Source organism: Stenotrophomonas sp. ATCM1_4 (assembly GCF_004348115.1).
Classification (GTDB): domain Bacteria; phylum Pseudomonadota; class Gammaproteobacteria; order Xanthomonadales; family Xanthomonadaceae; genus Stenotrophomonas; species Stenotrophomonas capsici.
Genome location: NZ_QPFB01000001.1, coordinates 473978 through 586669 on the forward strand (window position 1 = coordinate 473978; position 112692 = coordinate 586669).

The 112692-nt window shown below is 67.4% G+C and carries 101 protein-coding genes and 4 tRNA genes (1 of these 105 running past the window's edge); 49 read left to right on the forward strand and 56 right to left on the reverse strand.

Annotated elements, in window-relative coordinates:
- Window positions 1–146: 146 nt before the first annotated feature.
- From rnr to ATCM_RS02190, 3 genes are all read left to right on the forward strand, one after another.
- Window positions 147–2609, forward strand: coding sequence for a ribonuclease R (gene rnr, locus ATCM_RS02180; RefSeq protein WP_132862626.1), 2463 nt, complete (start codon window positions 147–149; stop codon window positions 2607–2609).
- A gap of 120 nt (window positions 2610–2729) precedes the next feature.
- Entirely contained in the window at window positions 2730–3473 is a 744-nt protein-coding gene (rlmB, locus tag ATCM_RS02185) for a 23S rRNA (guanosine(2251)-2'-O)-methyltransferase RlmB (RefSeq protein ID WP_132862627.1), read from the forward strand.
- A 12-nt stretch (window positions 3474–3485) separates the two neighbouring features.
- The gene (locus tag ATCM_RS02190) at window positions 3486–4676 is read left to right on the forward strand and encodes a P1 family peptidase (protein ID WP_132862628.1); all 1191 of its coding nucleotides are present in this window, start codon (window positions 3486–3488) and stop codon (window positions 4674–4676) included.
- A 279-nt stretch (window positions 4677–4955) separates the two neighbouring features.
- Here the strand turns inward: ATCM_RS02190 and ATCM_RS02195 are convergent, their stop codons facing one another.
- The 3 genes from ATCM_RS02195 to ATCM_RS02205 are packed head-to-tail and all read right to left on the reverse strand — an operon-like array spanning window position 4956 to window position 9672.
- The gene (locus tag ATCM_RS02195) at window positions 4956–6371 is read right to left on the reverse strand and encodes an efflux transporter outer membrane subunit (protein ID WP_132862629.1); all 1416 of its coding nucleotides are present in this window, start codon (window positions 6369–6371) and stop codon (window positions 4956–4958) included.
- A gap of 8 nt (window positions 6372–6379) precedes the next feature.
- The gene (locus ATCM_RS02200) at window positions 6380–8332 is read right to left on the reverse strand and encodes a MacB family efflux pump subunit (protein WP_132862630.1); all 1953 of its coding nucleotides are present in this window, start codon (window positions 8330–8332) and stop codon (window positions 6380–6382) included.
- Entirely contained in the window at window positions 8329–9672 is a 1344-nt protein-coding gene (locus tag ATCM_RS02205) for an efflux RND transporter periplasmic adaptor subunit (RefSeq protein ID WP_132866041.1), read from the reverse strand. The genes ATCM_RS02200 and ATCM_RS02205 overlap by 4 nt, the downstream gene beginning before the upstream one ends.
- Window positions 9673–9888: 216 nt before the next feature.
- On the opposite strand from ATCM_RS02205, the gene ATCM_RS02210 reads away from it, so the two are divergent.
- From ATCM_RS02210 to ATCM_RS02220, 3 genes are all read left to right on the forward strand, one after another.
- Window positions 9889–10599, forward strand: a complete 711-nt coding sequence (locus ATCM_RS02210) for a response regulator transcription factor (protein WP_132866042.1) — start codon at window positions 9889–9891, stop codon at window positions 10597–10599.
- The gene (locus tag ATCM_RS02215; RefSeq protein ID WP_132862631.1) at window positions 10596–12014 is read left to right on the forward strand and encodes an ATP-binding protein; all 1419 of its coding nucleotides are present in this window, start codon (window positions 10596–10598) and stop codon (window positions 12012–12014) included. The genes ATCM_RS02210 and ATCM_RS02215 overlap by 4 nt, the downstream gene beginning before the upstream one ends.
- A gap of 184 nt (window positions 12015–12198) precedes the next feature.
- Window positions 12199–12999: a GGDEF domain-containing protein gene (locus ATCM_RS02220; protein WP_132862632.1), complete on the forward strand. Its 801-nt coding sequence runs from the start codon at window positions 12199–12201 to the stop codon at window positions 12997–12999.
- A gap of 21 nt (window positions 13000–13020) precedes the next feature.
- Here ATCM_RS02220 and rnt read toward each other — a convergent pair whose 3' ends face one another.
- The 16 genes from rnt to ATCM_RS02295 all read right to left on the reverse strand — a co-directional run bounded on the left by rnt (window position 13021) and on the right by ATCM_RS02295 (window position 27034).
- Window positions 13021–13665, reverse strand: a complete 645-nt coding sequence (gene rnt / locus ATCM_RS02225) for a ribonuclease T (protein ID WP_132862633.1) — start codon at window positions 13663–13665, stop codon at window positions 13021–13023.
- Window positions 13666–13731: 66 nt separating this feature from the next.
- On the reverse strand, window positions 13732–14478 hold the full coding sequence (locus ATCM_RS02230) for a putative DNA-binding domain-containing protein (protein WP_132862634.1): 747 nt from the start codon (window positions 14476–14478) through the stop codon (window positions 13732–13734).
- Window positions 14471–15343 carry a DUF692 domain-containing protein gene (locus tag ATCM_RS02235; protein WP_243693938.1) on the reverse strand — a complete coding sequence of 291 codons (873 nt, stop codon included), beginning with the start codon at window positions 15341–15343 and terminating at the stop codon, window positions 14471–14473. The genes ATCM_RS02230 and ATCM_RS02235 overlap by 8 nt, the downstream gene beginning before the upstream one ends.
- Window positions 15327–15722, reverse strand: coding sequence for a hypothetical protein (locus tag ATCM_RS19300; RefSeq protein WP_243693939.1), 396 nt, complete (start codon window positions 15720–15722; stop codon window positions 15327–15329). The genes ATCM_RS02235 and ATCM_RS19300 overlap by 17 nt, the downstream gene beginning before the upstream one ends.
- 130 nt (window positions 15723–15852) lie before the next feature.
- Window positions 15853–16209 (reverse strand): RcnB family protein, encoded by a 357-nt coding sequence (locus ATCM_RS02240; protein ID WP_132862636.1) that lies wholly within the window; start codon window positions 16207–16209, stop codon window positions 15853–15855.
- 157 nt (window positions 16210–16366) lie between these two features.
- Entirely contained in the window at window positions 16367–17074 is a 708-nt protein-coding gene (gene phoU, locus ATCM_RS02245; RefSeq protein WP_132862637.1) for a phosphate signaling complex protein PhoU, read from the reverse strand.
- A 112-nt stretch (window positions 17075–17186) separates the two neighbouring features.
- A complete protein-coding gene (gene pstB / locus ATCM_RS02250) occupies window positions 17187–18017 on the reverse strand; it encodes a phosphate ABC transporter ATP-binding protein PstB (protein ID WP_132862638.1) in 831 nt (276 codons plus the stop codon).
- A 16-nt stretch (window positions 18018–18033) separates the two neighbouring features.
- Complete coding sequence (gene pstA, locus ATCM_RS02255; protein ID WP_132862639.1) at window positions 18034–18912, reverse strand: phosphate ABC transporter permease PstA; 879 nt, start codon at window positions 18910–18912, stop codon at window positions 18034–18036.
- Window positions 18912–19880, reverse strand: coding sequence for a phosphate ABC transporter permease subunit PstC (pstC, locus tag ATCM_RS02260; RefSeq protein ID WP_132862640.1), 969 nt, complete (start codon window positions 19878–19880; stop codon window positions 18912–18914). The genes pstA and pstC overlap by 1 nt, the downstream gene beginning before the upstream one ends.
- 285 nt (window positions 19881–20165) lie before the next feature.
- Window positions 20166–21257 carry a phosphate ABC transporter substrate-binding protein PstS gene (pstS, locus tag ATCM_RS02265; RefSeq protein ID WP_132862641.1) on the reverse strand — a complete coding sequence of 364 codons (1092 nt, stop codon included), beginning with the start codon at window positions 21255–21257 and terminating at the stop codon, window positions 20166–20168.
- Between the two features lie 349 nt (window positions 21258–21606).
- Entirely contained in the window at window positions 21607–22626 is a 1020-nt protein-coding gene (pstS, locus tag ATCM_RS02270) for a phosphate ABC transporter substrate-binding protein PstS (RefSeq protein WP_132862642.1), read from the reverse strand.
- A 114-nt stretch (window positions 22627–22740) separates the two neighbouring features.
- Window positions 22741–23520 carry a hypothetical protein gene (locus ATCM_RS02275; protein ID WP_132862643.1) on the reverse strand — a complete coding sequence of 260 codons (780 nt, stop codon included), beginning with the start codon at window positions 23518–23520 and terminating at the stop codon, window positions 22741–22743.
- Window positions 23521–23767: 247 nt separating this feature from the next.
- Window positions 23768–24976: an OprO/OprP family phosphate-selective porin gene (locus tag ATCM_RS02280; protein ID WP_132862644.1), complete on the reverse strand. Its 1209-nt coding sequence runs from the start codon at window positions 24974–24976 to the stop codon at window positions 23768–23770.
- A 169-nt stretch (window positions 24977–25145) separates the two neighbouring features.
- A complete protein-coding gene (gene nth, locus ATCM_RS02285; protein WP_132866043.1) occupies window positions 25146–25784 on the reverse strand; it encodes an endonuclease III in 639 nt (212 codons plus the stop codon).
- 113 nt (window positions 25785–25897) lie between these two features.
- Window positions 25898–26242 carry a hypothetical protein gene (locus ATCM_RS02290; RefSeq protein ID WP_132862645.1) on the reverse strand — a complete coding sequence of 115 codons (345 nt, stop codon included), beginning with the start codon at window positions 26240–26242 and terminating at the stop codon, window positions 25898–25900.
- Between the two features lie 9 nt (window positions 26243–26251).
- The gene (locus tag ATCM_RS02295; RefSeq protein WP_132862646.1) at window positions 26252–27034 is read right to left on the reverse strand and encodes an enoyl-CoA hydratase-related protein; all 783 of its coding nucleotides are present in this window, start codon (window positions 27032–27034) and stop codon (window positions 26252–26254) included.
- A 168-nt stretch (window positions 27035–27202) separates the two neighbouring features.
- Between ATCM_RS02295 and ATCM_RS02300 the strand changes: the two genes are divergently transcribed.
- On the forward strand, window positions 27203–27904 hold the full coding sequence (locus tag ATCM_RS02300; protein WP_132862647.1) for an FKBP-type peptidyl-prolyl cis-trans isomerase N-terminal domain-containing protein: 702 nt from the start codon (window positions 27203–27205) through the stop codon (window positions 27902–27904).
- 163 nt (window positions 27905–28067) lie between these two features.
- On the opposite strand, the gene ATCM_RS19415 is transcribed toward ATCM_RS02300, so the two are convergent.
- Both ATCM_RS19415 and ATCM_RS02310 read right to left on the reverse strand, forming a co-directional pair.
- Window positions 28068–29762: a PA domain-containing protein gene (locus tag ATCM_RS19415; RefSeq protein ID WP_132862648.1), complete on the reverse strand. Its 1695-nt coding sequence runs from the start codon at window positions 29760–29762 to the stop codon at window positions 28068–28070.
- The gene (locus ATCM_RS02310) at window positions 29759–30208 is read right to left on the reverse strand and encodes a hypothetical protein (protein WP_132862649.1); all 450 of its coding nucleotides are present in this window, start codon (window positions 30206–30208) and stop codon (window positions 29759–29761) included. The genes ATCM_RS19415 and ATCM_RS02310 overlap by 4 nt, the downstream gene beginning before the upstream one ends.
- A 334-nt stretch (window positions 30209–30542) precedes the next feature.
- Between ATCM_RS02310 and ATCM_RS02315 the strand changes: the two genes are divergently transcribed.
- The 3 genes from ATCM_RS02315 to ATCM_RS02325 are packed head-to-tail and all read left to right on the forward strand — an operon-like array spanning window position 30543 to window position 33225.
- Window positions 30543–31346 carry a CoA pyrophosphatase gene (locus ATCM_RS02315; protein WP_132862650.1) on the forward strand — a complete coding sequence of 268 codons (804 nt, stop codon included), beginning with the start codon at window positions 30543–30545 and terminating at the stop codon, window positions 31344–31346.
- 2 nt (window positions 31347–31348) lie between these two features.
- Window positions 31349–32245 (forward strand): sulfurtransferase, encoded by an 897-nt coding sequence (locus tag ATCM_RS02320; RefSeq protein WP_207911838.1) that lies wholly within the window; start codon window positions 31349–31351, stop codon window positions 32243–32245.
- A gap of 41 nt (window positions 32246–32286) precedes the next feature.
- Window positions 32287–33225 carry a DUF1684 domain-containing protein gene (locus ATCM_RS02325; protein ID WP_165931101.1) on the forward strand — a complete coding sequence of 313 codons (939 nt, stop codon included), beginning with the start codon at window positions 32287–32289 and terminating at the stop codon, window positions 33223–33225.
- A gap of 7 nt (window positions 33226–33232) precedes the next feature.
- Here ATCM_RS02325 and ATCM_RS02330 read toward each other — a convergent pair whose 3' ends face one another.
- The gene (locus ATCM_RS02330) at window positions 33233–33796 is read right to left on the reverse strand and encodes an N-acetylmuramoyl-L-alanine amidase (protein WP_132862653.1); all 564 of its coding nucleotides are present in this window, start codon (window positions 33794–33796) and stop codon (window positions 33233–33235) included.
- Window positions 33797–33847: 51 nt separating this feature from the next.
- Here ATCM_RS02330 and ATCM_RS02335 point away from each other — a divergent pair, with 51 nt between their 5' ends.
- The 3 genes from ATCM_RS02335 to ATCM_RS02345 all read left to right on the forward strand — a co-directional run bounded on the left by ATCM_RS02335 (window position 33848) and on the right by ATCM_RS02345 (window position 37202).
- On the forward strand, window positions 33848–34375 hold the full coding sequence (locus tag ATCM_RS02335; RefSeq protein WP_132862654.1) for a hypothetical protein: 528 nt from the start codon (window positions 33848–33850) through the stop codon (window positions 34373–34375).
- 126 nt (window positions 34376–34501) lie between these two features.
- On the forward strand, window positions 34502–36643 hold the full coding sequence (gene rlmKL, locus ATCM_RS02340; protein WP_132862655.1) for a bifunctional 23S rRNA (guanine(2069)-N(7))-methyltransferase RlmK/23S rRNA (guanine(2445)-N(2))-methyltransferase RlmL: 2142 nt from the start codon (window positions 34502–34504) through the stop codon (window positions 36641–36643).
- A 22-nt stretch (window positions 36644–36665) separates the two neighbouring features.
- A complete protein-coding gene (locus ATCM_RS02345) occupies window positions 36666–37202 on the forward strand; it encodes a GNAT family N-acetyltransferase (protein ID WP_132862656.1) in 537 nt (178 codons plus the stop codon).
- A 121-nt stretch (window positions 37203–37323) separates the two neighbouring features.
- On the opposite strand, the gene ATCM_RS02350 is transcribed toward ATCM_RS02345, so the two are convergent.
- From ATCM_RS02350 to ATCM_RS02385, 8 genes are all read right to left on the reverse strand, one after another.
- Window positions 37324–37644 (reverse strand): DUF3325 domain-containing protein, encoded by a 321-nt coding sequence (locus tag ATCM_RS02350; protein ID WP_132862657.1) that lies wholly within the window; start codon window positions 37642–37644, stop codon window positions 37324–37326.
- Window positions 37641–39260, reverse strand: a complete 1620-nt coding sequence (locus ATCM_RS02355) for a PepSY-associated TM helix domain-containing protein (protein WP_132862658.1) — start codon at window positions 39258–39260, stop codon at window positions 37641–37643. Before ATCM_RS02355 ends, ATCM_RS02350 begins: the two co-directional genes overlap by 4 nt.
- Window positions 39257–39583: a DUF3649 domain-containing protein gene (locus ATCM_RS02360; RefSeq protein WP_243693940.1), complete on the reverse strand. Its 327-nt coding sequence runs from the start codon at window positions 39581–39583 to the stop codon at window positions 39257–39259. Before ATCM_RS02360 ends, ATCM_RS02355 begins: the two co-directional genes overlap by 4 nt.
- Window positions 39584–39687: 104 nt before the next feature.
- Window positions 39688–41919, reverse strand: coding sequence for a TonB-dependent siderophore receptor (locus ATCM_RS02365; RefSeq protein WP_132862660.1), 2232 nt, complete (start codon window positions 41917–41919; stop codon window positions 39688–39690).
- A gap of 322 nt (window positions 41920–42241) precedes the next feature.
- Complete coding sequence (locus tag ATCM_RS02370) at window positions 42242–43528, reverse strand: DUF445 family protein (protein ID WP_243693941.1); 1287 nt, start codon at window positions 43526–43528, stop codon at window positions 42242–42244.
- Window positions 43529–43531: 3 nt separating this feature from the next.
- Window positions 43532–43960, reverse strand: a complete 429-nt coding sequence (locus ATCM_RS02375) for a hypothetical protein (protein ID WP_132862661.1) — start codon at window positions 43958–43960, stop codon at window positions 43532–43534.
- Window positions 43957–44601, reverse strand: coding sequence for a DUF5671 domain-containing protein (locus ATCM_RS02380; RefSeq protein WP_132862662.1), 645 nt, complete (start codon window positions 44599–44601; stop codon window positions 43957–43959). Before ATCM_RS02380 ends, ATCM_RS02375 begins: the two co-directional genes overlap by 4 nt.
- A 53-nt stretch (window positions 44602–44654) precedes the next feature.
- Window positions 44655–45548, reverse strand: coding sequence for a plasmid replication/partition related protein (locus ATCM_RS02385; protein WP_132862663.1), 894 nt, complete (start codon window positions 45546–45548; stop codon window positions 44655–44657).
- Between the two features lie 168 nt (window positions 45549–45716).
- On the opposite strand from ATCM_RS02385, the gene ATCM_RS02390 reads away from it, so the two are divergent.
- Window positions 45717–47219, forward strand: a complete 1503-nt coding sequence (locus ATCM_RS02390) for an aldehyde dehydrogenase (protein ID WP_132862664.1) — start codon at window positions 45717–45719, stop codon at window positions 47217–47219.
- 49 nt (window positions 47220–47268) lie between these two features.
- Here the strand turns inward: ATCM_RS02390 and ATCM_RS02395 are convergent, their stop codons facing one another.
- A complete protein-coding gene (locus ATCM_RS02395) occupies window positions 47269–49236 on the reverse strand; it encodes an oleate hydratase (RefSeq protein WP_132862665.1) in 1968 nt (655 codons plus the stop codon).
- Window positions 49237–49457: 221 nt separating this feature from the next.
- Here ATCM_RS02395 and ATCM_RS02400 point away from each other — a divergent pair, with 221 nt between their 5' ends.
- Window positions 49458–50753 (forward strand): MFS transporter, encoded by a 1296-nt coding sequence (locus ATCM_RS02400; RefSeq protein ID WP_132862666.1) that lies wholly within the window; start codon window positions 49458–49460, stop codon window positions 50751–50753.
- A 129-nt stretch (window positions 50754–50882) separates the two neighbouring features.
- Here the strand turns inward: ATCM_RS02400 and ATCM_RS02405 are convergent, their stop codons facing one another.
- From ATCM_RS02405 to ATCM_RS02415, 3 genes are all read right to left on the reverse strand, one after another.
- The gene (locus ATCM_RS02405; protein WP_132862667.1) at window positions 50883–51344 is read right to left on the reverse strand and encodes a bacteriohemerythrin; all 462 of its coding nucleotides are present in this window, start codon (window positions 51342–51344) and stop codon (window positions 50883–50885) included.
- Between the two features lie 99 nt (window positions 51345–51443).
- On the reverse strand, window positions 51444–52790 hold the full coding sequence (locus ATCM_RS02410) for a diguanylate cyclase (protein ID WP_132862668.1): 1347 nt from the start codon (window positions 52788–52790) through the stop codon (window positions 51444–51446).
- 140 nt (window positions 52791–52930) lie between these two features.
- Window positions 52931–54220, reverse strand: coding sequence for an FAD-binding oxidoreductase (locus tag ATCM_RS02415; RefSeq protein WP_132862669.1), 1290 nt, complete (start codon window positions 54218–54220; stop codon window positions 52931–52933).
- A 173-nt stretch (window positions 54221–54393) separates the two neighbouring features.
- Between ATCM_RS02415 and ATCM_RS02420 the strand changes: the two genes are divergently transcribed.
- Both ATCM_RS02420 and ATCM_RS02425 read left to right on the forward strand, forming a co-directional pair.
- On the forward strand, window positions 54394–55149 hold the full coding sequence (locus ATCM_RS02420; protein ID WP_132862670.1) for a gamma-glutamyl-gamma-aminobutyrate hydrolase family protein: 756 nt from the start codon (window positions 54394–54396) through the stop codon (window positions 55147–55149).
- Between the two features lie 6 nt (window positions 55150–55155).
- Window positions 55156–56544, forward strand: a complete 1389-nt coding sequence (locus tag ATCM_RS02425; protein ID WP_132862671.1) for a glutamine synthetase family protein — start codon at window positions 55156–55158, stop codon at window positions 56542–56544.
- A gap of 36 nt (window positions 56545–56580) precedes the next feature.
- On the opposite strand, the gene mprF is transcribed toward ATCM_RS02425, so the two are convergent.
- Entirely contained in the window at window positions 56581–59130 is a 2550-nt protein-coding gene (gene mprF / locus ATCM_RS02430) for a bifunctional lysylphosphatidylglycerol flippase/synthetase MprF (protein ID WP_132862672.1), read from the reverse strand.
- Window positions 59131–59283: 153 nt separating this feature from the next.
- Between mprF and ATCM_RS02435 the strand changes: the two genes are divergently transcribed.
- The 3 genes from ATCM_RS02435 to ATCM_RS02445 all read left to right on the forward strand — a co-directional run bounded on the left by ATCM_RS02435 (window position 59284) and on the right by ATCM_RS02445 (window position 60910).
- The gene (locus ATCM_RS02435; protein ID WP_132862673.1) at window positions 59284–59979 is read left to right on the forward strand and encodes a DUF998 domain-containing protein; all 696 of its coding nucleotides are present in this window, start codon (window positions 59284–59286) and stop codon (window positions 59977–59979) included.
- On the forward strand, window positions 59976–60323 hold the full coding sequence (locus ATCM_RS02440; RefSeq protein ID WP_132862674.1) for a RidA family protein: 348 nt from the start codon (window positions 59976–59978) through the stop codon (window positions 60321–60323). The genes ATCM_RS02435 and ATCM_RS02440 overlap by 4 nt, the downstream gene beginning before the upstream one ends.
- A gap of 80 nt (window positions 60324–60403) precedes the next feature.
- A complete protein-coding gene (locus tag ATCM_RS02445; protein WP_132862675.1) occupies window positions 60404–60910 on the forward strand; it encodes a hypothetical protein in 507 nt (168 codons plus the stop codon).
- An 81-nt stretch (window positions 60911–60991) separates the two neighbouring features.
- Here the strand turns inward: ATCM_RS02445 and rnfB are convergent, their stop codons facing one another.
- The 10 genes from rnfB to ATCM_RS02495 form a co-directional block, all read right to left on the reverse strand.
- Entirely contained in the window at window positions 60992–61456 is a 465-nt protein-coding gene (gene rnfB, locus ATCM_RS02450; RefSeq protein ID WP_243693942.1) for an Rnf electron transport complex subunit RnfB, read from the reverse strand.
- 55 nt (window positions 61457–61511) lie between these two features.
- The gene (locus tag ATCM_RS02455) at window positions 61512–62102 is read right to left on the reverse strand and encodes an HAD family hydrolase (RefSeq protein ID WP_132862676.1); all 591 of its coding nucleotides are present in this window, start codon (window positions 62100–62102) and stop codon (window positions 61512–61514) included.
- Between the two features lie 50 nt (window positions 62103–62152).
- Window positions 62153–64231: a methionine--tRNA ligase gene (gene metG / locus ATCM_RS02460; RefSeq protein ID WP_132862677.1), complete on the reverse strand. Its 2079-nt coding sequence runs from the start codon at window positions 64229–64231 to the stop codon at window positions 62153–62155.
- Between the two features lie 195 nt (window positions 64232–64426).
- Window positions 64427–64873 (reverse strand): DUF2147 domain-containing protein, encoded by a 447-nt coding sequence (locus ATCM_RS02465; RefSeq protein WP_132862678.1) that lies wholly within the window; start codon window positions 64871–64873, stop codon window positions 64427–64429.
- 122 nt (window positions 64874–64995) lie between these two features.
- The gene (locus tag ATCM_RS02470) at window positions 64996–68583 is read right to left on the reverse strand and encodes an ABC transporter permease subunit (RefSeq protein ID WP_132862679.1); all 3588 of its coding nucleotides are present in this window, start codon (window positions 68581–68583) and stop codon (window positions 64996–64998) included.
- 12 nt (window positions 68584–68595) lie between these two features.
- On the reverse strand, window positions 68596–69489 hold the full coding sequence (locus tag ATCM_RS02475; RefSeq protein ID WP_132862680.1) for an ABC transporter ATP-binding protein: 894 nt from the start codon (window positions 69487–69489) through the stop codon (window positions 68596–68598).
- 224 nt (window positions 69490–69713) lie between these two features.
- Entirely contained in the window at window positions 69714–70064 is a 351-nt protein-coding gene (locus tag ATCM_RS02480) for a DUF3301 domain-containing protein (protein ID WP_132862681.1), read from the reverse strand.
- Window positions 70065–70110: 46 nt separating this feature from the next.
- Complete coding sequence (locus ATCM_RS02485; RefSeq protein ID WP_132862682.1) at window positions 70111–71094, reverse strand: DUF2272 domain-containing protein; 984 nt, start codon at window positions 71092–71094, stop codon at window positions 70111–70113.
- 62 nt (window positions 71095–71156) lie between these two features.
- Entirely contained in the window at window positions 71157–72014 is an 858-nt protein-coding gene (gene nadC / locus ATCM_RS02490) for a carboxylating nicotinate-nucleotide diphosphorylase (protein ID WP_132862683.1), read from the reverse strand.
- Entirely contained in the window at window positions 72014–72283 is a 270-nt protein-coding gene (locus ATCM_RS02495) for a Trm112 family protein (RefSeq protein ID WP_132862684.1), read from the reverse strand. Before ATCM_RS02495 ends, nadC begins: the two co-directional genes overlap by 1 nt.
- Window positions 72284–72342: 59 nt before the next feature.
- On the opposite strand from ATCM_RS02495, the gene purE reads away from it, so the two are divergent.
- The 3 genes from purE to ATCM_RS02510 are packed head-to-tail and all read left to right on the forward strand — an operon-like array spanning window position 72343 to window position 74388.
- Window positions 72343–72846 carry a 5-(carboxyamino)imidazole ribonucleotide mutase gene (purE, locus tag ATCM_RS02500; protein ID WP_132862685.1) on the forward strand — a complete coding sequence of 168 codons (504 nt, stop codon included), beginning with the start codon at window positions 72343–72345 and terminating at the stop codon, window positions 72844–72846.
- Complete coding sequence (locus ATCM_RS02505) at window positions 72843–74003, forward strand: 5-(carboxyamino)imidazole ribonucleotide synthase (protein WP_132862686.1); 1161 nt, start codon at window positions 72843–72845, stop codon at window positions 74001–74003. The genes purE and ATCM_RS02505 overlap by 4 nt, the downstream gene beginning before the upstream one ends.
- Before the next feature lie 46 nt (window positions 74004–74049).
- Window positions 74050–74388, forward strand: coding sequence for a carboxymuconolactone decarboxylase family protein (locus ATCM_RS02510; RefSeq protein WP_132862687.1), 339 nt, complete (start codon window positions 74050–74052; stop codon window positions 74386–74388).
- Between the two features lie 157 nt (window positions 74389–74545).
- Here the strand turns inward: ATCM_RS02510 and ATCM_RS02515 are convergent, their stop codons facing one another.
- Window positions 74546–75124, reverse strand: a complete 579-nt coding sequence (locus ATCM_RS02515; protein ID WP_132862688.1) for a superoxide dismutase — start codon at window positions 75122–75124, stop codon at window positions 74546–74548.
- Window positions 75125–75242: 118 nt separating this feature from the next.
- On the opposite strand from ATCM_RS02515, the gene grxD reads away from it, so the two are divergent.
- From grxD to ppnN, 5 genes are all read left to right on the forward strand, one after another.
- Complete coding sequence (gene grxD / locus ATCM_RS02520; protein ID WP_132862689.1) at window positions 75243–75563, forward strand: Grx4 family monothiol glutaredoxin; 321 nt, start codon at window positions 75243–75245, stop codon at window positions 75561–75563.
- On the forward strand, window positions 75560–76303 hold the full coding sequence (locus ATCM_RS02525; RefSeq protein ID WP_132862690.1) for an SDR family NAD(P)-dependent oxidoreductase: 744 nt from the start codon (window positions 75560–75562) through the stop codon (window positions 76301–76303). The genes grxD and ATCM_RS02525 overlap by 4 nt, the downstream gene beginning before the upstream one ends.
- A complete protein-coding gene (locus ATCM_RS02530) occupies window positions 76300–76893 on the forward strand; it encodes a YhgN family NAAT transporter (RefSeq protein ID WP_132862691.1) in 594 nt (197 codons plus the stop codon). The genes ATCM_RS02525 and ATCM_RS02530 overlap by 4 nt, the downstream gene beginning before the upstream one ends.
- 218 nt (window positions 76894–77111) lie before the next feature.
- Window positions 77112–80411 carry a TonB-dependent receptor gene (locus tag ATCM_RS02535; protein WP_243693943.1) on the forward strand — a complete coding sequence of 1100 codons (3300 nt, stop codon included), beginning with the start codon at window positions 77112–77114 and terminating at the stop codon, window positions 80409–80411.
- Window positions 80412–80522: 111 nt separating this feature from the next.
- Window positions 80523–81911 carry a nucleotide 5'-monophosphate nucleosidase PpnN gene (gene ppnN, locus ATCM_RS02540; RefSeq protein WP_132862692.1) on the forward strand — a complete coding sequence of 463 codons (1389 nt, stop codon included), beginning with the start codon at window positions 80523–80525 and terminating at the stop codon, window positions 81909–81911.
- A 6-nt stretch (window positions 81912–81917) separates the two neighbouring features.
- Here ppnN and ATCM_RS02545 read toward each other — a convergent pair whose 3' ends face one another.
- The gene (locus tag ATCM_RS02545; protein ID WP_132862693.1) at window positions 81918–82943 is read right to left on the reverse strand and encodes a histidine kinase; all 1026 of its coding nucleotides are present in this window, start codon (window positions 82941–82943) and stop codon (window positions 81918–81920) included.
- A gap of 127 nt (window positions 82944–83070) precedes the next feature.
- On the opposite strand from ATCM_RS02545, the gene ATCM_RS02550 reads away from it, so the two are divergent.
- From ATCM_RS02550 to ATCM_RS02575, 6 genes are read left to right on the forward strand one after another with little or no spacing between them, the layout of a single operon-like run.
- On the forward strand, window positions 83071–83601 hold the full coding sequence (locus ATCM_RS02550; RefSeq protein WP_165931102.1) for a GspH/FimT family pseudopilin: 531 nt from the start codon (window positions 83071–83073) through the stop codon (window positions 83599–83601).
- A gap of 16 nt (window positions 83602–83617) precedes the next feature.
- On the forward strand, window positions 83618–84133 hold the full coding sequence (gene pilV / locus ATCM_RS02555) for a type IV pilus modification protein PilV (protein ID WP_132862695.1): 516 nt from the start codon (window positions 83618–83620) through the stop codon (window positions 84131–84133).
- Between the two features lie 14 nt (window positions 84134–84147).
- Window positions 84148–85074, forward strand: a complete 927-nt coding sequence (locus tag ATCM_RS02560) for a prepilin-type N-terminal cleavage/methylation domain-containing protein (protein ID WP_165931103.1) — start codon at window positions 84148–84150, stop codon at window positions 85072–85074.
- Complete coding sequence (locus tag ATCM_RS02565; protein WP_132862697.1) at window positions 85071–85634, forward strand: PilX N-terminal domain-containing pilus assembly protein; 564 nt, start codon at window positions 85071–85073, stop codon at window positions 85632–85634. Before ATCM_RS02560 ends, ATCM_RS02565 begins: the two co-directional genes overlap by 4 nt.
- A 29-nt stretch (window positions 85635–85663) precedes the next feature.
- Window positions 85664–89260, forward strand: coding sequence for a PilC/PilY family type IV pilus protein (locus ATCM_RS02570; RefSeq protein WP_132862698.1), 3597 nt, complete (start codon window positions 85664–85666; stop codon window positions 89258–89260).
- A 13-nt stretch (window positions 89261–89273) separates the two neighbouring features.
- Window positions 89274–89705, forward strand: coding sequence for a type IV pilin protein (locus ATCM_RS02575; protein WP_132866047.1), 432 nt, complete (start codon window positions 89274–89276; stop codon window positions 89703–89705).
- A gap of 154 nt (window positions 89706–89859) precedes the next feature.
- Here the strand turns inward: ATCM_RS02575 and ATCM_RS02580 are convergent.
- Together ATCM_RS02580 and ATCM_RS02585 are read right to left on the reverse strand one after the other, a co-directional pair.
- Window positions 89860–89936, reverse strand: a tRNA-Asn gene (locus ATCM_RS02580).
- A gap of 47 nt (window positions 89937–89983) precedes the next feature.
- A complete protein-coding gene (locus ATCM_RS02585) occupies window positions 89984–90535 on the reverse strand; it encodes a GspH/FimT family protein (protein ID WP_165931104.1) in 552 nt (183 codons plus the stop codon).
- Window positions 90536–90693: 158 nt separating this feature from the next.
- Here ATCM_RS02585 and uvrB point away from each other — a divergent pair, with 158 nt between their 5' ends.
- The 3 genes from uvrB to ATCM_RS02600 all read left to right on the forward strand — a co-directional run bounded on the left by uvrB (window position 90694) and on the right by ATCM_RS02600 (window position 93071).
- The gene (gene uvrB, locus ATCM_RS02590; RefSeq protein WP_132862700.1) at window positions 90694–92709 is read left to right on the forward strand and encodes an excinuclease ABC subunit UvrB; all 2016 of its coding nucleotides are present in this window, start codon (window positions 90694–90696) and stop codon (window positions 92707–92709) included.
- A gap of 96 nt (window positions 92710–92805) precedes the next feature.
- A tRNA-Val gene (locus tag ATCM_RS02595) sits at window positions 92806–92880 on the forward strand.
- 116 nt (window positions 92881–92996) lie between these two features.
- Window positions 92997–93071: transfer RNA gene (locus ATCM_RS02600), tRNA-Val, on the forward strand.
- Window positions 93072–93151: 80 nt separating this feature from the next.
- On the opposite strand, the gene ATCM_RS02605 is transcribed toward ATCM_RS02600, so the two are convergent.
- Complete coding sequence (locus ATCM_RS02605) at window positions 93152–94216, reverse strand: 4Fe-4S dicluster domain-containing protein (protein WP_132862701.1); 1065 nt, start codon at window positions 94214–94216, stop codon at window positions 93152–93154.
- On the reverse strand, window positions 94213–94503 hold the full coding sequence (locus ATCM_RS02610; RefSeq protein ID WP_132862702.1) for a hypothetical protein: 291 nt from the start codon (window positions 94501–94503) through the stop codon (window positions 94213–94215). The genes ATCM_RS02605 and ATCM_RS02610 overlap by 4 nt, the downstream gene beginning before the upstream one ends.
- Before the next feature lie 196 nt (window positions 94504–94699).
- Between ATCM_RS02610 and hemN the strand changes: the two genes are divergently transcribed.
- The 4 genes from hemN (at window position 94700) to ATCM_RS02630 (ending at window position 99228) form a co-directional block, all read left to right on the forward strand.
- On the forward strand, window positions 94700–96109 hold the full coding sequence (gene hemN, locus ATCM_RS02615; protein WP_132862703.1) for an oxygen-independent coproporphyrinogen III oxidase: 1410 nt from the start codon (window positions 94700–94702) through the stop codon (window positions 96107–96109).
- A 67-nt stretch (window positions 96110–96176) separates the two neighbouring features.
- Window positions 96177–96263, forward strand: a tRNA-Leu gene (locus ATCM_RS02620).
- A 22-nt stretch (window positions 96264–96285) separates the two neighbouring features.
- Window positions 96286–97575 (forward strand): nucleotide sugar dehydrogenase, encoded by a 1290-nt coding sequence (locus tag ATCM_RS02625; protein ID WP_132862704.1) that lies wholly within the window; start codon window positions 96286–96288, stop codon window positions 97573–97575.
- Window positions 97576–97605: 30 nt separating this feature from the next.
- Entirely contained in the window at window positions 97606–99228 is a 1623-nt protein-coding gene (locus ATCM_RS02630) for an FMN-binding glutamate synthase family protein (protein ID WP_132862705.1), read from the forward strand.
- A gap of 121 nt (window positions 99229–99349) precedes the next feature.
- Here ATCM_RS02630 and ATCM_RS02635 read toward each other — a convergent pair whose 3' ends face one another.
- Both ATCM_RS02635 and ATCM_RS02640 read right to left on the reverse strand, forming a co-directional pair.
- Window positions 99350–100588 (reverse strand): TIGR03862 family flavoprotein, encoded by a 1239-nt coding sequence (locus tag ATCM_RS02635; protein ID WP_132862706.1) that lies wholly within the window; start codon window positions 100586–100588, stop codon window positions 99350–99352.
- Entirely contained in the window at window positions 100572–101003 is a 432-nt protein-coding gene (locus ATCM_RS02640; RefSeq protein ID WP_132862707.1) for an FKBP-type peptidyl-prolyl cis-trans isomerase, read from the reverse strand. The genes ATCM_RS02635 and ATCM_RS02640 overlap by 17 nt, the downstream gene beginning before the upstream one ends.
- 61 nt (window positions 101004–101064) lie before the next feature.
- Between ATCM_RS02640 and ATCM_RS02645 the strand changes: the two genes are divergently transcribed.
- The 3 genes from ATCM_RS02645 to ATCM_RS02655 all read left to right on the forward strand — a co-directional run bounded on the left by ATCM_RS02645 (window position 101065) and on the right by ATCM_RS02655 (window position 103393).
- Window positions 101065–101430 (forward strand): DUF6164 family protein, encoded by a 366-nt coding sequence (locus tag ATCM_RS02645; protein WP_132862708.1) that lies wholly within the window; start codon window positions 101065–101067, stop codon window positions 101428–101430.
- Window positions 101431–101456: 26 nt separating this feature from the next.
- Window positions 101457–102212, forward strand: coding sequence for a sulfurtransferase (locus ATCM_RS02650; RefSeq protein WP_132862709.1), 756 nt, complete (start codon window positions 101457–101459; stop codon window positions 102210–102212).
- Window positions 102213–102400: 188 nt separating this feature from the next.
- Window positions 102401–103393, forward strand: a complete 993-nt coding sequence (locus ATCM_RS02655) for an LLM class flavin-dependent oxidoreductase (protein WP_132862710.1) — start codon at window positions 102401–102403, stop codon at window positions 103391–103393.
- 64 nt (window positions 103394–103457) lie between these two features.
- On the opposite strand, the gene ATCM_RS02660 is transcribed toward ATCM_RS02655, so the two are convergent.
- Both ATCM_RS02660 and ATCM_RS02665 read right to left on the reverse strand, forming a co-directional pair.
- Window positions 103458–104117: an exopolysaccharide biosynthesis protein gene (locus ATCM_RS02660; RefSeq protein WP_132862711.1), complete on the reverse strand. Its 660-nt coding sequence runs from the start codon at window positions 104115–104117 to the stop codon at window positions 103458–103460.
- Complete coding sequence (locus ATCM_RS02665; protein ID WP_132862712.1) at window positions 104101–105411, reverse strand: hemolysin family protein; 1311 nt, start codon at window positions 105409–105411, stop codon at window positions 104101–104103. The genes ATCM_RS02660 and ATCM_RS02665 overlap by 17 nt, the downstream gene beginning before the upstream one ends.
- Window positions 105412–105686: 275 nt before the next feature.
- Here ATCM_RS02665 and ATCM_RS02670 point away from each other — a divergent pair, with 275 nt between their 5' ends.
- A complete protein-coding gene (locus ATCM_RS02670) occupies window positions 105687–106313 on the forward strand; it encodes a DUF47 family protein (RefSeq protein ID WP_132862713.1) in 627 nt (208 codons plus the stop codon).
- A gap of 13 nt (window positions 106314–106326) precedes the next feature.
- The gene (locus ATCM_RS02675) at window positions 106327–107448 is read left to right on the forward strand and encodes an inorganic phosphate transporter (protein ID WP_132862714.1); all 1122 of its coding nucleotides are present in this window, start codon (window positions 106327–106329) and stop codon (window positions 107446–107448) included.
- A 256-nt stretch (window positions 107449–107704) separates the two neighbouring features.
- On the opposite strand, the gene parE is transcribed toward ATCM_RS02675, so the two are convergent.
- Window positions 107705–109594: a DNA topoisomerase IV subunit B gene (gene parE / locus ATCM_RS02680; protein ID WP_132862715.1), complete on the reverse strand. Its 1890-nt coding sequence runs from the start codon at window positions 109592–109594 to the stop codon at window positions 107705–107707.
- A 158-nt stretch (window positions 109595–109752) separates the two neighbouring features.
- Between parE and ATCM_RS02685 the strand changes: the two genes are divergently transcribed.
- The 3 genes from ATCM_RS02685 to kdsA all read left to right on the forward strand — a co-directional run.
- Window positions 109753–110004 (forward strand): hypothetical protein, encoded by a 252-nt coding sequence (locus ATCM_RS02685; protein WP_132862716.1) that lies wholly within the window; start codon window positions 109753–109755, stop codon window positions 110002–110004.
- 129 nt (window positions 110005–110133) lie between these two features.
- On the forward strand, window positions 110134–111798 hold the full coding sequence (locus tag ATCM_RS02690; protein ID WP_132862717.1) for a CTP synthase: 1665 nt from the start codon (window positions 110134–110136) through the stop codon (window positions 111796–111798).
- 146 nt (window positions 111799–111944) lie between these two features.
- Window positions 111945–112692 carry the 5' portion of a 3-deoxy-8-phosphooctulonate synthase gene (kdsA, locus tag ATCM_RS02695; protein ID WP_132862718.1) on the forward strand. Its footprint extends 86 nt past the window's final position, so 748 of the gene's 834 nt are visible here — the first part of the coding sequence; its start codon is at window positions 111945–111947; the stop codon falls past the right edge of the window.

The window sequence follows — 112692 nt, forward strand, 5'->3', positions numbered from 1 at the left end:
CTAGTGCGTCTACCAATTCCGCCACCTGGGCATTTCAGGCCGGCGATTTTGGCCGGGGTGACAGGCTTTGTCAACGTTTTTTCACATCCGCCGCGCTTGACGGCGTACGCACTGTATCCACGGCGCAGCAGGTACCATGTAGGGCGATGAAAAACAAAAAGACCACTGGGGCCGGCAAGGCCCACAAGTCCGCCTCCGGCAGCACGCCGGGCAAGGCGCCGGGCAAGGCCCGCAAATCCACCAAGCTGCCGGCCTGGATGCCGGACAGCATGACCGCCCCGGCCAAGCCCGGCCGCGGCAAGAAGACGCCGGACAACGCCTCGCCACAGAGTTTCGTGCGCGGCCGCCGCAAGGCAGGCCCGGCCCCGGCCTTCGATGACCCCTACGCCGCACGCGAGGCCGAGCGCTACGCCCAGCCCATCGCCAGCCGCGAGGCGATCCTGCAGTTGCTGGAGCGCTGCGAGGGGCCGCAGAACGCCGAGGAGATCGGCGCGCAGCTGGGCCTGACCGAACCGGACCGCGCCGATGCGTTGGCCAAGCGCCTCGGGGCGATGGTGCGCGATGGGCAGCTGGTGCAGAACCGCCGTGGCGGCTTCGCCCCGGTGCTGGCATTGAGCCTGATCCCCGGCGTGGTGATCGCCAACCCGGAGGGCTTCGGCTTCCTGCGCCCGGACGAGGGCGGCGACGACCTGTTCCTGTCGCCGTATGAAATGCGCAAGGTCATGCACGGTGACCGTGCGCTGGCCAACGTCACCGGCATCGACCGCCGTGGTCGCCGCGAAGGCGCCATCGCGCGCGTGCTGGAGCGCGGCGTCAACCGCCTGATCGGCCATTTCAGCGTCGAGGCCGGCATCAGCTATGTGGTGCCGGACGACAAGCGCATCCAGCGCAATATCCAGATCCCGGCCGATGCCGCCGGCGGGGCCAAGGATGGGCAGCTGGTGGTATGCGAGCTGACCCACGCCCCGGATTCGCGGCGCCCGCCGATCGGCAGGATCATCGCGGTGCTGGGTGACAAGCTGACCCCGTCGCTGGTGGTGGAAACCGCCATCCACGGCCACGAGCTGCCGTACGAGTTCCCGCCGGAAGTGCTGGACGAAGCCACCGCCATCCCGATGACGGTCGAGCCGTCGATGATCGGCACGCGCGTGGACCTGCGTTCGATGCCGCTGGTGACCATCGATGGCGAGGATGCCAAGGATTTCGACGACGCGGTGTACTGCGAACCGAACCGCGATGGCTTCCGCCTGGTGGTGGCCATTGCCGACGTGTCCAACTACGTGCGTCCCGGAACGCCGCTGGACGATGAAGCACAGAAGCGCGCCACCTCGGTGTACTTCCCCGGCTTCGTCGTGCCGATGCTGCCGGAGACCCTGTCCAACGGCATCTGCTCGTTGCGGCCGAAGGAAGACCGCATGTGCTTCGTCTGCGACATGCAGGTGGGCCGCGACGGACAGGTGACCGGCTCGAAGTTCTACGAAGCGGTGATGAACTCGCATGCACGCCTGACCTACACCCAGGTGTGGGCCGCGGTGGGCGAGGACGATGCCGACGCCAAGGCCTTCATCGGCCCGCTGTTGCCGCAGATCGAGAGCCTGCACCAGCTGTACCGCATCCTGGCCAAGGCGCGCGAGCGTCGTGGCGCGATCGAGTTCGAATCCTCCGAAGTGCGCTTCGTGCTGGACAACCGCGGTGAAGTCACCCAGGCCGGCATGATGGTGCGCAACGACGCGCACAAGCTGATCGAGGAGTGCATGATCGCGGCCAACGTGGAGGCCGCGCGCTACCTGCTGTCCACGCACATCCCGGCCCCGTTCCGCGTGCACGAGCGGCCGCCGGAGTCCAAGTTCGCCGACCTGCTGGAATTCCTGAAGGAGTTCAAGCTCAGCCTGCCGGCCTGGAGCAAGGTGCAGCCGGGCGACTACACCAAGCTGCTGAAGAAGGTGCGCGAGCGCCCAGACGCGGCGCTGCTGGAATCGGTGCTGCTGCGCAGCCAGTCGCTGGCGGTGTATTCGCCGGACAACAACGGCCACTTCGGCCTGGCGCTGGAGGCGTACGCGCACTTCACCTCGCCGATCCGCCGTTACCCCGACCTGCTGGTGCACCGCGCGATCAAGTACGCGCTGACCGGCGCGCCGCGCGAGAAGTACACCTACACCCCGCGCGAGATGGCAGCCCTGGCGCTGCAGTGCTCCGAACGCGAGCGCCGTGCCGACGAGGCCGAGCGCGAGGTCGACGAGCGTTTCCGCGCGGCGTGGATGGAAAAGCACGTCGGTGGCCAGTTCGATGGCGTGATCAGCGGCGTGACCAGCTTCGGCCTGTTCGTGGAGCTGGACGAGTCCAAGGTCAACGGCCTGGTCCACGTGACCCAGTTGCCGCACGACTATTACCAGTTCGACCCGATCCGCAAGACGCTCAGTGGCGACCGCCGCGGCAACGCGTTCCGGCTGGGCGACCGGGTCCGGATCCTGGTGCTCAAGGCCAGCATGGAGGAGCGCAAGATCGACTTCCGCCTGGTCGAGAAGCTGGACGGGGAGGCCATGGACAGCGGCCTGCCGCCGCTGCCCGAGCGCGGCAAGCCGGCCAAGCGGACCAAGCAGAAGTACTGAGGACCGGGGTGCCGCCGCTGCGTGGCGGCGCCCGGGCAGTCCCCGCAGGCCGGTGGCAGCTGCGGGCCGGCCCGATTGGGCCTACCATTGCCACCCCCCGAATTTCCCCATGTGACGCCCATGAGCAAGCAGAACCAATGGATCGTCGGCGTCAATGCCGTGGCTTCTTCGATTGAAAAGGACCCGGAGAACGTCCGCGAGGTCCTGATCGAGGCCGGTGCCAAGAACCCGCGCCTGGTCGAGATCGAGGAAGAAGCCCTGCGCAAGGGCATCGACGTGCGCAAGGTCAACGCCCAGGCGCTGGGCGGCGTGGCCGGCCAGGTGCGCCACCAGGGCGTGGCCGCGCGGTACGCCGCGCCCAAGCTGTGGGCCGAGAACGAACTGGAAGGCCTGATCGAGGCCGCCGGGGGCAAGGCGCTGGTGCTGGTGCTTGATGAGGTACAGGACCCGCACAACCTCGGCGCCTGCCTGCGCAGCGCGGCCGCCGCCGGCGTCACCGCCGTGGTGATCCCCAAGGACAAGAGCGCGCCGGTCAATGCCACGGTGCGCAAGGTCAGTGCCGGCGCCGCTGACCGCATCCCGGTGGTCGCGGTGACCAACCTGGTCCGTTGCATCAAGGACATGCAGAAGCTGGGCGTGTGGGTGTACGGCCTGGCCGGTGAGGTGGACACCACCCTCCACCAGCTGGACCTGCGCGGCAACGTGGCGCTGGTGATGGGCGGCGAAGCCGATGGCCTGCGTCGCCTCACCCGCGAAACCTGCGACCAGCTGGTGCGCATCCCGATGCCGGGCGACATCGAGAGCCTCAATGTCTCCGTCGCCACCGGCGTGGCGCTGTTCGAAGCTGTCCGCCAACGACTGTAAAGAGGAAACCACATGCTCCCTGCGCCGTATCGTCTCTCCCTTCGACTGACTGCGGCGCTGCTGGGGCTGTGCGCCCTGGTGGCTTCCGCACAGGAAGCCCCGCGCGCCCGCGCCCGTGACCTGGGCGTGGCCCCGGGCATCTTCGCGCCGGGCCACTACAACGCGATCACCGACGTGGCCGGCGTGCGCGTGGGCCAGGTGACGCTGGCCGAGGGCGACAGCGTGCGCACCGGCGTCACCGCGATCCTGCCGCACCCGGGCAATGCCTATCGCTCGCGGGTGCCGGCGGCGGTGCACGTGGGCAATGGCTTCGGCAAGTTCGTCGGCAGCACCCAGGTCAATGAACTGGGCGAGCTGGAAACCCCGATCCTGCTGACCTGCACGTTGTGCGTGTGGAAGGCAGCCGATGCGATGGCCGAGTGGATGCTGGCCCAGCCGGACATGCAGCAGGTGCGCTCACTGAATGTGGTGGTCGGCGAAACCAACGACGGCGGACTCAATGACATCCGCGCCAGGCCGATCACCGCCGGGGCAGTGCGGAATGCACTGGAAAGCGCCAAGAGCGGGCCGGTACAGGAAGGCAGCATCGGCGCCGGCACCGGCACGGTGGCGTTCGGTTGGAAGGGCGGGATCGGAACCTCTTCGCGCAAGCTGCCCGACAGCCTCGGCGGCTGGACGGTCGGCGTGCTGGTGCAGGCCAACTTCGGCGGCGTGCTGCAGGTGGAAGGCGCGCCGGTCGGCCGCGCGCTGGACCGCTATGCATTCCAGAACGCGGTAGCGATGCAGGACAACACGCGCGGCCTGGCCGATGACCGGGGCGACGGCTCGGTGATCATCGTGATCGCCACCGACGCCCCGTTGTCGGACCGCAACCTGAAGCGGTTGGCCTCGCGCGGGATGATGGGACTGGGGCGCACCGGCAGCTCGGCCTCCAACGGCAGCGGCGATTACGTGCTGGCGTTCTCCACCGCCGAGTCGGTGCGACGGGCTTTCGATGCGCCCCGCCTGCTGCAGACCACGGAGCTGGCCAACGAGCCGATGAGCGCGGTGTTCCAGGCCAGCGTCGATGCGGTGGAAGAGGCGGTCTACAACGCCCTGTTCATGGCGACCACCACCAGTGGCAACGGCAAGACGGTGGAGGCGATTCCCTTGGACAAGGTGCGCGATGTGCTGCGTGCGCATGGGATTGCGCCCGCGTCGTAAAAGCGGCCCTCACCCCAACCCCTCTCCCGCCGGGCGGGAGAGGGGCTTGGATTGCAGGCTGTGCGGGAGCTGCCGGATGGCGTGATGACTCCCTTCTCCCGCTTGCGGGAGAAGGCTTGGATTGCGAGCGGTGCGGGGGCTGCCGGATGGCGTGATCGCTCCCATCTCCCGCCTGCGGGAGAAGGTGGTGCGGAGCACCGGATGAGGGTGCTGTTGCTTTTGCGTGCCGCGATGCGTGCCCTCACCCCAACCCCTCTCCCGCGGGGCGAGGGGCTTCCATCACGGGGTCCCACCCCCCAACGCCTTGTACAGGGTCACGTCGTTGACCAGCTGGCTGCGCTTGACCTGCGCCAGCGACAACTCGGAACTGCGACGGGTCTGCTCGGCTTCCAGCCAGGTGCGCAGGTCGGTCGCGCCGGCGCGGTAGCGCACTTCATACAGCCGCGCGATCTCCACGGCTTCCTCGTACGAGGCCTGCGCGGCGGCGAGCTGCTCGGCCAGGCGCGTGCGCGCGGACAGGGCGTTGTCCACTTCCGACAGTGCGGTGTACAGCGTCCGGCGGAAATCATTGGCGGCGATTTGGTAGGAGAGGTCGGCCGAATCGATGTCCAGCTGCATCTGCCGGAACTTCAGGAACGGCAAACTCAGGCCCGCGCCCAGCGTTGCCACCGGATGGGTCAGTACCTCACCCAGTGAGGGGCTGGAGCTGCCGATGCTGCCGCTCAGGCTCAGGCTCGGGTAGTAGCTGGTGGCGGTGACCTCGATGCTGGCCAGCGACTGGCGCAGGCGCAGCTCGGCCGCGCGCAGGTCCGGGCGACGTGCCAGCAGTTCGGTCGGCAGCCCTTCTGCCAGCGCCGGGCTCCGCGCCACGTCCAGGTTCTGCGGTTCATCGGCCAGCGGCCAAGGCTGGCCGTCGAGCAGCACCGTCAGTGCGTTGCGGGTTTCCACCCGCTGCTGTTCCAGCTGGGCCTGCGCGGCGCGTTGGCTCTCGATGTTCTGTTGCGCCTGGCGCACCTCCAGCCGCGAGACCGCGCCGGCCTTGAACTGGCTTTGCACCAGCGCGGCGGTACGCTCCAACCGATCGAGGTTGGCCTGGCCGGTGGCGATGGCCTGGTTGAGGTAGCCCAGCTGCCAGTACAGCTCGCAGCTCTGGCCGACCAGGCTCAAGGCCGTGCTCTGCAGGTCCTGCGCGGTGGCCTGCGCTTCCCAGCGGGCGATGTCGCGCTGGCCGCGAAGCTTGCCCCACAGGTCCAGCTCCCAGCCCAGCGACACGCTGGCGCCGTGGTTGCGGGACCAGTCGTCGCCGCGGTCGGTGCTGCGGCTGGCACTGGCACTGACCGAACCCGATGCCTGCGGCCACAGGTCGGCACCGGCCAGGCCGGCCTGCGCGCGTGCGCGCTCGAGCTTCAGTCCGGCCGAGGCCATGTCGGTGTTGCTGTCGAGCACGCGTGCGATCAGCTGGTCCAGGCGTGGGTCGGCGAACCCTTGCCACCAGGCGTCGGCGCGGATGTCGGCGGGCGGTGCGGTGACCTCGCGCTGGATGTCCTGCACCGGTGCGTTGGCGGCGGCATCGCCGCGGCCGTACTGCGCCGGTACCGGCAGATGGGCGGCGGGATCGGCGCTGGGCGTGGTGGCACAGGCGGCCAGCACCGTGGTCAATGCGGCGGAAAGCAGCAGGGGACGATAGGCAGTCATGGTCATCTTCATTCGCGGGCCAATGCCTCCACCGGGTCCAACTGGGCGGCATTGCGGGCCGGCAGGAAGCCGAACGCCACGCCGATCAGGGTCGAGCAGGCGAAGGCGGCGACGATCGAGCCGGTGGAGAACAGCAGGGTGAAGCTGGCGCCGAAGGTGCGGAACGCCCAGCCGATGGCCAGCGCCAGCACGATGCCGAGGATGCCGCCGAGCAGGCACACCAGCACCGCCTCGATCAGGAACTGTTGGCGGATGTCACTCTGGCGCGCCCCCACGGCCATGCGCACGCCGATCTCGCGGGTACGCTCGGTCACCGACACCAGCATGATGTTCATCACGCCGATGCCGCCCACCACCAGTGCAATGGCGGCGATGGCGCCGATCAGCAGCGTCATGGTCCGGGTCGTGGACGCGATGGTCTCGCGGATCTCGGCGGTGTTGCTGAGGAAGAAGTCCTCGGTGCCGTGGCGCAGGGTCAACAGCCGGGTGATGGCCGATTGCGCCGCATCCATCGGGGTGTCGTCCTTGACCCGCAGCGTGATGCTGCTCAGGTAGCTTTGCCCGAGCATGCGCGCCATTACCGTGGTGTAGGGCACCCACACGCTCAGGTTGGTGCTGCCGCCGAAGCCCATCGACTGGCGCTTGGCGATGCCGATCACGCGTGCCGGCACGTTGCCCAGCAACACCACCTTGCCCAGCGGGTCGTCGCTGCCGAACAGCTGGGTGCGGGTGTTCTCGTCGATCACCACCACCTGCGCCAGGCCCTTGACCTCGCTTTCATCGAAGTAGCGCCCGGACACCAGCGTCATGCCCTTGACCCGGAAGTACTGCTCGCCGATGCCGCTGACCTGCGCCGAGGCCGCCTTGTTGCCGACGCGGGCGGTCACCGAGCTGGAGACGCTGGGCGTGGCGCTGTCGATGTAGCTCTGCTGGGCCAGGACGTCGGCGTCGCTGGACTTGAGGGTCTGCACCCGCGCCGAGCGCATGTCGCCGAAGCCCTTGCCGGGGTAGACGTCGATGGTATTGGTGCCCAGCGCCGAGATGTTCTTCAGGATCTCCTGCTGCGAGCCATTGCCCATCGCCACCACCGAAACCACCGAGGCGATGCCGATGATGATGCCCAGCATGGTCAGGAAGGTGCGCAGGCGGTGCGCGTTCATGGCCAGCAAGGCCATGCGGAAGGCCTCCAGGAAGCGGTCGCGCGCGGCCTGGAAGGCGCTGCCGCCGGTCTTCACCGGTGTGGCGCGCTGCTGGGCCGGGAACCGTGGCGCGGCGTCGTTGCGGCGGTCGTCGATGATCACGCCATCGCGGATCTCGATGATGCGCTGGGCGTGCTCGGCCACGTGCATGTCGTGGGTGACGATGATGATGGTGTGGCCCTCGGCATGCAGCTCGCCGAGGATCTTCATCACCTCCTCGCCGGAAGCGCTGTCCAGCGCACCGGTGGGCTCGTCGGCCAGGATCACCTCGCCGCCGTTCATCAGTGCACGCGCGATCGACACGCGTTGCTGCTGGCCACCGGACAACTGGCCCGGCGTGTGGCCCATGCGGTCGGACAGGCCCAGCCGTGCCAGCAGTGCCTCGGCGCGACTGCGACGGGCCTGCGCCGGCGTACCGGCGTAGATGGCGGGCACCTCGACGTTGCCGCGTGCGTCCAGGTCGCCGAGCAGGTGGTAGCGCTGGAAGATGAAACCGAAGTGCTCGCGGCGCAGCTGCGCCAGTTCGTCCGGTTGCATGCGCCCGGTCTCGCGCCCGGCGACCCTGTACGAGCCCACGGTGGGACGGTCCAGGCAGCCGAGGATGTTCATCAGCGTGGACTTGCCCGAGCCGGACTGGCCGACGATGGCGACCATCTCGCCGGCATGGATGTCCAGGTTGACGTCCTTGAGCACGGCGATGGTTTCCTCGCCGGCCGGGAACTCGCGACGCAGCTCGCGCAGCTGCAGCAACGGCTGGCTCATCGACGCGGCCCGCCCATCATCGGGCTCATCGGTCCCCGGGTATTGCCACGTGCGCTGGCCTTCTCGGCATCGGTGACTTCGCCCACCACCACCTGCTCGCCTTCTTCCAGCCCTTCGAGCACCTGCACGCTGGAGCCGTTGTTCAGGCCGACCTTGATGCGGCGTGGCGCCGGCTGGCCGTCCTTGCCAAGCACCCGCACGATGTAGCTGTTGCTGTTGGCCAGTGCGGCGGCATCCGGCCGCGCCCGTGCCTGGCGTTGCTGGCGCTGGGCCTCGCCGAGGCTGCGCGGCTCGCGCTGCGCGCCCGTGCCTGCCGGGCCGCCTTCGGGCACCTTGGGGCCGAGTGCGACGGTGGGGATCAGCAGCGCATCGCTGGCCTGCGCCAGCAGTACTGAAACCTGCGCGGTCATGTCGATGCGCAGCGTGCCGTCCGGGTTCTCCACGTCGAACAACGCGTTGTAGTACACCGCCGTGCTGGAACTGGAGGAGGACGAACTGCTGGAGGTGGTGCTGTCGGTACTGATCGAGGCCGGGGCCGGATTGACCGTGCGCAGCCTGGCCTCGTACTTGTGGTCGGGCTTGCCGAGGATGGTGAAGTACACCGGCATGTCCGGCTTGACCTTGACCACGTCGGCCTCGGAGATCTCGGCATTGACCGTGACCAGGTCCAGGCGGGCCAGCTTGACGATGGTCGGCGCGGACTGGTTGGCGTTGACGGTGCGGCCTTCCTCGGCGACCACCGCCACCACGGTGCCGTCGATCGGCGCGGTGATGCGGGTATAGCCCAGGTTGGCCTGGGCGGTGCTCAGTTCGGTTTCGCGTTGCATGATCTGCGCGTCCAGCGCACGGATCTGCGCACGGGTGCTGGCGAGGTTGGCCTCGGCGGCCTCGTAGTCGGCGCGCGAAGTGGCCTCGGCGGCCAGCATTTCCTTCTGGCGGGCGAAGGCCAGCTCCGATTCCTTCAGCGAGGCGGTCTGCACCGCGCGCTGGGCGCGGATGTTCTCCAGCGCGGCCTGTGCGTTCTTCAGGCTGTTCTGCTGGGTGACCGAGTCGATCTCGGCGATCAGGTCGCCCTGCTTGACCACGTCACCCAGCTGCACCTTCAGCGACTTGATCTGGCCGGACACCTGCGCACCGACGCTGACCAGCTTGTAGGCATCGATCACGCCGGTGGCATCGACCGTCTGCTCCAGGTCGCCGCGGGTGACGGGCGAGGTGGCCAGTGACGGCGCGGCGGGCTTGCGCAGCGCCCAGGCGGCGGCCGCGCCGGCCAGGACGATGATGGCGGCGGCAAGCAGCAGGCGGTTGCGGCGGGAAGAGGGCAGCAGCTTCACGATGATCGGACACTCATGGCGGGCCGCAGGGCGCGGCGACAGTGCCAGTGTCGCCAGCGGAAGATGCCGCCTCAATGCACGGGTTGTATCGTTCTGTGTCCGGTCCGGCACGCTGTGTAACGGTGTGTATCGGCTGCGGTGATCGATACATGCCGATACAGGCGCGCCCGCGCACGTTGATCCGCTAGCATGGATCATGGCGCCATGACGGAAGTACAGACCATGCACCGCCTCCTGGTGGTAGACGACGACAGCGACATCCGCAGCCTGCTGGCCGAACAGCTGGGACGGGCCGGTTACACCGTGAGCACGGCCGGCGATGGCGGCCAGATGCGCCAGGTGCTGGCGCGCGAGCACATCGACCTGATCGTGCTCGACCTGAACCTGCCGCGCGAGGACGGGCTGGCGTTGTGCCGCGAGATCCGCGCGCGTTCGGCCACGCCGGTGATCATGCTGACCGCGCGCAGCGAGCCGATCGACCGCGTGCTGGGCCTGGAGATGGGGGCCGACGATTACCTGGCCAAACCGTTCGAGCCGCGTGAGCTGCTGGCGCGCATCCGCAACGTGCTGCGGCGGACCGAGGCGCTGCCGGCCAACCTGGAGCCGCTGGCGATGCGCCGGGCGGGCTTTTCCGGCTGGGTGTTCGACCTGGAGCATCGCCACCTGGTCGACCCGGCCGGGCGCGTGGTGATGCTGTCCGGCGCCGAATTCCGGTTGCTGCGGGTGTTCGTCGCGCATGCCAACAAGGTGCTCTCGCGCGAGCAGCTGGTGGCCTTGAGCACCGGCCGCAACTACGAGTCGCAGGACCGCGCGATCGACCTGCAGGTCAGTCGCCTGCGCCAGAAGCTGGGCGATGCCGGCGGCAGCGATGGCCTGGTCAAGACGGTGCGCAACGAGGGTTACGTGTTCGCCAGCGCGGTGACGCTGGAATGAAGCGCCTGCGCCGGTTCCTGTCCTCGATGACGGGACGCCTGTTCGTGATCCTGCTGGTCGGCATGATGGTCGCGGCGATCGGCGCCACGCTGCTGGCCGAGTCCCGCCGCCAGCAGGAGTTCGAACGGCAGAACCTGGCGCGCATCGCCGACCGCCTGCAGGGCTTCGTCAACCTGCTCGATGGCAACCCGGAGCTGCGCGCCCGCCTGCTGGCGGTGGGCGGGCCGAGCGTGCGGGTGGTCAAGGACACGTTCCGTACCGGCGCGCCGGACACGGCGCTGATGGAGACCCTGGCGCAGCGCGGTGGCGTGGTGGCCGGTGCGCAGGTGCGGGCCACCAGCTTCCGCGCCTGCATGGTGCCGCTGCCGCAGTTCATGCGTCCACCGGCCCCGCCGCCGGGGCGCCGGGAAGGCGAGCGCCGTCGCCATGTGCATGACCCGGCGTTCACGCCGCCGCGCTGCCGCCTGGTCGAACTGAAGCTGAGCGACGGCACCCCGGTGCGGCTGGCGCTGGAATACCCGGCCATCGCGCGCAGCCCCGCGGCGGCGTTCGATCCGTGGTTCCTGTCGTTGCTGGGGCTGGCCATCGCGGTGCTGGCCTACGTGGTCGCGCGCATGGCCAGTACCCCGCTGGAACGCTTGGCCGCGCACGCCGCCGGACTGGGGCAGGACCTGCAACGCGATCCGTTGCCGGTGAGCGGGCCACTGGAAGTGCGGCGTGCCGCCGAAGCCTTCAATGCCATGCAGAAGCGGTTGCAGCGCCACCTCGGCGAACGCACGCAGATGCTGGCGGCGATCACGCACGACCTGCAGACACCGGTGACCCGGTTGCGGTTGCGCCTGGAGAACGTCGCCGACGAACAACTGCGTGAGCGCCTGATCGGTGACCTGGCCGCGATGCAGGCGCTGATCCGCGAGGGCCTGGAGCTGGCACGCAGCGCCGAAAGCGCCGAGCAGCGTGCCGCGCTGGACCTGGATTCGTTGCTGGAGAGCGTGGTCGAGGATGCCGCCGAGGCTGGGCATGACGCCACGCTGGAGCAGAACTGCGGTGCCGTGCTGATGCTGCGCCCGCTGGCCATGCGCCGGCTGTTCTCCAACCTGGTCGACAACGCGGTCAAGTACGGGCGTGGCGTGCAGGTGCATGCGAGCCGGCAGGGCGATGCGGTGCAGGTGGTGATCCGTGACCATGGGCCCGGCCTGGCCAGCGACGAGCTGGAGGCGGTGTTCACGCCATTCCTGCGCCTGGAGACCTCGCGTTCGCGCGAGACCGGCGGTGCCGGGCTGGGCCTGACCATCGCCCGCGCGCTGGCCGAGAAGGACGGTGCCACGCTGGTGCTGCGCAACCACCCTGACGGCGGCCTGGAGGCGGTGGTGCGGTGGGAGCAGCCGCAGTGGGAGACTGGTCAGCGCGGTTGAGCGGGGAGGGCATCCGCAGCGCCGGGCTGTGAAGGAGGTCGCCTGGCGGGGCCGGTGTCTTTGCTAGTATCGCCGCACTATCCGGGGATGCAGATCGATGGCAAGGGATACGGTTCTGGCAGGTACGCCGGGGGCGGTTGACAGGTGTGGCAAGCGCACGCGCAGACAGCGCCGGAAGGCCGTGTTGGCGGCGTCGGCCTTGCTGGCGTTGCCGCTGTTGGCGCAGGCGGCTGGCGCGCCGCCGGCACCGCCGTTGGCGGTGGCCACGGTACCGGTGCTGGCCGGCGTCGGCGCGCTGCTGATGGCGGCACTGCTGTGGTGCGGTTACCGGCTTGGCCAGCAGCGCATGCAACTGGCCAGGTTGATGCAGGATGCCGAACGGCAGGCCCGCGACGGGCGCCAGGCCGCCGAGCGGCTGGCTGCGGCCGAGCAGGCCGTGGCTGAGCTGGAGCTGCAGATGCAGCAGCAGGCCGAGTCGTTCGCGCGGCTGGCGCACGAGGACGACCTCAGCGGCCTGCCCAACCGGCGTGCCTTCGATGATGCGCTGTCGCGGCAGATGGCCGCCTCGCGCCGCAGCGAACGACCGTTGTGCCTGGTGGTGCTGAGCATCGACCACCTCAAGCAGATCAACGCGGCCTGGTCGCGTGCCGTCGGTGACCTGGTGCTGTGCGAGGTGGGCGAACTGCTGCGGCGCAGCCTGCGTGCCTCGGACATGCCGGCGCGGCTGGGCAACAAGGAGTTCGCGATCCTGCTGGGCGACACCACCCTGGCCGATGCCGAGATGGTCTGCCAGCGCCTGCAGCGCCTGTTTGGCCAGTACGGCGAATGGGGTGGCCGCGGTGAAGGCGAGATTGCCGTGACCTTCAGTGCCGGTGCGGTGCAGATGGGCGATGCCGACCAGGCCCCGGTGCTGTTCTACCAGCGTGCCAAGAACGCCTTGGCGCAGGCCAAGCAGGACGGGCGCGCGCGTACCTGCGCGGTCTGAGCCACGATAGCGGCGGGCCGCTCAGCGGCCCAGCGGGGTGGGCCAGGCGTTGACGATCTTGCAGAACAGCCGTGCGGTTTGTTCGGTGTCGTAGACCGCGCTGTGCGCCTCGTTGGCATCCCATTCGAAGCCGGCTGCCTGCACCGCGCGGGCCAGCACGGTCTGGCCGTAGGCCATGCCGGCCAGGGTCACCGTGTCGAACACGCTGAAGGGATGGAACGGATTGCGCTTGTGGCCGCTGCGGGCCACGGTGGCGTTGATGAATCCCAGGTCGAAATGGGCGTTGTGACCGACCAGGATCGCGCGCTGGCAGTTGTACTTCTTCATGGCAGCGCGCACCGGGGCGAACACATGCTCCAGCGCGTCGCGTTCGGGCTTGGCCAGGCGGAACGGGTGATCCAGCACGATGCCGGTGATTTCCAGTGACTTGGGGTCGATTTCGGTGCCTTCGGCCGGGATGACGTGGGCGCTGGCAGTCTGCCCGGGATACAGCAGGCCGTTCTCATCCATCTCCACCGGCACCGCGGCGATCTCCAGCAGTGCATGCCGGTTGCAGTCAAAGCCACCGGTCTCCACGTCCACGACCACCGGCAGGAAGCCACGGAAGCGTTGCGCCATGGGCGTGAAAACGGGGCGCGGGACGGGCGATTCAACGTGTTCGTTCATCGCAATAGGGTAGCAGAGCGCGTAAGAACGGCCGGTGATAGGCGGGTTTCGCGCCTGCAGGCGCGCCTACCGGGCGGTGCCCAGGATGCAGGCGCGCTCGCGCAGCTGCTGCAGCATCGCGGTGCCATTGGCGAGGAAGGCGGGGTCGGCGACGACGCCGGCTTCCTCGGCCAGCGCCTGCAGATGCGCGCGGCCGCTGTGTCCGGGGAACTGCTCCAGCCGCTCCAGCAGGCGGAACAGCAGCGGCGAGACGGTGGAGAACGCCACGCTGCCATCGACGCTGCGTCGCGCCAGCAGCAGGGTCGGCTCGGCCGGGGCCTGCGTCGGTTGCCACGCTGGGCCAATGCGATGCACCGGCCATTGGTAGGCCAGGGCCCGGCACCAGGGGGAGCACAACGGCGCGGCGTCCAGCAGGTCGCCCTGCGGGTCGTGGGCGGGCAGGGCGTCGTCGCTGACCTGCAGGGCCAGTTCGATCCACTCGTAGTGGGCAAGTTCCAGCAGCCAGGGGTAGCGCGGGTCCGCTGGCCGCTGGTCGAGGAAGAGGATGAACTCCTGCGCGATCTCGGTGAACAACGGCGTGTGGGCGCGATGGTCGCGGCAGAAGGCGCGGACCAGCGACAACCACTCGGCATCGTCCAGGGTGCGGCGGATGACCGGGAAGTTGGCCGCCAGCAACGATTGCAGGTTGTTGAAATACAGCTCGCGATACACCTGCATGCGGCGCCGGGCGATGGCATCGGGCGCCGGCTGCCGTTCCGGGTCGCGCAGGTGGGCGGCGAAGCGCTGCTGCAGTTGCGCCAGGGTTTCAGCCATGCGCGTGCTCCGTCGCGGCGGCCTGCTGCAACCGGCGGATGACCTGCAGCTCGTCGAGCAGCTCGGGCAGGGGCGGGAAATTGAAATCACGCTCCAGCAGCGTCGGGCGGACCCCGTGCAGGGCATGGCTGGCCGCCAGCAACTGCCAGACATCGTGCTTGACCGGCATGCCGTGGGTGTCGATCTTCAGGTCGTCGGCTTCGTCATGGTGGCCGGCAACGTGATAGCTGGCGATACGTGCCGACGGCAGGCGGGCGAGGAAGGCGTGCGCGTCGTAGCCATGGTTGATGGCGTTGACGTAGACGTTGTTGACGTCCAGCAGCAGGTCGCAGTCGGCCTCCTCCAGCACAGCGTTGATGAAGCCGGCTTCGTCCATGTCGGCGGCCGGCACGGCGTAGTAGGAGGCGTTCTCCACCGCGATGCGGCGGCCCAGGATGTCCTGCGCCTGGCGGATGCGGGCCGCCACGTGGCGCACGGCCTCGCCGGTGAACGGCAGTGGCAGCAGCTCGTACAGGTGGCCGTCGTCGCTGCACCAGCTCAGGTGTTCGCTGTACAGCGCGACCTGATGCTGGTCGAGGAAGCGACGGGTGCGCTGCAGGAATGCCACGTCCAGCGGGCTTGGGCCGCCGAGCGACAGGGACAGCCCATGGCAGGTCAGGGGGTGACGCCGCGACAGCTCGGCCAGTGCCTCGCCCAGCCGGCCGCCGACGCCCACCCAGTTGTCCGGGGCGCATTCGAGGAAATCGAACGCGCCTGCCGGCGCGGCGGCCAGTGCATCCAGCAGTGACCGCCGCAGGCCCAGTCCTGCGCTGGCCGCTGCCGGCGCGCGCAGGTTGCCGGGGAGGCGGTCAGTGGTTGCCGCCACACTTGCCCTCGCCACACTTGCCTTCGGCGTGGGTCTTGGCGCTGTCGGCGGCCTTGTCGTCACCGGCCTTGGCCGGTGCGGGGGCAGCGGCCGGTGCCGGGGCAGCGGCCGGTGCCGGGGCGGCGGTCGCTGCGGCGCCGGCGTGGCTGCCGCCACACTTGCCTTCGCCGCACTTGCCCTCGGCATGCTTGGCCGGTGCGTCGGTGGTGCCGGTCGGCGGCGGCGTGGCCGGCTTCTGTTCGGCCGGCGGCGTCTGGCCGGTGGCGGCCAGTGCGTAGCCCTGGGCCAGGTCGGTCATGGCGAAGGCCGGGGCGGCACTGCCCCCGAGCAACGCGACACCCAGGGCGAGGGAAGCAGGCTTGCGGAGATCGATGGCCATGCGGTGGTGCTCCAGTGTCAGAGGTGTGCGGGGGAGGCTGGAGCTTAGCAAGCGCGGTGGCGTGCGTGCGGGTAGCGGATGTGTCGACAGGCCCGGTTCGGGCCTGTCGGGGTTGCGGTACGGGCGGTGTTCAGCGACCGCTGGCGATGTCCACGACCAGGCCGCTGGCGATGGCGATCAACACGTAGCGATTGTCGATCCGGCGCCACTCATTGCCCCTTCCGGGCTTGCGCAGGCCATGGTGAGCGTAGTCGGCCACGCGTGTTCCACGATGGTGCCGGGACAGCCGCTCGCCCTTGCGGGGGGCGTGATGGGCCGACTGCGGGGCGGCATGGCGGGCGCCATTGGACGACGCGGGAGCCGGGTGCTGCTGCGCATGCGACGGTGCCGGCGGGTCGTGGCGGTCGCGGTCCTGCGTGGGGCCGGCGAAGGCACTGGCCGAGGCCAGCAGGGACAGGGACAGGGCGGTGGCGAAGATGCGCTTCATGGTGGTTTCCTGGGGGACGCGGCGGGGATGCCGCGTGCAGCACCACGCTAGGAAAAAATCCATGAACGCGTAACTAAATTCCCCGCCGCCGCGGTATCGCTTTGTATCGGCATGTAACGGCCCGCCGGGACGAGGATCCGGCGGGCCGTTGCCAGGCTCAAGCGTGGTCGACCGTGCTGGTTTCGTCGCGCTTCTCGCGCGGCGGCAGCGGCTGTTCGCCGTGCACGAGGAACCAGACGTTCTCGGCGATGTTGGTGGCGTGGTCGCCGATGCGCTCCAGGTTCTTGGCCATGAACAGCAGGTGCGTGCACGGGGTGATGTTGCGCGGGTCTTCCATCATGTAGGTCAGCAGTTCGCGGAACAGCGCGGTGTACTGCGCGTCCAGGCGGGCGTCTTCCTCGCGCAGCTTCAACGCCGCTTCGGCGTCGTTGTCGCGGTAGGCCACCAGCGCGGCGCGGACCTGCTGGGCGGCCAGGCGGCCCAGTGCGCGCACGCCCTGGATCTGCGGCATCGGCGGCACCGACACCAGCGCGATCGAGCGCTTGGCCACGTTGGCGGCGTAGTCGCCGATGCGTTCGATGTCGGCCGGGATGCGCAGGCCGGCCAGGATCTCGCGCAGGTCACGCGCCATCGGGCCGCGCAGCGCCAGGCGCATGACGTCATGGCTGATCTGCTGTTCGAGCTGGTCGATGGCCTCGTCGTTGGCGACGATGCGCTGGGCGGCCTTCTCGTCGCGGCGTTCGATCACGTCCAGCGCCGCCTCCAGCTGCGCGACGGACATCTCGCCCATGCGCACGATCTCGGTTACCAGGCGCTGCTGTTCTTCGTCGTAGCTCTTCACGATGTGGTCGTTGGGGTTGTTCATGGGCGTCAGCCGGAAAAGGGGAAACAGGAATGGGGAGGCGGGGCGTTGAAGTCCGGTGGGGCAGGGGGCGGGAGGACTGCGCTCCCGCCTGCCGGCTCCCCATTGCCCGGGCTCAGCCGAACCGACCGGTGATGTAGTCTTCGGTCTGCTGCTTGGACGGGTTGGAGAAGATGACCTCGGTGCGGTCATGCTCGATCAGGTCACCCAGGTACATGAAGGCGGTGTAGTCGGACACGCGCGCGGCCTGTTGCATGTTGTGGGTGACGATGGCGATGGTGTAGTCGTTCTTCAGTTCCTCGACCAGCTGCTCGATGCGGCTGGTGGAGATCGGGTCCAGCGCCGAGGTCGGTTCGTCGAGCAGCAGCACATCCGGGCGCAGGGCCACGGCGCGGGCGATGCACAGGCGCTGCTGCTGGCCGCCGGACAGTCCCAGCGCGCTCTGGTTGAGCTTGTCCTTCACCTCGTCCCACAGCGCGCCCTGGCGCAGCGCCTGCTCGACGCGCACGTTCATCTCGGCCTTGGACAGCTTCTCGTGGTGGCGGATGCCGTAGGCCACGTTCTCGAAGATGGTCATCGGGAACGGCACCGGCTTCTGGAACACCATGCCCACCTTGGAGCGCAGGCGGTTCATCGGGTACTTGGGCGAGAGGATGTTCTCGCCGTCCAGCAGCACTTCGCCGCGCGCTTCCAGCTTCGGGTACAGCGCGTAGATGCGGTTGAAGATGCGCAGCAGGGTGGACTTGCCGCACCCGGATGGGCCGATCAGCGCGGTCACGCGCTTTTCGGGGATCTCCAGGTTGATGCCCTTGAGCGCATGGAACTTGTCGTAGTAGAAGTCCAGGCCACGTGCGGCCAGCTTCACCGGCGCCGGTGCGTGCAGCTCCTGGTTGGAGGCAGGCACGTTGATGCGCTGCATGGGCACGGCGTTGTTGAGGTCGTTCATGGGAAGGTCCATGGGATCAGTCGTTTGAAATTCGATTGCGCAGCAGCAGGCCGCGGGCGGAGAGGCTGACCAGCAGCACGAACACGGTCAGGACCAGTGCGCCGGCCCAGGCCAGCACCTGCCAGGATTCATACGGGCTGCCGGCGAACTGGTTCATCACCACCGGCACCGAGGCCATCGGCTGGAACACGTTGCTGTTCCAGTACTGGTTGCCGAAGGCGGTGAACAGCAGCGGCGCGGTCTCGCCGGAGATGCGTGCCAGCGCCAGCAGGATGCCGGTGACAATGCCGGCCATGGCGCTGCGGTACAGCACCTGCATGATCACCTTCCACTGCGGCACGCCCAGCGCCAGCGCGGCTTCGCGCATCTGCACCGGTACCAGCCGCAGCATTTCGTCGGTGGTGCGGATCACCACCGGCAGCACGATGAAGGCCAGCGACAGCGCACCGGCGAAGGCGGAGAACTGGCCGCCGGTCTGCATCACGTACAGCGTGTAGACGAACAGGCCCAGCACGATCGACGGCGCCGACAGCAGGATGTCGTTGACGAAGCGCACCACCGTGCCTGCCTTGCGCGCATTGCCGTACTCGGCCAGCCAGGTGCCGGCGGCCACGCCCAGCGGCGTGCCGATGGCGATGGCCAGCGCGCACATCACCGCGCTGCCGAAGAAGGCGTTGAGCAGGCCGCCTTCCTGCATCGGCGGCGGCGTCATCTTGGTGAACAGGTCGAGGTTGATGCCCGGCAGGCCCTTGGACAGCAGCGTCCACAGGATCCAGCCGAGGAAGAACAGGCCGAACAGCGCGGTGGCGCAGGCCAGCAGCAGGGCCAGGCCGTTGGTGATGCGACGACGCAGGTACAGCGCGTCGGCGGCCTTGTGGGAAGCGACGGTGGACATCAGTTGCCCTCCTTGCGGGACAGGCGCAGCAGCATCAGTCGGGCGATGGCCAGCACCACGAAGGTGACGATGAACAGCACGAAGCCGAGCAGCAGCAGCGCCGAGCGGTAGGTTTCGGTGGCTTCGCCGAAGTCGTTGGCGATCAGCGCGGCGATGGTGGTGCCCGGCTCCAGCAGCGACGGGGTCAGGCGCACGCTGTTGCCGATCACGAAGGCCACGGCCATGGTTTCACCCAGGGCGCGGCCCAGGCCGAGGAACACGCCGCCGATCACCGCCGAGCGGGTGTAGGGCAGCACGATGTCCCAGCTCACTTCCCACTTGGTCGAGCCCAGCGCGTAGGCCGACTCCTTCAGGCGGGTCGGCACGGTGAGGAACACCTCGCGCATCACCGAGGAGATGAACGGGATCACCATGATCGCCAGCACGAAGCCGGCGGTGAGCATGCCTATGCCCAGCGGCGGCCCCTGGAACAACGCGCCGATGACCGGCAGGCCGCCGAGGTTCTCGTTGAGGAACGGGGTGACGTACTCGGTCATCACCGGCACCAGCACGAACAGGCCCCACATGCCGTAGATGATCGACGGGATGCCGGCCAGCAGTTCGATGGCGGTGCCGACCGGGCCGCGCAGCCAGCGCGGCGCCACCTCGGTCAGGAAGAAGGCGATGCCGAAGCTCACCGGCACGGCGATCAGCATGGCGATCAGCGCGGTGACGATGGTGCCGTAGATCGGCGCCAGCGCGCCGAACTTGTTCTCCACCGGATTCCAGTCGGCGGAGTAGAAGAAGCTCAGGCCCTGTTCCTGCAGGGCATGGCGGCCGCCCCACAGCATGGACAGCGCGGCGCTGGCCAGGGCGACCAGCACGAAGATGACGGTGGCGATCAGGAACCAGCGGAACAGCCGGTCATTGCGGGCATCGCGCACATCACGCGAGCTGGGCGAAGCGAGGGACGGTGCGATGGCATTCATGGCAGCGGCGTAGGCCCAAGGGGGAGGCGGTTTTGGTTCTGTCCCCGGTATTCCGGGAAGGACACAGCGGTGGCAACGTTGTCCGCGCGGTGGCGGGGGAAGCGGAGGCGTTCGTCATTCCCGCGAAGGCGGGGATCGTTCCTGCCTTTACCCCCGATGCAACCCCGGAAGCAGGAGCGGTTCCCGCCTTCGCGGGAATGACGACAACAGCAACAACGACAACGGTCCTGCGGGTACTGCTTGCAACCTGCACGGGTGCGCCAGCGGCGCACCCGTGTGGTTCCATTACTTGAACTCGGCGGCCCAGTAGCTTTCGATCTGGGTCACCAGCTCCGCCGGCAGCGGCACGTAGTGCAGTTCGTTGGCCTGGGTCTGGCCGTTCTCGAAGGCCCACTTGAAGAAGGCCAGGGTGTCGGCGCTGCGCTTGGCGTCCTTCGGCTGCTTGTGCATCAGCATGAAGTTGGTGGCGGTGATCGGCCACGCATTGGCGCCCGGGGCGTTGGTGATGACCAGGTTGAAGTCCTTGGCGTTGGCCCAGTCGGCGCTGGCGGCAGCGGCGGCGAAGGTCTCGGCGGTCGGTTGCACCCAGTTGCCGGCGGCGTTCTGCATCGACGCGTACGGCATGTTGTTCTGCAGCGCGTAGGCCAGCTCGACGTAGCCCAGCGAACCCTTGATCTGCTGCACGTAGGAGGCGACGCCTTCGTTGCCCTTGCCGCCCACGCCATCCGGCCACTGCACCGAGGTGCCTTCGCCGACCTTGTCCTTCCACTCGCCGCTCACCTTGGACAGGTAGTTGGAGAAGTTGAAGGTGGTGCCCGAACCGTCGGAGCGGTGCACCAGGGTGATCTTGGTGTCGGGCAGGGTCACGCCCGGGTTGGCATCGGCGATGGCCTTGTCATTCCACTGGGTGACCTTGCCCAGGAAGATGTCCGCCAGCAGGGCGCCGCTCAGGCGCAGCTGGCCCGGCTGGATGCCTTCCAGGTTGACCACCGGGACCACGCCGCCGATCGCCGACGGGAACTGGCCGAGGCCGGCCTGGGCCAGCTCTTCGCTGGACAGCGGCTTGTCGGAGGAACCGAAGTCGACGGTGCCGGCCTTGATCTGGGCGATACCGCCGCCCGAGCCGATCGACTGGTAGTTGATCTTGGCGCCGGTGGCGGTGTTGTAGTCGGCCGACCACTTCGACACGAGCGGGAAGATGAACGAGGCGCCTGCGCCGGAGATCTCGGCGGCAACCTTGTCACCCGCGGCCGGGGCACCGGCAGCAGCGTTTTCCGGGTTGGAAGCGGTGGGGTTGCCGTTGTTGCCACCGCAGGCCGACAGGCCCAGGGCAATGGCCAGGGAAAGGGCGGCAAGGCCGGTCGTGTGCAGCTTCATGCGTCACTCCATAGCGGGAGAAAGGCTGGCGGCGCCAGCGGATGCGGCTATGAAATGATGTTTTTGTTACAGCCTGATTACATGCTGAAAAAAATCTGAAAACCCCATGTTCATCAATGGGCTACAGGATGCAACGGGGTGTCCGGAAACGGCCGGGACAGCGGTGCTGTGTGACGCGTTTGACCTTCCGGATGACGCCAGGGCGGAATGCCGGGGCATGCCCGGCAGGGCCTTCCCGTTGGCACCGCGGCGGTGCGTAATTCCGTGCTGCCGGGATGTGCAAAAAAAGGCGCGGATCGCTCGATCCGCGCCTGAGGCGACGAGGGAGAGGGACTCGTCGGCTCTACACTCAGTAACGCGCGTTCTGCTGCCAGTAGGTTTCGATCTGGCGGACAAGGCTGTCCGGCAGCGGCACGTAGTCCAGCTGGCGGGCCTGTGCATCACCGTTGGCGTAGATCCAGCGGAAGTAGTCCAGCGCGGCCTTGGCGCCTTCGGCGGTCTTGGGCTGCTTGCGCATCAGGATGAAGTTGGTGGCGGTGATCGGCCAGGCCTGCTCACCCGGGGCGTTGGTCATCACCAGGTAGAAGTCGCGGGCATTGGCCCAGTCGGCGCTGGCGGCAGCGGCCGAGAAGGTCTCGTCACGCGGCTGCACGAAGTTGCCGGCGGCGTTCTTCATGCGCGAGAAGGTCAGGCGGTTCTGCAGCGCGTAGGAGAACTCGACGTAGCCGATCGAACCCTTGATCTGCTTGACGTAGGCGGCGACGCCTTCGTTGCCCTTGCCGCCGATGCCGACCGGCCACTGCACGCTGGTGCCTTCACCGACGCTGGTCTTCCAGTCGTTGTTGACCTTGGACAGGTAGTTGACGAAGTTGAAGGTGGTGCCCGAACCGTCGGAGCGGTGCACGACGGTGATCTTCGCGTCGGGCAGGGCCAGGCCGGCGTTGAGGGCGACGATGGCCGGGTCGTTCCACTTGGTGATGCGGCCCAGGAAGATGTTGGCCAGGGTCGGGCCGTCGAGCTTCATGGCACCGGCTTCGACGCCGGCCACGTTGATGACCGGCACCACGCCGCCGATCACCGACGGGAACTGCACCAGGCCCGAGGAGGCCAGTTCTTCCGGACGCAGCGGAGCGTCGGAGGAGCCGAAATCGACGGTGTTGGCCTTGATCTGGGCGATGCCGCCGCCGGAGCCGATCGACTGGTAGTTCACCCGCTTGCCGGTGGCGGCGCTGTAGTCGGCCGACCACTTGGACATGACCGGGTAGATGAAGGAGGCGCCAGCGCCGGTGACATCGGTGGCATTGGCGGCGAACACGGACGACGCGGCGAGGATGGCGACGACGGCGCGCGATTTGATGGCGTGGATCACGAATGGCTCCTGGGAGGTGAATGTGCGGTGAGTTCCGCCCGGCGCCTATTCCATAACCATTTGATGACAACGCAGCGTCTGTCATATGACGACGCGGTGACAGCCGCAACCTGCTCAGAAGCTGGCCGTGATCGCCTCCGGCAGCGGGTAGCTGCGGCCCTTGGGTTGCAGGGTGTAGTGCTTGACCGGCAGCGTGTGGCGATCCTCCACGCATTGGCCGGCGGCATCCTCGCGGTTGATGATCCCGGTGATGCGCTCGCGCACCCGCAGGGTGGCAAAGCCCTGTGCCGGCGGTGGCTCCACTTCGAGGGTCCGCTCGACGTCGTTGAACTCGCCGGTGCAGCGGGTGTCCCATTCGCCGCTGAAAAGGTTCATCACGATCTGGCCGGTGACCGGCGTGAGCCGGTCCTTGTCCAGCACGAACAATTGCAGGCGTGTGTCAGAGAACGGGTTGGGCTGCGAGGAGCCACTGCGCGAGATGCGCACGCCGAACGCGCGTACGTCCGCGGACAGGCGGTAGCGGGCGGTGTCCAGGCTGACGCCCTCGATGCGGACGGCGTCGCTGCTCATCGCGCCGGGCAGGCGCACGGTGGCGCGCGGGCGCAGCGTGGTGGTGTCGACCACCAGCAGGTCCAGGTCGCCGTCGCGGTAGGAGCCGTCCTCCTGCCATTCACCGAGCAGCGGCACGGCCATCAGGGTCAGGGAGGTGTCGGCCGGCCAGACACGACAGACGCCCTGGGTGGCGTCGATGCGCATCTGGCCATGTTCCGGCAGGGTGCCGGCGGGCAGTTGCGCATAGGCCTGGCGGATGCGGGTGGCGCTGTCGGCGCCGCAGTCCTGGGCCAATGCCGTGACGGGGAGGGCGAGCAGGAACAGCAGCAGGGCGATGCGCATGATCAATCCGTTGATGACGTAGAACCGCAGCATAGCCGCTCGCCCGGCGAGGGAACGGCCTTGGCCGCGAGGCCGGAAATGCATCCGGCCGCGAAACGACGAACGGCGGACTGGCTTCCGACGAGGATCACGACAATGGGTATTCCCGCGTTCGGAACGACGACGGGCTTCGCGGCCAAGGTCGTTCCCCCAAGGAAAAAGAGAACGCCCCTTGCGGGGCGTTCTCCTCGATCATCGCTGCCTGGGCTTACCAGAAGAACTGCAGGCGGGCTTCCAGGATGTTCGGCTTGTCGCTGAGGAAGGTGCGGGCGCTGGAGCTGTACTTCTTGCTGTCGACCATCACGTAGTTCAGCGAGGCCTTGAAGTTCGAACGCCAGTACCAGTTGGCGCCCACGGTCCAGATGTCCATCTTGCCGCCGAGCACGCCGTCCACCAGCGGAGCACCACCGATCACGGCCGGGGCGCGCAGGCCACCGTCGTTCAGGTCGATGCTGTCGAAGCGGGCGCCCAGCTGCCACATGCCACGGCCCGGATCGTCCGGCAGGCCCAGGCTCGGGGTGCCGCCCTTGTAGCCCCAGGTTTCGCCGGTGACGTTCCACACGCCGCTGACGTAGTAGCCGTCGGTGGTGTAGTTGTCATGGTCGTAGCGCTTGACCTTGGAGTTGTAGTACTCGGCCTGGGCCTTGAACGGACCCTGCACGTACATGGCTTCGGCACCGATGGTGCTGATGCGGTCGCTGTCCTTCAGGTCGCCGCTGTCGACCAGGCGCACGGTGGCCAGGTCGGCGTTCGGGCGGGCGCGCCAGCGCAGGGTGTCCGCGTCGGTGTCGTAATCGACGTAGCTCAGGCCCAGGTGCAGGATGTTGCCCTTCTCGTTGATCGGGGCGAAGGTGCCGCGCACGCCGTAGCCGCTGCCATGGGCCAGGTCGCGGGTCAGTTCGCGGCCGAACGCCGACGCGGTGACCGACCAGTCGCTGTCACCGATGCTGTAGCCCAGGCCGAGGCGACGGGCCACGGCATAGGTGTTGGTCACGGTGGCCTTGGAGATGAAGTCGTTGTTCTTGGTGCTGGACAGCTCTTCCAGGCTGTTGGGCTGCTTGAACTGGCCGGCCTGCAGGTAGTGGTTGCTGTTGCCGCCCAGCTTGTACTTCAGGTTGGTGTCCAGGAACTTGTCGGCCTTGGCGTCGTAGCCGACCACCCATTCCACGTTGCCCGGGCCCTTGCCCTTGAGCACCAGCTCGGCGCGGCGCAGCTCGAACTCGCTGTCCTTGCCGTTCTTGGCGACGCCGTTCAGGTCGGCGCGGTCGTTGTCGAACCAGTTGCCATCAGCCTGCACCAGGCCTTCGAAGGTGATTTCGGAGCCGCCGATGACATCGATGGCGATTTCGGCGTGTGCAGCCGGGACAAACAGCGCCGACACAACGGCTGCAGTGAGGAGTTGGCGATGCAGTTTCATGGATGGGTAGCCTTGCAGGCAGGTTGAGGATGCTGCGAAGGCTAGGGCGTAAAGATTGCGTAAATGTGACAGTCCGGCGACGACCTTCCGCGCACGCAACGCCCATGCCCGCGTATTGGACGCGGGCGCTGTTACGGTCAGGTGTCGTGCAGATGGCAGCCGGCCGCGCTCAGGCGTCGGCCGTCTTGTCCTTGAAGTGACACAGATCGCGGATCACGCATTGCGGGCAGTCCGGCTTGCGCGCCTTGCAGACGTAGCGGCCGTGCAGGATCAGCCAATGGTGCGCGTCCTGCAGGAATTCCCCTGGGATCACCTTCAACAAGCCATCCTCCACCGCGCGCACGTCCTTGCCGGGCGCCAGGCCGGTGCGGTTGGCGACGCGGAAGATATGCGTGTCCACCGCCATGGTCGGTTGCCCGAAGGCGGTGTTGAGCACCACGTTGGCGGTCTTGCGGCCGACGCCGGGCAGGGCTTCCAGCGCGGCGCGGTCGGCGGGCACTTCGCCCCCGTACTTCTGCACCAGGATCGCGCAGGCGGCGATGACGTTCTTCGCCTTGGCGTTGAACAGGCCGATGGTGGCGATGTAACGCTTGAGCCCTTCCTCGCCCAGGTCGAGGATGGCCTGGGCGGTGTTGGCCACCGGGAACAACTTGCGGGTGGCCTTGTTGACGCCCACGTCGGTGGCCTGCGCCGACAGCGTCACCGCCACCAGCAGTTCGAACGGCGTGCTGTATTCCAGTTCGGTCTTGGGGTGCGGGTTGAGCTCGCGCAGGCGGGTGAACATCTCCCGCACTTCCTCGCGGCTCATGCGCTTGCTGGCACGCGGCGTCGACGGCTTCTTCACCGTCGCAGCGCTTGCTGGGGTGGCGGCGTTGCGGGGCGCGGCCTTGCGCGCCACGGCTTTCTTCACGGTGGGGGCAGTCATGCAGTGGGCTTTCCCGCGGCCCGTGCCTTGGCACGGGCGAGGATGGCGGCCGCTGCCGAGGGCAGGGCGGGTTTGTGGTCCGGTGCCGGCGGTGGCGCGCGGCGTGCTTCGCGTTCGGCCGCGCGCCGGGCCAGCCGTGCATCGCGCGCGCGGTGGCGTTCACGCGCGGCCCAGGCCTGGCGCAGGCGCTGCTGTGCTTCCAGCAACGGCTGTACCTGCGCGGTATCCAGCCCGGCGGCTTCGGGCGCGTACTCCATCAGCCCGGCGCGCACGGCGGCGTCGATGTCGTCGTCGGCGATGAACTGCAGCAGCTGTTGCGGTGTGGCGGTCACGGCAGGCATCGGTGCAGCTCAGCGGTTCCTGAATTCCGGCTTGCGGCGTTCCAGGAAGGCCGAGGTGCCTTCGCGCATGTCCTCGGTGGAGAAGGCCAGGCCGAACTGCGCGCTTTCGTACTCCAGTCCTTCCTCGATGCCGCACTCGCCGCCGACGTTGATCGCGTCCAGGATGCCGCGCAGTGCCAGCGGCGCGGCATGGGCCAACTGGGTGGCGATCTTCAACGTCTCCGCCTCCAGCTCGGCGGCCGGCACCACCCGGTTGACCAGGCCCAGTTGCTGGGCGCGGGCGGCGTCAATCGGCGCGCCGAGCAGGCACAGCTCCAGCGCCGCGGCACGGCCGGCCAGGCGCAGCAGGCGCTGGGTGCCGCCGAAGCCCGGCAGCAGGCCCAGGTTGATTTCCGGCTGGCCGACCTTGGCGCTGTCGGCGGCGATGCGCAGGTGGCAGGCCATGGCCAGCTCCATGCCGCCGCCCAGCGCAAAGCCGTTGATCATCGCGATGACCGGTTTTTCCAGGCGTTCGATGCGGCGCATCAGGCGCTGGCCGACCAGCGAAAAGTCGCGCCCCTGCACCGGGGTCAGGCCATTCATCTCGGCGATGTCGGCACCGGCCACGAACGCCTTGGGGCCGGCCCCGGTCAGGACCACCACGCGCACGTCGTCGGCCTGGCCGGCCGCGGCGAATGCCGCATCCAGGGCTTCCAGGGTCTGGCGGTTCAATGCATTGAGCTTTTCCGGACGTTGCACGGTGATGGTACGGATACCGTCGCGGGTGGCGATCGAGACCGGGGCGTCGGACATATGGTGAAGCTCCTGAAAAGTTAAAAAAAAGTGAGTTTTGAACTAAATCGAACCCATGTGGGTCAGAGCCCGGGTCGTCAGTGGCGGAGCGCCTTTGTGACGGCTATCCTAACCCGTCGCCTCAAGCGGCATGGTTGCCCTGAGACACCTTCCCTGGAGAACAGTTTGATGAAGTTGCGTTCTATCGCGGTCGCCGTGGCCGCTCTGGCCATCACCGGCACTGCATTCGCCCAGGACGTCTCGTCCGAAAAGGGCAAGCTGAGCTATTACTTCGGCTATGACTACGGCAACAACCTGGCTGAACTCACCGGTCGCGGCGAGCAGCTGGACATCGCTTCGGTGGTGAAGGGCCTGCAGGATGCCTACGCCAAGAAGCAGCCGGCGATCACCGCCGACCAGCTCAAGCCGGCCGTGGAAGCCTTCCAGCGCCGTGAGCAGAGCCGTGCCCAGGCCGCCAAGGCCGAGTACGACAAGGCCGCCGCCGACAACAAGACCCGTAGCGACCAGTTCATCGCCGCCAACCGGGCCAAGCCGGGCGTGCAGGCGCTGGCCAGCGGCGTGCAGTACCGCGTGATCGAAGCCGGCAACGGCGCCAAGCCGACCCAGGCCAGCACCGTTGCGCTGGAAGTGGCCGGTCCGTTCCCGTACGGCCAGCGTCCGACCGAAGCCCGCCCGGCCCAGTCGATTCCGTCGATCAAGGTCAGCGAAGTTGAAATGGCCGCGATGCGCGAAACCCTGCTGCAGATGCCGGCCGGCGCCAAGTGGGAAGTGACCCTGCCGCCGGAACAGGCCTACGGTGCCGACCCGCGTACCCCGTTCCCGCCGAACGTGGCCGTGCAGTTCGAGATCAAGCTGGTCAGCGTGAAGTAATCCACGCCAGTTGCACGGAAACACGAAGCGCCGGTGCGAAAGCACCGGCGCTTTTTTGTGGGTGTACATCCGGATCGATTCCGGGCTTACGCGGAAAGGGGCCTGACACACGACCGGCGCCACGCGGGCGCCGGTCGTGGTACTGCAGGGTTGAAGCGCGGGCTTACAGCGATGTCACCTTGGCCGCGCAGGAGCGGATGCTGGCCTGCTCGACGTTGCTGACCATGCCCAGTGCCTTCAGGTCCGAGGCGGTGTCGTTCATGCAGCGCAGGTAGGCGCCGCGGTTGCCGTTGGCGCTGGTACGGCACAGGCGGTCCTGTGCCTGCACGTTGGCACCGGCGATCAGGCCCGGGTTCTTGAACAGTTTCACGCCGGTATCGCAGGTGCCGATACGCGCCGTGCCGGTGTTCAACACCCAGCCCTCGTCGGCGAACACGCCCAGGGTCAGGTCGACGATGCGGGCACCGTCGGTTTCATCACTGTTGGCCGGCTCCATCAGGGCGTCGGGGATCAGCACGCTCTCGAAGTGCGAGAACGACGAGCCGCTGGCGACCGTGGCAGGGGCGTACAGCAGCGGACGCCCGCTGGGATCGGCACCGGCCATCTGCCCGGCCACTTCGCCCAACGCCGCGGTCATCGCCGCACCGCCCTGGGCTCCTGCCTTGATGCGGTTGGCATCGGTCAGGTTGACGCTGACGGTGGGAATGTTGGCGGTGACCGTTGCATCCTCGGCCATGCCCGGTGCGGTGCCCGGATCACCGGAGCTGGCCACGTTGCCGATGATCGCCGCGACCGCCCCGGCGGCTTCGGCGTTGGCGGCCTTGATCTCGAAGGCGCAGCCGCCGCGGTTGATGTAAGCCACCTTGCCGGTAAGGCTGCCGGCTGGCAGGGCCTCGCAGGCATCGGCGGTGTCGCTGCCGGTGCCGTCATTGGCAACCACCACGCTGCCGGCGAAGTTGTCGGAGGTGGCCTTGGGCCCGAACGAAGCCGTGCCGTAGAACTGGGTGACCAGGGTGGGGCTGATGCCGCTGATGGACAGCACCACCGCCGGATCCAGCCACAGCGGCGCCTGCGCACGGGTGCTGGCACCATTCCAGGCCGGGCCGCCGCGGGTCTTGATCGAGGTGGCACGCAGCGCGTTGGTCATGCTCGCGTCGGTGAAGCGCTTGCCGGTGAGGTTGTCGAACGCATTGTCGGTGTACACGTCCGAATAGCCGTAGTAGCTGGGGATGCCGGTGCGTTCGCCCAGGCGCCCGCTGGTGTAGCCGACGAAGCCGGAGAAGCCCAGGCCGTGGCCGATCTCATGCAGCACCACGTCCAGGAAGTTGATCTGCCCGGCCGGCGTCTTGCCATCGAGCCCGTAGTACCAGCCCGAACCGGTCATGCACGGCGTGCCGTCCGGATTGGTGCCGCCCAGGTTGTTGTTGAAGCGGCTGGTGATGTCGGTGCCGGACGAGCTGATGCTGATGCGCGAGCCGTTGATCGCGTTGGCCAGCGGGCCGTGGTAGATCATGCCGAGCTGGCTGCCCGAGGGCGCGGAGGTGGCGATCCATGCGGCGCCGGCCGAGCCCAGGGTGCCGCCGGTGGCGGTGCAGGTCAGGTCCTGGAAGCTGGCGCCGACGAAGGTTTCCACGTCGCTGTTCAGCACTGCCCCCCACAGGTCGGCGGCGTAGCGGTAGACGATGCGGCGCTGTTCACCGACGGTCTTGCCCGGGTTGCCGCCTTCCGGCGCGCGTGCGGTGGGGTCATTGAGGCCCTTGCCAACCGGGTCCTGGTTGACCGGGGTGATCACGGCCGCTTCGGCCGACGCGGCGAACAGGCTGGCGCCGATCACGGCGCAGAGCAGATGCGTCTTCATTTGCTGACCTCCTGGCGTCCATGCGACGGCGGTGCGCCGTTCTCCAGCACCTGCACGCTGCCATCGGCAGCGCGTTCGACGGTGAGTGAATTCATTGCCGAGACCGGCAGTTCCGCGCTGCTCATGCCGTTGGCATGGGTGCGGATGGTGGCGGTGGCCTGGGCGCTGTTCTGCGGCATGCGTGCCCAGGCGGCGTTGGTGGCGGTGCTGCTGCCGGCGGCGCTACGCGCCGTGGCGGGCATGGCGTTGGCCTTCTCGGAGAGGGCGCGGATTTCTGCGTCGGTGAGCTTGCGCAGCTTGCCGGTGGTGGGGTCGATGCCGGCGACCATGCCACTCTCGGCCGTGGTGGCCGGGGCTTCGGTGGTGGATGGTTCGGCGGCGTGGGCGGCAAGGCAGGTGCCCAGCGCAAGCGCGGTCAACAACAGGGAAGGTTTTGCCACTTTCATTTCTGGCTCCGTTACAGAGTGAAAAACGAGAGGCCCCAGCGCAACGAAGGCAGCAGTGGTGTGGTGGGCGTGCCACCGGACCCTGCGGACTGCGTGACGTGGTTTCGTGTTTCCCCCTGACGGCAACCCGAGTGTGCATGGGGATGAACGTCAGTTCAATAGACTTGATGTCCGTCACAAGTTTTACTGTGCAGGCGTCAGGGCGCCGCCGTTGGGGCGCGGCCGTTCCGCCGGCATCGCGATCACCGACCCGCGCGGAACAGCGCGACATCACGCCCTGTCCAGCCTGTGCGCTGTCCTCGCGCCGCGCTAAGCTGGGGAGATGTCTGAATTGATGGGTTCTCCGGTTCGTGCCGTCTCCAGCCCCTGCATCGGTGTGTGCGCACTGGACGCGGAAGGCCTTTGCCGAGGGTGCTGGCGCACGGGAAACGAGATCGGGAGCTGGATGCGCATGAGCGAGAGCGAGCGTCGCGGATTGATGGAGCAGGTGTTGCCGGGGCGTGCGCGCCAGGCGGCCAGCTTCGCCGAGCGCCTGGCCGGGCGTGATCGCCTGCAGCAGGCCCTGCTTCCGCTGACCCGCGTGCCGGCCGGACCGGGCTGGAACCGCAGTGAACTGGAAGACCTGTTGCCGCCGGGGCCGCCGGTGGAGGCCGCGGTGCTGGCCGGGCTGGTGCCGCGCGCGCAGGGTACGCAGGTGCTGCTGACGCGCCGCACCGAGGCATTGCGCAACCACGGGGGGCAGGTCGGCTTCCCGGGCGGCCGGATGGAAAAGCGCGACCGTAATCCCCTGGCTGCCGCGCTGCGCGAGAGCAACGAGGAAATCGCCTTGCCATCGCAGCAGGTGCTGGCGCTGGGGTACCTGGACCCGTTCATCACCATCAGCGGCTTCCGGGTGACGCCGGTGGTGGCGGTGGTGGACCCGGATTTCGTGCCGCGCCCGGAGCCGGGCGAGGTGGCCGAAGTATTCGAAGTGCCGCTGGACTACCTGATGGATCCGGCCAACCTGCGCCACGTGGACGTGGAGCACCGCGGCCGGGTGCGGCATGTGCTGGAGTACACCTGGCCGGGCCAGCGCATCTGGGGAGCCACGGCCGCCATCCTTTACAACCTGCGTCGTCGCCTGGAGCACGTGAGATGAGCCTGACCGGATTGCCGTGGACCACGCTGGTCGATGTTCCCCGCCTGGCCGCCGCGCTGGCCGGGCCGTCGGTGCAGGTGCTCGATGCACGCGCCAACGCCAGCACCGCGGTGCGGGTGGTGGACGCGCGTTTCTCGCTGGCCGACCCGCAGTCGGGGGCGGCGCAGTACGCGGCGGGGCACATCGCCGGCGCGCTGCATGCCGACCTCAACCGCGACCTGTCCGACCTGGGCAGGCAGGGGCATGGCCGCCACCCGCTGCCGGACAGCGACACCTTCGCCGCGACGCTGGGCCGCTGGGGCATCGGCCCCGACACCCAGGTGGTGGCCTATGACGCCGCCGACGGCAGCATGGCGGCCGCGCGCCTGTGGTGGCTGCTGCGCCTGATCGGCCACCGCAACGTTGCCGTGCTCGATGGCGGGCTGGCGGCCTGGCAGGCGGCCGGCCATCCGCTCGACAGCGAGGTGCCGGAAGTGACCGCGCTGGGGCCGTATCCGGGCCGGTTCGACATGGACCAGGTGGTGAGCGCCGACGAGGTGCAGGCGCGCCTGGCACAGCGGCCGGGGTGGCTGGTGGACGCGCGCGCGGCCGAACGCTATCGCGGTGACGTCGAGCCGCTGGACCGGGTCGCCGGCCACGTGCCGGGGGCATTGAACCGGCCGTTCGGCATGAACGTGCATGAAGGGCGCCTGCGCCCGGCGGCGGAACTGCAGGCCGAACTGGGCGCGCTGCTGGGTGACCAGCCCGCCCGGGAGACGGTGCTGATGTGTGGGTCCGGGGTGACCGCCTGCCACCTGCTGCTGGCGTTCGAACATGCCGGCCTGGCGGGGGCGCGCGTGTTCGCCGACTCCTGGAGTGGCTGGTCCAGTGATCCGTCACGACCCGTGGCGGTAGGCTGACACGCGAAAGAACCAAGGGCCTCGGGGGAGACATGGTTTCGATGAAAGGGGCGTTCCTGCTGTCGCTGGCGTTGATGCTGGCGGCCTGTACGCCGGCCAATGACCCGTTTGCCAACGACGCGCTGCAGCACCCCTACGACGTGCGGCAGTACCAGCGTGACGTGGAGCAATGGCGCACGCAGCGCCTGGCACGCTTGCGCGGGCCGCAGGGCTGGCTCAGCTACGTGGGCTCGGGGCGGCTGGAGGCCGGGACGACCTATTCGGTCGGCAGCGCGCCCGATAGCGACGTGCGGCTGCCGTTGGGGCCGGAGCGGGTGGGCCGGCTGAGCATCGACGCGGCCGGCAAGGCCACCATCGAGGGCTACCCGGGCACCGGCGTCACCCTCAACGGCCAGCCGCTGCGGGGCGCCACGCTGCAGCCGGCGGGTGATGGAAAGGAGGCCAGCCGGCTGCATTTCGGCAGCGCCGAGTTCTACCTGGTGCGGATCGGCAACGTGCTGGGCTGGCGTTGCCGGGATACCAACGCGGCGCTGCGGCGCGGCTTCCGCGGCATCGAGCACTTCCCGGTGGACCCGCGCTGGCGGGTGGTGGCGCGCTGGAAACCGTTCCCGCGCCCGGCTCCGGCGATGCTGCTCAGTTCGATCGGCACGCCATTGCCGGCCGTCGCGCCCGGGGAGGCCGAGTTCGAGGTCGGGGGGCGCCACTATCGCCTGCAGGCGATGCAGGATGCCTCCGAACCGTTGTCGCCCAACCTGTTCTTCATCTTCACCGACCTTACCGGCGGCCGCGAGACCTTTGGCGGCGCGCGTTACCTCAATGCATCGGCACCGCGTGATGGCGAGGTCGTGCTCGACTTCAACCGCGCGCAGAACCCGCCCTGCGCATTGAGCCGGCACGTGGTGTGCCCGATCGCGCCGGCGGTCAACCGGCTCGAGCTGCGGGTGACCGCAGGCGAGAAGTACCAGTTCGTGGCCGAATAGGCCGGGCTCAGAGCGGCAGTGGCTGCAGGGTGACCGCGCCGAGCACCTGCGTCCACGGGAACTGCGGGCCGGGGTCGAGCTTGCGCGCGACCTCGCGGGTCGGGTCGTCGCTGGCCGGTACGCGCGCGGTGTCCAGCTGCTCGTGGCCGGCGATCCAGCGCAGCGCCGGGAGCTGGTCCGGCAGCCATTGCAGCAGGCGCACCAGTGATGCGATCTGGGCCTCGGGGTAGGGCTCGCCCATCTGCTGGGTGCGTGAGTCGAACCAGTCCGGGTAACGCCCGGTGTTGACCAGCTCGATGCCGACCGAGCGCGGGTTGATGCCGCGCACGTGGTGTGCCACCCGCTCCAGCGCCACGTACTGCAGGATGCTGCCGTCGCGGTCGATGTAGTAATGGCCGCTGTTGCCGGTGCCGCTGTCGTAGACGGTGCGCTCGCCGTATTGGCGGGCCGTGGCCAGGTCCGGCAGTTCGGTGCAGTGGATGACCACCAGGTCGACGTCGGTGAGCGCGCGGCTGCCCAGCAATGGTTCGTAGGGCAGGGGCGCGGCGATGATCGGGGGCGGCAGAGGCATGTGCGGATGCTAGCATTCGTCGATGAATCCCGATCTTCCCGCCTGCCAGCCATGAGCCGCGGCCACTGCATCCTTTCCCACGGTTTCGAGAGTGGCCCTGACGCCACCAAGGTCACCGCGCTGGCCGAAGTCGCCGAGCGGCTGGGCTGGACCCACGAGCGCCCCGACTACACCGACCTGGATGCCCGCCGCGAGATCAGCCCGGTCGGTGACGTGCCGGCGCGGCTGCAGCGCTTGGTCCAGCGTGCCGGCGAAATGGCCGCGCGTGGCCCGCTGGTGCTGGGCGGCTCCAGCCTGGGCGCCTACATCTCGGCGATCACATCGCTGCATGTGCCGGTCAAGGGTCTGTTCCTGATGGTGCCGCCGACCACGATGGGGCCGATGCCGGCGCTGGACGCGGCCGCGGTGCCGATCAGCGTGGTGCACGCCTGGCATGACGAGATCATCCCGGCCGAGGAGGTGATCCGCTGGGCCGGGCAGCGCTCGGCGCGCCTGTTGATGGTCAATGACAGCCACCGGCTGATGCGCAACGTCGAGGCCTCCGCGCAGGCCTTCGAGACCCTGCTGCGCTCGCTCTGAGCCCCGTCAAGCCGGCGTTCCGGCGCGTTGGCCGGCAACTGCCTACAATGGCGCCCCTGGATGCCGTCCGGGGCCGGCCGTCGTGCCCGCCCGCATCCCCTCCTTTCCGACAGTTGATCCGATCCCGTGAAATTCTTTGTTTCCTGCGCCAAGGGCCTTGAGTACCTGCTCGCCGACGAACTGCTGGCGATGGGCCTGCCCAAGGCCACCGCCACCATTGCCGGCGTCAATGCCGAAGGCGAGCTGCGCGATGCGCAGCTCGTGGTGCTGTGGTCGCGGTTGGCCAGCCGCGTGCTGTGGCCGCTGGAAGAGTTCGACTGCCCCGACGAAGCCGCGCTGTACCAGGGCGTGGTGTCGATGCCGTGGGAAGAGCATCTGGACGCCGACCTGACCCTGGCCGTGGACGCGCATGTGTCCGGCACCGCCATCACCCACGCGCGCTTCGCCGCGCAACGGGTCAAGGACGCGGTGGTCGACCGCCTGCGCGGTGAAGGCCTGGAGCGCCCGTCGGTGAACGTCGATCTGCCGGACGTGCGCATCAACCTGTCGCTGCGCAAGGGCCGCGCCACCATCTCGATCGACCTGAGCGGTGGCCCGATGCACCGTCGCGGCTGGCGCCAGTCGCAGAACGATGCGCCGCTGAAGGAAAACCTGGCCGCCGCGGTGCTGATGCGCGCCGGCTGGCCGAAGATCCATGCCGAAGGTGGTGGCCTGCTCGACCCGATGTGCGGCAGCGGCACGCTGCTGATCGAGGGCGCGCTGATGGCCGCCGATGTCGCGCCGGGCCTGCAGCGCCACGGCAGCATTCCGCCGAGCCGCTGGCGCGGCTTCGATCAGGCGCAGTGGAAGGCGCTGATGGGCGAGGCGCGCGAGCGCGAGCAGGCCGGGCGTGCCGCGCTGAAGCAGGTCATCCACGGCAGCGACATCGACCCGCAGGCGATCCGTGCCGCCAAGGAGAACGCCGAGGTGGCCGGTGTCAGCGAAGCGATCTGGTTCGGCGTGCGTGATGTCGCCGACATGCAGGTGCCGCCGCAGGAGATTGGCTGCGTGGTCTGCAATCCGCCATATGACGAACGCCTGGCCGCCGACGCGGTGCTGTACCGTCGCATCGGTGATGCGCTCAAACGCGCGGTGCCGCAATGGAAGGCCAGCCTGCTGTGCGGTAGCGCCGATTTGGCCTTCGCCACGGGCCTGCGCGCGCGCAAGACCTACCAGCTGTTCAACGGTGCCATCGAGTGCGCGCTGATCGTCTGCGACCCCATCGCGGTGCCGGCGCGCGAGAACGATGGCCAGCCGCGCGAGCTGAGCGAAGGTGCGCAGATGGTGGCCAACCGCCTGCGCAAGAACCTGAAGAAGTTCAAGAGCTGGCTGGCGCGCGAGGACATCACCTGTTTCCGCGCCTACGACGCCGACCTGCCCGAGTACGCCGCCGCCATCGACGTCTACCGCGAGGATGGCGGCAAGGGCCGCACTTTCCTGCATGTGCAGGAGTACGCTGCGCCGGCCACGATTCCCGATGCCGACGTGCGCCGCCGCCGCAACGAATTGCTGGCCGCCGCGCGCGAGGTGTTCCAGGTGCCGGCCGAGCAGGTGGCGCTGAAGTCGCGCGAGCGCGGCAAGGGCGGCAGCAAGTACGGCCGTTTCGAGCAGCGTGGCGAGTTCATCCTGGTGCGCGAGAACAATGCGCTGCTGCGCGTGAACCTGTTCGACTACCTGGACACCGGCCTGTTTCTGGACCACCGCCCGCTGCGCCGGCACATGGCCGAGCAGGCACGCGGCAAGCGCTTCCTCAACCTGTTCTGTTACACCGGCGTGGCCAGCGTGGAAGCGGCGGTGGCCGGCGCGGTTTCGACTACCAGCGTCGACCTGTCCGGTACCTACCTGCAGTGGTGCGCCGACAACCTGGCCCTGAACGGCATGGGCGGCAGCCGCCACCAGCTGGTGCAGGCCGATGCGATCAAGTGGCTGGAAGCCGAGCAGGGCCAGTTCGACGTGATCTTCTGCGACCCGCCGACCTTCTCCAACTCCGCGCGCGCCGAGGACTTCGACGTGCAGCGCGAGCAGCTGCGCCTGCTGCGCGCGGCGGTGGCGCGCCTGGCGCCGGGCGGCGTGCTGTATTTCTCCAACAACTTCCGCCGCTTCAAGCTGGAAGAGAACGCCATCGCCGAGTTCGCGCGCTGCCGCGAGATCAGTGCCAGGACCATCGGCCCGGATTTCGAGCGCAACGCCCGCATCCACCGCGCCTGGGAACTGCAGCGGTTGGGATGAGACGATGAGCGCGGGAGGCAGCATGGCAGCATCGTCCATCGTGTTTGAAGGCTTGCTGCTGCGGCCCTTCGAGGACAGCGACGCGGAGCCGTTCGCCGAAGCGGTACGCGAGTCGGCCCAGAGCGTGGGCCGGTGGATGCCATGGGCAACACCGGACTACGACACCGTGCAGGCGCTGGCATGGTTCGCCGACTGCCGTGCACGACGCGAGCTGGGGGAGGCACTGGAGTTCGGGGTCTTCTGCGCGCAGACCGGGGTCTTCCTTGGCGGCGCGGGCTTGAACGAGATCCAGCGTGGCCACCGGTTCTGCAACCTGGGGTACTGGGTGCGCACGTCGCGCCAGGGGCACGGCATCGCGCCACGCTGCGTGCGCGCGCTGGCGGCGCATGGGTTCGACCACGAAGGCCTGCAGCGCATCGAGATCGTGGTGGCGGTGGGCAACACCGCCAGCGAAAGGGTGGCGGTGAAGTCCGGCGCATTGCACGAGGGCATCGCGCGCAACCGGCTCATCGTCCATGACCGGCCCGTCCCGGCACACCTGTTCTCGCTGGTGCCCTGACCCTATCGACAGGAACGGCCTTGGCCGTGAAGCCGATACTGCCTGGCGCGCCCGGTCGTTGGACGATGGAGGCGTATCCGGATACATCATCGGCTTGGCGACCAATCTCGCTCCTGCGCGTTCAGGGCACGACGGTCGCGGCCAGGCCGATGACCGGCAGGGCCCAGGCCAATGGCACGATCCAGCGGGGCCGGTAGGGGTACAGGCCGAACGCCAGCAGCAGCCCGGCGGCGGTCAGCGCCCCCAGCCACAACACCGGGCCGGCGGCCCAGCCGTGGTCGGCGACGCAGACCGCGTAGGCCAACGCGAGCAGGCCCCAGCCCAGCCAACGCCACAGCGGCGTGCGTTCGGAGCCGCGCTGCAGCTCGCGCTGGTGCTTTTCCATGGCCAGCGACAGCGCGGTGAACGCCGCGAACGACAGCCCCAGGGCGAGCAGCATCATGCGCCCGCTCCCGCGGCGGCCGCCTGCTGGCGACGCTTCTTCTCCGCCGCACTCAAGGGGGGCTGCCAGTGCTGCATGCGCCAGCCGCAGTAGGCCAGTACGACGCCGAACACCAGCATGAAAAGATCCACGCCGGCCAGCGGCCAGTCGCCCTGCAGCAAGGTCACGCCCAGATGGGCGTGCGTGGTCAGTGCATTGACCAGCGGAATCAGCGCGAACATCGCCGCGCCTACGTACAGCTGCCAGGCCCACATCATCCGCTTGGGCCAGATGAATGCCGCCAGCAGGGCGGCCCCCCACGCGTAGAAGAACACGTTGGCTTCGGCCGCGCTGCGTTCGGCCAGTTCCACCGGCAACAGCCGGTTGCCCCAGAAATAGGCGGCGAAGGCGATCGGCAAACCCGCCACCGCGCCGATGTTCAGGGCATCGACCAGACGCAGGCCGAAACCGGTCCTGCCCGACTTGGCGTGCTTGGGGCGCTCCTTGACCGCCCACAGCACCACGCCGCTGGCCACCATCAGGCAGCCGATCAGGCCGGAGACGAAGAACAGGGCGCGCAGCCCCCAGTCGGCAAAGCGGGCCAGGTGCAGGCCGTACATCACGCCGCGGGTCTGGGTGGCACCGCCCGGTGCCGGGCTGCCCTCCAGGCGCACGCCGGTGAGGGCGTCGTAGCGCAGCGAGGGCGTGTCGATCGACAGGCGATGGCCGTCTCGCTGCAGCACGTCGACCACCGAGTTGTCCGCGCCCGGGCGATGGACGGTGAAACCCGCCATCTCGGCGCCGTTCCATTCCTTGCGGGCACTGTCCAGCAACTGCTGGATCGGTAGCGGCGGCGCGCGCCCTTCGGCCGGGCCTTCGACGTCGGCCATGCGTGCGAAGGCTTCGGAGAAGAACGCATCCGGGTCGTCCGGATAGGCCGCCTTCACGCCCCATGGCAGGTACAGGAACATCAGGGTGACGATGCCGGTGTAGGTGATCATGGCGTGGTACGGCAGCGCCATCACCGCACTGACGTTGTGGAAGTCCAGCCAGGAACGCAGCCCCTTCTGCGGGCGGAAGGTGAAGAAGTCGGTGAAGATCTTCTTGTGGGTGATGACCCCGGTGATGATCGCCACCAGCATGAACATCGCGCAGAAGCCGACGATGTAGCGTGCCCAGATCACCGGGATGTAGTGCAGGTCAAAATGCAGGCGGTAGAAGAAGTCACCGCCGCGGGTCTCGCGCGCGCTGACTTCCTGGCCGGTGTTCGGGTCGACGGTGGCGTCACCGAAGCGACCGCCGCCACGTCGCCGCCGCGTCTGGCCTTCAGCTGGCGGCGTGGCCATCGATTCGGGGTTGCGCCAGAACATGCGCATGGCCGGGTTGCGTGCATCGGGCAGGGTGACGGTCCAGCTCTCGGCCTGCGGTGCCTTGCGCTGCAGGAAGCGCACCGCGTTGGCGGCGGCGACGTCGCTGCTGACCGTGCTGCGTGGCAGCTCCGGGCGCATCCAGCGGCTGATTTCCTCGCGGTAGTAGCTGGCGGTGCCGGCCATGAAGATCAGCAGCAACAACCAGCCGACCAGCAGGCCGGTCCAGGTGTGCAGCCATGCCATCGATTGGCGGAATCCGTTCTTCATGCCATCACCCCCAGCCATTCGGCGGCCATCCAGAACAGCGCGGCGGGCAGCACGATGCCGAGCCAGGCGCGCAGCGCGCTGCGCGTGGCGAACGCCCACAGCGCGGCGCAGGCGCACAGCACGATGGCGACCAGCATGCCGGTCAGCACGGCCTGGCTGCGTGGTAGCGGCAGGGCAAGGGCGAAGAACATCGCGGAAGTGGCGGCGAGCGCGTACCCGCCGACGATGGCGGCGATGCTGCGCGAGAGCACGCCCAGCCAGGGGCGTGCGAGGAAGTGCTCGATTCGGGCGAGCCAGGAGCTGGCGATGGGCGTGCTGTCCACGGAAACCTGCGGTGAGGGCTGGAGCGGGCAGTGCCGGTGGCGACCGGCGCTGCATGAAGTGGCCATCCCTGGCCGGCGCCGCGTGCGGCGCGTCCCCAAAGGCGTTACAGCTTCCAGCGCAGGGTCAGCTGCACGTTGCGCGGCTCGCCCCAGTACACGCCGTTGTAGAAGCCGACGTTGCTGTAGTACTTCTTGTCCAGCAGGTTGTTGACGTTGAGCTGGGCGCTGAAGTTGGCGTTGAAGCGGTAGCCACCGGACAGGTTGAGCAGGTAGAACGCGTCCTGGGTCATGCGCACGCTATCGGTACGCCCGGTAACCAGGTAGTCCGGTGCCGGCCTGGCACCGTTGCGCCAGATCTCGCTCTGCCAGGTAGCGCCACCGCCCAGCCAGAAGCGGCCGTCGATGCCGCCCGGACGCCAGCTGGCGTTGAGGCGGAAGGTGTTGACTGGCGTGGTGGTGTTCTGGCGCACGCCTTTCTGGTTCTCGATCACGGTATGCGCGTAGCCGGTGGACAGGTTCCAGTGCTCGCCGAGGCTGCCCTGTGCTTCCACTTCCCAGCCCTGGACCTTGTTGCCCTTGCCGGTGGAGCGGTAGGCATCGCTGCCATCGGGCAGGAACTTGGCCGGCACGCTGTCATCGAGCTCGGCCACGTTGTCCTTCTCGCCCTTGAACACGGCCACGGAGGTGTTGAGCAGCCCGTCGAAGAACTCGGCCTTGAGGCCGGCTTCCCACATGTCGCCGACCACCGGCTCCAGGTAGCTGTTGTTCTTGTCGCGGTAGTTCTGCGGCTGGAAGATGTCGGTGTAGCTGGCGTAGGCGCTGAAGGTGCGGTTGATGTCGTAGATCAGGCCGAAGTACGGGGTCAGCGTGTTGTCGGGTTTGTAGCCGCCACGGGTTGTGCCGGTGCGGTTGCCGGCGTTGTCGTAGCTGTAGCGCCAGCTGCGGGTTTCCCAGGTGCTGTAGCGCGCACCGGCCACGGCCAGCAGCGGGTCGGCCAGCTGCAGGCGCGCGGCCAGGTAGGCGCCGCGCTGGCGCAGTTCGTCCTGCGAGCCGAGGTAGCCATTGCGGACGATGGGCAGCTGCGGCACGTCGCCGGTCCAGTTGCGCCAGTCCGGCACCTGCGCGTAGTTGTCCGGGTAGTCGGGGATGCTGATCGACGGCGCCTTGCTCTTGCGCAGCGACTGGCCGTAGCCGAACACCACTTCCTGGGCGTGGCCGAACAGCTCGAAGGCGCCGGTGACGTTGACGTCGGCCACGTCCATCGTGCTCTTCTCGGCGAAGTGCGAGATGTAGGCGGTCACCCCGGTGCCGTCGGGCCGCGGGTTGCCGGCCGCGCCGTACCAGACGCTGCCATCGGTATCGCGGTCGGCATGGGTGAAGCTGCCCTTGATCGTCCAGTTGCCGCCCAACTGCTGCTCAAGGCGCGCGAAGCGGGTCTTCTCCACGATCGGCCACTGGCTCCAGCTGGCCGACAGGTTGGTCGAGCGCGGCAGGTTGGCCGGCTTGCCATCCACGCCCCAGTACGGCACCACGCCCCAGGTCACGCCGGTGGTCTTGGGCGACTGGTACTCGTACCCCAGCTCCAGCAGGGTGCTGTCGCTCAGGTCGGCCTGCACGATGCCGTAGAACACGTCCTTGTCCAGCTTGTAGACGTCGCGGAAGGAGTCGCTCTGCTGCTTGGCGCCGACCACGCGCGCGCGGATGCGGCCATCCCAGGCCACCGGTCCACCGAGGTCGAACTCCATGCGCTGGTTGCTCCAGCGGCCGACGGTTAGGTTGGCGCCCATCTGCAGGGTGTCGGTGGGGCGCTTGCGCACGAAGCTGATGGTGCCGGACGGATCGCCGGCGCCGGTGGTCAGGCCGGTGGCGCCGCGCACCACTTCGATGCGCTCGTAGATCACGTTGTCGGTGTTGGTCTTGATCGACCCGCCGAACGTGTTGAGCATGCCATCGACCTGGAAGTTGGTGATGTTGTAGCCGCGCGAGACGTAGTTGATGCGTTCGCTGTCGGTCACCGAGACGTGCACGCCGGTGACATGGCCCATCACGTCCTGCAGCGAGAACAGGCCCATGTCATCCAGCCGTTGGCGGGTGATGACGGTGACCGACTGCGGCGTCTGGCGCAGCGACAGGTCCAGCTTGGTCGCGGTGCCGGTGTGCTTGACGGTGTAGGAGTTGGCCAGTTCGCCTTCGGCCACGACCTTGACCGTATCCAGCGTGGCCGGGTCGCGGGCGGCGTCATCGGCCAGGACGGGCGCGGCGTGGGTGGCCAGGGCGGCGGCCAGGGCGCTGGCCAGCAGTGAGAAGTGCAGGGATGTGGGGGCAGGGCGTTGCATCGTGGTTTCCTGGTGGGCGAAAGGGTGGCCGACCTGGAATTCGCCCATGGCGACGCCTCACGCCATGCGTGAGCAACGTTGCGGGGTAGTGCTCCCTGAAGTCAGCCGCGTGCACAACGCGAGGCCGTTGGCATCGCGTGGCAGGAGTTGTAGTGGGGGTACACGGGGCTTGGCGGGGAACGCGCGGGGCGTCCATGCCGCGGGAGGCTAAGCGTACTGCCTATGAACGAAACGATAACGATTCTTATTGGCAATGGCAAGCGTCATTGTCACAAACGACCTCATCTCCCCAGGAGCGAGCAGGGTCACGAAGTGGCGATGCTCAGAACTTCAGCCAGCCGGTGATCGCATGCAGCAGCAGGCCGATCAGGCCGCCGACGAGGGTGCCGTTGAAACGGATGTACTGCAGGTCGCGGCCGACGCTCAGTTCCAGCTGCTCGACCAGCTTCTTCTCGTTCCAGGCCTTCACCGTCTGCGCGATATGCGTGGTCACGCCGTTGCGCAGGCGGTTGGTCAATTTCTCGGCACCGGCCAGCATGTGCTGGTTGAGGGCATCGCGCAGGGCGGGGTCCTCGCCGAGGGCAGTGCCCAGCTTGGACAGGCTGCGCTCCAGGTAGCCGGCCAGCACCGAGTCCTCGCGCGAAAGGTCATCGCGCAGGTAGTCGTGCACGCGCTTCCACAGCCCCTGCACGTATTCCTGCACGGCTGGGTGGTCGATCACCTGCTGCTTGAGCGTGTTGACCTTCTCGGCCAGCGCCGGGTCTTCGCGCAGGCGCTGCATGTAGTCGCCCAGCCAGCGGGCATAGTCCTGCCGCAACGGGTGCTCCGGTTGCGAGAGGACGTCCTGCAGTTCTTCCAAGCCGGCGCGGGCGAGGCGGTCGGCCAGTGAATCGCCGATCTCGTCGATCGGCTTGACCCAGTCCACGGTGCTGGCCAGCGTCGGCCATTCCTTGCGGATGTAGCGCACGATCAGTGCCGAGGCATGCTGGCGCACGCTGTCCTTGTCCAGCCAGGTGGCCACGCGCTTCAGGCCTTCGTCGAGCACGCGCTGGTGGCGGTTGTCGGCGGTCAGCAGGCCGAGCAGTTCACCAGCGGTGGCCGCCGCGTTCCATTGCCGCAGCTGCTCGACCACGAAGGACTGGATGGCGCGGCGCACGGCGGCTTCGTCGAGCAGGTCCAGTGCCTGCACCGCCCAGCCGCGGGCCATGCCGGCGAGCATGCGCGCCTGCTGTGGCTGCGCCAGCCATTCGCCCAGCCGGGTGGCGGGGTCGAACACCTTGAGCTTGGCCAGCAGTGTTTCCGGCTCCAGGAAGTGGTCGCGCACGAACACCGCCAGGCTGTCGGCGATGCGTTCCTTGTTGCGCGGGATGATGGCCGTGTGCGGGATCGGCAGGTTGAGCGGGCGCCGGAACAGCGCCACCACCGCGAACCAGTCCGCCAGGGCGCCCACCGTGGCCGCCTCGCAGAACGCGCTGACCCAGGCCCAGATGCCGCGCTCGCCGTTGAGGTGGCTGACGATGAAGCCGGCCAGCATCGCCAGCAGCATCGCCACCGCATACAGCTTGAGCCGGCGCAGCTGCGCGCGGCGCGGATCGTCGACGGCGTTCACGCCTCAGTCTTCATCGTTCTTGATCGAGCGCCGGAAACAATGCTCGCCGGCCGGGTGAGCCCAATCGGCTTCCAGGCCGCCGAAGCGCCGTTGCCGGGCACTGTCGGTGGCAAACAGGGCGCAGAGTTCGAAGTGGTTGTCGTCGAGCAGGCGGTAGCGGTAGTCCGGCCCGCCGGCGGGATCGTGCAGCGGCAGGTCCAGCCCGGGTGTGGCGCGCAGGCGGGCCATGTCCGGTGGCAGCGCCTCATGTGCGGTGCGGTAGCTGCGCGCCGCCTGCTCCAGCGAGCGCAGGTCCTGCAGGCGGCTTTCGTCGAGGCGGAGCAGGCGCTGTTGCGCCGGCGAGTCGATCACCCAGACGCCGGCCGCGATCGCCAGTGCGGTGAACACACCGGTGGCCCACAGCAGGCGGCTGCCCCAAGCGGTCTGGCTCATGGGCTCACCTCCTCGCGGCGCAGGTCGGCCAGGTACCAGCCGAACACGGTGCCGGCCAGCAGCGCCACGGCCAGCACCTTGAGCACGAAGCGCAGGCTCAGTTCACCCCCGAGCAGGTTGTAGACCAGCGTGGTCAGGTCGCCGATCAGCACCCCGGCGGCGACGAACAGGGTCAGGTAGGTCAGCCAGCGCCGTACCGGCGACAGCCGCTTGATCGGATGCCGGGCCACGTCGCGGCTGACCCGGTGGCTGAGGAAGGCGAACACCGGGAAGGCGATCACCAGCGCCGAGATCGACCAGCGGATCGACGGCCCCAGCTGCAGCATCTGCCAGCGTGCATCGGCCGGGTCGGGCAGGGCGTGTTCGATCAGCTTGAACAGCAGGCTGCCCAGGTTCCAGCAATAGAAGTACAGCGTGCTGAACAGCAGCAGGTAGACGAACGCCTCGCGGGCGGACAGCGAGGCGCGCGGGCGCGGTACCGGCAAGGCGAAATCCACCTCAGCCCAGCCATCGAGCACCCCGCGTACCTGCGCTTCGCTCCAGCCGGCGGCCAGCAGTGCCTGGTTGACCTGGGCGCGGCTGTGGCCGCGCATCAGGGCCTCGCGGACGAATGATTCGAGTTCGGGTGAAGCCGATGCCATCGCGTGCTCCCTGCCATGCGTGCCCGCAGCGTAAGGGGCCGGCCGCGTGGCGATCAATAGTCGGAGGCGGCCGCTTCCGGTTCCTCCGCGCGACTGGCGGCCAGCCGCGCCCGCAGCGCGTCCAGTTCCATGCGCAGGGCCTGGTTCTCCGCAGTGAGCGAGGCCACGCGCTGGCGCAGCGCCTCCACTTCGGGGCTGGACGCCGCGGTGAATGGTGCGGACTGCACTTCGTCGTGGGCGTCCTGGTCGGGCTCCGGGCGGGCTTCGGGCTTGGGCTTGCGGCGCGATTCACGCACGCGCTTGGCCGCTTCCTTCAACTCGCTCTTGCCCCCCTGGGCGGCGGCGCGCTGTTCGGCTTCCGGCAGGCTGGCGACCACTGCGGCGGCGCTGAGCGAGATCTCCCCGGCCTTGACCGCCTCGATCACTTCCTGGGCGGCATGTGCGCTGATCTTCTCGATCAGGGTCACCTGGCTGGCGCTGAGCTTGGCTTCGCGCGCCAGGTCGGCCTTGGACAGCTTTGGTGCCGGGTCCCACGGCGGGGAGTCGGCATCGCTGGCGTGGTCGTCGGCCAGCGCGGCCTCACCTTCGCTCTCCCGGCGCAGTTGCTCCTGCTCGGCGCGGCGGCGCGCCTCGACGATGGCGCGCTTGCGCAGGGCCAGCACGCCGCGCTGGAAATCGGACACGCTGCGGCGCCCCAGGTGCTGCTCGATCATCCACAGGTGCACGTCGTCCATCGACTGGAAGCGGGTGTTCTGCACGGTGTTGAACGGGATGCCGTGGCGGGTGCAGATGCCGTAGCGGTTGTGGCCGTCGATCAGGATGTTGCCCCACAGCACCAGCGCGTCGCGGCAGCCCTCGGCCAGCAGACTGCGCTCCAGCGCGTCATGTTCGTCCTGCGTGAGCGGGTCGATGTAGGCCTTGAGTTCTTCGTTGACGATGATGTCCATGCGGCTGCCGGTTGAAACGTGGGCGGGCATTGTAGTGACCCGGGGCGGTGCCGGGGCAAGTCCCGTTGGCCGTGCGAGGGCAGGGATTCATGACGGCCGTGCAGCGTGGCCGGCGTACCATGCACGGTGGCGGCCCGCGCCGCGTTGTCCCGCAACAGGAAGCAGACCATGAATACGCCACACCTCCGCGAACAATGGCAGACGCTGGCCGACGGCCTGTCGCTGCGCACCCGCGCCTTCATCGACGGCCGCTACGTGGATGCCGCGTCCGGCGCGCGCTTCCAGTGCATCAGCCCGATCGATGGGCGGGTGCTGGCGCAGGTGGCCGAATGCGGCCAACGGGATGTGGACCACGCCGTGGCCGCGGCGCGGCGTGCCTTCCAGAAGGGGCAGTGGGCGGGGTTGAAGCCGGCGCGGCGCAAGCAGGTGCTGCTGCGCCTGGCCGGGCTGGTGGAGCGCCATGCCGATGAGCTGGCGCTGCTGGAAACGCTGGACATGGGCAAGCCGGTCGGCGAAGCACGCGGGGTGGACATCGGCGGAGTGATCCGCTGCATCCAGTGGACCGCCGAGGCGGTGGACAAGCTGTATGGCGAGGTGGCGCCCACCGGCAGCAACGAGCTCGGCCTGATCACGCGCGAGCCACTGGGCGTGGTCGCGGCGATCGTGCCGTGGAACTTCCCGCTGCTGATGGCGGCATGGAAGATCGCCCCGGCGCTGGCCGCCGGCAATTCGGTGGTGCTCAAGCCCTCGGAGAAGTCGCCGTTGAGCGCGCTGCGTTTCGCCGAGCTGGTGGCCGAGGCCGGGGTGCCCGAGGGCGTGTTCAACGTGGTGCCGGGCAATGGCAAGGGCGCGGGCGAGCCGCTGGCCCTGCACATGGACGTGGACGGGCTGGTGTTCACCGGCTCCACCGCGGTGGGCAAGCGGCTGCTGCAATGCGCGGGCCTGTCCAACATGAAGCGCGCGTACATGGAATGCGGCGGCAAGAGTCCCAACATCGTGTTCGCCGACGCCCCGGACCTGGACAAGGCCGCCGAAGCGGCGGCCAGTGGCATCTTCTACAACCAGGGCGAGGTGTGCACGGCGGCCTCGCGGCTGCTGGTGGAACGCTCGATCAAGGATGAATTCGTCGCGCGCGTGGTCGAGCATGGCCGGCACATGCAGCCGAAGCATCCGTTCGAACCGGGGGCGCCGATGGGCGCGATGGTGGACGAAGCCCAGTTGCAGCGGGTGCTCGGTTACATCGACGAAGGCACCGCCGAAGGCGCGCGGCTGCTGCTGGGCGGCAAGCGTGCGCAGGTGGTGGAGGGCGGCTGCTACCTCGAACCCACGGTGTTTGACGAGGTCTCACCGCAGCAGCGCATCGCCCGCGAGGAACTCTTCGGCCCGGTACTGTCGGTGATCACCTTCGACGGCGAGCAGCAGGCGCTGCAGTTGGCCAATGACAGTGAGTACGGGCTGGCGGCGGGCGTGTGGACACGCGACCTCGCACGCGCGCACCGCGTCGCGCGCGGCCTGCGCGCGGGCAGTGTCTGGGTGAACCAGTGGGACGGCGGCGACATGACCGCGCCGTTCGGCGGCTACAAGCAGTCCGGCAATGGCCGTGACAAGTCGCTGCATGCCTTCGACAAGTACACCGAGATGAAGGCGACCTGGATCCACCTCGGCGATTGATTCGGCGAGCGGGCAGGGTGCCCTGCCGTCAGGGCACCCCGGGTCAGGCTCAGTCCTTGCCGCCCTTGCGCAACTGGCTGGCAAAGCGTTCCAGCCATTGCGCGAAGCCCTGCAGGGCCACGCCCCCCTTGTCGCGCAGGTTGGCCAACTCCGCCTCCAGGCGCTCGCGCCGGGTGGCTTCGCCCTCGTGCTTCGGCAGCGGCGGCAGGATGTGGGCGAAGTAGGTGTTGTCCAGCAGCTTGTGCAGCAAGCGTTCGCCGATGAACGGTTCGCCGTTGTTGAGCGCGCGTGCGCCCTTGAACAGGTTGCGGATGTCGTACTGGGTGGGGCTCAGGTCGGGCACCTGCTTGGGCAGGTCGAGCAGGGTGTAGACCGCGATGCGGGCGGTGCGCACCGAGCTTTCCATGGTGAACACCACGTCGTTGGCGGTTTCCACGAACTGGCCGACCAGTGCCAGGTTGGTGCAGCCGTGCGGCACCACCTGCGGGCGGTCACCGGCCGCGCGCGGCATGAACTGCGCGGTGATGTATGGCATCAGCGCCAACCGCACCTTGGTGTGCGGGATGATCGCGTCGAGCTGGTCGGCGATGCCCAGGTGGTAGCACAGCTCAGCCACGATCTCGCGGCCGGTGCACTCGGGCATGGTCTTCTTGACGAAGTTGCCGGGCTGGTCCATCAGCAGCGCGTACACCCACATCACCACCGTGTCCCTGGGCTGGCCGGGGAAATGCGGCTGGCGGTTGATGGTGACGCTGAGCACCCAGTTCGAATCGGTGAAGGTGATGATGCCGCCGGTGGCGGTGCGGCCGGAGGTGGGATCGTTGACCGACAGTTCGGTCAGCTTGTCCAGCAGCGGGGAGGCGGTGCAGGTCAGTGTGGCCGACTCCCACATCGAGCGGTCGATGTCGCCGCAGAACTTGTCCGGCTTGCCGAACACCGGCGACTGCCGGGCCAGGTTCTGCCACAGGCCCCAGCTGCTGCCCTCGGCCGGGCCGCCGTGGCGCTTCTTCAGCACCGGCACGGTGTCCAGGTCGCCGTAGGCGGTGTCCTCGGTCATCGAGCCGGTCAGTGCGATCACCAGGTCACGCGCGGCCACCGCGATGTGGCCCTCGCCCTCGGCGGTGCGGGTGCGCAGCGCGGTGACGGTGCGTTGCTCGCCCTGCACGTCGAAGTCCATGTCCAGCACCTGGGTGCCCAGCCGCACCTGCACGCCCTGTTCGCGCAGCAGGCGGACCAGCGGGGTGACGAAGGTGTCGTATTGGTTGAACTTGGGGAACACCAGCGCCGACATGTCGCCGAAGCCGTCGATGGCATCGAGGAAGCGGTGCATGTACAGCTTCATCTCCAGCAGGCTGTGCCAGTTCTCGAAGGCGAACATCGAGCGGAACAGGAACCAGAAATTGCTGGCCAGGAAGCCTTCGCTGAAATGGTCCTGGATGGTCAGGTCGTCCAGCTCATCCTTGCGCTTGAGCAGCAGGCTCACCACTTCCCACTGCTGCTTGCGGCTCAGCCCGAAGCGGGTGAAGTCGGGCAGCACCTGGCCCTGCTTGTGCATCAACCGCGACCTGGACCAGTTGGGGTCGGCATCGTTGGCCAGGCGGTATTCGTCGAGCACGCTGAAGCCTTCGGGCAGTTCCAGCGCGGGCACGTCCTGGAACATGTCCCACAGGTTGTCGTAGTTCCAGTTCATCTCGCGGCCACCGCGCACCAGGTAGCCGTCCTGCGGGTTGCCCGAGCCATCCAGCGAGCCGCCCTCGATCTCGAGGCCTTCGATGATGGTGATGTTGCGTGCCGGCATGTGGCCATCGCGGATCAGGTAGAACGCCGCGGCCAGGCCGGCGATGCCGCCGCCGACGATCCAGGCCTTGCGCTCGGCGATGCCCTCGGTGGGCAGGGGCTTGAAGCGCTGGTAGTTGCCGACCATGTCCGGCGGCGGCAGGGTGTTGAGCGGGGCGTTGTGCCAGTAGCGGGCGCTGGCGTCCGGGGCGTGGTCGATGCGGGGGGAGGGAGTGCTCATGGTGTTCTCCGGTGTGAGGGGAGGGACAGGTGCAACCGCCGATCCAGTCTGCACGGGAATCCCGTCGGGGCGGTTACACGGGGTTGAAACCCGGCGTGAGCGGGCGTCATGCGGCGGGCCGGGTAGGGCGTAAGGGGTGGGAAGGTCACGGCTGCAACCATTTCTGGGGCCGGGCGGCGACGCGTGGCAGACTGCGGCACCTGTTTCCCTTGTTCTGGCTCATGTCGACCGCTGCAGCCTCCGTGCCCCTGAATTCCCCGCGCCGCGTGCTGGCGGCCAGCCTGGTCGGTACGACCATCGAGTTCTTCGACTTCTACATCTACGCCACCGCCGCGGTGCTGGTGTTCCCCAGGTTGTTCTTTCCCGACAGCAGCCCGGATGCGGCGTTGTTGCAGTCGCTGGCGACCTTCGCGGTGGCCTTCATCGCCCGCCCGGTCGGCTCGGCGGTGTTCGGCCATTACGGCGACCGCATCGGCCGCAAGGCCACGCTGGTGGCGGCGTTGTTGACCATGGGCCTTTCCACCGTCGCGATCGGACTGCTGCCGACCTACCACGACATCGGCCTGGCCGCGCCGCTGCTGCTGGCGTTGTGCCGGTTCGGCCAGGGCCTGGGCTTGGGCGGTGAATGGGGCGGGGCGGTGCTGCTGGCCACCGAGAACGCACCGCCGGGCAAGCGCGCCTGGTACGGCATGTTCCCGCAACTCGGGGCGCCGCTGGGCTTCCTGCTGTCGGCCGGCGTGTTCCTGATGCTGGGGCGCGTGCTCGACGATGCCGCCTTCCTCAGCTGGGGGTGGCGGGTGCCGTTCATCGCCAGCGCGTTGCTGGTGATCGTCGGCCTGTGGGTGCGCTTGAACATCCGCGAGACCCCGGACTTCCAGAAGGCGCTGGACCAGGGCCAGCGCGTGCGCCTGCCGATGCGCGAGGTGCTGGTGGGGCATGGCTTTGCGGTGGTGGTGGGGACGCTGGCCGCGTTCGCCACCTTCGTGCTGTTCTACCTGATGACGGTGTTCACGCTGGGCCATGGCACCAAGACGCTGGGCTACGCGCGCGAGGATTTCCTGCTGCTGCAGATGGTCGGCATCCTGTTCTTCGCCGCCGGCATCCCGCTGGCCGCGCGCTACGGCGACCGCCAGGGCACGGTGAAGGCGATGCTGCTGGCGACGGTGGCGATCTTCGTGTTCGGGTCGCTGTTCCAGCCGTTGTTCCAGGCCGGGCACCCGCTGCTGGTGCTGTTGTTCCTGTCGCTGGGACTGTTCCTGATGGGCCTGACCTATGGCCCGTGCGGCACCATGCTGGCCAGCCTGTATCCGGTGCAGGTGCGTTACACCGGCGCGTCGTTGTCGTTCAATCTGGCCGGCATCCTGGGTGCGGCACCGGCCCCTTACGCGGCCACCTGGCTGGCAGGCCGGTTCGGCATCGCCGCGGTGGGCGGCTACCTGTGCGTCACCGCGCTGGTTACCGGGCTGGCGTTGTGGGCCATTGGCCGGCGCCAGCAACGGGCACGTGTCGAAGCGTGAGCCGCTGGTGGCGGCGCGCTGGGAAGTCATCAGCCTGTGGGGCAGCAGGACGGAAAGGGCAGGAACGGCGCGGCAGCACCACGTAGGGAGGGGATCGGCCGCCGCCGCGTCGTTCCTGCACGGGGCCGGTCAGTTGAACAGGCGCTTGAGCGTGCGGCCCAGCCAGCTGCCTTCCTGGTGATCGCGGGCAAACTGGTTGAGGTGGCGCTTGACCTGCTCGGCATAGGCCTTGTCATCGCCGCGGATGTGGTTGAACAGCCAGCGCGAGAGCATGTTGCGCAGCTCGTCCGTGACGTCCTCGCCGGCCTGGAAGCGCATGCGGTATTCGGAGACGCGCTTGCCGAACACCTCGTGCACGCGCTTGTGGGCGGCGCAGAACGGATAGCCGGCTTCCTCCATCAGTTCTTCCTCGAAGGCGAAGTGCGACATGGTGTAGTCCACCAGTTCGTCGATCACCTCGGCCACCGCGACGCGTTCCAGGCTCTTCTGGGCGATATGCAGGTGGTTGAGCATCTCCACGATGCGCATGTGCTGATGGTCGATGACCTCGACCCCCGTGTTGAGGTCGTCCTGCCAAACCAGTAGTGCCATCGCGAGTTCCTCCCTGTGATTTCCTTGGGGGCACTCTAGGGGCGCACCTTCGCCGGCGCGTTGATCTGGATCAATGGCCCTGCGCCGGCAGGGAAGCGTTCACGAATGTAGTCGTGCAGGCGTCGCGGCACCGGTGGTCGCCGCTGGCGCAAGTTGCATGCTGCGCACCCGGTTGCGGCCGTCGGCCTTGGCCAGGTAGAGCTGGCGGTCGGCCTCGGTGATGAGCTGGTGCAGGCTGCTGCGCCCGCCCGGGTCGCGGCTGACGCCGATGCTGACGGTCATGCGCAGGACGTTCTCGCCGATCTGCAGGCGGATCGCCTCGATGGCCTGGCGCAACTGCTCGAAGTGCGCCGCGCTGGCGTCATCGCCCAGCCCGTGGACCAGCAGGCAGAATTCCTCGCCGCCGAAGCGGGCGCTGATGTCGCGTGGCCGGGTATGGCCCTGCAGCACGCTGGCGACCGCGCGGATGGCCTGGTCGCCGGCTTCGTGGCCGAGGCTGTCGTTGATGTGCTTGAAGTGGTCGATGTCGACCATGGCCACCGCCACGCTGCCTTGGCCACGGCCCAGCTGGCGCTGGCTGTGTTCCAGGAAGCTGCGCCGGTTGGGCAGGCCGGTGAGGAAGTCGCGCGTGGCCAGGTCCTGCAGCGTGCCGATCAACTCCAGCTGGTCCACGTTCTGCGAGACGCGGCAGAAGAACTCCTCGCGCGAGAACGGTTTGCGCAGGAAGTCGTTGGCGCCGTTCTTCAGAAAGCGCGGGATCAGCGATGGGTCGGAATTGCCGGAGATGCCAATCACCGCCACCTTGTCGCGCGCGCGGAGGGCGCGCAGGCGACGGGTCAGCTCCACGCCGTCCATGCCCGGCATCTCCTGGTCCACGATCACCAGCCGGATAGCCGGGTCCGCTTCCAGCGCATGCAACGCCGAGGGGCCATCACCGGCCTGGGTGACGTGGTAGCCATACATGCCCAGCAGCGCCGCCGCATACGACCGGGCCGAGGGGGAGTCGTCGACCACCAGCGCCGAGATGCGGCGGTTGCGCTCCATGCGCTGCACCAGCCAGACCAGGTAGTCGACGCTACCGGGGGTGTTCTTCAGCACGTAGTCGATGATTTCCTGCTGCAGCACGCGCTTGCGCAGGTCTTCGTCGTAGACGCCGCTGACCACGATGGTCGGCAACCCGCGGCTGACGAAATAGTCGACCACGTGGTCACGGTCACCGTCGGCCAGCACCAGCCCGGTGAGCACCAGGAACCAGCCCTGCTCGCGTTCCAGCAGCTCGCCGGCCTCGGCCAGGGTCGAGGCGACGCTGACCGGCAGCTCCAGGCGCTGCTCGATGGCCGCACGCAGCATTGTGGTGAAGGTGCGTGAGTTCTCCACGAGCAGGATGCGCTGCGGCAGGGGCGTGATCGGCGGGCTGGTGAAGCCGGCCTGGGATGAGGCGGCCATGCGAAAGGTTCTGGGGGTCTCAGGACGGGATAGCGGCAGCAATCGCCCGGACTTTAGGCGTGGAGCGAGGAGGGCGCCGGGATGAGAGCCATCCTCGGGTTGAACCGGCAGGGCATGCCAGCGCCACGCTTCCCGCGCGCTCAGCCGAGCAGATCGCGCAGCTTGTACCACGACATGGCAGCGACCAGCAGCGGCATGCGCAGTGCCTTGCCGCCGGGGAAGATGCCGTGCGGGATCCGCTCGAACACATCCAGCCGTCCGGCCTGGCCGGCGATGGCGGCGGCGATCACTTCACCGGCCAGGCCGGTGCTGGCCACGCCGTGGCCGGAGAAGCCCTGCGCGAAATAGACATTCGGGGTGAGCCGGCCCCAGTGCGGGGCGCGGTTGCGGGTGATGTCGATGTAGCCGCCCCAGACGTATTCCAGCGACACGTCGGCCAGCTGCGGGAACACCCGGCGCATGCGTCGGGTCATGCTGGCGCGCAGCCCCGGCGGCGGCAGTGCCGAGTAGTTGGCCTGGCCGCCGAACAGCAGGCGGTGGTCGCGGCTGAGCCGGAAATAGTCCAGTGCCCAGTTCACGTCGGCCACCGCCATGTCGTTGCGGATCAGCGACCGGGCACGTGCTTCGCCCAACGGCTCGGTGGCGCCGATATAGGTGCCGACCGGCATCATCCGGGTCTCCAGCTCCGGCGCGATGCCCTGCAGCCAGGCATTGCCGGCCAGCACCACGAATTCGGCCTCGACCCGTCCCTGCGCGGTGACCAGCACGGGGCGCGGGCCGCGTTCGAGCCGCAGCACCGGCGAATGCTCGTGCACGGTGGCGCCAACGGCCTCGGCGGCGCGTGCCAGGCCCAGCACGTAGGCGAGCGGGTGCAGGTGGCCGCTGGCGGCGTCGTACATCGCGCCGAGGTAGCGCTCGCTGGCCAGCTCCTGGCGCAACCGGGCCCGGTCCCACCATTCCAGCGGATAGTCATAGCGCTGCGCCATGCGCTCGATGTCGGCGCGCAGGGCGCGCTCCTGGCGCGGATGGATCGGCACGCTGGCGTGGCCATCGCGCCAGTCGCAGTCGATGCCATGGCGGGCGATGCGCTGCTTGAGCATTTGCATGCCGTCGCGCGAGAAGTCGAACAGCAGCCGCGCATCGGCGTCGCCGACCAGCCGTTCCAGCGTGTCCTGCTCGCAGCCGTAGCCGACGATGGCCTGGCCGCCATTGCGGCCGGAGGCACCCCAGCCGACCCGTTCGGCTTCCAGCACGGTGACCCGGTAGCCCTGCTCGGCCAGCGCCAACGCCGCGGTCAGGCCGGTGTAGCCGGCGCCGAGCACGGCCACGTCGGCACGCGCCGTGCCCTGCAGTGCGGTGCGGGGCGGCGGCAAGGGCTGGCTGGCGACGTACCAGCTGGGCGGGTAGTCGGACGGGGCGTCCACGGACATCGGGATGGAAGGCGATTGTGTCGGGGCGGGCAGTGTAACGGCCACGGTGTGTCGGTTTGGCGCAGGCGGCGGACGATGCCCTGCATTGTGCCGCGCGCTGCTTGAACGGCATGCGTGGTTGCCTAATCGGCGGGGCAGGGGTAGCGTGCCTGCACGTCACCAGAGCCTGACGCATGGCCAGCCTGCCGCTGGTCGGCTTGCCTACCGACCGCAAACCGATCGGCTCCCATCCTTTCCTCGTCGTCGGTGAGAAATACGTGCGTGCCGTGGTCGATGGGGCACAGGCCATGCCGCTGGTACTGCCACTGCTGCAGCCGCCGCTTCCCGCGCAGGCATGGCTGCAACAATTGGATGGTCTGCTGTTGACCGGTGCCACCAGCAACATCGAGCCGCATCATTACGACGGTGGCCCGAGCTGGGCCGGCAACCCGCATGATCCGGCCCGTGATGCCAACGTGTTCGGGCTGCTCCCGCAGGCGCTGGCGATGGGCTTGCCGGTGCTGGCGATCTGCCGGGGCTTCCAGGAGGTCAACGTGGCCTTCGGGGGCAGCCTGCATCCCCGGGTGCATGAAGTACCCGGCCTGGCCGATCATCGTGAAGACCCGGATTCACCGCTGGACGTGCAGTATGGGCCGGCACATGCGCTGGCACTGAGCCCCGGTGGGCTGCTGGCCGGCATCGCCGGCGCAGGCACCGTGCAGGTCAACTCGGTGCACGGCCAAGGCGTGTCCCGGCTGGGCACGGGCCTGCAGGTCGAGGCGCGCGCGCCGGATGGCCTGGTCGAGGCCTTCCGCGGGCCCGGGCCGGGTTTCCTGCTCGGCGTGCAGTTCCATCCGGAGTGGCGGGTGCTGGAAAACCCGTTCCACCTGGGCATCTTCAAAGCCTTCGGCGAGGCCTGTCGCCGTTACCAGAAACAGAAGCAAAGTTGATCCGCCATGACATCGCGTCCTCGTACCCGCAAGACCGCCGCCAGCGTGCAGGAAGAAAGCTCCCTGCTACGTTGGCTCAAGGAGCGGCAGATCACCGAGGTCGAATGCCTGGTGCCTGACATCACCGGCAACGCCCGCGGCAAGATCATCCCCGCCGACAAGTTCCGCCACGACTACGGCACGCGCCTGCCCGAGGGCGTGTTTGCCACCACGGTCACCGGCGACTTCCCGGACGACTACTACGAGCTGACCTCGCCGGCCGACGCGGACATGATCCTGCGCCCGGACCCGGACACCGTGCGCATGGTGCCGTGGGCCACCGACCCGACCGCGCAGATCATCCACGACTGCTACACCAAGAACGGCCAGCCGCACGAGCTGGCGCCGCGCAACGTGCTGCGGCGGGTGCTGGCCGCCTACGATGCGCTCGGCCTGAAGCCGGTGGTGGCGCCGGAAGTGGAATTCTTCCTGGTGCAGAAGAACACCGACCCGGACTTCCCGCTGCTGCCGCCGGCCGGCCGCTCCGGCCGCCCGGAGACGGCGCGGCAGTCGTATTCGATCGACGCGGTCAACGAGTTCGACCCCATCCTCGACCTGATGTACGACTACTGCGACGCGATGAAGCTGGACGTGGACACCCTGATCCACGAATCCGGCGCGGCCCAGCTGGAAGTGAACTTCACCCATTCCGATGCGATGGCGCTGGCCGACCAGGTGTTCCTGTTCAAGCGCACCATGCGCGAGGCGGCGATGCGCCACGGCGTGTACGCCACCTTCCTGGCCAAGCCGATGGAGACCGAGCCGGGCAGTGCCATGCACATCCACCAGAGCCTGGTGCGGCCGTCGGACGGGGTCAATGTGTTCGCCGGCGACAACGAAGGCGAGTACAGCCCGCTGTTCGGCAATTACCTGGGCGGCCTGCAGAAGTACGTGCCGATGGCGATGGGCTTCTTCGCGCCGAACGTGAACTCCTACCGCCGGCTGGTGTTCGGCGAGGTGTCGCCGAGCAACGTGGAGTGGGGCTTCGACAACCGCACCTGCGGCCTGCGCGTGCCGATGGACAGCCTGGAGAACAGCCGCGTGGAAAGCCGCTTCGCCGGCTCCGACGCCAATCCCTACCTGGCGGTGGCGGCGACGCTGGCGTGCGGCCTGCTCGGCATCCGCGAAGGGCTCAGCCCGACCCCGCCGATCACCGGCAACGCCAAGGAGCTGGGCTACGAACTGCCGCGCTCGCTGGGCGAAGCACTCGATGGCCTGGAGGCGTGCGAACCGCTGCAGGAACTGCTGGGCCGGCGCTTCTGCCGTGCCTACATCTCGGTCAAGCGCAAGGAATACGAGACCTTCTTCCGCGTGATCAGCTCTTGGGAGCGTGAGTTCCTGCTGCTCAACGTCTGAGCCGGACCGTTACCCGCCAGAGCTGGCAGGTACGGATCAGCGCTGCGGGTCCAGCGAGATCAGCCGGGTGACGTCCAGCAGCGCCGCCGGCAGGTGCACGCCGCCGGGCGCGGCCAGGTAGCGCGGGCGCCATTCCGGCGAGAACTTGGACTTGAAGCGGCGCAGGCCGCTGAAGCCATAGAAGCGCTCGCCGTGGCGGGCGATCAGGTTGGCGAAGCGGTTCCAGCGGCCGGCCAGGCGGTGTTCGGCCAGCCCGGTCAACGGCGCCATGCCCAGCGAGAAGCGGGTGAAGCCGTTGGCCGCGCCCCACAGGAACAGTTCGATGAACAGGAAATCCATCGTGCCCTTCGGTGCGTCGGGGCGGTGGCGCATCAGGTCCACCGACAACTCGTGCCCGGCCGGTGCCTGCCAGAGGTTGGCGAAGGCGACCACGCCGTCGTCGGCTTCCACCAGCGCCATCGGGAAACTGCACAGGTAAGCCGGGTCGAAGCTGCCCAGTGAAAAGCCCTTTTCCTCGCCGGCCTTCTCATCGAGCCAGGCGTCGGAAATGGCCTTCAGTGCCGGCAGCAGCGCGGCAACCTGGTCCGCATCGACGATGCGGAACGACAGCCCGCCGCGCTTGCCGCGGTTCCAGGCCTGGCGCAGGTCGGCCCGCGCGCTGCCTTCCAGGCTGAAGCCCTGCAGCGGCACCAGCGCTTCCTCGCCGAGCTTGACCAGGGTCAGCCCGAGGTCGAGGTAGGTCTGCCAGTAGTTCCCGCTGGTCTGGTAGAAGACCGGGCGCAGGCCGAGCCGGTCGGCTTCCTCGCGGAACTTCCAGATCAGGGTGCGGGCCACGTCGGGCGGTCCCACCGGGTCGCCCATGGAGATCAGCGAGCCGCCGTAGCGCTGCATCATCACGAAGCCATCGCCGGCCTCGCTGCGCAGGATCGCCTTGTCGCCGGTCATCGCCAGGCTGGCCTGGGTGTCCTGGGCCTGCGCGAGCACCGGGCGCAGCAGTGCCAGGGTGGCCGCGTCCGGTGCCGGCAACGGCGTGCGGGTGCTGTGCAGCAGGCGCGCCACCCCGAACACCACCACCACCAGGCTGACCAGCAGCAACGCGCGCAGCGCACGTGGGGCATTGCCGGAAATGGCGAACTGCCACCACAGCTCACTCTGGTACTCGACGTGGCTGTACACGAAGAACAACAGCCATAGCGTTCCCAGCAGCACCAGCGCCACGTTGCGCAGCCAGGGCCAGGACCATGCCTCGTCGAGCAGGGCGCCCTCGCGGTAGAACTCGCGCCGTGCCGCCCACAAGGCAATGGCGATCACCGGCAGGGCCAGCGCGACCAGTGCGTGGCCACCGCGCAGCCACACCGGCAACGGCAGCAGCACGCACAGCGCAAGCGCGATCCACCACGCCACGCGGCTGCGGCGTTGCAACCCCTGGCCGATCAGCAGCAACACCACGCCGCCGAGGCTGCCCAGCAGGTGCGAGGTCTCGATGATCGGCAGCGGCGCGGTGAGAAGGCGATGGCGCGGTGACGGCAGCGTGCCGTCGATCAGCAGCAGGGTGCCGGCGGCGAAGACCGCCAAGGCGATGATCTGCGGCAACCAGGGGCGCAGCGTGCCCCAGACCACGCCGGCGCCGCTGCGCAACGGTTGGCGCACGCTGGCCAACGCCGCCAGCACCGCGGAGGCGAGCAGGGGCAGCAGGTAGTAGGTCACCCGGTAGGCCACCGCCGCGGCCAGCACCGCCGCCGGCGCCACCTGCGGCAGCAGCTTGAGCAGGCTCCATTCGAACACGCCCAGCCCGGCCGGTACGGTGGATACCAGGCCGGCGACCACCGCGACCAGGTACAGGCCGACAAAGCCGATGAATCCAACGTCGGCCTGGCCAGGCAACAACACGTAGAACGCCGCCGAGGCCAGGCACAGCTCGACCACGCTCAGCGCGGTGACTTCCAGCGTGGTGCGGCGGTCCGGCAGCCACACCCGGTGGGTGCGCCAGCCAATGCTGCGCCCTTCGCGTCCGACGGCGACCAGCATCACGGCGAAGGCGGCCAGCAGTGCGATGCCGATGAGGCGGACCGCATCGCTCGAAAGCGGCAGGGCGCGCGCGGCGGCGGCCGGCTCCAGCCACAACGCCAGCGCCAGCAGCAGCCAGGCGCCGAACACGAAGCCCAGCGTGCTCATCAATACCACCTGGCCGATCTCGGCCAGGCTCAGGCCGGCGCGGCCGTAGCTGCGCATGCGGATGGCGCCGCCGGTCAGGGCGGCAAACCCCAGGGTCTGGCCTGCTGCGTGGGCAAGGAACGCAGTGATGCCCACGCGACTGGCGGGCAGGTTGCGTCGTGCACGACGCAGGCCGATCGCATCGAAGCCGATCAGGCAGGCATAGCTGGCCATGCCGAGCACGGTCGCCAACACCAGTTGTGGCCAGGACACGGCGTGCAGGGCGATGCGGATCTGGTGGTAGCCGTGGTCGTCGAACTCACCGGCCAGGGCGCGCAGCGCCATGACCATGATGAGCACGGTCGCCGCGATGGCGGCCAGCCTGCGCCAGCGGGCGGCCTTGGGGTCCGGTATCGCGGCGGGTGAGCGCATGGAAGGCGGGGCAGGGGAGGAAGCTGCAAAGAGTAGCGCCACCGCGGGAGGACGGCAGCAGGGCGGTGGCGGGGATTGCAGTGGCCTTCAGCCGCGCGTGTCGACGGCCGGCGCCTTAGACTCGGCGCTTGCCATGGCGGGAGGGAGAACAGCATGCAGGACACGGCGCTGACATCGGTCCGCCGACAACGCGGCGCGGTGCTGCTGGTATTGGCGGCCCTGCTGGGGTTCAGTGGCTGCGCGATGTGGCTGCAGTTCGAGCGCAGCGACCTGGACTGGGTGCGGGCGACCCTGAGCCTGTACCTGCATGGGCCTTACGGGGTGCTCCTGCGGGCCGCGTACTGCCTGCTGGCGGTAGCGATCACGCTGCTGGCGATTGGCCTGCATGCGCAGATGCGGCCGGGGCCGGGGCGCCGCGGCTTGCCAGTGGGCCTGTTCGGCATGGCCGGCCTGGGGCTGGCGGTGGTGGCGGTCGGTGACAGTTGGCTGCCCGGCTACGCGCCGTTGCTGGCACCGCTGGTGCACGGCCTGGCTGCGCAGACCGCATTCCTGTGCGCGAGCGTGGCGATGCTGGTCCAGGCGTGGTGTTTTGGCCGTGATCCGCGCTGGCGTGCGCAGTACGCCCTGGCCTGGGGCTGGGCATGGCTGGCCTTCATCGCGCTGTGGCTGCACGTGCTCTGGCGTGGCAGCCCGCGCGGGCTGGGCCAGAAGCTGGTGATCGCGCTGGTGGTGGGCTGGCTGTTCTGGGTGGGCTGGGCGTTGTGGCGGCGCCTGCACAAAGGCACAGCTGAAACCGACGGATCCGGTCACAATGGGGCACACCTCCACAACAGGGATACCTCCCCATGATCGAACGCTTCGATACCGGCCCGCGCATGTCGGAAATGACCGTCCACCACGGCGTGGCCTATCTCGCCGGCCAGGTGCCGGAAGACACCAGCGCCGACATCGTCGGCCAGACCGAGCAGGTGCTGCAGGCCATCGACGACCTGCTGCGACTGGCGCCCACCGACAAGACCCACATCCTGCGTGCGGAGATCTTCCTGGCCGACATGGCCGACTTCGCCGGCATGAACGAGGCCTGGGACAAGTGGGTGCCGGCCGGTGCCACCCCGGCGCGTGCGACCGTGCAGGCCAAGCTGGCCAATCCGGAATGGAAGATCGAGATCGTCATCACTGCCGTGGTGCCGTAAGGCGCAGGCTGGCCGCCCCGGCTGCGCGAAGCATCCGGGGCCACGGCGACATGGTCGCCGCCTTGGTAACGGGAAAGGGAATGAAGCGTTGCCTGTTGTCTGTCGTGACTGCCAGCCTGTTGCTGGGAACGGGGATGCCCGCGCGGGCGGCGTCCACCGCACGCGCATCGATACCGTCGATGATCTACGCGCATCCGCCGCAGGAGCGGATCGATCCGCTGGCATACCCGCAGTTCATGCAGATCGAGGCGGAGCTGCGCAACACCGTGCGCCGCCACGGTGATCGCAGCGTTCCCAACCGGTTCTGCGCGGTGGGCTACCGCTTGAAGAGCGGGACACTGGAAACGGTGCTGCTGTGGGACAACGCGCAATCGCTGATCCGGTGGCAGGGCGGGGACCCGGCCGGCGTGGCGGAGGAGGATGCCGAATCGGCCTCGTTCTCGCCGGTGACCGACCTGCGCAGCGACGTCGTCGAGGACGGTAGCTTTCCATTGGGTACGCGCGCTGTCATGCGTAGCGATGTGGAGGCATTGATCGCCGATTGCCGGCGGTTTGGCCGGCAATACACGGTGCCGCCGTCACCCTAGCAGCGGGCTTTGCCCGCCAATGAAGCCGAAGGCGATGCCCGCAATCCGGGCGTTCAATGGCTTCGCGACCGAGGCCCGCTCCTACGGGAGCGGGCGGAGCGCGATGCAATCCACCGGGCACGGTGGAATGCACAACTCGCAGCCGGTGCACAGGTCAGCCAGCACGGTATGCATGTACTTGGCGCCGCCGACGATGGCATCCACCGGGCAGGCCTGGATGCACTTGGTGCAGCCGATGCAGTCGGCCTCGACGATGACGGCGACCTGCGCGGGCTTGTGTTCGCCACGGCTGCGGTCGAATGGCACGGCGGCCACGCCCAGCACATGCGCCAATGCGCGTGCGCCGGCGTCGCCGCCGGGGGGGCAGTGATCCACGCCGGCCTCGCCGCGGGCCATCGCCTCGGCGTAGGGGCGGCAGCCGTCAAAGCCGCACTGGCCACACTGGGTCTGCGGCAGCAGGCGGTCCAGACGTTCGACCAGCGCAGCCCTTCCTTCTCCCTCCGGGAGAAGGTGGCGCGCAGCGTCGGATGAGGGTTGGGTAATCATTGGGGAGTCCTGCTGTTCGCCCTCACCCCAACCCCTCTCCCGGAGGGAGAGGGGCTCAGGTAAGACATTTGCCGCGATACCAGCGCTCGTGCGCCAGCGCCAGCATGGGCTTGTCTTCGCGGCTGTCGCCGTAGGCGTGGATGCGCTGGTAGGTGCCCAGGTCGAAACGCTTGCGGATCAGGGCCACCTTGCGCGGACCACAGTCGCCGCCGGCATAGCGGCCGGTGAGGCGGTTGTCCTGCACTTCGAGCGTGTTGCAGATCATCTGCAGGCCCATCTGCTCGCACCAGTGGCGCAGGTACAGGTCGAGTGAGCCGGACACGACCACGACGGTATGCCCCTGTGCCTTGTGCCACTGGATCTGTTCCAGCATCTCCGGCCGCATCATGCCCGCCAGGTGCTCGCGTGCGTAGTCGCGCGCAAGCTGGCTGACCTCGCCGGCATGGCGGCCGGTGAACACCTGTGCGGTGACGCGGCGGCGGATGCGCTCGGCCGAGATCAGCTTCAACCGGTAGGCCAGCAGCCACGGCCCGATCCGCCACCACGCCTGCGCGCGCTGTTCCGGCGTGGCCACCCGCCGCAGGAACCGGCTGTAGGTGTCCTGGGTGGTGATGGTGTGGTCGAAATCGAACAGGGCCAGTTGCATGGTCCGCTCCGGTCGGGAAGGGCGCACCGCAGGGGCGCGCCCCGGGTCCATCAACGCACCGGCATGCCCGGCAATGCACCTGCGTCGGCATCGAGCAGCGCCAGGGCGCCGCCGTCGAAGCCGGCCGACAGGATCATGCCTTCGCTCAGGCCGAAGCGCATCTTGCGCGGGGCCAGGTTGGCGATGAACACCACGTTGCGGCCGACCAGCGTTTCCGGCTCGGCGTAGCTGCCGCGGATGCCGGAGAAGATCTGGCGCTGGCCGAGGTCACCGGCGTCCAGCAGGAAGCGCAGCAGCTTGTCCGAGCCCTCGACGAAGCCGCATTCGATGACCTTGCCGATGCGCAGATCGAGCTTGGCGAAATCGTCGATGCCGATGTAGGCGGCCGCCTCGCCATCAGCCTTGGGCGCGGCCTTGGCTTCCACCTTGGCGGGCTTCTCGGCCTTGGCCGGCTTGGCCTCGGCGGCGGGCTGGGAGGTCAGGGTGTCCTTGGAGGCATCGGTCATTGCGTCGATCATCTTGGGGTCGATACGGGTGAACAGCGCCACGTAGGGCGCGATGGTGTGGGCGGTGAGCGGGGCGGCGATATCGCCCCAGCCGGTCATCGGTGCATTGAGGAAGCCCTCGGCCTGCAGGGCGGTGGCCGGCAGCACCGGCTTGAGCGCGGCGACCAGCACGCGGAACAGGTTCAGGCCCTGGGTGCAGACCGCCTGCAGTTCGGCGTCGGCACCTTCCTGCTTGGCGATCACCCACGGCTTGGTGTCGTCGATGTACTTGTTGGCTTCATCGGCCAGCGCCATGGTCAGGCGGATCGCCGCGGCCGGGTCGTTGCGCTCGTACGCCTCGCGTACCGGGGCCAGCGCGGCCACGAAGCGGTCGTACTGGGCCGGGTCGGGCAGTGCGTCGGCAAGCCGGCCGTCGAAGCGCTTGGAGATGAAACCGGCGCAGCGGCTGGCCAGGTTGACGAACTTGCCGACCAGGTCGGCATTCACGCGGGCGGTGAAGTCGGCCAGGTTCAGGTCCAGGTCGTCCACGCCGCCGGAGGACTTGGCGGCGAAGTAGTAGCGCAGCGCTTCCGGCGCCAGCCCCGCGTCCAGGTAGGTGCGGGCCATCACGAAGGTGCCGCGCGACTTGCTCATCTTGGCGCCGTCCACGGTCAGGTAGCCATTGACATGCAGGCGGGTCGGCGCGCGCAGTCCGGTGCCGTGCAGCACCGACGGCCAGAACAGGCCGTGGAAGTTGACGATGTCCTTGCCGATGAAGTGGTGCAGCTCGGTGCTGCTGCCGGCGGCCAGCACGGCGTCGAAGTCGTCACCGGTCTTCGCGCACAGGTTCTTGAAGCTGGACAGGTATCCGATCGGCGCGTCCAGCCACACGTAGAAGTACTTGCCCGGTGCACCGGGGATCTCGAACCCGAAGTAGGGCGCGTCGCGGGAGATGTCCCAGGCGCGCAGGCCGCCCTCGGCGTCCAGCCACTCGGACAGCTTGGCCTTCACGCCCGGCAGGGCGACGTCACCGGCCAGCCACTGGCGCAGGAAGTCCTGGAAGCGGCCCACTTCGAAGAAGTAATGCTCCGAATCGCGGATTTCCGGGGTAGCGCCGGACACCACCGACTTGGGGTCGATCAGGTCGGTGGGGCCGTAGGTGGCACCGCAGACCTCGCAGTTGTCGCCGTACTGGTCCGGGGACTTGCACTTCGGGCAGGTGCCCTTGATGTAGCGGTCCGGCAGGAACATGCCCTTGGCCGGGTCATAGAACTGGGCCACCGAGCGACGGCTGATGTGGCCGGCGGCGTCGAGCCGGGTGTACAGCGCCTCGGTCAGCTCGCGGTTGGCGGCCGAGTTGGTCGAGTCGTAGTGATCGAAATCCACGCCGAAGGCAGCGAAGTCGCGCTCATGGCCGGCCTGGATGTTGGCGATGAAGGTTTCCGGGCTCACCCCGGCCTTCTCGGCGGCCAGCATGATCGGCGTGCCATGGGTGTCGTCGGCGCAGACGTACCAGACCTTCTCGCCCATCAAGCGGCGGGCGCGCACCCAGATATCGGCCTGGATGTAGCCGACCAGGTGGCCCAGGTGGAGCGGGCCGTTGGCATAGGGCAGGGCATTGGTGACGAGCGCGGTACGGGTCATGGCCATCATTTGGTGCAGGGGAACGCGGGATTATCGCATGTCGGAAAACAGCCAGCCCCGGGAAGGCCCGGGGCTGGCTGTGTTTCCTTCTCCCAGCGGGAGAAGGTGCCCCGAAGGGGCGGATGAGGATGAGGGATGGGCGGACGCACCCGCTCCCCAACCCCTCTCCCGATGGGAGAGGGGCTTCGAAGCGGATTACTGGTCGCGCAGCCAGGTCTGCGAGCGGCAGATGAAGGCGATGCAGCCGGACACTTCCAGCTTGCTGCCGTTCTCGATCAGGGCGACCTTGGAGCTGTAGGTCTTGCCCTTGGCCGGGTCCAGGATGGTGCCGTTGGCCCACTTGTTGGTGCCGTCCGGGCGCAGGTTCCAGAGGATGGTCATGCCCTGGATCGGCTTGTCCTTGTTGGTGCCTTCGCACTTGCTGCAGACCGGGTTCGGGCCCTGGGCGGACTGCAGCACCTGCAGCACGCGGCCGCTCAGGGTGCCGTTGGCGGCCTGGGTGATCTCGACGATGGACTTCACCCGGCCGGTTTCGTCGTCGATGGTCCGCCAGCGGCCGGCGGCACTGTCCGAGGCGCTTGCGGAGAAGCCGGCGGCCAGCAGCGGCAGGACCAGCAACAGGGTTTTGAAGGTGGTGCGCATGTATCCCCTCCCAGGGTGTGTTTCGGCTTCCGGCGGCGCCGGTACGGTGCCGAATGTACCCGCATTCGCCGCCGTACGGAATCCGCAGCGCAGCAGATCACGCGGCGCTGCGGGCTCTTGTCTCATTGCAGGCTGATCCGCTTCCGGTTGTCGGCCGAAACCCGGTCGATCAGCTTGTTGTAGGGGTCAAACCCGGCTTCGTCCGGCTTCTGGTCCACGGTCACGGTCAGGGTCGGATTGCCGGCGGTGATGTGGTGGCGCTGCAGGTACAGCACCTTCTCGTCGTGTTCCTTGCCCGAGGCGCCGCTGGCGAACACGCCGACCTCGATCCAGTCGTCCAGCGTGCCGGCCGTTTCCTTGCCCAAGCCATCGGCGTAGCGCTTGTCGGCGTGCAGCTGCAGGGTCACGTCGTAGCGCCCGTCGGCGCGCTTGCTCGCGGTGGCCTCGACCACCCGGTTGTCGTAGAAGCTGATCTTCTCGAACAGGTCGGTGATCAATGCCTGCTGCTCCGGCCTGGCCTCGGCACGGATGAATTCCAGCAGTTCGGCCGAGGTCGTGTACGGCGGTTGCTGGAAGGCCTTGGCCTCCAGGAAGCGGTGCAGTGCGCGGTTCAATGCTTCCTCGCCCATTTCCTCGCGCAGGCGGTAGAACACCACCGAACCCTTGCGATAGTGGATGTACTGCTGGTTCTCCACCCGGTACAGCGGCAGTTCCTCCACGTCCTCGCCACCGCGGCCGGACAGGTAGCGGTCCAGCTCGGTCTTCAGGAACTGGCGCATGTGCGCGCGGCCATACTCCTTCTCCATCACCATCAGAGCTGAGTACTGTGCAAGTGATTCGGTAAGCATGGTCGCGCCCTGCACGTTGGCGCTGATTACCTGGTGCGCCCACCATTGATGTGCTGCCTCATGCGCAGTGATGTAGAAGACATAGTCGATGTTGTCGGGATCACGCAGGTCGGCGATGAATCCCACGGCTTCGGAGTAGGGGACCGTATTGGCGAAGGCTTGCGCGAAGCTTCCCACGTAGTTTGGGAACTCGATGACGCGGAACTGCTTGTGCTGGTACGGGCTGAAGTTGGCCTCGTAGTAGGCCAGCGACTTCTGCACGCCCTCGATCATCCGGTCCACGTTGTAGGGATGCTCGGGGTCGTAGTAGATCTCGATCGGGATGTCCTTGTAGGCCGCCTTCCGCACCGCCCAGCGTGCCGACAGGTAGGCGTAGAAGTTCAGCATCGGCCGGTCCATGGCGTAGTCGAAGCAGCGCCTGCCGTCGCGGGTGTATTCCTTCTGCAGGTAGCCCGGGGCCAGCGCGATCTGGTCCGGCGCGGTGCAGACGGTGCTGCGGAAGTCCAGCCAGTCGGCGTCGTTGGAAATGTAGGTGTTGACGCGCGCGGCTTCGTCCTCCAGCTTGGGCATGCGCGTGGGCTCGCCCAGGCCACGCTTGCGACGCTCGTTGCGGTCATCGATCTCGGCGCCGGCGTTGTAGCCGAAGCCCGGCAGGATGCCGCTGTTGAAGAAGCTGCCGTTGTCGACGATCCGGGTCTGGGCCTGGCCGGCGGGGATGCCGTCCGGGTGGATGTCGACGGTGAAGCGGATGTCGCGTTCCTCGCCGGGTTGCATCGGCGTATCCAGCGTGTAGATGCGATAGCCGACGTCGGCGTCATTCTTGTCCAGCCTGGCGGCGCCCAGGTCCAGTGCGGTCAGCGTCTTGTCGTCGGCGATGGAAATGTGCAGCTGCGGGATCGCCACGGCGTGCGTGTTGCGCACGCGGTAGTGGCCATCGATGCGCACCGACTGGGTTTCCGGGTGCAGGTCGACGGTGTTGTCCACGGCGATGATGCGTGGCTGCGGCAGGTCCTTGAACTGGCGGTAGGTCTTCTCGTAGTACGCCAGGCGGTCCAGTTCGGCATCGGGCGAGAGGTACTCGTTGCGGATGTTGGTGTTCCAGTACAGCCAGCCGCCGCAGCCGACGAAGGCCACCACGGCCAGGGCCAGTGCAACCCCCAGGCCGCCGTGCAGGCGCTGGCGTGCCAACCGCAGGCGGGTGCGCAGGCCGCCGTCCACGCCACGCACCCACAGGGCCGCGCACAGCAGCAACAGCACCCCCAGGAACAGGGCCCAATAGCCCTGGAAGGCGAACTGCGCGGTCAGGAAGTGGCCGTAGCCGTTCATGTCCGAATAGGGCGCATTCGGCGCGCTGGCGTAGTTGTAGATGTCCTGCGCGTAGTCCAGCAGCCCCAGCACCGATTGCCCGATCAGCACCAGGATCAGCAGTGCATAACCGAGGAACTTGTTGTTGCTCAGGACCTGCAGCACCAGCGCCAGCCCGCCCATCAGCACGAACACGGTGGAGTTCAGCAGCAGGGTCTTCACGTACAGCAGCGGTTCGATGTGGGTGTAACCCTTGGACAGCTGCACCAGGACCGAGGCCGCGCCGCCAATGGCCTGGAAGCTCAGCACCACGGCCACCAGCGCCAGGAACTTGCCCGCCAGCGGCACCCAGTTCGGGACCGGTGTGGCATCGGTGATGCCGGCGATGCGCGCGGTGCGTTCCTTCCATACCAGCTCGCCGGCGTAGAACAGCACGATCAGCACCAGCAGCCAGCTGTAGCTGCCCTGCAGTGCCTCCAGCATCTGCGAGGTGACCGGCCAGGTCGGCGTGCCGTACATGTTCTGGCGGAACAGCGACGACGGGATGAAGTTGGCCAGGCCCAGCAACAGCAGCACGATGAAGGGAATGCTGCGGAAGATGCCGAAGGTGTCGAAGCGGACCTGGCGCAGCAGCTGGCGCAGGTGGGTGGCGGTGGCGAACGTCGGCGTCACCCGCGGCGCGGTGGCGGCCGGGCGTGCAACTGCTGCCGGCGCGGTGTCCTGCCTGCCGCGCTGGCGGCGGCTGGCGCGGCCGGTGCCGGCACGCCGGGTGCGGAACAGGGCGAAGGTGGCGGCAAACAATGCGGCACTGATCGCCAACCACAACAGGCGGTTCTGCAGCAGGAATCCGGCCAGCGCCGGCACGGCGGTGTTGCGTTCCTCGGCCGACCAGTAGCGCGTGGCGAGGTTGATCGCGCGGATGCCCAGTGGGTCGAGCAGGGCGGAGATCTGCTGGTTGTCGATGTCGGCCAGGATCACGCGGCTGACGCCATACAGCACGAAGAACACGATCACGCCGATGTACACCCACAGGATGCTGCGGGTGGTGGCCGCCAGCAGCGACAGCAGCGCGGTGGTGAACAGCACGTTGGGCAGCACCATCACCACGAATGCCCACAGGTAGGGCTGCAGTGACACCGGGCCGAGCCGCGCGGCGTCGATCCACGGCATGAACTGCGCGATGAACAGGCCGGCGGCGACGATGACGTACATCACCAGGCAGGCCAGCAGCGCCGCGCCGAGGCGGCCGAGCAGGTAGTCGCGGCGCTTGATCGGGCTGGAGAACACCAGCTCGGCCGTGCCCAACTCGAAGTCACGCAGCAGCGCGTTGCTGACGAACAAGGTGGTGACCAGCAGGCCGAGCAGGGTGAAGGCGGTCATCAGCGAGCTGATCACCGACGGCGCATTGCGATGCACGTTGCCGATGCCGCCGCCGATCTGGACCGCATCGCTGGAGGCCGCGGCGAAGGCCATCAGCGCCAGGAACAGCGCCAGCAGCCACAACAGCGGGGAACGGAGCTGCTCGCGCAGCTCGAAGCGCAGGAAGTTCAGGGTCATGGGCCGTCTCCGTCAGGCGGCCTGCGCCTGCAGGCGCAGGCGCTGGAAGTAGACGTCCTCAAGCCCGGGCTCGACGGGCACGAAGCCCTGGTCCGGCTGGGTGGCGCTGAACACGTGGATCACCGGGTGGCCACCCACCAGGCGCGTGGACAGCACGGTGAAACGGGATTCGTAGTCGGCCAGCTCGGCCTTGCCGACCTGCTTGCGCCAGACCTGGGCCTGCAGCGCGCCGATCGCATCGACCGGTCGGCCGGTCAGCAGTACCTGGCCCTTGTTCATGATGGCCATGTTCGGGCACAGGTCGGTCACGTCCTCGACGATGTGCGTGGACAGGATCACCACCACGTTCTCGCCGATCTCGGCCAGCAGGTTGAGGAAACGGTTGCGCTCCTCCGGGTCCAGGCCGGCGGTGGGTTCATCGACGATCACCAGCTGCGGGTCGCCGAGCAGTGCCTGGGCGATGCCGAAGCGCTGGCGCATGCCGCCGGAGTAGGTGCCGAGCTTGCGCTTGCGCGCGTCCCACAGGTTGACCTGCTGGAGCAGGCCCTCGACCACTTCCTTGCGTTGCCTGCGCGCGGTCAGGCCCTTGAGCACGGCGAAATGATCCAGCAGGTCGAGCGCGCTGACCTTGGGGTAGACACCGAAGTCCTGCGGCAGGTAACCCAGCCGGCGGCGCAGCGCGTCCTTGTCCTTGAGCACGTCGATCCGGGTGCCATCGGCGGTGGTCAGCGTGGCGCTGCCGCTGTCGACCTCCTGCAGGGTGGACAACGTACGCATCAACGACGACTTGCCGGCGCCGTTGGGGCCGAGCAGGCCGAACATGCCGCGCGGGATGTCCAGGTCGATGTTCTTCAGTGCATGGACGCCATTGGCGTAGGTTTTCGACAAACCGCGGATCTGCAGCATGGACCAGGCCCCTGTATGGACGGATGAGGACACTTTCCGTTTGCCGTCGGGCAGACGGCAATGCGCCGGAAGTCACTAGGTCAACAGGACGCGCCGTCGCGGCGGATGTGACCACGGCCAATGACACAGGGATGCGCGCGCTCAGGGGCGGCGCCGACGGCAGGAGCCGCCCCGGCCGCGAGCAGGGGGCATCTGTTCGTAGCGACGCCCGCCAACCCGGACGCTCAAACGTCCTCGGCGTCTTCCGTGCTCTGCCGCAGGCGCCCGATCTGGGCGGCGGCCGGGCCGGTGAAGGACACCAGCTGGCCGCCGCGCAGCACCATGCGCCCGGTGTGGCGATCAATGCCGTCGTAGGAATAGTCGAAGCGGAAGCTGCGCTCGAAGCCGATCCAGCCATTGGGCAGGCGGCAGGGGCGCATGCCGGTGGCATGCACGCTCTGGTCCAGCCATTGCACGTCGGCGGCGCGGCAGGCATTGCGGCCCAGTTCGGTGGCGCGGTCGGCGGCGGCGCGGGAACGGTCCCAGAACGCGAAACCGATCGCGCCGACGATCATCAGGATGAGCAGGGTAGGCATGCCGACACTTTAGGCGATTCGCCGTGCCCGGCGCAGCCCGGCCCGGTCAACGCGTTGGTGGCGCCGGGACCGGTTCATCCGGTGGCGGTGGCAGCGGCGCATTGCCGTCGAACACCGGCGTCGGGCCCTGCATCGGCACGTTGGCGGTGAGCTTCAACAGGGCCGCCCAGTCCTGGCGGTTGAGGTTGCATTCTTCTTCATGGCCCGGCGAGCAGCCCGCTTCGACGACCGCGTCCGCGGCGGCCTGTGACGGCTTGGGCAGCTCGATCATGCCGGTGCGATCCAGGGTGAGCTTGCGCATTGCCACGGTGTTGGCGACGTTGCCACCGACCAGGTACAGCGTGCGGTCACCGCCGACATTGGCGCCGATCACCACCTCGCAATGGGACTTCCAGTTGCCGGCACGGCCGCTGCCCAGCGCCTGTATCAGCCCCGCATGGTTCAGTGACGTGCTGCGATCGCGCAGGAAGCACAGCATGTCGCCGGGGGCGGGCTTCTCGTTGGCCGGGTCGGCCAACCGGTACGGCGAGGCGTTGGCGCCTCCCTGGTAGGCCGCGCGGATGTAGTCGATGTGGCGCGGTGAACGGTTGAAGCCGGGCACGCCCGCACGCGTCATTACCCAGGAGATGAAGGCCGCCGACCACGGGTTGTCGATCAGGAAAGCGCGGCAGTCGCTGTCGGTATAGCGGTTGCCGGCCGGCTGCATGCAGCTGGTGGCACCGGGGATGGCCCCCATCGGCGACAGCGTCCCGCTCTCGCGCCAGTAGCCGGCCACGCGCTGCCAGGCGATCAGGCCGTTGTCGGCCAGGTGCTCGGCTTCGGCCTCGGTGACCCCGAGGCTGGCGATGCGGCCATCGCGGTCGATGAAGGGGCGGTACCAGAGCCGGTGCTCGTCGCAGGCCGCGCGCACCACCGCCTTGGCGGTTTCGCTCACGCCGAAGCGGGGCGGGATGTCACAGGCCTCCACCGCGTGCGCGGCGAAGGCGGGGGCAAGCAGGGCAACGCTGCACAGCAGGTACCGGTAGACCACATCGAACTCCGTGGGGGTGGAGGAAGCCAGTGTTGCAGGCGAGGCCGTGTGGGCGGCGTGAGTCAGGCCGGCGGCGGGCCGAGCTTCAACGACAGGTCGATCGCCTGCACATGCTTGGTCAACCCGCCGATGGAGATGCAATCCACGCCATCTTCGGCAATGGAACGCAGCACGGACAGGTCGACGCTGCCGGACACCTCCAGCGGGATGCGGCCGGCGGCGATGCGCACCGCCTCGCGGCGCATGGCCGGGCTGAAGTCATCGATGAGGATGCGTTCGCAGCCGGCGGCCAAGGCCTGCTCCAGCTGCTGCAGGTCCTCCACCTCCACCACCAGCGGCAGCGTGGGTTGCTGCGCCCGGGCGGCGCGCACCGCCGCGCCCAGCGAGCCGGCGGCGCGGATGTGGTTTTCCTTGAGCATCACCGTGTCGAACAGGCCGATGCGGTGGTTGTCGCCACCGCCGCAGCGCACTGCGTACTTCTGCGCCAGGCGCAGCCCGGGCAGGGTCTTGCGGGTGTCGAGGATGCGCGCGCCGGTGCCGGCTACCGCTTCGACGTGGCGGGCGGTGATCGTGGCGGTCCCGGACAGCGTCTGCAGGAAGTTGAGCGAGGTGCGCTCGGCGCTGACCAGGCTGCGGCTGCGGCCTTCCAGCGTGGCCAGCACGGTGCCGGCGCTGACCCGGTCGCCTTCCAGTACCCGCCAGTGGATCTTCACCTCCGGGTCGAGCGCGCGATGGGTGGCGTCGAACCAGGGGCGGCCGGCGATCACCGCGTCCTGCTTGCACAGCAGGTAGGCGATGTCGGCGCTGTCGGGGAGCAGGGCGGCGGTGACGTCGCCACTGCCGATGTCCTCGGCCAGGGCGCGGGCGACATCGGCGTCGATCTGTTCCTGCGGCGGGGCAAGCGGCGGGTGCGGCAGCATTACTTGGCCGGGAAGTCGGTGATCTGGGCGGTGGCGATGGCCTCGTCGGCCAGCAGCACCGGGATGCCGTCCTCCACCCGGAACACCTGCTTGCGGTCGCGGGTGACCAGTGCCTCGCGCAGCGGCTGGGCCTGGGCGCTGCCATCGGCCCGGGTGACGCCGCCGGCGCCGATCGCGCGGTTCAGGGCATCCAGGCCGGCGCTTTCCAGCTGGGCCAGCGGCTGGCGGGTGTCGGGGGAGACGAGCAGGTCGAGCAGTTTGCGGTCCATCAGGTCGTGGTCTTGCGGGGAAGACGGCTAGAATACGTCTTTGCAGCAGGTGACGGCCAATGACCCCCAACCCCTCCGAGCCGCTTGTCGGCATCGTCATGGGTTCCCGTTCCGACTGGGAAACCATGCAGCACGCAGCCCAGAAGCTTGATGCCCTGGGTGTTCCGTATGAAGTGAAGGTTGTTTCGGCGCATCGCACGCCGGATGTCCTGTTCAGCTATGCCGAACAGGCCGGAGCGCGCGGCCTGCGCGCGATCATCGCCGGTGCCGGTGGCGCGGCCCACCTGCCGGGCATGCTCGCCGCCAAGACCGCCGTGCCGGTGCTTGGCGTGCCGGTGCAGTCCAAGGCGCTGAACGGCATGGACTCGTTGCTGTCGATCGTGCAGATGCCGGCCGGCATCCCGGTGGCGACCTTCGCCATCGGTAATGCGGGGGCGTCCAATGCGGCGCTGTTCGCCGCGGCCATGCTGGCCCCGGCACAGCCGCAGATCGGCGCGGCGCTGGACGCGTTCCGCGAGCGCCAGACCCACGACGTGATGGCCGCGGACGATCCGCGTCGATGATCACGGTCGGCATTCTGGGGGGCGGGCAGCTGGCCCGCATGATGGTGCTGGAAGCTGCGCCGCTGGGCATCCGCTTCGTGGTGTTCGACCCGGCCACCGATGCCTGCGCCGGTCAGGTGGCGCCGCTGCAGGTCGGTGCGTTCGATGACCTGGCCGCGCTGGAGGAATTTGCCGGCCGCGTGGACGTGGTCACCTTCGATTTCGAGAACGTGCCTGCCGCAAGCGCGCGCTGGTTGGCCGAGCGCAAGCCGGTGTTCCCCAACCCCGCCGCGCTGGCGGTGGCGCAGGACCGGCTGAGCGAGAAGACCCTGTTCCAGGAACTGGGCATCCCGCTGCCGCCGTTTGCCGACATCGGTAGCCGTGAGCAACTGGCGGCCAAGGTCACCGAGTTCGGCCTGCCATGCATCCTCAAGACCCGCCGCCTGGGCTACGACGGCAAGGGTCAGTTCCGCCTGCGCAGCGAGGCGGACATCGATGCCGCCTGGCAGGCGCTGGGCGCGCAGGCGGACAAGACCGGCCTGATCCTGGAAGGCTTCGTCGCCTTCGATCGCGAGGTCAGCGTGGTGGCGGTGCGCGGCCGCGACGGCGAATTCCGTGCCTGGCCGTTGACCGGCAACTGGCATGTGGATGGCGTGCTGTCGGCCAGCCTGGCGCCGGCCACCGTGTCCGCGGCCCAGCAACAGACAGCGATCAGCTATGCGCGCCGTGTCGCCGAGCGGCTGGACTATGTCGGCGTGTTCGCGCTGGAACTGTTCTGTCGTGGCGAGGAGCTGCTGGCCAACGAGATGGCCCCGCGCGTGCACAACTCCGGCCACTGGACCAGCGATGGCGCAGAGACCTCGCAGTTCCAGAACCATGTCCGGGCCGTGCTCGGCCTGCCGCTGGGCGATACCCGGGTGCTGGGCCATGCCTGCATGCTCAACTGGATCGGCCAGATGCCCGACCCGGCGCCGGTGCTGGCCGAGCCCGCCGGGCACTGGCATGACTACGGCAAGCAGCCGCGCGACGGTCGCAAGGTCGGCCACGCCAACCTGCGCGAGGATTCGACCGCGGCGCTGGCCGGTGCGCTGGAGCGCGTCGGGGCCGCATTGGGCCGGCAGGCACAGGTGGCACCGGTGGTCCAGTCCCTCCGGGACGGCGGCGTAACGCCGGCGTAAGCCGGGCGGGCGTAAGGTTCTCCGGGTCCATCCCCGGAGAACCACCATGCTCGACTGGAATGCGTACCGCCGTGAACTGAAGGGCCGTATCGGCGAATTGGGCAAGCTTTCGCCCGACACCCTCAAGGGCTACCTGACCCTCAGTGGTGCCGGTGCCCAGACCAACCACCTCGACGGCAAGACCCGCGAACTGATCGCGCTGGCCGTGGCCGTCACCACCCGCTGCGACGGCTGCATCACCACGCACGTGGATGCCGCCCTGAAGCAGGGCGCCAGCCGTGAGGAGATCGCCGAGGCGCTGGGTGTGGCGGTGGCCCTCAACGCCGGCGCGGCGATGGTCTATTCGGCCCGCGTCCTGGATGCGGTCGCCGCCCACGACACCTGACCTCGGCAGGAGCAGCCTCGGCCGCGAAGCCGGCGCGCCCCAAGGCTGCCACAGGCACGGATCGACCTCTCCGGATCGTGGACGGCCTCCGCGGCGAGCCTGATCGTGGGGGCTCGGCCACTACAGGCCTCGTGGCCGAGGCCGCTCCAACCGGTGATCAGCGCAGCTGGCTGGCCGCGAAGTCCCAGTTCACCAGCTTCCAGAACGCCTGCAGGTAGCGCAGGCGGTCGTTCTGGTAATCGGTGTAATACGCGTGTTCCCACAGGTCGCAGACCAGCAGCGGGGTGCTGTCGCCGGTCAACGGGGTATTGGCGTTGCGGGTGGTGACGACCGCCAACCGGCCATCGGCATGCTGCACCAGCCAGGCCCAGCCCGAGCCGAACACCGCCATTGCCGCACGGTTGAACTCTTCCCGCAGCTTCTGCACGTCGCCGAACTGGCGGTTGATGCGGTCGGCGAGCACCCCGTGCGGTTCCTCGCCGGCCCGGGGGTGCAGGCACTGCCAGTGGAAGCCGTGGTTCCAGGCCTGTGCCGCCGCCTCGAACAGCGCCCCCTGGCTGTTGCGGACGATCTCCTCCAGCGGCATCTCGTCCATCTCGGTGCCGGCGATGCGGGCATTGACCGCATCCACGTAGGCCTGGTGGTGGCGGCCATGGTGCAGTTCCAGTGTCTGCGCCGAAATGTGCGGTTGCAGCGCGGTGCGGGAGTAGGGCAGGTCAGGCAGTTGGACGGGCATGGAATATTTCTTTTCAGGGCAAAGGCGCCGGGAATGCGTCGGCTCGGCTTACAATCCGTGGCCACGGGAAAGTCTATCCGACCAGGACGGGCCGTTCTTTCGCAGCAGGAGAATTCGAATGCCGGTGATGGAGCAAATCCAGGCAGAGGTGGAGCAGCATCCCCTCGTCCTGTTCATGAAAGGTACGCCGCAGTACCCGATGTGCGGCTTTTCCAGCCGCGCCGTGCAGGCGCTGATGGCCGCCGGTGCCGCGCACCTGCGCACGGTCAATGTGCTGGAGTTCCCCGAAGTGCGGGCCAACCTGCCGCGCTTCTCGAACCTTCCGACCTTTCCGCAGTTCTTCATCCACGGTGAGCTGATCGGCGGCTGCGACATCATCCTGGAGCTGCTCGAATCCGGCGAGCTCAAGCGCATCGTCGCCGAGGCGGGCCAGGCGTGAGTGCCCAGCCGGAAGGTTGGGCGCAAACGGACCTGGCGGGGCGGGTCGTGCTGGTTTCCGGCGCGGCCGGTGGCCTAGGCGCGGCGGCCGCCAAGGCGTGCGCCACGGCCGGCGCCACGGTGGTGCTGCTCGGCCGCAAGTTGCCCAAGCTCAACCGTGTATACGACGCGGTGGCCCAATTGGGGCCGGAGCCGCTGCTCTACCCGCTGGACCTGGAAGGGGCGACCCCGGACGACTTCGCGGTACTGGCCGAGCGGCTGGCCACGGAGCTGGGAGGCCTGGACGGGCTGCTGCACTGCGCGGCGGACTTCCCGGGGCTGACCCCGTTCGACCTGGCCAGCCCGGCGGCGTTCTCGCGCGCCATCCACGTCAACCTGACCGCACGTGCCTGGCTCACCCAGGCCTGCCTGCCGCTGCTGCGCCAGCGTGACGACGCGGCGGTGGTGTTCAGCCTGGATGATCCGGCGCGGGTAGGGCAGGCATTCTGGGGCGGCTACGGCGTGGCCCAGTACGGCCTGCGTGGCCTGATCGACACGCTGCACCACGAGCTGCGCAATGGCCCGGTGCGTATCAGTGGCGTGCAGCCCGGGCCGATGCGGACCGCGCTGCGCGCGCGGGCCTTTATCCATGGCGAGGACACCGCCGCGCAGGATCCTTCGGCCTATGCCGTGGCCTGCGTCACGTTGCTATCGGCCGCCGGTTCGGCCTGGCGCGGGCAGGTGCTGGACGCGGCCGGGTGACCATCCTCTCGGCGGCCCTGCTGCTGTTCCTGATCCTGGACCCGCTGGGCAACATCCCGGTATTCCTGAGCCTGCTCAAGCCCCTGGCCCCGCGTCGCCAGCGCATCGTGCTGGTGCGCGAGCTGCTGATCGCCTTGGCCGTGCTGATGGCCTTCCTGTGGGGCGGCAAGTACGCGCTGGAACTGATGCACCTGCGCCAGGAATCGGTGGCCATCGCCGGTGGCATCGTGCTGTTCCTGATCGGCATCCGCATGATCTTCCCCAAGCCGGAAGGGCTGATGGGGGCGGTGCCGGACGGCGAGCCGTTCATCGTGCCGATGGCGATCCCGCTGGTGGCCGGCCCCTCGGGCATGGCGGCGGTGATGCTGATGGGCAGCAACGAGCCCGACCGGCTGGGTGACTGGAGCCTGGCCCTGCTGCTGGCCTGGGGCGCGACCGCCGCCATCCTGATGTCGGCCACCCTGCTGTACAAACTGCTGGGTGCCCGCGCGCTGACCGCCCTGGAGCGGCTGATGGGCATGCTGCTGGTCGCTATTTCCGTGCAAATGCTGCTCGATGGCCTGGCGACCTACCTCGGGTCACTCCAATAACCGATTGATTTGTCGGTTTTTGTCCGATTGCGTCGCCTTTGAACTGTCTTATTGCAGTCATAAACAGTCATTACCGTGTTAACCTTATCTTAACCGTTGCGGCTGAAACCGCTCCGGAAGGGACCCCCAGATTCAAGCCGATCAGGCGCCCGGTTGACCCCGGGGCTGATGGATCGCGTTTTTTTTCAATCGCCAACTCGTTTCGAGGCTACCTACCCATGAATCATCCTCGCATCCGGATGTCCAAGCTCACCCTTGGCCTCATTGCCGCCCTCGCGGCTGCTCCGGCTTTCGCCCAGAACACCTCCGCCGGTATCGGCGGCCAGGTCACCAACAACGGCGGCCAGCCAGTGGCAGGTGCGGAAGTCACCATCACCCACGTCGAGTCGGGCACGGTCAGCCGTGCGACCACCGACGCGGCTGGTCGCTACAATGCCCGCGGTCTGCGCGTGGGTGGTCCGTACACCATCACCATCACCAAGTCCGGTGAAGGCACCAAGACCGAAGAAGGTGTCTACCTGAGCCTGAGCCAGACCAATACCGTCAATGGAACGCTGGCAGGCGACCTCGCCGCCACCACTCTGGAAGCCGTGCAGGTCATGGCCGTTGCCGGTGGTTCGGATGTGTTCAGCGCCAACAAGATGGGTGCTGGTACCTCGGTGTCGCAGCAGCAGATCGAAGCGCTTCCGTCGATCAACCGCAACATTCAGGACTATGTCCGCCTGGATCCGCGCATCAGCCAGAGCGACAAGTCGCGTGGCGAGCTGACCGTCGGTGGTCAGAACCCGCGCTTCAATGCGATCCGCATTGATGGCATCAACACCAGCGACACTTTCGGCCTGGAATCCAACGGCTTCCCGACCATGCGTCAGCCGGTCTCGATGGATGCCATCGAAGCCATCAACATTGACGTGTCCAACTACGACACCACCATCACCGGCGCTACCGGCGCTGTGGTGGATGCCGTGACCAAGTCCGGTACCAACGAATTCCACGGTTCGGTCTACGGCACCTACCGCGACAAGGACATGGTGGGTGATCACCCGGTCACCGATGCCAAATTCACGGGCTTCGAGGACGAGAAGACCTGGGGCGCCACCTTCGGCGGCCCGATCATCAAGGACAAGCTGTTCTTCTTCGCCAACTACGAGAAGTACGAGCGCAGCCGCGCCGCCCAGTCCTACGGTCCGCGGGGCTCCAACGCCACCAACGTCGTTGACATCGATCCGGCGTTCATCGCCGAAGCGCAGAAGATCGCCAAGGAAGTGTACGGCGTTGACATCGGCACCCTGGACGCACCTGCTGAAACCAAGCAGGAAGTGGAAGAGTACGCCGTCAAGCTGGACTGGAACATCAACGAAGACCACCGTGTCTCGGCACGTTTCTCCAAGCTCGAACAAGTTGATCCGAATCTGGTCGGCAGCAGCCGGTCCACCAGCTACGGTGGTCACAACATGTCCGTCGCCGGTCCGGCGCTGGGCCTGAGCAGCCGCTGGTACGACATCAACAAGGAAGTGAAGACCAGCGTCATCCAGCTGTTCAGCGACTGGAACGAGAACTTCTCCACTGAGTTCAAGGTCGGCCGCCGTACCTATGACTCGTTGAGCAACGTCTACTCCAAGCTGCCGCAGATCATCATCGGTGGCGGCGCTGGCAACTCTGCTGTTCGCCCGCCGTACCTGAATGCCGGCGCTGACGAGTTCCGTCACGGCAACGACATCAGCACCAAGACCACCAATGCCTACGGCGCTGCCAACTGGTACCTGGGTGATCACACCCTGAAGTTCGGTTTCGATTGGGAATCCAACGAAATCTACAACCTGTACGCGCAGAACATCTGGGGCACCTACGGCTTCGCCAATCTGGACGATTTCCGCAACGGCCACTACTGGGTGTATGACCTGAATGGGCCGGTGCCGGGCAAGGGTATGGACTCGGTGGCGATGCAGTACAAGCACCGCAATACCGGCCTGTTCGTGCAGGACACCTGGGCGGTGAATTACAACCTGAACCTGATGTTCGGCCTGCGCGTCGACATTCCGGATCTGGATGACGTGCCGGTTCACAACCTGCTGGTGCAGGAGATCTATGGTTATGACAACCGTCAGACCCTGGACAAGGCGCTGGTGCAGCCGCGCTTCGGCTTCAACTACACCTTCGACAGCGAACGTCCGACGCAGCTGCGTGGCGGCCTGGGCCTGTTCCAGGGGGCAGCGGCCAACGTGTGGGTGGGCAACTCCTACCAGAACAGCGGTTTCGGCCTGATCGGCTATAACCAGCGCATCACCGCCAACATGAGTCAGGCTGAGCGCGAAGCGATCTGGGCAAACCTGCCGGTCTCGCTTGACCCGAACAACCCGACCGTGCCGTCGCCGGCTAACGGCTACACGATGATGGTCAACCTGATGGAGAAGGGCATCCGCCAGCCGTCGGTGTGGAAGGCCAACCTGGCGTTCGATCACGAACTGCCGTGGTACGGCATCGTGGGTTCGGTTGAGCTGCTGTACACCAAGGTCAAGGACGCCATCGCGTTCGAGCGCCTGGACCTGGGCAACGTCAATGCCGTGCGCGGCCAGGACGGCCGTGACATGTACTGGAGCAACGCCTATACCCGTACCGGCGTGCGTGCTGGCAGCAGCACCAACGTGGGTGCCATTGCCGACACGATCCCGGGCTACGAGAACGTGACCGGCTGGCACAACGACGGTGTGATCCTGCTGAAGAACACCGACAAGGGCCGCAGCACCCAGTTCACCGCCAGCCTGAGCAAGCCGCTGACTGATACCTGGGGCTGGTCGCTGGGTTATACCTACACCGACGCCACCGAAGTCAGCCCGCTGACCTCTTCGCGTGCCATCTCCAACTGGAACAACATCGCCGGCGTGAATCCGAACGATGTGGTCGCTTCGACCTCCAACTACGAGATCAAGAACCGCTTTACCGGCAGCCTGCAGTTCCGCAAGGCGTTCTTCGGTGACAACTACACCACCTTCTCGATGTTCTACGAAGGTCGCTCGGGTCTGCCGTATAGCTGGCGCTTCCTGAACGATGTCAACGGTGACGGCTACAACAACGACCTGTTCTACGTGCCGGCTGGCCGTGGCGACGTCAAGTTCACTGGCGGCGCAGCGATGGAAGATGCCTTCTTCGCCTGGTTGGACGCGCAGGAAGGCCTGGCCGGCTACCGCGGCAGCATTGCTCCGCGCAACAGCCAGCGTAACGCCTGGGTCAACACCTTCGACGTGCGTATCAGCCAGGAGCTGCCGACCTTCTTCAAGGGTCACAAGGCCGAGATCTGGCTGGACATCATGAACGTTGGCAACCTGCTGAATAAGAACTGGGGGCAGATCAGCTACGCCTCGCCGTTCAGCGATCGCGGCGCCGTGGAAGCGGCGGGCATCGACCCGGCAACCGGCAAGTACATCTACAACTTCGACGCAAGCAAGGTCACCAAGGTCAACCTGACCGATTGGGAATCGCGCTGGTCGCTGCAGGTGGGCTTCCGCTACAAGTTCTGATCGGTTGATTGATCGGATGTAAACCGAAAACGGCCGGGGCAACCCGGCCGTTTTCCTTTTCATGGGGGCAGCGCTAAAGTCGATCGCCAATGAGAAGGAGCAGCAGTGGAAATGACCAAGAGTGAAGGGGCAGCGAGGGCGCTGCCGGTACAGGACGCGCGCATCTACCCGCGTGGCGGGCTGGACGTGCTGTCGCGGACCGAGGTGGCGCGCCTGCGCGATGCCTCCAGCGGCGGCATGCACGAGCTGCTGCGCCGCTGCGCGCTGGCAGTACTCACCAGCGGCAGCGCTTCGGACGACCCGCGCGCCGCGCGCGACCTGTACCCGGACTTCGACATCCAGGTGACCCAGCAGGACCGTGGCGTCCGCATCGACCTGAGCAACGCGCCGGCGGCGGCCTTCGTCGACGGGGAGATCATCCGCGGCATCGCCGAGCTGCTGTTCTCGGTGGTGCGCGACCTGGCCTACATGGCCATCGAGCTGGGGCCGGAGTACGCCTCGGACCTGGAGACCACCGACGGCATCACCAACGCGGTGTTCGGCGTGCTGCGCAATGCGCGCATCCTGCAGCCGAGCGAGCCCAACCTGGTGGTCTGCTGGGGCGGCCATTCGATCTCCCGCGACGAGTACATCTACACCAAGCAGGTCGGCTACGAGCTGGGCCTGCGCGGGCTGGATATCTGCACCGGCTGCGGACCGGGCGCGATGAAGGGGCCGATGAAGGGCGCCACCATCGCCCATGCCAAGCAGCGTCGTACCAACACCCGCTACATCGGCATCACCGAGCCGGGCATCATCGCCGCCGAGTCGCCGAACCCGATCGTGAACCACCTGGTGATCATGCCGGACATCGAGAAGCGCCTGGAGGCGTTCGTCCGGCTGGGGCACGGCATCATCGTGTTCCCGGGCGGCGTGGGCACCGCCGAGGAGATCCTGTACCTGCTGGGCATCCTGCTGCGCGAGGAGAACGCCGAGCTGCCGTTCCCGTTGATCCTCAGTGGCCCGGCCATCGCGGCGCCGTACTTCGAGCAGATCGACCGCTTCATCCGCCTGACCCTGGGCGATCGCGCCGCCGAGCGCTACGAGATCATCGTCGGCGACCCGGTCGCGGTGGCGCGCAAGATGTCGCAGGGGATCAAGCGGGTGCGCGAGTTCCGCCTGGCGCACCGCGATTCGTTCTTCTACAACTGGCAGGTCGACATCCCACTGGCCTACCAGCAGCCGTTCGTACCCACCCACGAGGCCATGGCCGCGCTGGACCTGCACAGGGGCCGGCCGGCGCCGGACCTGGCCGCCGACCTGCGACGCGCGTTCTCCGGCATCGTGGCCGGCAACGTGAAGGAGGAAAGCATGCGCCGCATCGAGGACTTCGGCCCATTCAGGATTCACGGCGACCCGGAGATGATGCAGGCGCTGGATGCGCTGCTGCGGGCCTTCGTGGAGCAGCGCCGCATGAAGATCTCCGGTGACTACCGACCGTGCTACCAGGTGGTGGCCTGAGTCGACTCAGGTCGGCAGCGTGACCAGGGTGATGTGGCGGCCGTTCTCGATGCGCGTCGCCACGTCGCCCAGTCCGCCGGTCAGGGCCTGGATGCGAGCCCGCGAGGACTCCAGTCCGAGCTTGTGGCCCGCGCGTGCCGCAGTGCTGCCGGCGGGCGGCAGGTCGTTCTCGATCAGGATGCTCAGCATGTCCCTGGCCACGTCCAGGCGGACGTGGATGTCGCCTCCGGACGGGGAGGGCTCGACGCCATGGCGTATCGCGTTCTCGATCAGGGGCTGGATCGACAGCGTGGGAACCGCGCGACCCGGCAGCGGATCGGGGAGATCCCAGTGGATGCGCATGCGGTCACCGAAGCGCAGCCCCTCGATCTCGGCGTAGCGCCGGGACAGTGCGATTTCCTCGCTGAGCGGGATGGCCCGGGGGCCGGCCAGGGCCGCGCGGAACAAGTCGGCCAGGTCCAGCAGCAGCCGTTCGGCGTCTTCCGGGCGCTGGTGGACAAGTGCCGCGCCCGTGTTGAGCGTGTTGAACAGGAAGTGGGGGCGGATGCGGGCCTGCAGCGCTTCCAGTTCAGCCTGTTTGGCGCGGACCGCGAGTTGGCGCAGTCGCCAATGGCTGTGGAAGGCGACGAGTGCCAGCAGACCCACCAGCAGGGCCAGGGTGGTGAGTTTCACGGCAAAAACAGGCCAGCCTTCGGCCGGTACCAGCCAGGTGTCGTGCAGTACCGCCCATGCCAATGCGGTAACCAGCCATGTGCTGCATAGCAGGGCTGCCAGGGCGACCGCCGCGATCCGTGTCGGGCTGACGCGGAGCAGGTGGCGCCTTGCCAGGTACAACATCGCCAGAGAGGCGAGGGCGACCCACTGAATGGTGAACGAAGCCAGCCCGAAATAGGTCAGCAGGTCCACCCGTGCGCTCTGCGACAGGGTCAGCAGGGCGGCCAGCGCCTCGCCGGTCAGCATGATCCGGATGATGGTCTGGGCCTGCGAAAGGGGGTCCAGCGGGTTCAGTGCTGCCTGAGGGGATGCGGGCATGCCGTGCCAGATTCCAGGAGGGGCGGTGGGGGTTGCCATTCATGCGATGGATCGGCCCGTTCGTCCCCCAGCCATTGAAGCGGGGCGTGGCCGGTCATTAGAGTAAGTCGTCCAAATGGGGAAGGATATGCCCAGCAATCTTCGAGCTACCGGTCGAAGGCCCCTGCGCCTGCGCGCGCGGGGCTTCAGCCTGGTCGAGTTGATCGTCACCGTGGCCATTGCCGCGATCCTGGCGGCCATCGCGGTGCCGTCATTTCGTTCGGTGATCAACGCCAACCGTCTGACCTCCCAGTCCAATGATCTGGTGGCCTCGCTGCAGTTGGCCCGCAGTGAAGCCATCAAGCGCAATGCCCAGGTTTCGGTATGTGGCAGCGCCGATGGTGCGACATGTGGCGGAGGCTGGGAAAGTTGGCTGACCGTGATCGAGTCCGACAGCACCGTGCTGCACGTGGGTACCTCAAAGGCGCCAGTCGAGGTCAGTTCCGATGTGGCCCGGTTCACCTTCCGTCCCGATGGCCTGTCCAGCACGGCCGTCAACAGTGCCGTCACCTTCTGTATTCCGACCGGTAGCCCGGCGGACAACCAACGTACCGTCACCCTGACATCGGCCGCACGCGTCAACAGCAGCCGGGTCGATGGTGGCGGCGCATGTCCTTGAGACGGGAGCTCCACAGATGAGAACCGCAGCAATCCCCGGGCGGATTGGCTCTTCGAAGCGTCGGCAGGCGGGCGTGAGCCTTATCGAGGTAATGGTTTCGGTCCTGGTGCTGGGCGTGGCCCTGCTGGGCATCGCTGCCATGCAGGCCACCGCATTGCGGAACGGGCAGAGTTCGCTGGAGCGCAGCCAGGTCGTCGCCTATTCCTACTCGGTCATCGATGCAATGCGGGCCAACCGGCAGGAGGCCTTGGCCGGCGCATACAACACCGGCGGCATGGAGTGCTCGGTGCCCGACGGCGGGACCCTGGCGCAGAACGATGTGAGTCGCTGGATCGAATCGCTGAAGAACGGCATGGCCGGTTCCGACGACGACGAGTCCGTCTGCGGGCAGATCGCCTGTGCGGCCGAGGTATGCACGGTCACCGTGCAATGGGATGACACCCGCGGCAGCAAGGGTAATGCGGCGGCTGACAACGCCGACAACGTGGAGGGGGGCGCCGAGCGCCAGGTGCAGACGGTGGTCAGGCTATGAGTGGCATACGTGCAATGAAGAAGATGCAGTCGCGGTCGGGGATGGCCGGCATGACGCTGATCGAGCTGATGATCTCGCTGATCATCGGCCTGGTCGTGCTCGGTGCGGTGGCAATGATCTTCCTCTCCAGCCAGCAGGCGTATCGGACCACCGATGGGCTGGGCAAGGTGCAGGAGAACATGCAGTTCGGATTCGAGATGATGGCCCGGGACATCCGCGAGGCCGGCGGCAACCCGTGCGACATCGATCTGCCGGTCGCCAATGTGGCTGACCTCGGCGGGACGAACTGGTGGAGCACCTGGTCGCAGCCGGTGCGTGGCTACGACAATGGTTCGCTGTCCGGCTCCACCGCCGGGACCGACGCGCTGCAGCTGCTGCTCGTCGGCTCGGATATCGCCAATGTAAGCGCACATGCGGGCACGACCTTCACCGTCGACAACGGCAGCAGGTTTGCGGCCAATGACGTGCTGATGGTCTGCGACACCAAGCAGCTGGCGGTGTTCCGGGCGGGTGCGACCAGCGCGACCAGCGTCAGCCATTCGAACGGTGGCAACTGCAGCAACAGCCTCAATGTGCTGCCTGCGCCGTGCAACGCGTCCGCACCTGCGTATATCTACCCGCGCAATTCCGTGATCAGCAGGCTCAATGGCGTGCGCTGGTTCGTGGCTGACAACGGTCGCGGTGGCCGTTCGTTGTTCCGCGTGCTCAATGGAGCTGCCCGCGAGGAAATGGTTGAAGGTGTCAACGACATGCAGTTGGCGTTTCTGCAGGATCCGGCGACGACCGACTACGTCGGCGCCGGCGCGGTGGCGGGTTGGCAGGACGTGACGTCGATACGGATCACTTTCACCGTCAACAGCGACAGCGCGGTGGGGACGGGCAACACGCCGTTGTCGCGCCAGCTTGAGTACGTGGTCACCCTGAGGAGTCGTGCGCAATGAACATCAACAAGCGCGTGCGCGGGTACGCGGTGCGGCAGGGGGGGGCAAGCCTGCTGGTGGTCCTGATCATCCTGATCGTCATCACCCTGATCGGGCTGGCGAGCATCCGCGGCACGCTGCTGCGCGAGCGTATGAGCGGCAACATGTATGACCGCAGCCTGGCCTTCCAGTCCGCCGAATCGGCATTGCGCGAGGCGGAGGTCGCCGTCCGGGCGGCGGTTGTGGCGGGGAGCACGATCGGCGTGGACTGCAGCAATCCGGCCACGGCGTGCCCCATTCCGCCGGCCAACACCTACAGCGGCGGCGGGGCGGGCTGGATCAACGGTACGGCCACGCAGACGCTGGCGGCGGGGCGCCCGCAGTACTACGTCCAATACCTCGGCCAACGCGAAAGCACGGACGAGCTGCAGCAGAACCAGAGCGCCAACGCCAACCAGTACGGTGGCGGTGGTGGCGTGACGCTCGAGTCGTTCTACCGCATCGTCGCCCGTAGCCATGATCCGGCCGCCGTCACGGATCGCGCGGTTGTGGTCCTGCAATCCAACATCACGGTCAAGTAAGTACCGTCGTCCTGGGACTCTGAAAGATCATGAAAACGACATCCATCGAAACAATCGTCCAGCCGCGTTCGTTGAGCAGTCGATTTGGCGCTTTCGCCATCGGCCTGTTCGCCGCCTTGTGCTCGGCCCAGGCGCCGGCCGTGGAGATCGCCCAGTCACCGATGTACGTGGGCAGCGACGTGCCAGGCAACCTGGTGCTGGTGCCGTCGGTGGAATATCCAACCCTGATCAGCCAGGCGAACATCGGCAACTACGACACGTCGCGCCGGTATTCGGGTTACTTCGATCCGGCCAAGTGCTATCTGTACAACTACAGTGCCACCGAGACGGACCGCTACTTCTATCCTGTCGGTGCGGCGGTTTCGTTCAATTGCGCCACTGCAAAGCAGTGGAGCGGCAATTACATGAACTGGGCGGCCACCCAGACCATCGACCCGTTCCGCTCCGGGCTTACCGGTGGGTACCGCGTGGTGGATACCCCGACCACGACGGTTCTGGAGAAGGCGCGCCACCACGGCTCGGGTCTGTATCCGGACCGCACCATCCCCGCGTCGTCCACCAATGCCACCCTGGTCAACAACCTGACCGGTGCGCAGTGGAACAGCCTGAAGATCCGCATCGCAGGGCTGGGCAACAAGATGCGCTTCACTTCCAGCGGCGATCTCGGTGCCACGCCGGTGCCCTACAACCCGGCGGTGCATACCCTCACCACGGGCAAGAACGGTGATGCCGGCACCGTCTATGAAGTCAGTGTGCGTGTGAAGGTCTGCGATGCGAGTGCGGGGTTGGAGAGTAATTGCGTCCAGTATTCGCAGGGCTGGAAGCCTGAAGGCCTGATCCAGGAGTATTCCAAGCGCATCCGGTACAGCATCTTCGGCTTCCTCAACGAGTCGGGGAACACCCGGAATGGCGGCGTGATGCGTGCACGCCAGAAGTTCGTCGGCCCCAACAGCTACTACCCGGAAGTCGGCACGCTGGTGAACGCGAACGCGGAATGGGATTCCACCACGGGCGTGCTGCGCCGTAATCCCGACCCGGACGATGCAAGTGCCACCGCAACCACCGGCATCCAGGACAGCGGTGTCATCAATTACCTGAACAAGTTCGGCCAGATGACGACCGCTGCACCGAAGAGCAATGACCCGGTGAGCGAGCTGTACTACGCGGCGCTGCGCTACTTCCGTGGGCAGGGCAACATCGATGCCTATACCCGGAACATCAACTACACCTATGCCGACGGTTTCCCGGTCATCACCGATTGGGACGATCCGATCCGGTACTCCTGCCAGGTGAACGCGGCGTTGGGCATCGGCGACGTGAACACCCACGAAGACCGCGATATTCCCAATACGCCGGACAAGGACTACGACCTGGCGGTCAAGTACACGCAGAAGATCTTTGACCTGGAAGGTATTACCACCAAGGCCAATGCCTCCAGTTTCAGTGGTCGTGGCAACTCGGCCTTCATCGCGGGCCTGGCGTACTACGCCAATACGAACGACATCCGTCCGGATGACCTGGCCAAGCCCAACACCACCGGGAAGCAGACGCTCTCGACCTATTGGGTGGACGTGCGCGAGAACCAGATCCTGGAGCCGAAGACCGCCAACCAGTACTGGCTCACCGCCAAGTACGGTGGCTTCGACGTGCCACTGGGTTTCGATCCGCTGACGACCAAGGCGTTGCAGGAGTCGTGGTGGCATACGAATACCGACTACCTGACCAGTGGTTCAGGTGGCGGCGTGACGAGCACCGTCAACAGCTACCCGCGCCCGGACAACTTCTACGTGGCCAGCGAGGCCGACAAGATGGTGGCCAGCCTGCGCCAGGCCTTCGAGTCGATCGCCAAGAAGGCGGAGGGCTCGGCGAGCTCGTTCGCCAGCAACTCGACGAAGCTGGATGCCGGTGCACGCACGTTCCAGGCGCAGTTCGTCACCGGCCAGAATCGTGAGTGGGCGGGGCGCCTGTATGCCTATGACGTCAATGCCACCACCGGTGCACTGACGCAGGCCTGGTCCGCCGCTGACCAGTTCCCGGTCTGGGGGCCGACCAACGCCACCACCAACGCGCGCAAGATCTTCTACAACAATGGGGGATCGCTTGCCGCGTTCCAGGGTTCCGTCAACGGCCTGTCCGCGGCGGTGGTGAACTATCTGCGCGGTGATCGTTCCGGTGAGAAGAGCAACGGCGGGACTTTCCGTAACCGCCTGAGCCTGCTGGGCGACATCGTGAATTCGCAGCCGGTGTATGTGGGCGCGCCCAACAGCCGTCTGTACATGAAGAGCACCTTTACCGGTTCCAGCAACTACGCATCGTTTGCTTCCGTCCAGGCCACGCGTACTCCGGTGGTGTATGTGGGTGCCAACGACGGCATGCTGCATGCGTTCAATGCGAGCAGTGGCAAGGAACTGTTTGCATTCGTTCCCACCGAGGGCATGGCCAAGCTCAGTGGTGCGTTGAAGTACACCGACCCGGCCTACGAGCATACCTATACGGTTGACGGTGCCATGACCGCGGCGGACTGGTATGACGGTGCGAACTGGCGTACCGCGCTGGTCGGCACCATGGGGCGTGGCGGCAAGACCGTCTTCGCGCTGGACGTGACCAACCCGGCATCGCCCACCCTGATGTGGGAAGTGAACGATGTAGCGTTGGGCAACAACCTGGGCCAGCCGATCGTTTCGCAGGTGGCTGACGGACAGTGGAAGGTGTTGCTGGGCAACGGCCCGAACAGCAGTGACGGGATCGCCAAGCTGGTGGTGATCAACATGTCCAACGGGAGCATGTCCACCATTTCCACGGCGACTGGCAGCGACAATGGCCTGTCCGGCATCAACGCCTGGTCCGCTGCAGGCAACGGCCTGGTCGATACCGTGTATGCCGGTGACCTCAAGGGCAACATGTGGCGCTTCAAGCTGTCGACGGGAACCGCCAGCCTGTTGTTTGCGGCAGGGGCCACCAAGCCCATCACGGCGGCCCCGTTGGTCGCGGTGAACCCCAAGACCCTGCAGACCTGGGTGTTCTACGGTACGGGGCGTTACCTGAATTCGGCGGACCGCGCGAACAAGAACGTGCAGACCTGGTATGGCCTGATCGACAAGGGTTCGACCATTTCCGGGGCGGGCGGCCTGAAGCAGGTGAGCGTCCTCAACGAAGGCAAGGTCGGCGGCTACGACGTGCGTGTCATCGAGCGCGTGGCCACGACGGGTGAGGACGGCTGGTACATGAACCTGCTTCCGTCCTCGGGTACTGCGGCAGGTGAGCGCATGGTGGTGCCGAACTTCTTCCAGGGCCTGACCCTGATCGGCACCACGCGCATCCCGGATTCAGCGGATGTGTGCAGCCCGACCGGCAAGGGCTATACGATGGCGATCGATCCGTTCACGGGTGGGCGCCTGTCCGGCGGCTTCTTCGATGCCAACGGCGATGGCGTGATCGACAGCAAGGACTCGCTGGATGGCGTGCCGGTATCGGGCATCGGTTACGGCAGCAGCCCGAACAATCCGATCTTCATCGGTGACAACATGTATACCAGTCTTGACGATGGCACCTACGACAAGACCAAGACCAATACCAACAACGGCAACATCAAGCGCGTTTCCTGGCGCGAACTGATCGGGAACTAAGGGAGTGAACAAGATGGTTCGTGCACAACGGGGGGCGGTGCTTGCAGGTAGGGGCCGGGCGGCGGGTTTCACGCTGGTCGAGTTGATGATCGTGGTCGCGGTGATCGCGATCCTGTCAGCCATCGTCTATCCCAACTACCGGGAGTACGTGGTCAAGGCGCGTCGTACGGCCGTGGCAGGCTGCCTGCAGCAGCATGCGCAGACGATGGAGCGTTACTACACAACCAATCTGACGTATGTCGGTGCACCGGCTCCGCGTTGTGACGCGGACTTGGCGGCGTTCTACCAGGTAGGCTTCCAGGGAGGGGATCCGACCGCGCGTGCCTACATCCTGCAGGCGGTGCCGACGTCGAGCCAGAAGGATCCCAAGTGCGGGACGTTGACGGTCAATGCGCAAGGGGTGCGCACGAAGAGCGGAACGGCGACAGTTGCTGATTGCTGGTGATGCGCCGCACGATTCCCCAAAAAGCCCGCCGGAACCGGCGGGTTTTTTTGTTGCAGGAAACGGTGCCCTTGCGTCGGGAAGCATGGCGTCCATTTCTCGCAGACGCAGGAACGATAAAGCCCGCTTTGCGGCGGGCTTTATCGTTTTCTTGATCTGGCGCCCGAAGTTGGACTCGAACCAACGACCCCCTGATTAACAGTCAAGTGCTCTAACCGGCTGAGCTATTCGGGCGGGGACGCGCATTCTACTCAGCACGGCCCGGCCGCGCAACTCCCCGTTCAGGGCGGGCAGGTTGCTCCCTCGATGATCCGTCCATTGCGGACGCGCCCACTGTTGTTGACGACCACCTGCCTGAGCAGCTGGCCTGTGGTGGTGCAGATCGAAAGGGTCAGGTTGGAGCCCGCATTGCGGCCGTCGGGGAGGTAGCGGACCCGACTCCGACCAGCGCTGCTCCTCAGGTTCAGGGTTGCTGGCGCGGGCTGTCTGCCAGTCCGGATGATGTCGGTGGGAAGGTCAGGCTGCCGGTTGCCGTCAGGATCGGTGAAGACCAGCCAGATCTCCGCCCAGTTTCGGGTTGTCGTGCACTGCTTCCCGTTCACGGAGGGGCATAGCAGGGTGGGTTTGCGCTGCCAGATCGCAGTCTGGCGGGCCAGATGCAGATGCCCCACCAGGGCATTCTGCAACGCCGTTGCCCGGGAATGACGAAGTTGCCCGCTCATTGCCGGCGCGGCGAGCGCTGCCAACAAGGAGGCCACGACAATGCATGCGAGTGTTTCGATCTGGGAAAAGCCCCTGCTGGCGGGGTGGCTGACACGTTGTTGACCCATCATGGGGCGGGGCTTCCGTGCTGATCGGGTCGTCCCATGCTGCATGGGTGTGCGTGTGCCGGGACTCGGGGGAGCTGGCCCCTGAACTTGAGGTTAGTCCCTGCCGGGTCGTCATCACGGCGCTCGCTATACTGGGCAGTCCACGCAGGCAAGGCCTCCCGATGTCCGACAGCTTCCAGCTCATATCGCCTTACGCTCCGGCCGGTGACCAGCCTGCCGCCATCGAGAAGCTGGTGGCCAATTTCGAAGCGGGCATCGCCAAGCAGACGCTGCTGGGCGTGACCGGCTCGGGCAAGACCTACACCATCGCCAACGTCGTGCAGCAGATCCAGCGGCCGACGCTGGTGATGGCGCCGAACAAGACCCTGGCCGCGCAGTTGTACGGCGAGTTCAAGGCGTTCTTCCCGCACAACGCGGTGGAGTACTTCGTCAGCTATTACGACTACTACCAGCCGGAGGCCTACGTGCCGGCCTCGGACACCTTCATCGAGAAGGACAGTTCGATCAACGAGCACATCGAGCAGATGCGCCTGGCCGCGACCAAGACGCTGCTGTCGCGACCGGACGCGATCGTGGTGGCCACCGTTTCGGCGATCTATGGCCTGGGTGCGCCCGAGGACTACCTGTCTTTGCGCCTGATCCTGTCCAAGGGCGAGCGCATCGACCAGCGTGACCTGATCAAGCATCTCACCCAGTTGCAATACACCCGCAATGAGTACGAACTGCAGCGCGGTACCTTCCGCGTGCGCGGTGAGGTGATCGACGTGTTCCCGGCCGAACTGGACAGCGAGGCGGTGCGTATCGAGCTGTTCGACGGCGAGATCGAGCAACTGAGCATGTTCGACCCGCTCACCGGGGAAAGCCTGCGCAGGATGCAGCGCTACACCATCTACCCCAAGACGCACTACGCGACCACGCGTGAGCGCGTGCTGGCGGCGATCGAGACCATCAAGGTCGAGCTGAAGGAGCGGCTGGAGCTGCTGTACGCGCAGAACAAGCTGGTCGAAGCGCAGCGCCTGGCGCAGCGCACCCAGTTCGACCTGGAGATGATGGCCGAGGTCGGCTACTGCAACGGCATCGAGAACTACTCCCGCCACCTCACCGGCAAGGCTGCCGGCGAGCCGCCGCCGACTCTGTTCGACTACCTGCCGGCCGACGCGTTGCTGGTCATCGACGAATCGCACGTCACCATTCCGCAGATCGGCGCGATGTACAAGGGCGACCGCTCGCGCAAGGAAACGCTGGTGGAGTTCGGCTTCCGCCTGCCCTCGGCGCTGGACAACCGCCCGCTGCGGTTCGAGGAATGGGAGGCGCGCTCGCCGCGCAGCATCTACGTGTCGGCCACGCCTGGCCCGTACGAGCTGCGCGAATCCGGCGAGGAGATCACCGAGCTGGTGGTGCGCCCGACCGGCCTGATCGATCCGCAGGTGGAGATCCGCCCGGTCGGCACCCAGGTCGATGACCTGATGTCCGAGTGCAATGCGCGCATCAAGATGGGCGACCGCGTGCTGGTCACCACGCTGACCAAGCGCATGGCCGAGAACCTCACCGAGTACCTGGGCGAGCACGGCATCCGGGTGCGCTACCTGCACTCGGACGTGGACACGGTGGAGCGGGTGGAGATCATCCGCGACCTTCGCTTGGGCAAGTTCGACGTGCTGGTCGGCATCAACCTGCTGCGCGAGGGCCTGGATATGCCGGAAGTATCGCTGGTGGCGATCCTGGACGCGGACAAGGAGGGCTTCCTGCGCTCGACCGGTTCGTTGATCCAGACCATCGGCCGTGCCGCCCGCAACGTGCGCGGCAAGGCGATCCTGTACGCCGACAAGATGACCCGCTCGATGCAGGCGGCCATCGACGAAACCGACCGTCGCCGGCAGAAGCAGGTGGAGTACAACGAGTTGCACGGCATCGTGCCACGCTCGGTGGCGCGGCCCATCGTGGACATCCTGGAAGGGGCGCACGAGGAGGGTTCGGCCAAGTCTAGCGTCAAGGGCAAGGGGCGTCGCGTGGCCGAGCCGGAGGCCGACTACCTGCCAATGGACCCGGGCAAACTGGCGGCGCGGATCAAGGAGCTGGAACAGAAGATGTACCAGCATGCCCGCGACCTGGAGTTCGAGGACGCGGCCCGGGTGCGCGACCAGATCCACAAGCTCAAGGAGGCCAATCTGGGCTGAGGTGGCCAGCGTGAAGATTTTTGCAGAAAACGGTTGTCCAACCGGGCCGGGTTGGTTAAGATACGCGCCCTCGCAACGGTGAATTGTTGCAGCGACGGGCGGTTAGCTCAGCGGTAGAGCACTACCTTGACATGGTAGGGGTCACAGGTTCGAACCCTGTACCGCCCACCACTCCCCGGAATCGGGTCGAGTGGACATCCAAAAAGGCCGGCCATCGGGTCGGCTTTTTTGTTGAAGCAGTACCCCGGTGCGGGCAGCACCACCGCAATGCACGCGTGTTGCGAAAGGGGCGGTTAGCTCAGCGGTAGAGCACTACCTTGACATGGTAGGGGTCACAGGTTCGAACCCTGTACCGCCCACCACTCCCCGCAGCGGGGGTGGAAACAGAAAAGCCGGCCTTGGGCCGGCTTTTTCGTGTCTGCCCTCCAGGAGGGGGTGAACCTCAGTACGGCGCCCCGGCGGTAACGATGGTCAGTACCAGTGCCACCAGCATGGCGGCCGTGAACAGCAGGGGTTTGACGCGCAGCGCGGGCGGGGGCTGCCTGCCGTCCGGCTCCGGCTCCGGCGCCATGCGTCGGATCAGACCTTCGGGGAAATGCTGGAGCACCATCGCCTCGTCGCAGGCGTCTTCGCAGGCGCCGCATTCGATGCAATGGCTGGAATGGCCATTGCGGATATCCAGCCGGATCGGGCACGCCTGCAGGCAGGCCCCGCAATCGGTGCAGTCGCCCAGGTGCTCGGGGTTGAACTTGGGCAAGGCGCCGGCAATGGCCGGATGGGCGGCACGAAACACGTAGTCGTTGGCGGTCACCGGGTCGAGCAGCCCGCGCGAGCGATGCAGCACGCTCGGGCCGCCGTGTGGGCGTGGGCCGCGCGGCTCGCCGCGCGCGGCGATGTAGCGGACGGTGGGCGTGCGTGCATCGGTGATCAGGTGCTGCACGCGGCTGTAGGGGCACAGGTGGCTGCAAACCTGTTCATGCAGGTAGACCACGTTGGCCCAGGTGGCCAATGCGTAGAAGACGATCCAGAAGCCTTCCCACATGCCCAGCGAAAAATGCGTCAGGTCATGGATCAGGCCGCCGATGGGGCTGAAGTAGCCGACGAAGCTGATGCCGGTCCACAGGGCGATGGCGGCCCACAGCACATGCCGCAGCGCCGGCCCGAAGCGGGCGGCCGGGCCATCGAAGGCGGTGAGCTGGTCGAGCGTGCGAAATACCCGGGTCAGCACGGTCTGCGGACAGACATGGCTGCACCACAGCCGGCCGCACATCACCGTGACCAGGCACAGCAATGCGGCGGCCGCGGTGACCAGCCAGAACAGGGGCAGGGCGTTCTCCGGCTGCAGGCTGTACCCGAACAGATGGAACCGCCGCGCCGACAGGTCCAGCAGCAGGATCGGCTGGCCGTCCAGCCGCAGCCACGGCAGCAGGTAGAACGCGGCCAGCAGCGCCAGCGCGACGGCCGTGCGCAGCGCGGTGCGGGCGCGCTTGCCTTGCGACAGGCTCATTCGAAGGCGCTTCCGTCGTCGGCATCCCTGCGCGGGCGCAGCAACAACGCGGTGACGGCGCTGGCCGAGGCGGTGGCCAGCCACAGCAGCAGGAAGCCGATGGTGTAGCCCAGTTCGCGGCTGATGCCGTGCTGCGGCAGGCTGATGGCGGCCAGTTTGAGGGGGTCTACCACCGAGAAGAACAGCGCAGCGGCGACCACGGCGGCGAAGAAGCTGGGCCAGAGCACCGCGCCAAGTTGCTGTGCGGCAGGGCGTAATGAAGGCGGCGCAGGGTCGATGTCGTTCATGGGTTCCGGAGAGAGGAGCGGGGCCGGTGCCGCGCGCCCGTGGGGGAGGCGGGTACGCGATGGATGGGCGCAATGACGAGGACCGCAGCCTAGAAGGCGATCGCGCCGAAGGCCTTGATCTGGATCAAGCCATGGGCCGCGGCCGGATTGATCTGGCTCAAGGCGCGGCCAGCCCGGCTGGCAGATCCTAGGCGCCATGGACACGAATCCCGTACTGCTGAACCCGCTGGGCTGGACCTTCGACCCGGAACTGCTGCGCCGGCATGATCGTCCTGGGCCGCGCTACACCTCCTATCCCACGGCGCCGCACTTCCATGACGGCTACGGCCAATCGCAGCTGCAGGCCGCCATCGCACGCAGCAACACCTCGGCGCGGCCGCTCTCGCTCTACGTGCATGTCCCGTACTGCACCAGCCCCTGCTTCTACTGCGGCTGCAACCGGGTGATCAGCCGTGACCGCAGCAAGGGCGAGCACTACGTGGACCAGGTGCTGCGCGAGGCGGACCGCGCCGCGCCGTTGTTCGACCCGGCCCGCGAAGTCATCCAGCTGCACCTCGGCGGCGGAACGCCCAACTTCCTGGAGCCGGCGCAGCTGCAGCGGTTGCTGGAAGGGCTAGGAAAACGCTTTCGTTTCAGCCCGCGCGCCGAGCGTGATTTCTCCATCGAACTGGACCCCCGTTCGGTCAGCGTGGCCGATATCGCCGGACTGGCGGCGCTGGGCTTCAACCGCGCCAGTCTTGGCGTGCAGGACTTCGATCCGGACGTGCAGCACGCCATCAACCGCGTGCAGGGCGTCGATGACACGATGGCCATCCTCCAGGCCTGCCGCGACAGCGGCATGCGCTCGGTCAACGTGGACCTGATCTACGGCCTGCCGAAGCAGACGCTGGCCGGTTTCGGGCGCACGCTCGACACCGTGATGGCCGTGCGTCCGGATCGCCTGGCGATCTATGGCTACGCGCACCTGCCGCACATGTTCAAGGCGCAGCGCCAGATCCTCGATGCCGACCTCCCCGATCCGGACCAGAAGCTGGCCCTGCTGGGATTGGCGGTGGAACGGCTGTCGGCGGCAGGCTACCAGTACATCGGCATGGATCATTTCGCCCTGCCGGAAGAGGATCTCGCGCGCGCCCAGCGGGCGGGCAGCCTGCATCGCAATTTCATGGGCTACACCACGCACGCCGACACCGACCTGCTGGGGCTCGGGGTGAGCGCCATCAGCCGCATCGACAACAGCTACAGCCAGAACCCGCGTGATCTCAAGGACTGGGAGGCGCGCCTGGAAGCGGGAGGCTTGCCGGTCTGGCGTGGCCTGGAACTGGATGCAGATGATGTGCTGCGCGCGGCGCTGATCCAGGAGCTGATGTGCCATGGCCGGGTGGACGGACGTGCATTGGGCCGTCGCCATGGCGTGGACTTTGACCGCTACTTCGCCGACGAGCTGCAGGCGCTGCGCCGCCTGGAGCAGGACGGGCTGGCCAGCTGCCGGGATGGCGTGGTGGCCGCCACGCGCCAGGGGCGCCCCCTGCTGCGCCTGATCGCGATGTGCTTTGACCGTTACCTGAAGGCGCCCCAGCAACCGGCCCGCTATTCACGCGCGATCTGATGCCGGCGCCGCCCGCCACGCCGGCCGCAATTCACAATTGCGGCCGGATCAGGCACGCTATCGCGATGCCCGGGTGGCGAAACTGGTAGACGCAAGGGACTTAAAATCCCTCAGCTGAAAGGCTATGCGGGTTCGATCCCCGCCCCGGGCACCACCTTCGTATTGTCAGGAGCGGCATGAGCGCCCGGATTACTGCTGCGGCCGAGCCGCGGATCGCCATCATTGGCCTGGGGTACGTGGGCCTGCCGCTGGCGGTGGAGTTCGGCAAGACGCTGGATGTGCTGGGCTACGACATCGATGCCGCACGCGTGGCCGAGCTGCAGGCCGGGCACGATCACACGCTGGAACTGGAAGACGATGAACTGGCCGCGGGCGTGCATGCCCGCTACACGGCCGACGCCGCCGCGCTGGCACCACGCAACGTCTACATCGTCACCGTGCCCACGCCCATCGACGCCTACGAGCAGCCTGACCTGGAGCCGATGCGGCGCGCCAGCGCGTTGATCGCCGGCGTGCTCAAGCGCGGTGACCTGGTGATCTACGAGTCCACCGTGTACCCGGGGACCACCGAGGAAGTCTGCGTGCCACTGCTGGAGCAGGGTTCGGGGCTGCGTTTCAACGAGGACTTCTACTGCGGCTACAGTCCCGAGCGGATCAACCCGGGCGACCGCCAGCGGCGTCTGCCGGACATCCGCAAGATCACCGCCGGTTCCACCCGTGAAGCGGCCGACGTGGTCGATTCGCTGTACCGGCGGATCATCACCGCCGGTACCTGGCCGGCGCCGTCGATCCGCGTGGCCGAGGCGGCCAAGGTGGTGGAGAACATCCAGCGTGACGTGAACATCGCGCTGGTCAACGAACTGGCGCTGATCTTCGACAAGCTGGAGATCGACACCCTCGATGTCCTCGAGGCGGCGGGCACCAAGTGGAACTTCCTGCCGTTCCGCCCCGGCATGGTCGGCGGACATTGCATCGGCGTGGACCCGTACTACCTGCTGCACAAGTCCGAGAGCGTGGGTTACCACCCGGACCTGATCCATACCGCGCGCCAGGTCAACAACCGCGTGGTGGCGCACGTGGTCACGCGGGTGCGGTTGCTGCTCGAAGGCAAGGGCAAGGCATTGTCCGGTGTGCGCGTGCTGGTGCTTGGCGTCACCTTCAAGGAGGACTGTCCGGACCTGCGCAACAGTCGCGCGCTGGACCTGGTGCAGATGCTGTCCGCGGCGGGTGCTTCGGTCGATGCCTTCGACCCATGGGCGGATCCGCGCGGCGCGCACGACATGGGCGGGGTGACGCTGGCCGATGAACCCGCGGCCGGCGCATATGACGCGGTGGTGCTGGCGGTGGCGCACCGGCAGTTCCGTGAACTGGATGTCGACGCCATCCGTGCCTTGGGTGTGCCGGACGTGGTGGTCTACGACGTGAAATCGGCCTGGCCCCGGCAGGCAGTGGACGACCGGTTGTAGAATCCGCCATCCCCGACCGCGAGGACGGTAATGCATCGTTATCTGGTTTATGTGCTGGCACTGATCCTGTTGCCGGTATCGCTGGCCCTGGCAAGCCAGTGGCCTGCCTGGTACTGGGGCGTGGCCCTGTTTGGCCTGATGTCGGTGCTCGGCACCTGGGATGTGCTGCAGCGCCGCAGTGTCCTGCGGCGCAACTATCCGGTGCTGGCGCATTTCCGCTATGGCTTCGAGTCGATCGGACCGGAGATCCGCCAGTACTTCGTGCAGAGCGACCTGGAGGACGTGCCGTTCTCGCGCCAGCAGCGCCAGTTGATCTACCAGCGTTCACGCAACGAGATGGACGTGGTGCCGTTCGGCACGCTGCGCAGTGCCTACGCGGTGGATTACGAATGGATCAACCATTCACTGTCGCCGACCAGTATCCCGCACCACGATTTCCGCGTGGTCATCGGCGCCGATTGCGCCAAGCCGTATTCGGCGAGCGTGTTCAACATCTCGGCGATGAGTTTCGGCTCGCTGTCGGCCAACGCGATCCGCGCGCTCAACAAGGGCGCGCAGCTGGGCAACTTCTACCACGACACCGGCGAAGGCTCGATCTCGCCCTACCACCGCGAACAGGGCGGCGACCTGGTATGGGAGCTGGGCTCGGGGTACTTCGGCTGCCGTGACGAGAATGGCCGCTTCAGCGAGGAGCGCTTCATCGAGAACGCCCGGCTTGAGCAGGTCAAGATGATCGAGATCAAGCTCTCGCAGGGCGCCAAGCCAGGCCATGGTGGCGTGCTGCCAGCGGCCAAGGTCAGTGCCGAGATCTCGCAGACGCGTGGCGTGCCGATGGGCGTGGACTGCGTGTCGCCATCCAAGCATTCGGCGTTCTCCACGCCGGTCGAGCTGCTGCAGTTCGTGGCGCGGCTGCGCGAGCTGTCCGGCGGCAAGCCGGTGGGCTTCAAGCTGGCCATCGGCCATCCGTGGGAATGGTTCGGCATCGCCAAGGCCATGCAGGAAACCGGGTTGCTGCCAGACTACATCGTCGTCGACGGCGCCGAAGGCGGCACCGGTGCGGCGCCGGCCGAGTTCATCGACCACGTCGGCGTGCCGATGAACGAAGCCCTGATCCTGGTGCACAACACGCTGGTGGGCCTGAACCTGCGCGACCGCGTGCGCCTGGGCGCTGCCGGCAAGGTGACCAGCGCGTTCGAGATCGCGCGCACCATCGCGCTGGGTGCGGACTGGTGCAACGCCGGGCGTGGCTTCATGTTCGCGTTGGGCTGCATCCAGTCGCTGAGTTGCCACAACGACAAGTGCCCGACCGGCATCGCCACCCAGGATCCCAGCCGCTGGCGGCACCTGGAGCCGGTGGACAAGGCGCAACGCGTGTTCCGTTACCACGAGAACACCCTGCGCGCGCTGCGCGACCTGTTGGGCGCGGCCGGATTGAACGATCCGTCCGAGCTGGGCCCGGAGCACATCCTGCGCCGCGTGTCGCCGGTGGAGATCCGTTCGCTTTCCAGCCTGTACCGCTATCTGCCCCCGGGTGAACTGCTGAACAAGGTGCCGGAGCATGTCGTGTTCCGCGACTACTGGGCCGATGCACGCAGCGATTCGTTCAACCCGCCCTCGCGCATCGCCGCGCTGCGCGCAAGCAAGGAACGCTGACCCCGGCAGCGCGGAGCCATGCTCCGCTGCGGTACTACCGGGAGAGCATCGTCGCGCATGGCTCGGCGCGCTCGCGACGATGTGCTCCCGGCAGGCCGGGATGGCGTCCGCGTATTGCGCTTTACCGCTGCGCCAACCAGGTGATCGCGCCTTCGGCAGCGCGCAGCCCGCTCGCGTAGCAGGCGGTGAGCAGGTAGCCGCCGGTCGGGGCTTCCCAGTCCAGCATCTCGCCGGCGCAGAACACGCCGGGCAGGGCGGTCAGCATCAGCCCGTCGTCCATGGCTTCCAGGCGTACACCGCCTGCCGTGCTGATGGTCTCTGCCATCGGGCGCGGGCGCAGCAGGCGCAGCGGCAGGCGCTTGAGCGTACGCGCCACCGCGTGCAGGTCATTGCCGGCGTCCTTGCCCAGCACTTCGAACAGCAGCCCCGCCTTGACCGCATCCAGACCCGCCGCACGGCGCAGGTGCTCGCCGAAGCTGCGGCCCTTGCGCGGCCGGCCGAGGTCGGCGAGCAGGCGTGCTTCCTCGCGGCCCGGGACCAGGTCCAGTTCCAGCTGCGCCCGGCCCTGCCGGTTGAGCGTCTCGCGCAGGTCGGCTGCCAGTGCATAGATCAGGCTGCCTTCAATGCCGTACTCGCTGATCACGCACTCGCCCTGAAGCTGCTGCGGCTGGCCCTGCAGGTCCGGCCAATGCGCGATCACCGGCTTGAGCGGTGCACCGGCATGGCGCTGCCGGAAATGCACGCTCCAGTCGATGTCGAAACCGCAATTGGCCGATTGCAGCGGTGCCACGGCCACGCCGTGCTGCTGCAGCACCGCCGTCCAACCGCCATCGGAGCCGAGCTGCGGCCAGCTGCCGCCGCCCAGCGCCAGGACGGTGGCATCGGCGTGCACGCCGATCTCGCCGTCCTCATTGCGCAGACGCAGGCTGCCGTCGCCATTCCAGCCCAGCCAGTGGTGCTGGACATGGAAGCGCACCCCCTGTTCCTTCAGGCGGCGCACCCAGCCCCGCAGCAATGGCGCGGCCTTGCGGTCCACCGGGAACACGCGCCCGGAACTGCCTACATAGGTATCCACGCCGAGGCCCTGCGCCCAATGGCGCAGGGCCTCGGCATCGAAGCCGTCCAGCCAGCGGCCAACCTGCGCCTGCCGTTCGCGATAGCGGCTGTCGAACAGCGGGCGCGGGTCGGAATGGGTGAGGTTGAGCCCCCCCTTGCCGGCGATCAGGAACTTGCGTCCCGGCGAGCCCTTGGTCTCGTACAGGTCTACCTGCAGGCCGGCGGCGCGCAGCCGCTCGGCGGCGAACAGCCCGGCCGGGCCGCCGCCGATCACCACGGCGTGTTTTTCAGCGGGGCTGGACATCAATTAGTTCAACATCAAAGACCAGCGAGGAGCCGGCCGGGATCGGCCCGGTGCGACGGTTGCCGTAGCCATACTCGGCCGGGATCATCAGCGTGCGCTTGCCGCCGACCTTCATGCCGGCAACGCCTTCATCCCAGCCGCGGATGACCTGCTTCTCGCCCAGGTTGAAGGCGAACGGTTCGCCGCGGTCGAGCGAGCTGTCGAACTTCTCGCCATGCTTGTCGGCGGTGCGTTCGTCGTACAGCCACCCGGTGTAATGCACGGTGACCTTGGTGCCGGGCACCGCTTCGGCACCGGTACCCGGCTGGGTGTCGATGCGCTCGAACGTGGCGATGCTGCCCCCTGGTGGCGGCTCCGGAGGCGTGCAGCCAGCGGCGAGCAGGGACAGCAGAAGCGGGATGAACAGACGGCGCATGACGGGCTCCGGCGGAAAGGGCGTGCAAGGGTAGCGCATCACTGCCGGGTATCATGGCGCGATGGCCAAACTGCTACTCAATCTGCGCAATGTCGGTCAGGACGAACGCCAGGAAGTCGGCGAGCTGCTCGACCGCAACGGCATCGCCTGGTACCGCACCGAACCCAGCCCGTGGGGGATCTCGCATGGCGGCATCTGGCTGCGCGAGAACGACGACCATCCGCGTGCCAAGGCGTTGATGGCCGACTACCAGGCCGAGCGCTCGCGACGGGTGCGCGGCGAGCGTGAGGCAGCGCTGCGCGATGGCACCGCTGAAACCTTTGGCTCCCTGTTCAGGCAGCGCCCGCTGTACGTGATCCTGGTGCTGCTGGGCATGCTGGCGGCCGCTGCGCTGGTGCTGCTGCCATTCATGCTGCTACGCGGCTGAACCCGGCCGGCCGTTACAATACGGCTATGATCGTCAATACCGCCGCCTACCATTTCGTTGCCCTGGCCGATGCCGAGGCGTTGACCGCCACCCTGCTCGAGCGCGCCGAGGCGCTGGCGCTGCGCGGCACCATCCTGGTGGCGAAAGAGGGCATCAACCTGTTCCTGGCCGGCAGCGGCGAAGGCATCGATGCGTTCTATGCGCAGCTCACCGCCGAACCGCGTTTCGCCGGCATGCGGGTGAAGTACAGCTACAGCCAGATGCAGCCGTTCGCGCGGCTCAAGGCCAAGGTCAAGCCGGAGATCATCAGCTTCCGCCGCGACGACGGACAGCCGCTGGACTACCCGCGCGCGCCGAGCGTGGCCCCGGTCACGCTGCAGCGCTGGCTGCGGCAGGGCCATGACGATGATGGCAAGCGCGTGGTGATGCTCGATACCCGCAACGAGCAGGAGTTCGCGCACGGCACGTTCGCCGGCGCGCTGACCCTGCCGATCGCCAAGTTCACCGACCTGCCGGCCGCCCTGGCGCCGCACCGCGATGCACTGTCCGACGCCACCGTGGTCAGCTTCTGCACCGGTGGTATCCGCTGCGAGAAGGCCGCGCTGTGGATGCAGAACGACGGCATGCACAACGTGCTGCAGCTCGATGGCGGCATCCTGGGCTATTTCGAGGAAGTGGGTGGCGAAGGCTACGACGGCCGCTGCTTCGTGTTCGACGAACGCGTGGCGCTGGACCCGCAGCTGCAGCCGCTGGTCGACCACGACGCCGGCCAGGCCGCCTGAGACGTCCTGGCGGCCGTTGGCCGGTAGCGGCGCGGCGAGGCCGGCTCCGGGCAGGCGCATTTCCCTGCGGGCGTACACCTGAAGCGGCAGGGCAGGGGAGTTCTGCGGAAAACAGCGTTCAGGCTTCGCCTGTTCCTTAATCGATCCAGCTCCCCCATGTTGCGTGCATCGTCTTTGGAAGCCGCACCATGATCCCCCTTTCCATCCTTGATCTCGCGCCGGTCTGCGAAGGCGCCGGCCCGCGCCAGGCCTTCGCCAACATGCTCGACCTGGCCCAGCACGCCGAGCGCTGGGGCTATCGCCGTTACTGGCTGGCCGAGCACCACAACATGCCGGGCATCGCCAGCGCGGCGACCTCGGTGCTGATCGGTCATGTGGCCGGTGGGACCTCGACCATCCGTGTCGGCGCCGGCGGCATCATGCTGCCCAACCACTCCCCGCTGCAGGTGGCCGAGCAATTCGGCACGCTGGCGTCGTTGTATCCCGGCCGCATCGATCTGGGACTGGGCCGTGCACCGGGCACCGACCATGCCACCGCGCGGGCGCTGCGCCGTTACTTCGACAGCGCCGACCAGTTCCCGCAGGATGTCACCGAGCTGCTGCATTACTTCGAGCCGGCCGAGCCGGGGCAGAGCGTACGCGCGGTACCGGGCGCGGGCGTCGAGGTGCCGGTGTGGCTGCTGGGTTCCAGCCTGTTCAGTGCGCGCCTGTCGGCGGTCATGGGCCTGTCGTTTGCCTTTGCCTCACACTTCGCGCCGGACGCCATGGACGAGGCGGTGGCAATCTATCGCCGCGAGTTCCGCCCGTCCGCACGCCTGTCGCAGCCCTACGTGATCCTCGCCTTGAACGTGGTTGCCAGCGCGTCGGAGGCGGAGTCACGCCGGCTGTTCACCACCCAGCAGCAGAGTTTCGTCAACCTGCGTCGCGGTCGCCCGGGCCTGATTCCGCCACCACTGGACGACATCGAGGCGTTCTGGGAGCCGCACGAGAAGTCGGGCGTGGAGCGGGCGTTGGCCTGCACCGTGCTGGGTGATCCGGCGCAGGTGGCCGAAGGGCTCAAGGCCTTCGCCGAGCGGCATCGCCCGGACGAGATGCTGGTGACCGCCAACATCTTCGAGCACCGCGCGCGGCTGCGTTCGTTCGAGCTGGCGATGCAGGCCTGGACCGAAGTCAATCGTTGACGCAGCGCAGGAGCGGCCTCGGCCGCGAAGCCGATAAACCCCTACAGGTGCTGCAGCAGGGCGCTCAGCCGCCGGTCCAGCGCTGGAACAGCTCCAGCACGCCGCTCACCAGTTGCCCGGACCCCATGCCGAAGAACACGCCGCCGGCAATGGCGGCGATCCAGTTGAACAGCATCAACGCGCCGTCGCGCTCGATCAGTGCCAGCGCGAACAACAGCAGCTGGAAGCCGAACAGATAGTTGGTGAAGGGGATCGGCAGGCTCAGCAGGATGCCGGTCAGGATCAACAGCAGGCCCGTCAGGATCCGTGCCGGCAGCGGGTCGATCAGCAGCGGCAGGCGGGGCTTGAGCATCCGGTCCAGGCGCTGCAGCGGGCGGCTGATCCGGTTGAGGAACTTGTGCATCGTGCCGCGCCTGGGACCGCGCCGGGCGATGAAGCCCGGCAGCCAGGGGCGCGACAGGCCGATGATCAACTGCAACCCGATCAGCAGCACCAGCGGGCCGCTGACCGCGCCGCCAATGCCCGGGATCGGGATGAAGGCGGGCAGGATGGCGATGAACAGGAACATGCCGAAGGCGCTCTGTTCCAATCCGTGCAGCACCTGCCCCAGCGACAGCTGCTCGGCCGGGTCACCCTTCTCGAACATCCCCAGCAGGGTGCGGATGCCCTCGTTCTGGTAGGCGTTGTCCAGTGCCGGGTCGTCCTGCTCAGCCGGTGGTGTCATCGGCATCTTCTTCCGGCAGGCGGTGCAGCAGCAGCTTGTCGATGCGGGCGCCGTCCAGGTCGACGATCTCGATGCGCCAGCCGGCCCAGTCGAAGAACTCGCCGGCGTGGGGGATGCGGCCGAAATAGTGCATGCACATGCCGGCCAGGGTGTAGTAGTCGCCATCCTCGGCGTCGGGCAGGCTGGCGCCGTCCATCAGCTCCTGCAGGTCGTCCACCGGCAGCGAGCCGTCGACCAGCAGCGAGCCATCGGCGCGGGTCACCACCAGCGCGTCGTCGTCGGTGTTCTCGGCCGCCTGCAGGCGGCCGACCACGGCGCCCATCAGGTCGGAAATGGTCACCAGGCCCTGGATTTCGCCGTACTCGTCGACGACCAGCGCCATTGACTGGTGTTCCTCGCGGAAGATTTCCAGCAGCTTCATCGCATGCGTGGATTCGGACACGTACAGCGTTTCGCGCAGGTTCTCGAACAGCGAGCCGTTGCCGCCGTCCAGGCGGGTCACCAGCGACTTCACCTCGAGGATGCCGGCGATGTCCTGGTCGTGGCCACGGTAGACGGGGTAGCGCGAGAACGCATGGTCGCGCATCGCCTGCAGGTTCTTCTCCGGTGCAGCGGTGGTGTCCAGCCAGGCAATGCGGTTGCGCGGGGTCATCAGGCTGTCGGCGGTGCGGTCGCCCAGGCGCATCACGCGGTTCATCATGTCGCGCTCATGGGTGTCGATCACGCCGGCCTCGTGGCTCTCGGCCACCAGCATGCGGATCTCCTCTTCCGTGACCGACGCCGACTCGGTCTTGCCCAGGCCGAGCACGCGCAGCACCAGTTGGGTGGAACGCGACAGCAGCCACACGCCGGGAGCGGCAATGCGGGCCAGCCAGCTCATCGGCACCGCAACGAAGCCGGCGATGTTCTCCGAGCGGGTCAGGGCGAGGCGTTTGGGGACCAGTTCGCCGAAAATCAGCGTCAGATAGGTGATCAGGGCAACGGCCAGCGCCTTGCCGGTGAAATCGGAATAGGCAAAGCCCGGGGCCAGCTCATGCAGCCAGCCGGCGATCATCAGGCCGATCGATTCACCGCCGTAGACACCGGTGAGGATGCCGATCAGGGTGATGCCGATCTGCACCGTGGACAGGAAATTCTCTGGTTTTTCAGAGAGTTCCAGTGCGCGCTGGGCGCGCTTGCTGGTGGCGGCCTGCTGCTTGAGGCGGCTCTTGCGCGAGGTCATGACCGACATTTCGGACATGGCGAAGAACCCGTTCACAAGAATCAGGGCAAGTACGATGATCAGTTCAAACACGGGCGTCTCCCCGGGTTGGTGGCAGGGAGGGCGGGTGCATGCGATGGCGGCGGGCGCTCAGGAGCGGGATCCGGCGCGGCGGCGGGGGATAAGGGTCGTCGTCCATAGGGTGCGCCGTGAAGGCGCTGGCGAATAGTAGCAAACCGGGCCCCTTTCGCGGCAACGCCGTGTTCACATTTCTCGTTCAGGTGGGACGCGGGAATACCCTGATTGCCATCTAGTCGTCATAATTCGCCCCCGGTGCCGTCCCTCCCGCGACGGCGAATAGGTTCCCCATGTTTTCGTTGCAGACCATCTTTGGCTCCGGCAAGCAGTTCTACACCTACCTCGACGAGGCCGCGCAGGCCGCCTATGACAGCGCCAAGGCGCTGCACGGGATGATGCGCGAAGCCGATCGTCAGCCGGCATTGGATGCCTTCAAGCTCGCCCGTCTGCGCGAGCGCGCCGCCTCGGACAAGATCAGCCAGGCGCTGGTGGACAGCTTCATGACCCCGATCGAGCGCGAGGACATCGAAGCGCTGGGTTCGGCGCTGTACAAGATTCCCAAGCAGATCGAGAAGTTCGCCGATCGCTATTCGCTGGCCGTGCAGCACCTGGACCAGATCGACTTCGCGCCGCGCGCGGCGATGCTGGAGCAGGCGGCCGGGGTGGTGGTGGAAATGGTCAACGACCTGCGCCACATGAACCTGGACCGCATGACCGCGCTCAACGAGAAGCTGCGTGCGCTGGAGAACGAAGCCGATCGCCTGATGCTGGAGTTGTACCGCGACATCTACTCCGGTCGCCTGGACAACCTGCAGATGTTCCTGCTGAAGGAATTCTTCGAGATCCTGGAAAAGGCCATCGACCGTTGCCGCGAGGCCGGTGTGGTGGTTTACCAGATCGTGCTGAAAAACAGCTGACGGGGGCGGGTAGATGCTCACCCTCGTACTGGTGGTGATCCTGGCAGCGCTCGTCTTCGAGTTCATCAACGGCTTCCACGACACCGCCAACTCCATCGCCACCGTGGTGGCGACCAAGGTGCTCTCGCCCGGCTGGGCGGTGATGCTGGCTGCAGGCATGAACCTGATCGGTGCGCTGACCGGCACCGCGGTGGCGCTGACCATCGCCAACGGCCTGCTCAATACCGACGTGGTCGACGTGACCCCGCAGGTGATCCTGTGCGCGCTGCTCGGCGGCATCGTCTGGAACCTGATCACCTGGTGGAAAGGCCTGCCGTCCTCGTCCTCGCACGCGCTGATCGGCGGTCTGTGCGGTGCCGGCCTGGCGGCCGCGCACAACAACTGGGACGCGTTGATCTGGTCCAAGAACGTCGGCGACTGGGCGCAGAACAAGGGCCTGTTGTGGAAGGTGTTCGTGCCGATGATCACCTCGCCGGTGGCGGGCTTCCTGCTCGGCATCGTGGTGATGTGCCTGCTGTGGGCGATCATCGCCGGCATGGCGCGCGCCGGTGGCGTGCTTGGCCGCCTGGCCCGTCCGCGCTGGGTCAATGCCTTCTTCGGCAAGGCGCAGATCGTCTCGGCGGCCTACATGGGCTTCGCCCACGGCCACAACGATGCGCAGAAGACCATGGGCATCATCGCCATGACCCTGATCGGTGCCGAAGCGACCGGCGCGCTGAACGACCTGCCGTCCTGGCTGGCCTTCATGCACCCGGACGCGCATGCCGGTGACGGCATCGCGATGTGGATCGTGCTGACCTGTGCGGTGGTGATGGCTGCCGGCACCGCCTCCGGCGGCTGGAAGATCATCAAGACGCTGGGCCACAAGATGGTCAAGCTGCACCCGATCCACGGCTTCGCCGCGGAGACCAGCTCGGCGACGATCCTGACCCTGGCTGCCCACTTCGGCATGCCGGTCTCGACCACGCACAGCATCTCCACCGCGATCATGGGTGTGGGCTTCGCCAAGAACCCGAAGTCGCTGCGCATCGGCGTGATCGAGCGCATCATCTGGGCCTGGATCCTGACCATCCCGGCCGCCGGTGGCTGTGCCTATCTGATCCTCAAGCTGTTCGCGTTGATCGGCTGGAATTGATCGGTCGTTGATCGACGAAGAAGTGCGAAGGCCCGCCAGGAATGGCGGGCCTTTCTGCTTCCGGCATTTGCTCCGGATCCCGGCGCCTTCCCTTGGCGAAGCCAAGGGGAGGGAATGAGGCTTGCCTGGCAAGCTCGCAGCGGAATGTGGGGTCGCGCCGCCGGCGGGCGGCTGGAACGGCCAACAAAAAGCCCGCCATGGTGGCGGGCTTCGCAGGCCGGGATGCAATCCCGGCGCTCTTGGATGAAAACGGCGATCAGACTTCCAGCGAGGCCAGGTCGCCCTTGCTCTCCAACCAACCCTTTCTATCCGCCGCGCGCTTCTTGGCCAGCAGCATGTCCATCAACGAGCGGGTCGCTTCGCTGTCGTCCACGGTCAGCTGCACCAGCCGGCGGGTATCGGGGTGGATGGTGGATTCGCGCAGCTGCGAGGGGTTCATCTCGCCCAGGCCCTTGAAGCGGGTCACGCTGACCTGGCCCCTGATCTTCTCGCGCTCGATCTTGTCCAGCATCGCGCGCTTTTCTTCCTCGTCCAGCGCGTAGAACACCTGCTTGCCCACGTCCACGCGGAACAGCGGCGGCATCGCCACGAACACATGGCCGGCATCGACCAGGGCCGGGAAGTGCTTCAGGAACAGCGCTGCCAGCAGGGTCGCGATGTGCAGGCCGTCGGAGTCGGCGTCGGCCAGGATCACCACCTTGCCGTAACGCAGGCCAGTGAGGTCATCCTTGCCCGGGTCGCAGCCGATGGCGATGGCCAGGTTGTGCACTTCCTCGGAAGCCAGCACGCTGCCGGAGGCGACTTCCCAAGTGTTCAGGATCTTGCCGCGCAGCGGCAGGATGGCCTGGAAGTCCTTGTCGCGGGCCTGCTTGGCGCTGCCGCCGGCCGAGTCACCTTCCACCAGGAACAGCTCGGTGCGCGACAGGTCCTGGCTGATGCAGTCGGCCAGCTTGCCGGGCAGGGCGGGGCCCTGGGTGACCTTCTTGCGGGTGACCAGCTTTTCGGTCTTCAGCCGCGCGCTGGCGCGCTCGATCGCGATCTGGGCGATCTTCTCGCCCAGCTCCACGTTCTGGTTGAGCAGCAGGCTGAAGGCGTCATGCGAGGCGCCCTCGACGAAGCCGGCGGCCTGGCGCGAGGACAGGCGCTCCTTGGTCTGGCCGCTGAACTGCGGGTCGGTCATCTTCAGCGACAGCACGAACGACACACGGTCCCAGACGTCTTCCGGGGCCAGCTTGACGCCGCGCGGCAGCAGGTTGCGGAAGTCGCAGAACTCGCGCAGCGCCTCGGTCAGGCCGGTGCGCAGGCCGTTGGCGTGGGTGCCGTGCTGGGCGGTCGGAATCAGGTTGACGTAGCTCTCCTGGACCAGCTCGCCTTCCGGCAGCCAGGCCACGGCCCAGTCGACCACTTCGGTTTCCTTCTTCAGGCTGCCGGTGAACAGCTCGGCCGGCAGCATCTCGCGCTCGCCCAGCTCGGCCTTCAGGTAGTCGCGCAGGCCATCCTCGTAATACCAGGTGTCGACTTCGCCGGTGGCTTCGTCGGTCAGCTTGACGGTCAGGCCCGGGCACAGCACGGCCTTGGCGCGCAGCAGGTGGCGCAATGCACGCACGTTGAACTTGGGGGTGTCGAAGTACTTCGGGTCCGGCCAGAAGCGCAGGCGGGTACCGGTGTTCTTCTTGCCGACGCTGCCGACCACTTCCAGCGGACTGGCGCGGTCGCCGTCGCGGAAGGTGATGCGGTGCTCGCTGCCTTCGCGGCGGATGTGGATCTCCACCAGGTTGGAGAGCGCATTGACCACCGACACGCCGACGCCGTGCAGGCCGCCGGAGAAGGTGTAGTTGCGGTTGCTGAACTTGCCGCCGGCATGCAGGCGGGTCAGGATCAGCTCCACGCCCGGGATCTTCTCTTCCGGATGGATGTCCACCGGCATGCCGCGGCCGTCGTCGCTGACCTCGCAGCTGCCGTCCTTGAACAGGGTGACTTCCACCGTCTTCGCGTGGCCGGCCAGGGCTTCGTCGACCGAGTTGTCGATGACTTCCTGCGCCAGATGGTTCGGGCGCGCGGTGTCGGTGTACATGCCGGGGCGGCGTTTGACCGGGTCCAGGCCGGAGAGGACTTCGATGTCGGCGGCGTTATAGCGGGCGTTCATGTATCTCGATAAGGCGCAAAGCGACGTGCGAGTTTGCGGTCTGCCGGCGATTTTTGCACGCAGGGCATTCAGGGGCGGGCGAGCCGGATCGGGGTATCCTATGCCCGGTCCAAGAAGAGCCCGGTCCCGTCGGACGGGGTGTTCCCAGGAGGAATCGGATGAAATCGTCGAAAATGCTGGCTCTGGCTGCTGTTGCTGCCGTAGTGGTGGCGGTTCCCTTCGTGATGGCGCAGGACGCCGGCAAGCCGAAGGCGGGCGAGACCGCCCAGAAGGCGCCGGAAGACAAGGCCCAGAGCGAGGCCGAGCAGAAGGCCAAGCGCCGTGCCGCCGCTGCCGCCCAGGACAGGGCGCAGGGCGACCAGTCGGCGCCGCGTGAAGAAGAGGAAGAGGAAGCCCGTCGCCGTCGCTGACGCGTTTCCCGCTGGATGACAGACGCCCCGGCGCAGGCCGGGGCGTCTTTTTTTTGATCTCGCCGCATCCTGCGCTTGGGTGTTTGGGCGACAACCTTTAAACTAGGGCTTTCCGGGAGGCAGTGAGCCGTGACCCCCCTTATTTTTGTTACTGGCGGTGTGGTGTCCTCGCTTGGCAAGGGCATTGCAGCCGCGTCTCTGGCCTCCATCCTCGAGGCACGTGGCCTGAAGGTCACGATGATGAAGCTGGATCCGTACATCAACGTCGATCCAGGCACGATGAGCCCCTTCCAGCATGGTGAGGTCTACGTCACCGACGACGGTGCCGAGACCGACCTGGACCTGGGCCACTACGAGCGCTTCGTCCACACCCGGTTGAGCCGCAAGAACTCGATCACCACCGGACGCATCTACGAGAACGTGATCCGCAAGGAGCGCCGGGGGGATTACCTCGGTGCCACCGTGCAGGTGATCCCGCACATCACCGACGAGATCCGCCGCTGCATCGACGAGGCCACCGAAGGCTTCGACGTGGCGCTGGTGGAGATCGGCGGCACCGTGGGCGACATCGAGTCGCTGCCGTTCCTTGAGGCCATCCGCCAGGTGCGTACCGAGCGCGGCCCGGAGAAGGCGCTGTTCATGCACCTGACGCTGGTGCCGTTCATCGGCGCTGCCGGTGAACTGAAGACCAAGCCGACCCAGCACTCGGTCAAGGAGCTGCGCTCGATCGGCATCCAGCCGGATGTGCTGCTGTGCCGTTCCGAGCACGCCATCCCGGATTCGGAGCGCCGCAAGATCTCGCTGTTCACCAACGTCTCCGAGCGCGCCGTGATCAGCGTGCCGGACGTGGAAGTGCTGTACCGCGTGCCGATGGGCCTGCATGCGCAGGGCCTGGACGACATCGTGGTCAACCAGCTCAAGCTGGGCGACAAGGCTGGTCCGGCTGACCTGTCCGAATGGGAGTCGGTGCTCGACGCCGCGCTGCATCCGCTGGATGAAGTGACCATCGCCGTGGTCGGCAAGTACGTCGACCACCAGGACGCCTACAAGTCGGTCGGCGAGGCGCTCAAGCACGGCGGCCTGCGCCAGCGCACCAAGGTCAACCTGAAGTGGCTCGAGGCGCAGGAGCTGGCCGAGTCCGGCCTTGCCAGCCTGGACGGCGTGGACGGCATCCTGGTGCCCGGTGGCTTCGGCGACCGAGGCTTCGAAGGCAAGGTGCTGACTTCCCAGTTCGCCCGCGAGCACAAGGTGCCGTACTTCGGCATCTGCTACGGCATGCAGGCGGCAGTGGTGGATTACGCACGCCACGTGGCCGGCCTGGACGGTGCCAACAGCACCGAGAACGACCGCCAGTCGCCGAACCCGGTGATCGGCCTGATCACCGAATGGCGCACCGCCAGCGGCGAAGTCGAGAAGCGCGACGAGAAGTCCGATCTGGGCGGCACCATGCGCCTGGGCCTGCAGGAGCAGCGCCTGAAGCCGGGCACGCTGGCCCACGAGCTGTACGGCAAGGACGTGGTCGCCGAGCGTCACCGCCACCGCTACGAGTTCAACAACCGCTACCGCACCCAGCTGGAAGACGCCGGCCTGGTGATCTCCGGCAAGTCGATGGACGACACGCTGGTGGAAGTGGTCGAGCTGCCGCGTGACCAGCATCCGTGGTTCCTGGCCTGCCAGGCGCACCCGGAGTTCCTGTCCACGCCGCGCGGCGGGCATCCGCTGTTCATCGGGTTCATCCGTGCCGCGCGCGAGCGCAAGGCCGGTGGTGCGCTGCTCAAGGAAGCACGCGCCTGAGGTTCGTCCCTCTCCCGGCGGGAGAGGGCGCCCCGCAAGGGGCGGATGAGGGCAGGGACAGTGGTCGGCTTGATTTCACTGCGTCCTGCCCTTATTCCAGCTTCGTTCCCGACGGGGGCGAGGTTCCACCATCACGAGGTGATTGAATGAAGCTCTGTGGATTTGAAGTAGGTCTGGACCAGCCGCTGTTCCTGATCGCAGGACCCTGCGTGATCGAGTCGATGCAGCTGCAGCTGGATACCGCCGGCAAGCTCAAGGAAATCACCCAGAAGCTGGGGATGAACTTCATCTTCAAGTCCAGCTTCGACAAGGCCAACCGTACCTCCGGCACCAGCTTCCGTGGCCCGGGCCTGGAAGAAGGCCTGAAGGTGCTGGCCGAAGTGAAGAAGCAGATCGGCGTGCCGGTGCTGACCGACGTGCACGAATACACCCCGATGGACGAAGTGGCCTCGGTGGTGGACGTGCTGCAGACCCCGGCGTTCCTGGTGCGCCAGACCGACTTCATCAGGAAGGTCTGCTCGGCCGGGCGCCCGGTCAACATCAAGAAGGGCCAGTTCCTGTCGCCGTGGGACATGAAGCCGGTCGTGGAGAAGGCCAAGTCCACCGGCAACAACGACATCATGGTCTGCGAGCGCGGCGCCAGCTTCGGCTACAACAACCTGGTCAGCGACATGCGCTCGCTGGCGGTGATGCGCGACACGCAGTGCCCGGTGGTGTTCGACGCCACCCACTCGGTGCAGTTGCCGGGCGGGCAGGGCAGCAGCTCCGGCGGCCAGCGCGAGTTCGTGCCGGTGCTGGCACGTGCCGCGGTTGCGGTGGGCGTGGCCGGCCTGTTCGCCGAGACCCATCCCGATCCGTCCAAGGCTTTGTCCGACGGCCCCAACGCCTGGCCGC

Bases quoted from the DNA above. Each gene is read 5' to 3' on its own strand.
- rnr (WP_132862626.1), top strand. From the start codon at position 147: ATGAAAAACAAAAAGACCACTGGGGCCGGCAAGGCCCACAAGTCCGCC.
- rlmB (WP_132862627.1), top strand. From the start codon at position 2,730: ATGAGCAAGCAGAACCAATGGATCGTCGGCGTCAATGCCGTGGCTTCT.
- ATCM_RS02190 (WP_132862628.1), top strand. From the start codon at position 3,486: ATGCTCCCTGCGCCGTATCGTCTCTCCCTTCGACTGACTGCGGCGCTG.
- ATCM_RS02195 (WP_132862629.1), bottom strand. From the start codon at position 6,371: ATGACTGCCTATCGTCCCCTGCTGCTTTCCGCCGCATTGACCACGGTG.
- ATCM_RS02200 (WP_132862630.1), bottom strand. From the start codon at position 8,332: ATGAGCCAGCCGTTGCTGCAGCTGCGCGAGCTGCGTCGCGAGTTCCCG.
- ATCM_RS02210 (WP_132866042.1), top strand. From the start codon at position 9,889: ATGCACCGCCTCCTGGTGGTAGACGACGACAGCGACATCCGCAGCCTG.
- ATCM_RS02215 (WP_132862631.1), top strand. From the start codon at position 10,596: ATGAAGCGCCTGCGCCGGTTCCTGTCCTCGATGACGGGACGCCTGTTC.
- rnt (WP_132862633.1), bottom strand. From the start codon at position 13,665: ATGAACGAACACGTTGAATCGCCCGTCCCGCGCCCCGTTTTCACGCCC.
- ATCM_RS02230 (WP_132862634.1), bottom strand. From the start codon at position 14,478: ATGGCTGAAACCCTGGCGCAACTGCAGCAGCGCTTCGCCGCCCACCTG.
- ATCM_RS19300 (WP_243693939.1), bottom strand. From the start codon at position 15,722: ATGGCCATCGATCTCCGCAAGCCTGCTTCCCTCGCCCTGGGTGTCGCG.
- ATCM_RS02240 (WP_132862636.1), bottom strand. From the start codon at position 16,209: ATGAAGCGCATCTTCGCCACCGCCCTGTCCCTGTCCCTGCTGGCCTCG.
- phoU (WP_132862637.1), bottom strand. From the start codon at position 17,074: ATGAACAACCCCAACGACCACATCGTGAAGAGCTACGACGAAGAACAG.
- pstB (WP_132862638.1), bottom strand. From the start codon at position 18,017: ATGAACGACCTCAACAACGCCGTGCCCATGCAGCGCATCAACGTGCCT.
- pstA (WP_132862639.1), bottom strand. From the start codon at position 18,912: ATGTCCACCGTCGCTTCCCACAAGGCCGCCGACGCGCTGTACCTGCGT.
- pstC (WP_132862640.1), bottom strand. From the start codon at position 19,880: ATGAATGCCATCGCACCGTCCCTCGCTTCGCCCAGCTCGCGTGATGTG.
- pstS (WP_132862641.1), bottom strand. From the start codon at position 21,257: ATGAAGCTGCACACGACCGGCCTTGCCGCCCTTTCCCTGGCCATTGCC.
- ATCM_RS02275 (WP_132862643.1), bottom strand. From the start codon at position 23,520: ATGCGCATCGCCCTGCTGCTGTTCCTGCTCGCCCTCCCCGTCACGGCA.
- ATCM_RS02280 (WP_132862644.1), bottom strand. From the start codon at position 24,976: ATGAAACTGCATCGCCAACTCCTCACTGCAGCCGTTGTGTCGGCGCTG.
- nth (WP_132866043.1), bottom strand. From the start codon at position 25,784: ATGAGCCGCGAGGAAGTGCGGGAGATGTTCACCCGCCTGCGCGAGCTC.
- ATCM_RS02290 (WP_132862645.1), bottom strand. From the start codon at position 26,242: ATGCCTGCCGTGACCGCCACACCGCAACAGCTGCTGCAGTTCATCGCC.
- ATCM_RS02295 (WP_132862646.1), bottom strand. From the start codon at position 27,034: ATGTCCGACGCCCCGGTCTCGATCGCCACCCGCGACGGTATCCGTACC.
- ATCM_RS02300 (WP_132862647.1), top strand. From the start codon at position 27,203: ATGAAGTTGCGTTCTATCGCGGTCGCCGTGGCCGCTCTGGCCATCACC.
- ATCM_RS19415 (WP_132862648.1), bottom strand. From the start codon at position 29,762: ATGAAGACGCATCTGCTCTGCGCCGTGATCGGCGCCAGCCTGTTCGCC.
- ATCM_RS02310 (WP_132862649.1), bottom strand. From the start codon at position 30,208: ATGAAAGTGGCAAAACCTTCCCTGTTGTTGACCGCGCTTGCGCTGGGC.
- ATCM_RS02315 (WP_132862650.1), top strand. From the start codon at position 30,543: ATGGGTTCTCCGGTTCGTGCCGTCTCCAGCCCCTGCATCGGTGTGTGC.
- ATCM_RS02325 (WP_165931101.1), top strand. From the start codon at position 32,287: ATGAAAGGGGCGTTCCTGCTGTCGCTGGCGTTGATGCTGGCGGCCTGT.
- ATCM_RS02330 (WP_132862653.1), bottom strand. From the start codon at position 33,796: ATGCCTCTGCCGCCCCCGATCATCGCCGCGCCCCTGCCCTACGAACCA.
- ATCM_RS02335 (WP_132862654.1), top strand. From the start codon at position 33,848: ATGAGCCGCGGCCACTGCATCCTTTCCCACGGTTTCGAGAGTGGCCCT.
- ATCM_RS02345 (WP_132862656.1), top strand. From the start codon at position 36,666: ATGGCAGCATCGTCCATCGTGTTTGAAGGCTTGCTGCTGCGGCCCTTC.
- ATCM_RS02350 (WP_132862657.1), bottom strand. From the start codon at position 37,644: ATGATGCTGCTCGCCCTGGGGCTGTCGTTCGCGGCGTTCACCGCGCTG.
- ATCM_RS02355 (WP_132862658.1), bottom strand. From the start codon at position 39,260: ATGAAGAACGGATTCCGCCAATCGATGGCATGGCTGCACACCTGGACC.
- ATCM_RS02365 (WP_132862660.1), bottom strand. From the start codon at position 41,919: ATGCAACGCCCTGCCCCCACATCCCTGCACTTCTCACTGCTGGCCAGC.
- ATCM_RS02375 (WP_132862661.1), bottom strand. From the start codon at position 43,960: ATGAGCCAGACCGCTTGGGGCAGCCGCCTGCTGTGGGCCACCGGTGTG.
- ATCM_RS02380 (WP_132862662.1), bottom strand. From the start codon at position 44,601: ATGGCATCGGCTTCACCCGAACTCGAATCATTCGTCCGCGAGGCCCTG.
- ATCM_RS02385 (WP_132862663.1), bottom strand. From the start codon at position 45,548: ATGGACATCATCGTCAACGAAGAACTCAAGGCCTACATCGACCCGCTC.
- ATCM_RS02390 (WP_132862664.1), top strand. From the start codon at position 45,717: ATGAATACGCCACACCTCCGCGAACAATGGCAGACGCTGGCCGACGGC.
- ATCM_RS02395 (WP_132862665.1), bottom strand. From the start codon at position 49,236: ATGAGCACTCCCTCCCCCCGCATCGACCACGCCCCGGACGCCAGCGCC.
- ATCM_RS02400 (WP_132862666.1), top strand. From the start codon at position 49,458: ATGTCGACCGCTGCAGCCTCCGTGCCCCTGAATTCCCCGCGCCGCGTG.
- ATCM_RS02405 (WP_132862667.1), bottom strand. From the start codon at position 51,344: ATGGCACTACTGGTTTGGCAGGACGACCTCAACACGGGGGTCGAGGTC.
- ATCM_RS02410 (WP_132862668.1), bottom strand. From the start codon at position 52,790: ATGGCCGCCTCATCCCAGGCCGGCTTCACCAGCCCGCCGATCACGCCC.
- ATCM_RS02415 (WP_132862669.1), bottom strand. From the start codon at position 54,220: ATGTCCGTGGACGCCCCGTCCGACTACCCGCCCAGCTGGTACGTCGCC.
- ATCM_RS02420 (WP_132862670.1), top strand. From the start codon at position 54,394: ATGGCCAGCCTGCCGCTGGTCGGCTTGCCTACCGACCGCAAACCGATC.
- ATCM_RS02425 (WP_132862671.1), top strand. From the start codon at position 55,156: ATGACATCGCGTCCTCGTACCCGCAAGACCGCCGCCAGCGTGCAGGAA.
- mprF (WP_132862672.1), bottom strand. From the start codon at position 59,130: ATGCGCTCACCCGCCGCGATACCGGACCCCAAGGCCGCCCGCTGGCGC.
- ATCM_RS02435 (WP_132862673.1), top strand. From the start codon at position 59,284: ATGCAGGACACGGCGCTGACATCGGTCCGCCGACAACGCGGCGCGGTG.
- ATCM_RS02440 (WP_132862674.1), top strand. From the start codon at position 59,976: ATGATCGAACGCTTCGATACCGGCCCGCGCATGTCGGAAATGACCGTC.
- ATCM_RS02445 (WP_132862675.1), top strand. From the start codon at position 60,404: ATGAAGCGTTGCCTGTTGTCTGTCGTGACTGCCAGCCTGTTGCTGGGA.
- rnfB (WP_243693942.1), bottom strand. From the start codon at position 61,456: ATGATTACCCAACCCTCATCCGACGCTGCGCGCCACCTTCTCCCGGAG.
- ATCM_RS02455 (WP_132862676.1), bottom strand. From the start codon at position 62,102: ATGCAACTGGCCCTGTTCGATTTCGACCACACCATCACCACCCAGGAC.
- metG (WP_132862677.1), bottom strand. From the start codon at position 64,231: ATGACCCGTACCGCGCTCGTCACCAATGCCCTGCCCTATGCCAACGGC.
- ATCM_RS02465 (WP_132862678.1), bottom strand. From the start codon at position 64,873: ATGCGCACCACCTTCAAAACCCTGTTGCTGGTCCTGCCGCTGCTGGCC.
- ATCM_RS02470 (WP_132862679.1), bottom strand. From the start codon at position 68,583: ATGACCCTGAACTTCCTGCGCTTCGAGCTGCGCGAGCAGCTCCGTTCC.
- ATCM_RS02475 (WP_132862680.1), bottom strand. From the start codon at position 69,489: ATGCTGCAGATCCGCGGTTTGTCGAAAACCTACGCCAATGGCGTCCAT.
- ATCM_RS02480 (WP_132862681.1), bottom strand. From the start codon at position 70,064: ATGCCTACCCTGCTCATCCTGATGATCGTCGGCGCGATCGGTTTCGCG.
- nadC (WP_132862683.1), bottom strand. From the start codon at position 72,014: ATGCTGCCGCACCCGCCGCTTGCCCCGCCGCAGGAACAGATCGACGCC.
- ATCM_RS02495 (WP_132862684.1), bottom strand. From the start codon at position 72,283: ATGGACCGCAAACTGCTCGACCTGCTCGTCTCCCCCGACACCCGCCAG.
- purE (WP_132862685.1), top strand. From the start codon at position 72,343: ATGACCCCCAACCCCTCCGAGCCGCTTGTCGGCATCGTCATGGGTTCC.
- ATCM_RS02505 (WP_132862686.1), top strand. From the start codon at position 72,843: ATGATCACGGTCGGCATTCTGGGGGGCGGGCAGCTGGCCCGCATGATG.
- ATCM_RS02510 (WP_132862687.1), top strand. From the start codon at position 74,050: ATGCTCGACTGGAATGCGTACCGCCGTGAACTGAAGGGCCGTATCGGC.
- ATCM_RS02515 (WP_132862688.1), bottom strand. From the start codon at position 75,124: ATGCCCGTCCAACTGCCTGACCTGCCCTACTCCCGCACCGCGCTGCAA.
- grxD (WP_132862689.1), top strand. From the start codon at position 75,243: ATGCCGGTGATGGAGCAAATCCAGGCAGAGGTGGAGCAGCATCCCCTC.
- ATCM_RS02535 (WP_243693943.1), top strand. From the start codon at position 77,112: ATGAATCATCCTCGCATCCGGATGTCCAAGCTCACCCTTGGCCTCATT.
- ppnN (WP_132862692.1), top strand. From the start codon at position 80,523: ATGACCAAGAGTGAAGGGGCAGCGAGGGCGCTGCCGGTACAGGACGCG.
- ATCM_RS02545 (WP_132862693.1), bottom strand. From the start codon at position 82,943: ATGCCCGCATCCCCTCAGGCAGCACTGAACCCGCTGGACCCCCTTTCG.
- ATCM_RS02550 (WP_165931102.1), top strand. From the start codon at position 83,071: ATGCCCAGCAATCTTCGAGCTACCGGTCGAAGGCCCCTGCGCCTGCGC.
- pilV (WP_132862695.1), top strand. From the start codon at position 83,618: ATGAGAACCGCAGCAATCCCCGGGCGGATTGGCTCTTCGAAGCGTCGG.
- ATCM_RS02560 (WP_165931103.1), top strand. From the start codon at position 84,148: ATGAAGAAGATGCAGTCGCGGTCGGGGATGGCCGGCATGACGCTGATC.
- ATCM_RS02565 (WP_132862697.1), top strand. From the start codon at position 85,071: ATGAACATCAACAAGCGCGTGCGCGGGTACGCGGTGCGGCAGGGGGGG.
- ATCM_RS02570 (WP_132862698.1), top strand. From the start codon at position 85,664: ATGAAAACGACATCCATCGAAACAATCGTCCAGCCGCGTTCGTTGAGC.
- ATCM_RS02575 (WP_132866047.1), top strand. From the start codon at position 89,274: ATGGTTCGTGCACAACGGGGGGCGGTGCTTGCAGGTAGGGGCCGGGCG.
- ATCM_RS02585 (WP_165931104.1), bottom strand. From the start codon at position 90,535: ATGATGGGTCAACAACGTGTCAGCCACCCCGCCAGCAGGGGCTTTTCC.
- uvrB (WP_132862700.1), top strand. From the start codon at position 90,694: ATGTCCGACAGCTTCCAGCTCATATCGCCTTACGCTCCGGCCGGTGAC.
- ATCM_RS02605 (WP_132862701.1), bottom strand. From the start codon at position 94,216: ATGAGCCTGTCGCAAGGCAAGCGCGCCCGCACCGCGCTGCGCACGGCC.
- ATCM_RS02610 (WP_132862702.1), bottom strand. From the start codon at position 94,503: ATGAACGACATCGACCCTGCGCCGCCTTCATTACGCCCTGCCGCACAG.
- hemN (WP_132862703.1), top strand. From the start codon at position 94,700: ATGGACACGAATCCCGTACTGCTGAACCCGCTGGGCTGGACCTTCGAC.
- ATCM_RS02625 (WP_132862704.1), top strand. From the start codon at position 96,286: ATGAGCGCCCGGATTACTGCTGCGGCCGAGCCGCGGATCGCCATCATT.
- ATCM_RS02630 (WP_132862705.1), top strand. From the start codon at position 97,606: ATGCATCGTTATCTGGTTTATGTGCTGGCACTGATCCTGTTGCCGGTA.
- ATCM_RS02635 (WP_132862706.1), bottom strand. From the start codon at position 100,588: ATGTCCAGCCCCGCTGAAAAACACGCCGTGGTGATCGGCGGCGGCCCG.
- ATCM_RS02640 (WP_132862707.1), bottom strand. From the start codon at position 101,003: ATGCGCCGTCTGTTCATCCCGCTTCTGCTGTCCCTGCTCGCCGCTGGC.
- ATCM_RS02645 (WP_132862708.1), top strand. From the start codon at position 101,065: ATGGCCAAACTGCTACTCAATCTGCGCAATGTCGGTCAGGACGAACGC.
- ATCM_RS02650 (WP_132862709.1), top strand. From the start codon at position 101,457: ATGATCGTCAATACCGCCGCCTACCATTTCGTTGCCCTGGCCGATGCC.
- ATCM_RS02655 (WP_132862710.1), top strand. From the start codon at position 102,401: ATGATCCCCCTTTCCATCCTTGATCTCGCGCCGGTCTGCGAAGGCGCC.
- ATCM_RS02660 (WP_132862711.1), bottom strand. From the start codon at position 104,117: ATGACACCACCGGCTGAGCAGGACGACCCGGCACTGGACAACGCCTAC.
- ATCM_RS02670 (WP_132862713.1), top strand. From the start codon at position 105,687: ATGTTTTCGTTGCAGACCATCTTTGGCTCCGGCAAGCAGTTCTACACC.
- ATCM_RS02675 (WP_132862714.1), top strand. From the start codon at position 106,327: ATGCTCACCCTCGTACTGGTGGTGATCCTGGCAGCGCTCGTCTTCGAG.
- parE (WP_132862715.1), bottom strand. From the start codon at position 109,594: ATGAACGCCCGCTATAACGCCGCCGACATCGAAGTCCTCTCCGGCCTG.
- ATCM_RS02685 (WP_132862716.1), top strand. From the start codon at position 109,753: ATGAAATCGTCGAAAATGCTGGCTCTGGCTGCTGTTGCTGCCGTAGTG.